General features: G+C 61.3%; 103 protein-coding genes, 1 tRNA gene and 6 pseudogenes (1 of these 110 running past the window's edge). 65 read left to right on the top strand and 45 right to left on the bottom strand.

Going from position 1 to position 112,693, the window contains the following annotated elements; all coding sequences use genetic code 11:
• Positions 1 to 9: 9 nt before the first annotated feature.
• Positions 10 to 1,113, bottom strand: a complete 1,104-nt coding sequence (locus AMK02_RS11135) for a hypothetical protein (RefSeq protein ID WP_064806155.1) — start codon at positions 1,111 to 1,113, stop codon at positions 10 to 12.
• A gap of 113 nt (positions 1,114 to 1,226) precedes the next feature.
• Here AMK02_RS11135 and AMK02_RS11130 point away from each other — a divergent pair, with 113 nt between their 5' ends.
• The 3 genes from AMK02_RS11130 to AMK02_RS11120 all read left to right on the top strand — a co-directional run bounded on the left by AMK02_RS11130 (position 1,227) and on the right by AMK02_RS11120 (position 3,675).
• The gene (locus tag AMK02_RS11130; protein ID WP_064802719.1) at positions 1,227 to 1,811 is read left to right on the top strand and encodes a nitroreductase family protein; all 585 of its coding nucleotides are present in this window, start codon (positions 1,227 to 1,229) and stop codon (positions 1,809 to 1,811) included.
• Positions 1,811 to 2,428, top strand: a complete 618-nt coding sequence (locus AMK02_RS11125) for a flavin reductase family protein (protein WP_064802717.1) — start codon at positions 1,811 to 1,813, stop codon at positions 2,426 to 2,428. Before AMK02_RS11130 ends, AMK02_RS11125 begins: the two co-directional genes overlap by 1 nt.
• Positions 2,429 to 2,529: 101 nt before the next feature.
• Positions 2,530 to 3,675, top strand: a complete 1,146-nt coding sequence (locus AMK02_RS11120) for a DUF2336 domain-containing protein (RefSeq protein WP_064802715.1) — start codon at positions 2,530 to 2,532, stop codon at positions 3,673 to 3,675.
• Here AMK02_RS11120 and AMK02_RS11115 read toward each other — a convergent pair.
• Positions 3,672 to 4,091 (bottom strand): hypothetical protein, encoded by a 420-nt coding sequence (locus tag AMK02_RS11115; RefSeq protein ID WP_064802713.1) that lies wholly within the window; start codon positions 4,089 to 4,091, stop codon positions 3,672 to 3,674. The two genes, AMK02_RS11120 and AMK02_RS11115, sit on opposite strands and share 4 nt — an antisense overlap.
• Before the next feature lie 130 nt (positions 4,092 to 4,221).
• Here AMK02_RS11115 and AMK02_RS11110 point away from each other — a divergent pair, with 130 nt between their 5' ends.
• Positions 4,222 to 4,680, top strand: coding sequence for a GNAT family N-acetyltransferase (locus AMK02_RS11110; RefSeq protein ID WP_064802711.1), 459 nt, complete (start codon positions 4,222 to 4,224; stop codon positions 4,678 to 4,680).
• Between the two features lie 16 nt (positions 4,681 to 4,696).
• Here the strand turns inward: AMK02_RS11110 and AMK02_RS11105 are convergent, their stop codons facing one another.
• The 3 genes from AMK02_RS11105 to parE form a co-directional block, all read right to left on the bottom strand.
• Positions 4,697 to 5,902, bottom strand: coding sequence for an AI-2E family transporter (locus AMK02_RS11105; protein WP_064802709.1), 1,206 nt, complete (start codon positions 5,900 to 5,902; stop codon positions 4,697 to 4,699).
• A 115-nt stretch (positions 5,903 to 6,017) separates the two neighbouring features.
• Positions 6,018 to 7,157, bottom strand: coding sequence for an esterase-like activity of phytase family protein (locus AMK02_RS11100; protein WP_064806153.1), 1,140 nt, complete (start codon positions 7,155 to 7,157; stop codon positions 6,018 to 6,020).
• A gap of 199 nt (positions 7,158 to 7,356) precedes the next feature.
• Positions 7,357 to 9,444: a DNA topoisomerase IV subunit B gene (parE, locus tag AMK02_RS11095; RefSeq protein WP_064806151.1), complete on the bottom strand. Its 2,088-nt coding sequence runs from the start codon at positions 9,442 to 9,444 to the stop codon at positions 7,357 to 7,359.
• Between the two features lie 219 nt (positions 9,445 to 9,663).
• Between parE and AMK02_RS11090 the strand changes: the two genes are divergently transcribed.
• The 4 genes from AMK02_RS11090 (at position 9,664) to AMK02_RS11075 (ending at position 13,855) form a co-directional block, all read left to right on the top strand.
• The gene (locus AMK02_RS11090) at positions 9,664 to 10,563 is read left to right on the top strand and encodes an alpha/beta hydrolase (RefSeq protein ID WP_064806150.1); all 900 of its coding nucleotides are present in this window, start codon (positions 9,664 to 9,666) and stop codon (positions 10,561 to 10,563) included.
• A gap of 126 nt (positions 10,564 to 10,689) precedes the next feature.
• On the top strand, positions 10,690 to 11,460 hold the full coding sequence (tpiA, locus tag AMK02_RS11085; protein ID WP_020921334.1) for a triose-phosphate isomerase: 771 nt from the start codon (positions 10,690 to 10,692) through the stop codon (positions 11,458 to 11,460).
• Between the two features lie 118 nt (positions 11,461 to 11,578).
• Positions 11,579 to 12,082, top strand: coding sequence for a preprotein translocase subunit SecG (secG, locus tag AMK02_RS11080; RefSeq protein WP_064802707.1), 504 nt, complete (start codon positions 11,579 to 11,581; stop codon positions 12,080 to 12,082).
• A 144-nt stretch (positions 12,083 to 12,226) separates the two neighbouring features.
• Positions 12,227 to 13,855: a CTP synthase gene (locus tag AMK02_RS11075; protein WP_064806148.1), complete on the top strand. Its 1,629-nt coding sequence runs from the start codon at positions 12,227 to 12,229 to the stop codon at positions 13,853 to 13,855.
• A gap of 57 nt (positions 13,856 to 13,912) precedes the next feature.
• Here AMK02_RS11075 and AMK02_RS11070 read toward each other — a convergent pair whose 3' ends face one another.
• Positions 13,913 to 15,001, bottom strand: coding sequence for a citrate synthase/methylcitrate synthase (locus AMK02_RS11070; RefSeq protein WP_064802705.1), 1,089 nt, complete (start codon positions 14,999 to 15,001; stop codon positions 13,913 to 13,915).
• An 84-nt stretch (positions 15,002 to 15,085) separates the two neighbouring features.
• On the opposite strand from AMK02_RS11070, the gene AMK02_RS11065 reads away from it, so the two are divergent.
• From AMK02_RS11065 to AMK02_RS11045, 5 genes are all read left to right on the top strand, one after another.
• Positions 15,086 to 16,231 (top strand): citrate synthase, encoded by a 1,146-nt coding sequence (locus tag AMK02_RS11065; RefSeq protein ID WP_064802704.1) that lies wholly within the window; start codon positions 15,086 to 15,088, stop codon positions 16,229 to 16,231.
• Between the two features lie 124 nt (positions 16,232 to 16,355).
• On the top strand, positions 16,356 to 16,874 hold the full coding sequence (locus AMK02_RS11060; protein WP_064802702.1) for a FecR domain-containing protein: 519 nt from the start codon (positions 16,356 to 16,358) through the stop codon (positions 16,872 to 16,874).
• A 5-nt stretch (positions 16,875 to 16,879) separates the two neighbouring features.
• Positions 16,880 to 18,736, top strand: a complete 1,857-nt coding sequence (locus AMK02_RS11055; RefSeq protein WP_064802700.1) for a CHASE2 domain-containing protein — start codon at positions 16,880 to 16,882, stop codon at positions 18,734 to 18,736.
• Between the two features lie 98 nt (positions 18,737 to 18,834).
• The gene (locus AMK02_RS11050) at positions 18,835 to 20,790 is read left to right on the top strand and encodes a DEAD/DEAH box helicase (protein ID WP_064802698.1); all 1,956 of its coding nucleotides are present in this window, start codon (positions 18,835 to 18,837) and stop codon (positions 20,788 to 20,790) included.
• Positions 20,791 to 20,834: 44 nt separating this feature from the next.
• Positions 20,835 to 21,494: a class I SAM-dependent methyltransferase gene (locus AMK02_RS11045; RefSeq protein ID WP_064802697.1), complete on the top strand. Its 660-nt coding sequence runs from the start codon at positions 20,835 to 20,837 to the stop codon at positions 21,492 to 21,494.
• A gap of 82 nt (positions 21,495 to 21,576) precedes the next feature.
• Here the strand turns inward: AMK02_RS11045 and AMK02_RS11040 are convergent, their stop codons facing one another.
• From AMK02_RS11040 to AMK02_RS11015, 6 genes are all read right to left on the bottom strand, one after another.
• A complete protein-coding gene (locus AMK02_RS11040; protein ID WP_064806146.1) occupies positions 21,577 to 22,254 on the bottom strand; it encodes a hypothetical protein in 678 nt (225 codons plus the stop codon).
• A gap of 70 nt (positions 22,255 to 22,324) precedes the next feature.
• Complete coding sequence (locus tag AMK02_RS11035) at positions 22,325 to 23,548, bottom strand: molybdopterin molybdotransferase MoeA (protein WP_064802696.1); 1,224 nt, start codon at positions 23,546 to 23,548, stop codon at positions 22,325 to 22,327.
• On the bottom strand, positions 23,545 to 24,042 hold the full coding sequence (gene moaC / locus AMK02_RS11030; protein WP_064802695.1) for a cyclic pyranopterin monophosphate synthase MoaC: 498 nt from the start codon (positions 24,040 to 24,042) through the stop codon (positions 23,545 to 23,547). Before moaC ends, AMK02_RS11035 begins: the two co-directional genes overlap by 4 nt.
• 1 nt (position 24,043) lies before the next feature.
• Positions 24,044 to 24,856, bottom strand: coding sequence for an indole-3-glycerol phosphate synthase TrpC (gene trpC / locus AMK02_RS11025; RefSeq protein WP_064802694.1), 813 nt, complete (start codon positions 24,854 to 24,856; stop codon positions 24,044 to 24,046).
• 9 nt (positions 24,857 to 24,865) lie between these two features.
• On the bottom strand, positions 24,866 to 25,882 hold the full coding sequence (gene trpD / locus AMK02_RS11020; RefSeq protein ID WP_064802693.1) for an anthranilate phosphoribosyltransferase: 1,017 nt from the start codon (positions 25,880 to 25,882) through the stop codon (positions 24,866 to 24,868).
• Between the two features lie 8 nt (positions 25,883 to 25,890).
• Complete coding sequence (locus AMK02_RS11015) at positions 25,891 to 27,783, bottom strand: peptidylprolyl isomerase (protein ID WP_064802692.1); 1,893 nt, start codon at positions 27,781 to 27,783, stop codon at positions 25,891 to 25,893.
• A 221-nt stretch (positions 27,784 to 28,004) separates the two neighbouring features.
• On the opposite strand from AMK02_RS11015, the gene AMK02_RS11010 reads away from it, so the two are divergent.
• A complete protein-coding gene (locus AMK02_RS11010; RefSeq protein ID WP_064806144.1) occupies positions 28,005 to 28,286 on the top strand; it encodes a hypothetical protein in 282 nt (93 codons plus the stop codon).
• A gap of 79 nt (positions 28,287 to 28,365) precedes the next feature.
• Here AMK02_RS11010 and AMK02_RS11005 read toward each other — a convergent pair whose 3' ends face one another.
• Entirely contained in the window at positions 28,366 to 28,620 is a 255-nt protein-coding gene (locus tag AMK02_RS11005) for a GlsB/YeaQ/YmgE family stress response membrane protein (RefSeq protein WP_064802691.1), read from the bottom strand.
• Between the two features lie 551 nt (positions 28,621 to 29,171).
• On the opposite strand from AMK02_RS11005, the gene AMK02_RS11000 reads away from it, so the two are divergent.
• From AMK02_RS11000 to AMK02_RS10990, 3 genes are all read left to right on the top strand, one after another.
• Complete coding sequence (locus tag AMK02_RS11000) at positions 29,172 to 29,330, top strand: hypothetical protein (protein WP_064802689.1); 159 nt, start codon at positions 29,172 to 29,174, stop codon at positions 29,328 to 29,330.
• Between the two features lie 493 nt (positions 29,331 to 29,823).
• Positions 29,824 to 30,717, top strand: coding sequence for a transglutaminase family protein (locus AMK02_RS10995; protein WP_064802687.1), 894 nt, complete (start codon positions 29,824 to 29,826; stop codon positions 30,715 to 30,717).
• 126 nt (positions 30,718 to 30,843) lie between these two features.
• Positions 30,844 to 31,650 carry a transglutaminase-like domain-containing protein gene (locus AMK02_RS10990; RefSeq protein WP_064802685.1) on the top strand — a complete coding sequence of 269 codons (807 nt, stop codon included), beginning with the start codon at positions 30,844 to 30,846 and terminating at the stop codon, positions 31,648 to 31,650.
• Positions 31,651 to 31,688: 38 nt separating this feature from the next.
• Here AMK02_RS10990 and AMK02_RS10985 read toward each other — a convergent pair whose 3' ends face one another.
• Complete coding sequence (locus tag AMK02_RS10985; protein ID WP_064802683.1) at positions 31,689 to 31,913, bottom strand: alkylphosphonate utilization protein; 225 nt, start codon at positions 31,911 to 31,913, stop codon at positions 31,689 to 31,691.
• A gap of 163 nt (positions 31,914 to 32,076) precedes the next feature.
• Between AMK02_RS10985 and AMK02_RS32510 the strand changes: the two genes are divergently transcribed.
• A complete protein-coding gene (locus AMK02_RS32510) occupies positions 32,077 to 32,199 on the top strand; it encodes a hypothetical protein (RefSeq protein ID WP_261340622.1) in 123 nt (40 codons plus the stop codon).
• 424 nt (positions 32,200 to 32,623) lie between these two features.
• Here the strand turns inward: AMK02_RS32510 and AMK02_RS10975 are convergent.
• The 3 genes and pseudogenes from AMK02_RS10975 to AMK02_RS10965 form a co-directional block, all read right to left on the bottom strand.
• Positions 32,624 to 32,968: pseudogene (locus AMK02_RS10975) on the bottom strand (TetR/AcrR family transcriptional regulator C-terminal domain-containing protein); the annotation flags it as partial.
• A 109-nt stretch (positions 32,969 to 33,077) separates the two neighbouring features.
• Positions 33,078 to 33,167 (bottom strand) — tRNA-Ser (locus AMK02_RS10970).
• Between the two features lie 361 nt (positions 33,168 to 33,528).
• Positions 33,529 to 34,437 (bottom strand): Ig-like domain-containing protein, encoded by a 909-nt coding sequence (locus tag AMK02_RS10965; protein ID WP_237350391.1) that lies wholly within the window; start codon positions 34,435 to 34,437, stop codon positions 33,529 to 33,531.
• Between the two features lie 445 nt (positions 34,438 to 34,882).
• Here AMK02_RS10965 and AMK02_RS10960 point away from each other — a divergent pair, with 445 nt between their 5' ends.
• The 4 genes from AMK02_RS10960 (at position 34,883) to AMK02_RS10945 (ending at position 39,176) form a co-directional block, all read left to right on the top strand.
• Positions 34,883 to 35,986, top strand: a complete 1,104-nt coding sequence (locus AMK02_RS10960) for a septal ring lytic transglycosylase RlpA family protein (RefSeq protein WP_064802677.1) — start codon at positions 34,883 to 34,885, stop codon at positions 35,984 to 35,986.
• 70 nt (positions 35,987 to 36,056) lie between these two features.
• Positions 36,057 to 37,250, top strand: coding sequence for a D-alanyl-D-alanine carboxypeptidase family protein (locus AMK02_RS10955; RefSeq protein WP_064806142.1), 1,194 nt, complete (start codon positions 36,057 to 36,059; stop codon positions 37,248 to 37,250).
• Between the two features lie 214 nt (positions 37,251 to 37,464).
• Positions 37,465 to 38,145, top strand: a complete 681-nt coding sequence (gene tmk / locus AMK02_RS10950) for a dTMP kinase (RefSeq protein ID WP_064802675.1) — start codon at positions 37,465 to 37,467, stop codon at positions 38,143 to 38,145.
• 8 nt (positions 38,146 to 38,153) lie between these two features.
• Positions 38,154 to 39,176 carry a DNA polymerase III subunit delta' gene (locus AMK02_RS10945; protein WP_064802673.1) on the top strand — a complete coding sequence of 341 codons (1,023 nt, stop codon included), beginning with the start codon at positions 38,154 to 38,156 and terminating at the stop codon, positions 39,174 to 39,176.
• A gap of 27 nt (positions 39,177 to 39,203) precedes the next feature.
• Here AMK02_RS10945 and AMK02_RS10940 read toward each other — a convergent pair whose 3' ends face one another.
• Positions 39,204 to 39,992, bottom strand: a complete 789-nt coding sequence (locus AMK02_RS10940) for a sulfite exporter TauE/SafE family protein (protein ID WP_064802671.1) — start codon at positions 39,990 to 39,992, stop codon at positions 39,204 to 39,206.
• Between the two features lie 233 nt (positions 39,993 to 40,225).
• Between AMK02_RS10940 and metG the strand changes: the two genes are divergently transcribed.
• The 3 genes from metG to AMK02_RS10925 are packed head-to-tail and all read left to right on the top strand — an operon-like array spanning position 40,226 to position 43,385.
• On the top strand, positions 40,226 to 41,776 hold the full coding sequence (gene metG, locus AMK02_RS10935; RefSeq protein WP_064802669.1) for a methionine--tRNA ligase: 1,551 nt from the start codon (positions 40,226 to 40,228) through the stop codon (positions 41,774 to 41,776).
• A gap of 4 nt (positions 41,777 to 41,780) precedes the next feature.
• Complete coding sequence (locus AMK02_RS10930) at positions 41,781 to 42,563, top strand: TatD family hydrolase (protein WP_064806140.1); 783 nt, start codon at positions 41,781 to 41,783, stop codon at positions 42,561 to 42,563.
• A gap of 3 nt (positions 42,564 to 42,566) precedes the next feature.
• Positions 42,567 to 43,385, top strand: coding sequence for an MBL fold metallo-hydrolase (locus AMK02_RS10925; RefSeq protein WP_064802667.1), 819 nt, complete (start codon positions 42,567 to 42,569; stop codon positions 43,383 to 43,385).
• An 82-nt stretch (positions 43,386 to 43,467) separates the two neighbouring features.
• On the opposite strand, the gene AMK02_RS10920 is transcribed toward AMK02_RS10925, so the two are convergent.
• Positions 43,468 to 44,076, bottom strand: coding sequence for a TerC family protein (locus tag AMK02_RS10920; protein ID WP_064802665.1), 609 nt, complete (start codon positions 44,074 to 44,076; stop codon positions 43,468 to 43,470).
• A gap of 255 nt (positions 44,077 to 44,331) precedes the next feature.
• On the opposite strand from AMK02_RS10920, the gene AMK02_RS10915 reads away from it, so the two are divergent.
• From AMK02_RS10915 to AMK02_RS32105, 5 genes and pseudogenes are all read left to right on the top strand, one after another.
• Positions 44,332 to 45,009, top strand: coding sequence for a hypothetical protein (locus AMK02_RS10915; protein WP_064802662.1), 678 nt, complete (start codon positions 44,332 to 44,334; stop codon positions 45,007 to 45,009).
• Positions 45,010 to 45,072: 63 nt separating this feature from the next.
• Complete coding sequence (locus AMK02_RS10910; protein ID WP_064802660.1) at positions 45,073 to 45,453, top strand: hypothetical protein; 381 nt, start codon at positions 45,073 to 45,075, stop codon at positions 45,451 to 45,453.
• A 322-nt stretch (positions 45,454 to 45,775) separates the two neighbouring features.
• On the top strand, positions 45,776 to 47,929 hold the full coding sequence (locus AMK02_RS10905; protein ID WP_064802658.1) for a mechanosensitive ion channel family protein: 2,154 nt from the start codon (positions 45,776 to 45,778) through the stop codon (positions 47,927 to 47,929).
• 89 nt (positions 47,930 to 48,018) lie between these two features.
• Entirely contained in the window at positions 48,019 to 48,528 is a 510-nt protein-coding gene (locus AMK02_RS10900; RefSeq protein ID WP_064802656.1) for a GNAT family N-acetyltransferase, read from the top strand.
• 166 nt (positions 48,529 to 48,694) lie between these two features.
• Positions 48,695 to 48,918: pseudogene (locus AMK02_RS32105) on the top strand (hypothetical protein); the annotation flags it as partial.
• Positions 48,919 to 49,095: 177 nt separating this feature from the next.
• Here the strand turns inward: AMK02_RS32105 and AMK02_RS10890 are convergent.
• The 4 genes from AMK02_RS10890 to AMK02_RS30045 form a co-directional block, all read right to left on the bottom strand.
• Positions 49,096 to 49,626, bottom strand: a complete 531-nt coding sequence (locus tag AMK02_RS10890; RefSeq protein WP_064802652.1) for a hypothetical protein — start codon at positions 49,624 to 49,626, stop codon at positions 49,096 to 49,098.
• A 263-nt stretch (positions 49,627 to 49,889) separates the two neighbouring features.
• Complete coding sequence (locus tag AMK02_RS10885; protein WP_064802650.1) at positions 49,890 to 50,498, bottom strand: hypothetical protein; 609 nt, start codon at positions 50,496 to 50,498, stop codon at positions 49,890 to 49,892.
• A 154-nt stretch (positions 50,499 to 50,652) separates the two neighbouring features.
• Complete coding sequence (locus AMK02_RS10880; RefSeq protein ID WP_064802649.1) at positions 50,653 to 51,330, bottom strand: hypothetical protein; 678 nt, start codon at positions 51,328 to 51,330, stop codon at positions 50,653 to 50,655.
• Between the two features lie 139 nt (positions 51,331 to 51,469).
• Positions 51,470 to 52,534: a helix-turn-helix domain-containing protein gene (locus AMK02_RS30045; RefSeq protein ID WP_189636961.1), complete on the bottom strand. Its 1,065-nt coding sequence runs from the start codon at positions 52,532 to 52,534 to the stop codon at positions 51,470 to 51,472.
• A 417-nt stretch (positions 52,535 to 52,951) separates the two neighbouring features.
• Between AMK02_RS30045 and AMK02_RS10870 the strand changes: the two genes are divergently transcribed.
• A complete protein-coding gene (locus tag AMK02_RS10870; RefSeq protein WP_064802647.1) occupies positions 52,952 to 54,325 on the top strand; it encodes an ISNCY-like element ISRel26 family transposase in 1,374 nt (457 codons plus the stop codon).
• Positions 54,326 to 54,660: 335 nt separating this feature from the next.
• Here the strand turns inward: AMK02_RS10870 and AMK02_RS10865 are convergent, their stop codons facing one another.
• Complete coding sequence (locus AMK02_RS10865) at positions 54,661 to 55,827, bottom strand: IS110-like element ISRel9 family transposase (RefSeq protein ID WP_011053406.1); 1,167 nt, start codon at positions 55,825 to 55,827, stop codon at positions 54,661 to 54,663.
• 449 nt (positions 55,828 to 56,276) lie between these two features.
• Between AMK02_RS10865 and AMK02_RS10860 the strand changes: the two genes are divergently transcribed.
• Positions 56,277 to 58,538: a bifunctional diguanylate cyclase/phosphodiesterase gene (locus tag AMK02_RS10860; RefSeq protein WP_064802645.1), complete on the top strand. Its 2,262-nt coding sequence runs from the start codon at positions 56,277 to 56,279 to the stop codon at positions 58,536 to 58,538.
• Positions 58,539 to 58,542: 4 nt separating this feature from the next.
• On the opposite strand, the gene AMK02_RS10855 is transcribed toward AMK02_RS10860, so the two are convergent.
• The 5 genes from AMK02_RS10855 to speB all read right to left on the bottom strand — a co-directional run bounded on the left by AMK02_RS10855 (position 58,543) and on the right by speB (position 65,072).
• On the bottom strand, positions 58,543 to 59,976 hold the full coding sequence (locus tag AMK02_RS10855) for an NAD-dependent succinate-semialdehyde dehydrogenase (protein ID WP_064802644.1): 1,434 nt from the start codon (positions 59,974 to 59,976) through the stop codon (positions 58,543 to 58,545).
• Positions 59,977 to 59,993: 17 nt separating this feature from the next.
• The gene (gene ggt, locus AMK02_RS10850) at positions 59,994 to 61,586 is read right to left on the bottom strand and encodes a gamma-glutamyltransferase (protein WP_064806136.1); all 1,593 of its coding nucleotides are present in this window, start codon (positions 61,584 to 61,586) and stop codon (positions 59,994 to 59,996) included.
• Between the two features lie 17 nt (positions 61,587 to 61,603).
• Positions 61,604 to 62,986, bottom strand: coding sequence for an aspartate aminotransferase family protein (locus AMK02_RS10845; RefSeq protein WP_064802642.1), 1,383 nt, complete (start codon positions 62,984 to 62,986; stop codon positions 61,604 to 61,606).
• 121 nt (positions 62,987 to 63,107) lie between these two features.
• Positions 63,108 to 63,950 (bottom strand): transporter substrate-binding domain-containing protein, encoded by an 843-nt coding sequence (locus AMK02_RS10840; RefSeq protein WP_064802640.1) that lies wholly within the window; start codon positions 63,948 to 63,950, stop codon positions 63,108 to 63,110.
• 75 nt (positions 63,951 to 64,025) lie between these two features.
• Positions 64,026 to 65,072 (bottom strand): agmatinase, encoded by a 1,047-nt coding sequence (gene speB, locus AMK02_RS10835; protein WP_064802636.1) that lies wholly within the window; start codon positions 65,070 to 65,072, stop codon positions 64,026 to 64,028.
• A gap of 127 nt (positions 65,073 to 65,199) precedes the next feature.
• Here speB and AMK02_RS10830 point away from each other — a divergent pair, with 127 nt between their 5' ends.
• From AMK02_RS10830 to AMK02_RS10805, 6 genes are all read left to right on the top strand, one after another.
• On the top strand, positions 65,200 to 65,949 hold the full coding sequence (locus AMK02_RS10830; RefSeq protein WP_081279112.1) for a GntR family transcriptional regulator: 750 nt from the start codon (positions 65,200 to 65,202) through the stop codon (positions 65,947 to 65,949).
• A 34-nt stretch (positions 65,950 to 65,983) separates the two neighbouring features.
• The gene (locus AMK02_RS10825) at positions 65,984 to 66,709 is read left to right on the top strand and encodes an ABC transporter permease (RefSeq protein WP_064802634.1); all 726 of its coding nucleotides are present in this window, start codon (positions 65,984 to 65,986) and stop codon (positions 66,707 to 66,709) included.
• Positions 66,709 to 67,407, top strand: a complete 699-nt coding sequence (locus AMK02_RS10820; protein ID WP_064802632.1) for an ABC transporter permease — start codon at positions 66,709 to 66,711, stop codon at positions 67,405 to 67,407. Before AMK02_RS10825 ends, AMK02_RS10820 begins: the two co-directional genes overlap by 1 nt.
• A gap of 14 nt (positions 67,408 to 67,421) precedes the next feature.
• Entirely contained in the window at positions 67,422 to 68,225 is an 804-nt protein-coding gene (locus tag AMK02_RS10815) for an ABC transporter ATP-binding protein (RefSeq protein ID WP_064802627.1), read from the top strand.
• A 177-nt stretch (positions 68,226 to 68,402) separates the two neighbouring features.
• A complete protein-coding gene (locus tag AMK02_RS10810) occupies positions 68,403 to 71,648 on the top strand; it encodes an adenylate/guanylate cyclase domain-containing protein (protein WP_064802625.1) in 3,246 nt (1,081 codons plus the stop codon).
• A 67-nt stretch (positions 71,649 to 71,715) separates the two neighbouring features.
• The gene (locus AMK02_RS10805; RefSeq protein WP_064802623.1) at positions 71,716 to 72,396 is read left to right on the top strand and encodes a peroxiredoxin-like family protein; all 681 of its coding nucleotides are present in this window, start codon (positions 71,716 to 71,718) and stop codon (positions 72,394 to 72,396) included.
• A gap of 35 nt (positions 72,397 to 72,431) precedes the next feature.
• Here AMK02_RS10805 and AMK02_RS10800 read toward each other — a convergent pair.
• Positions 72,432 to 73,625 (bottom strand): annotated as a pseudogene (locus AMK02_RS10800) (tetratricopeptide repeat protein); the annotation flags it as partial.
• Between the two features lie 67 nt (positions 73,626 to 73,692).
• Between AMK02_RS10800 and AMK02_RS10795 the strand changes: the two are divergent.
• Together AMK02_RS10795 and AMK02_RS10790 are read left to right on the top strand one after the other, a co-directional pair.
• Positions 73,693 to 74,207: pseudogene (locus tag AMK02_RS10795) on the top strand (MarR family winged helix-turn-helix transcriptional regulator).
• Between the two features lie 2 nt (positions 74,208 to 74,209).
• Positions 74,210 to 74,890 carry a GNAT family N-acetyltransferase gene (locus AMK02_RS10790; RefSeq protein WP_064802621.1) on the top strand — a complete coding sequence of 227 codons (681 nt, stop codon included), beginning with the start codon at positions 74,210 to 74,212 and terminating at the stop codon, positions 74,888 to 74,890.
• Between the two features lie 158 nt (positions 74,891 to 75,048).
• Here AMK02_RS10790 and AMK02_RS10785 read toward each other — a convergent pair whose 3' ends face one another.
• Entirely contained in the window at positions 75,049 to 75,453 is a 405-nt protein-coding gene (locus AMK02_RS10785) for a hypothetical protein (RefSeq protein WP_064802619.1), read from the bottom strand.
• A 208-nt stretch (positions 75,454 to 75,661) separates the two neighbouring features.
• On the opposite strand from AMK02_RS10785, the gene AMK02_RS10780 reads away from it, so the two are divergent.
• Positions 75,662 to 75,850: a hypothetical protein gene (locus tag AMK02_RS10780; protein WP_064802617.1), complete on the top strand. Its 189-nt coding sequence runs from the start codon at positions 75,662 to 75,664 to the stop codon at positions 75,848 to 75,850.
• Between the two features lie 397 nt (positions 75,851 to 76,247).
• Positions 76,248 to 76,541 carry a hypothetical protein gene (locus tag AMK02_RS10775; protein ID WP_064802614.1) on the top strand — a complete coding sequence of 98 codons (294 nt, stop codon included), beginning with the start codon at positions 76,248 to 76,250 and terminating at the stop codon, positions 76,539 to 76,541.
• On the opposite strand, the gene AMK02_RS10770 is transcribed toward AMK02_RS10775, so the two are convergent.
• Both AMK02_RS10770 and AMK02_RS10765 read right to left on the bottom strand, forming a co-directional pair.
• On the bottom strand, positions 76,538 to 78,622 hold the full coding sequence (locus AMK02_RS10770) for an ATP-binding protein (RefSeq protein ID WP_064802612.1): 2,085 nt from the start codon (positions 78,620 to 78,622) through the stop codon (positions 76,538 to 76,540). The genes AMK02_RS10775 and AMK02_RS10770 overlap by 4 nt on opposite strands.
• Positions 78,619 to 79,359 carry a response regulator transcription factor gene (locus tag AMK02_RS10765; RefSeq protein WP_064802610.1) on the bottom strand — a complete coding sequence of 247 codons (741 nt, stop codon included), beginning with the start codon at positions 79,357 to 79,359 and terminating at the stop codon, positions 78,619 to 78,621. The genes AMK02_RS10770 and AMK02_RS10765 overlap by 4 nt, the downstream gene beginning before the upstream one ends.
• A 235-nt stretch (positions 79,360 to 79,594) precedes the next feature.
• Between AMK02_RS10765 and AMK02_RS10760 the strand changes: the two genes are divergently transcribed.
• The 9 genes from AMK02_RS10760 (at position 79,595) to AMK02_RS10720 (ending at position 88,996) form a co-directional block, all read left to right on the top strand.
• Positions 79,595 to 80,587 (top strand): ABC transporter substrate-binding protein, encoded by a 993-nt coding sequence (locus tag AMK02_RS10760; protein WP_064802608.1) that lies wholly within the window; start codon positions 79,595 to 79,597, stop codon positions 80,585 to 80,587.
• A 118-nt stretch (positions 80,588 to 80,705) separates the two neighbouring features.
• The gene (locus AMK02_RS10755) at positions 80,706 to 81,731 is read left to right on the top strand and encodes an ABC transporter substrate-binding protein (protein ID WP_064802606.1); all 1,026 of its coding nucleotides are present in this window, start codon (positions 80,706 to 80,708) and stop codon (positions 81,729 to 81,731) included.
• 88 nt (positions 81,732 to 81,819) lie between these two features.
• A complete protein-coding gene (locus AMK02_RS10750; RefSeq protein ID WP_064802604.1) occupies positions 81,820 to 84,051 on the top strand; it encodes an ABC transporter permease in 2,232 nt (743 codons plus the stop codon).
• The gene (locus tag AMK02_RS10745; protein WP_064802602.1) at positions 84,048 to 85,109 is read left to right on the top strand and encodes an ABC transporter ATP-binding protein; all 1,062 of its coding nucleotides are present in this window, start codon (positions 84,048 to 84,050) and stop codon (positions 85,107 to 85,109) included. The genes AMK02_RS10750 and AMK02_RS10745 overlap by 4 nt, the downstream gene beginning before the upstream one ends.
• A 45-nt stretch (positions 85,110 to 85,154) precedes the next feature.
• Positions 85,155 to 85,964 (top strand): inositol monophosphatase family protein, encoded by an 810-nt coding sequence (locus tag AMK02_RS10740; protein WP_064806132.1) that lies wholly within the window; start codon positions 85,155 to 85,157, stop codon positions 85,962 to 85,964.
• Positions 85,965 to 86,102: 138 nt separating this feature from the next.
• A complete protein-coding gene (locus tag AMK02_RS10735) occupies positions 86,103 to 86,636 on the top strand; it encodes an NUDIX hydrolase (RefSeq protein ID WP_016733049.1) in 534 nt (177 codons plus the stop codon).
• Between the two features lie 65 nt (positions 86,637 to 86,701).
• A complete protein-coding gene (locus AMK02_RS10730) occupies positions 86,702 to 87,208 on the top strand; it encodes a winged helix-turn-helix transcriptional regulator (protein ID WP_064802601.1) in 507 nt (168 codons plus the stop codon).
• A 13-nt stretch (positions 87,209 to 87,221) separates the two neighbouring features.
• Positions 87,222 to 88,487: a beta-ketoacyl-ACP synthase II gene (gene fabF, locus AMK02_RS10725; RefSeq protein WP_064802599.1), complete on the top strand. Its 1,266-nt coding sequence runs from the start codon at positions 87,222 to 87,224 to the stop codon at positions 88,485 to 88,487.
• Between the two features lie 80 nt (positions 88,488 to 88,567).
• The gene (locus AMK02_RS10720) at positions 88,568 to 88,996 is read left to right on the top strand and encodes a DUF4864 domain-containing protein (RefSeq protein WP_064802597.1); all 429 of its coding nucleotides are present in this window, start codon (positions 88,568 to 88,570) and stop codon (positions 88,994 to 88,996) included.
• A 19-nt stretch (positions 88,997 to 89,015) separates the two neighbouring features.
• Here AMK02_RS10720 and tgt read toward each other — a convergent pair whose 3' ends face one another.
• The 5 genes from tgt to coaD all read right to left on the bottom strand — a co-directional run bounded on the left by tgt (position 89,016) and on the right by coaD (position 92,950).
• Positions 89,016 to 90,146, bottom strand: coding sequence for a tRNA guanosine(34) transglycosylase Tgt (gene tgt, locus AMK02_RS10715; protein ID WP_064802595.1), 1,131 nt, complete (start codon positions 90,144 to 90,146; stop codon positions 89,016 to 89,018).
• On the bottom strand, positions 90,147 to 91,229 hold the full coding sequence (queA, locus tag AMK02_RS10710) for a tRNA preQ1(34) S-adenosylmethionine ribosyltransferase-isomerase QueA (RefSeq protein WP_064802593.1): 1,083 nt from the start codon (positions 91,227 to 91,229) through the stop codon (positions 90,147 to 90,149).
• Between the two features lie 72 nt (positions 91,230 to 91,301).
• Positions 91,302 to 91,811 carry a peptidylprolyl isomerase gene (locus tag AMK02_RS10705; RefSeq protein WP_064802591.1) on the bottom strand — a complete coding sequence of 170 codons (510 nt, stop codon included), beginning with the start codon at positions 91,809 to 91,811 and terminating at the stop codon, positions 91,302 to 91,304.
• A 28-nt stretch (positions 91,812 to 91,839) separates the two neighbouring features.
• Positions 91,840 to 92,412 carry a peptidylprolyl isomerase gene (locus AMK02_RS10700; protein ID WP_064802589.1) on the bottom strand — a complete coding sequence of 191 codons (573 nt, stop codon included), beginning with the start codon at positions 92,410 to 92,412 and terminating at the stop codon, positions 91,840 to 91,842.
• A 43-nt stretch (positions 92,413 to 92,455) separates the two neighbouring features.
• Positions 92,456 to 92,950, bottom strand: a complete 495-nt coding sequence (gene coaD / locus AMK02_RS10695; RefSeq protein WP_064802587.1) for a pantetheine-phosphate adenylyltransferase — start codon at positions 92,948 to 92,950, stop codon at positions 92,456 to 92,458.
• A gap of 90 nt (positions 92,951 to 93,040) precedes the next feature.
• Here coaD and AMK02_RS10690 point away from each other — a divergent pair.
• From AMK02_RS10690 to AMK02_RS32465, 3 genes and pseudogenes are all read left to right on the top strand, one after another.
• Positions 93,041 to 93,320, top strand: a pseudogene (locus AMK02_RS10690) (hypothetical protein).
• A 165-nt stretch (positions 93,321 to 93,485) separates the two neighbouring features.
• Positions 93,486 to 93,641 (top strand): hypothetical protein, encoded by a 156-nt coding sequence (locus AMK02_RS31710; protein WP_003539654.1) that lies wholly within the window; start codon positions 93,486 to 93,488, stop codon positions 93,639 to 93,641.
• Positions 93,642 to 93,677: 36 nt separating this feature from the next.
• On the top strand, positions 93,678 to 93,812 hold the full coding sequence (locus AMK02_RS32465; protein ID WP_010056528.1) for a hypothetical protein: 135 nt from the start codon (positions 93,678 to 93,680) through the stop codon (positions 93,810 to 93,812).
• Between the two features lie 175 nt (positions 93,813 to 93,987).
• On the opposite strand, the gene gyrA is transcribed toward AMK02_RS32465, so the two are convergent.
• On the bottom strand, positions 93,988 to 96,777 hold the full coding sequence (gene gyrA, locus AMK02_RS10685; RefSeq protein WP_064802585.1) for a DNA gyrase subunit A: 2,790 nt from the start codon (positions 96,775 to 96,777) through the stop codon (positions 93,988 to 93,990).
• A 237-nt stretch (positions 96,778 to 97,014) separates the two neighbouring features.
• Here gyrA and AMK02_RS10680 point away from each other — a divergent pair, with 237 nt between their 5' ends.
• Positions 97,015 to 97,662 (top strand): MarC family protein, encoded by a 648-nt coding sequence (locus AMK02_RS10680; protein WP_064802583.1) that lies wholly within the window; start codon positions 97,015 to 97,017, stop codon positions 97,660 to 97,662.
• A 133-nt stretch (positions 97,663 to 97,795) separates the two neighbouring features.
• Here AMK02_RS10680 and AMK02_RS10675 read toward each other — a convergent pair whose 3' ends face one another.
• On the bottom strand, positions 97,796 to 98,362 hold the full coding sequence (locus AMK02_RS10675) for a DUF2569 family protein (protein WP_064802581.1): 567 nt from the start codon (positions 98,360 to 98,362) through the stop codon (positions 97,796 to 97,798).
• A gap of 220 nt (positions 98,363 to 98,582) precedes the next feature.
• Complete coding sequence (locus AMK02_RS10670; RefSeq protein ID WP_064802580.1) at positions 98,583 to 99,095, bottom strand: single-stranded DNA-binding protein; 513 nt, start codon at positions 99,093 to 99,095, stop codon at positions 98,583 to 98,585.
• On the opposite strand from AMK02_RS10670, the gene AMK02_RS31120 reads away from it, so the two are divergent.
• The 4 genes and pseudogenes from AMK02_RS31120 (at position 99,094) to AMK02_RS10660 (ending at position 103,276) form a co-directional block, all read left to right on the top strand.
• Positions 99,094 to 99,345, top strand: a complete 252-nt coding sequence (locus tag AMK02_RS31120; RefSeq protein WP_123876199.1) for a hypothetical protein — start codon at positions 99,094 to 99,096, stop codon at positions 99,343 to 99,345. The two genes, AMK02_RS10670 and AMK02_RS31120, sit on opposite strands and share 2 nt — an antisense overlap.
• A gap of 32 nt (positions 99,346 to 99,377) precedes the next feature.
• Positions 99,378 to 102,299: an excinuclease ABC subunit UvrA gene (gene uvrA, locus AMK02_RS10665; protein WP_064802578.1), complete on the top strand. Its 2,922-nt coding sequence runs from the start codon at positions 99,378 to 99,380 to the stop codon at positions 102,297 to 102,299.
• 30 nt (positions 102,300 to 102,329) lie between these two features.
• Positions 102,330 to 102,446: pseudogene (locus AMK02_RS32100) on the top strand (GNAT family N-acetyltransferase); the annotation flags it as partial.
• A gap of 23 nt (positions 102,447 to 102,469) precedes the next feature.
• Positions 102,470 to 103,276 carry a DUF72 domain-containing protein gene (locus tag AMK02_RS10660; protein ID WP_064802577.1) on the top strand — a complete coding sequence of 269 codons (807 nt, stop codon included), beginning with the start codon at positions 102,470 to 102,472 and terminating at the stop codon, positions 103,274 to 103,276.
• Between the two features lie 21 nt (positions 103,277 to 103,297).
• Here the strand turns inward: AMK02_RS10660 and AMK02_RS10655 are convergent, their stop codons facing one another.
• On the bottom strand, positions 103,298 to 104,770 hold the full coding sequence (locus AMK02_RS10655; protein ID WP_064802575.1) for a bifunctional ADP-dependent NAD(P)H-hydrate dehydratase/NAD(P)H-hydrate epimerase: 1,473 nt from the start codon (positions 104,768 to 104,770) through the stop codon (positions 103,298 to 103,300).
• A gap of 344 nt (positions 104,771 to 105,114) precedes the next feature.
• Here AMK02_RS10655 and AMK02_RS10650 point away from each other — a divergent pair, with 344 nt between their 5' ends.
• The 3 genes from AMK02_RS10650 to hspQ all read left to right on the top strand — a co-directional run bounded on the left by AMK02_RS10650 (position 105,115) and on the right by hspQ (position 107,428).
• The gene (locus AMK02_RS10650; protein ID WP_003539626.1) at positions 105,115 to 105,453 is read left to right on the top strand and encodes a P-II family nitrogen regulator; all 339 of its coding nucleotides are present in this window, start codon (positions 105,115 to 105,117) and stop codon (positions 105,451 to 105,453) included.
• Positions 105,454 to 105,531: 78 nt separating this feature from the next.
• Positions 105,532 to 106,941 carry a type I glutamate--ammonia ligase gene (gene glnA, locus AMK02_RS10645; protein WP_064802573.1) on the top strand — a complete coding sequence of 470 codons (1,410 nt, stop codon included), beginning with the start codon at positions 105,532 to 105,534 and terminating at the stop codon, positions 106,939 to 106,941.
• Between the two features lie 157 nt (positions 106,942 to 107,098).
• Positions 107,099 to 107,428, top strand: a complete 330-nt coding sequence (hspQ, locus tag AMK02_RS10640; protein WP_064802571.1) for a heat shock protein HspQ — start codon at positions 107,099 to 107,101, stop codon at positions 107,426 to 107,428.
• Between the two features lie 121 nt (positions 107,429 to 107,549).
• On the opposite strand, the gene AMK02_RS10635 is transcribed toward hspQ, so the two are convergent.
• Positions 107,550 to 108,212 carry an invasion associated locus B family protein gene (locus AMK02_RS10635; RefSeq protein ID WP_064802569.1) on the bottom strand — a complete coding sequence of 221 codons (663 nt, stop codon included), beginning with the start codon at positions 108,210 to 108,212 and terminating at the stop codon, positions 107,550 to 107,552.
• A gap of 287 nt (positions 108,213 to 108,499) precedes the next feature.
• Between AMK02_RS10635 and AMK02_RS10630 the strand changes: the two genes are divergently transcribed.
• Genes AMK02_RS10630 through AMK02_RS10620 form a run of 3 tightly spaced genes read left to right on the top strand, consistent with a single transcriptional unit; the run spans position 108,500 to position 111,600 of the window.
• Positions 108,500 to 110,302 carry an extracellular solute-binding protein gene (locus AMK02_RS10630; protein WP_064802567.1) on the top strand — a complete coding sequence of 601 codons (1,803 nt, stop codon included), beginning with the start codon at positions 108,500 to 108,502 and terminating at the stop codon, positions 110,300 to 110,302.
• A gap of 60 nt (positions 110,303 to 110,362) precedes the next feature.
• The gene (locus tag AMK02_RS10625) at positions 110,363 to 111,034 is read left to right on the top strand and encodes a DsbA family oxidoreductase (protein WP_064802565.1); all 672 of its coding nucleotides are present in this window, start codon (positions 110,363 to 110,365) and stop codon (positions 111,032 to 111,034) included.
• Between the two features lie 8 nt (positions 111,035 to 111,042).
• A complete protein-coding gene (locus AMK02_RS10620) occupies positions 111,043 to 111,600 on the top strand; it encodes a GrpB family protein (RefSeq protein ID WP_064802563.1) in 558 nt (185 codons plus the stop codon).
• Between the two features lie 15 nt (positions 111,601 to 111,615).
• On the opposite strand, the gene AMK02_RS10615 is transcribed toward AMK02_RS10620, so the two are convergent.
• Both AMK02_RS10615 and mfd read right to left on the bottom strand, forming a co-directional pair.
• Complete coding sequence (locus AMK02_RS10615) at positions 111,616 to 112,083, bottom strand: OsmC family protein (RefSeq protein WP_064802561.1); 468 nt, start codon at positions 112,081 to 112,083, stop codon at positions 111,616 to 111,618.
• A 15-nt stretch (positions 112,084 to 112,098) separates the two neighbouring features.
• Positions 112,099 to 112,693, bottom strand: partial view of a transcription-repair coupling factor gene (mfd, locus tag AMK02_RS10610; RefSeq protein WP_064802559.1) — the final stretch only. Its footprint extends 2,909 nt past the window's final position; 595 of the gene's 3,504 nt are visible here — the last part of the coding sequence; its start codon lies beyond the right edge, outside the window; its stop codon occupies positions 112,099 to 112,101.

Raw genomic sequence — 112,693 nt, 5'->3', positions numbered from 1 at the left:
CCGGCAGAATCAATCCAGGCTGGCGCCGTCGCCGCCGCCCTGCGGCACGAGCTGTTCGTAGGAGGGCAGAGGCTCCTCCGGAGCCGGCTGGACACCCGGGGGTGGCGGCGTGCCGGCCGGCGCCTGCTGCACCGTGCGGGCCGCCGGGCTCTCGGGCTGTTGCGGTTGCTGGTCCTTCATCAGAACTTCGACGTCGGTATTCCGGCCGGCAACCACTGTAAAATCGCGCTGATAGATCTTGTCCTTGTTGCGGGCGACGGCCGAGTATTCGCCTTCGGCAAGGACCATGGTCGGGAAGGCGCTGACGCTTTCGCCGACGCTGTCGCCCGCTGCCGTTAAGATCGACCAGGCGGTGTCGGCGATCGCCTCGCCGCCGGCTTCGGAGACCAGCTTGAAGGTCATCTGGGCGGCGCGGTGCTGGATCGTTGCCTCTGTGAGCTTGCCGGCCTCGACCTGGATGTCCGCGCGAATGACGGCGTTGACGCTGCCATATTCGGAAACGATGTGATAGGTACCGGCATTGAGGCGCACGACAGTATTCGGCGAGACATCGGCCACGACGAGGCCGCGCTCACCGTCGTCGCGCACTTCCGAGGAATAGATCGAGAAACTCAACTGGTCGGGGCGGATGCGGGCATCGGTGCCGGAGACGGCATTGAGCAGCAGGCCGCCGGCATCGAGGACCATCACCTGCTTGTCGACCTCGCCGTCAGCGGGCACGGTCAGCTTCTTTGTGACGCCGGCGCGGCCGAAGGAGACATTGACGAAATAATCGCCCGGAGCGAGTTGGAAGGCAGCGGGTCCGCCCTTGGCGCTGGCGATCAGCGGCAGCTTGCCGTCGGTGCCGGCGATCGGGCTGAAGACATACCAGGAAAGCCCGTCCTCGACAGGCGTACCGTCGGCCGTCAGCTTGGCTTCCATTTCGATGTCGCGCAGCTTGGCTCCTTCGGGCGCGGTGCCGGGCGCAATGAAGGCGTTGAGCTTCGGCATCTTCGATGTCGAATCGAGCTGTTTGAAGTCCTTGAAGGCATCCTGCGCACCGGCGCCGATGGGCATCAATACCATCAGAGCGATGGCGAGGCCGATGCGTGCAAGAGGCGAAATGCCAAACATCTGTTTCGTGAACCGATTGACTTCTGAAATCGCAAAGGCCACTTCAAGACCAACGCGATGGCAAATTCAAGACCCACGCTTTGCAGCAGCATAAAAATGAAAGTTTCTCCCGCATGAAATCCGATATCAAGCTGATCGATTACCTCGCCGTGCGCCGTTCCATTCCCGCTTTCCAGATGTGCGAACCCGGCCCTGAAAAGGCCGAGATCGAGGAGATCCTGCGGCTTGCTTCGCGTGTTCCCGATCACGGCAAGATCGCTCCCTGGCGCTTCATCGTTTATCGCGGAGATGAGCGTGCGCGCCTTGGCGAGGAGCTTCTCAAGCTGGCGCTCGAGACAAAGCCGGAGCTTTCCGAAGAGATGATCGAGGTCGAGCGCACCCGCTTCACCCGCGCACCGGTCGTTGTCGCCGTCGTCAGCAAGGCGGGGCCGCATATCAAGATCCCGGAATGGGAGCAGCTGATGTCGGCGGGCGCGCTTTGCTTCAATGTCATTCTCGCCGCCAATGCCAGCGGCTATGTCGCCAACTGGCTGACGGAATGGTTCGCCTATGACGAGCGCGCCTATCCGCTGCTCGGCGTCGAGCCCGGCGAAAAGGTGGCGGGTTTCATCCATATCGGCTCGACGACATTCCCGGCGATCGAGCGGCCGCGGCCGGAGCTTGCCGATACCGTGACCTGGGTCGGTGGAGAGGACTGATGTTCTACACGACGGACGGCAACCGGCACGGCCTCGCGCATGATCCCTTCAAGGCGATCGTATCGCCGCGGCCGATCGGTTGGATCGGCAGCAAGGGCCGGGACGGTTCGATCAATCTTGCGCCCTATTCCTTCTTCAACGCCGTCGCCGACCGGCCGAAGCTGGTGATGTTTTCTTCCGCCGGACGCAAGGACAGCCAGCGCAATGCGGCGGAAACCGGCGCCTTCACCTGTAATTTCGTCAGCCGCGATCTCGCCGAAAAGATGAACCTCTCCTCGGCGGCGCTGCCTTACGGCAACAGCGAATTCGATTTCGCCGGGCTGACGCCGAAACAGTCCGAACTGATCGACGCCCCCTATGTCGGCGAGGCTTACGCCGTGCTCGAATGCAGGGTCACCGAAATCATCGAGCCGAAGACGTTATCGGGCGCGCCGTCTGAAAACGTTCTCGTCTTCGGCGAGGTGGTCGGCATCCATATCGACGAGGCGATCGTCAGGGACGGCCGCTTGGACATGTCGATCGCCCGACCTGTGGCCCGCATGGGCTACATGGATTACAGCGAAGGCAGCGATGTTTTCGAGATGTTTCGGCCGCAGATACCAAAGGCGGAAGCCTGAGCGCAAGGCATGCAAAGGCTTAAGAAATATGGTGAACCAATCTTAAACCTTTTGTCGCTACGGTTACAGCATTGAATGAAACGCGAAGGAATCGCGTTCAAGTGCTGGGGCGTCGCGTGATCGTAGAAGCTTTCCTTCGTTGGATCGAAACGGCCAAGACCGGTGATCGGGCCCGGGCCGCGAACGCACTCGGTCGAGCCTATCTGCAATCCGAGATGAGCGGCGAGGAGCGGGCGGCAGCCGAGATGGCGATGACCTTTCTTCTCGATGACCCGTCGCCGCGTGTGCGGCTTGCGCTGGCCGAGGCGATCGCCTGGTCGCCCGACGCGCCGCGCAGCCTGATCCTTTCGCTTGCCGCGGACCAGCCCGAGGTTGCCTGCCACGCCGTTACCTGTTCGCCGCTTCTCAGCGACGCCGATCTTGTCGACCTCGCCGCACGCGGCAACGGCGCCACCCGCATGCTGATCGCGGCCAGAGGCCATGTCACCCGCCCGGTCTCGGCTGCACTCGCGGAGGTCGGCGATGAAGACGAAGTGCTCTGCCTGCTTGAAAACGACGGCGCGGCCATCTCCAGCCAATCGTTGAAACGCATCGCTGAGCGGCTTGGCGATTGCTGCGATATTCGCAACCTGCTGCTCGACCGCAGCGACCTTCCGGCCGATGCCCGCCAGCTGCTCGCCCAGCATGTCAGCAATGCACTGGTCGGGCTGCCGCTGGCGCAGGCGGCGATCGGCCTGCAGCGCCTCCAGCGCATCAGCCGCGAGGCGACCGAGGCAGCCATCGTTTCGATCGCCGGGGATATCGCGCCGCGGGAGATACCGGATCTCGTCGAGCATCTGCGCCTCAACGGCCGGCTGACGCCCTCCTTGCTCATGCATGCGCTCTGCGTCGGCAGGCTGGACTTCTTCGCCGCTGCAATCGTCGATCTAACAGCGTGCAGCGAGCGCAGGGTGCGCTCGATCCTGGCAACCGGGCGCATGCATGCCGTGCGCGCGCTCTATGAATCCGCCGGCCTGCCGCGGGATATCAGCGTGATCTTCGTCGAGGCGACGCTTCTGTGGCGCGAGGCCGTTCGAAAGGCGCCGGGCAGCGTGCTCGGCACTGTCGGAGGCCGTCTTCTCGAAAAATTCCGCCATCACAGTGGCGCACACGGCGCGGCCGGCGAACTGCTCGACATGGTGGAGAAGTTGCACGTCGCCGAACAGCGGCAATCGGCCCGTGTCTATGCCGCGCTTGCAGCGGCTTAGTCGTTCAGCCTGGTTACAACCCAGGAATAGCTGGCGGATACGAAATGCACAGGTTTGGAAAGCGTCTCCTTGACGTCTCGGCCGGATGGCAGATGTGCGCGGACCTGGCCGGCGATGTTTTCAGCAAAGCCGGCGAGGCCTGTTGGTTCCTCGGGTGCCACGGGAGCGGTGTCGGCCGCGGCCGCAGGCAAGGGCGCCGGTTTCGGCGGTTCGGCGACGGCAAGCGCTTTCGGCGCCTCGCACACGGCGATCACCGAGGGATAGCTGACATTGGTATAGGCCTTGAGCCGGCGTTCGGCTTCGGCATCGCAAGCGGCGACGGTTTCCCAGCGCTTGTCGACGGTCGCGACATAGCTGCACTGGCTGACGGAATCGTCGCAACCGAGAATCGTCATCGCGATGAGCACCGCTTGCATATTCTGCTTCCTTGGCTATTGAACCCGATATCGCCTTAGACGGCGCAATTCCAACCGAAACAAGGCGAAGGCATTAACTCTTCGTCATCTCGGCAAAAATTTGCGCCTCCCGCAAACACTGGAAACCATCATGTCCGTCACTATCGCCCAGGAGCCGCCGCGCCAGGACGGCGTCATCCGCCTTCTCGATCTTTCCGACGCCTATGCAGCGTCGCTCTATCCGGCGGAGAGCAACCACCTGGTCGACCTCTCCTTGCTGGAGAAACCTTCGGTAAGCTTCTTCGTCGCCCGCAATGAGGGGCCGATCGTCGGATGCTGCGCGCTGGTCGAGGCCGGCGACGGCACGGCGGAGATCAAGCGCATGTTCGTTGACCCGCAGGCGAGGGGATTGAGGATCGCGAGCGGGCTGATGAATGCGCTGGAGGCGATCGCGAGGGAAAAGCGGCTGACGGCGATCCGGCTCGAGACCGGCATCTATCAGCCGGAGGCGATCGCCCTCTACCGCAAATACGGATATCGGGAGATCGAGGCTTTCGGCACCTATCTGCCGGATCCGCTCAGCCTGTTCATGGAAAAGCGGCTGGGATAGGCTTCACGAAGGCAGTTCAGCCTTCGGCGACGCGCGGGATCGGCTTGGACGGCGGCGGTGCCTGTTCGTCGATGACGATCTGCGGCACCCTCTCGCTGCTCTCGGCGTTGCGGGCCTCATGGATCCATTCGCGCCAGATGGCGACGATCAGCGCCATCAGCACCGGGCCGATGAAGAGGCCGAGAAAACCCATCGTCTTGACGCCGCCGACAAGGCCGAAAAAGGTCGGCAGGAAGGGCAGCTTGATCGGGCCGCCGACGAGCTTCGGCCGCAGCGTCTTGTCGACGATGAAAAGCTCGACCGTGCCCCAGACGAAGAGGCCGACGCCGGCGACATGCGAGCCGCTCGCCAGGAGATAAATGGAAACCAGCGTGAAGGAGAGCGGCGCCCCGCCCGGTATCAGGGCCATCACCCCCGTGAGCACGCCGAGCGTTACCGGCGACGGCACGCCGGCGATCCAATAAGCCACACCGAGCACGATGCCTTCGCCGATGGCAATCAGCGTCATGCCCATGACGGTGGAGCTGATCGTTGCCGGCACGACGCGGGAAATGCGCTCCCAGCGGTTCGGCAGGATGCGCTCGCCCAGCATGTCGATCTGCTTGGAGAAGGAGAAGCCGTCGCGATAGACGAAGAACAGCGCGATCAGCATGAAGAGCAGCGTGAGGAGAAGATGGAAAGCGCCGCCGCCGGCTGCCAGCACGGCGCGATAGATGTTGCCGATATGAGCGCCGCTGATCGCCTGGATGAGTTCGCCGAGCGCGCCGGGACTGCCGACATATTTGGTCCAGAGATCATCGAGATAGGGGCCGGCAAACGGCAAGGCGACGATCCAATTCGGTGTCGAGGCGCCGGCGCGGTTGGCGTGGATCGCCCAGGCGAGCCAGGTGCGCACTTCGCCGGTCGTATAAGTGACCGCGAGCCCGATCGGGATGACCAGGAAGGTAAGGATCATGAGGATGGCGATGGTCGCGGCGACCGTCGTATTGCCGCCGACGCGGGCAAGCAGCTTGCGATAGAGCGGCCAGCTGGCAAAGCCGATGACGAGAGCTGCCAGCACCGGCACGAGGAAACCGTAGAAGAAATACACCCCGGCGGCGGCGACCAGCACCAGCAGCCAGCGCGCCGCCGAGATGGAGGGAATCAGCGGCGTGCGTGTCGGCGCCGACGACCCCAGCCATCGCGGCTCATGATTGGTTTTCTGACGGTCGAACACACCCACGCGCGCCTCTTCTTATTCTTGTACTCTGGTTATGGGCCATGAACCCGGCGGTTTCAAGGTCCGCGCCGTGAAAGCTGATATAAAGCATCACTGTTCGGCCGTCAGACACGGCGTCTTACTGCCGCGGGCGGCTGAGAACCTTGAACGCGTAGAATTGCGTCTTCTGAGTGGTCGAGAAATTATTGTCGGAGCCGAGGATGAGGACGTCGGTACCGTCCTTGGCCTTGCCGAGCGACATCGCCTCGATATTGTCGGGAATGAGGCCGATTGCTCTGAGATCGAGGATCTGGCTCTTGCGGGCAGGGACGACTGGCAGGTCGTTCTTGGCGAGTGAGGGGATGGCGGATATGTCGGTCGCATCGGCGAGATCCATCATCATGATCTTGACGTTATTGCCGAAGCCTTCGGCGTAGCTGCGCTCGATGGCGAGCAGGCGGTGATCGTCAAGGGCGAGTATTTCCGACATGCCGTTGTCGTTGCCGCGGTCGGCCTTGATGGCGGACTGCGGAATCGGCGAGACGGGATAGACATACTCAGCCTTCGGCTCGCCGGTTGCGCCGTCATAGCGGATGATGCGCGACAGGCTGCCCGTCATCAGCGACGGCTTCGGGCCATCTTGATAGAGGGCGGCTTCGACGCCGACGAAAACGTCGCCCGAGGGCGCGACCGCGAGATCTTCGAAAGCGAGGTTGTCGCGGATGCCGGTCGACTTGTCGATGGTCGGAGCAAAGCCCTCCGGCAGTTTGAACTCGCGCACGAAAGAACCGTCCGGCGCTGTGACGCGGATGAAGGGTGGCAGCAGCACCTTGGCATCGCCTTCGCTGCCCCAGTAGATGCCGTCCTTGCCGAGGCGGATCGATTCCGGGTCAACGGTCTTGGCGGCGAAGGGCTCACCGTTCTTGTCTTTCAGCGTCACATGCTTGACGACGGAAACGCCCTTGAGGCCCGACGCATCGACATCGATGTCGAGTTCATAGAAGCGGGCGGGCGCCTTGTCCGAACGGTCGTCGCTGATGGCGATAAAGTGGCCGGTAGCGGCATCGAAATCGAGGCCTGAGATGCCGCCGAACTCGACGCCGTTTTCCATTTGACCTGTGGGGATGACGAATTCACCGAGATAGGAGAGCGAAATGCCGGCGGCGCAATCGCCGAAGGGGCAGGCGCTTGTGAAAGTGGAGCCGATATCGGTGGCGCTGACGGGGACGGTGCTGGACAGGAGAACGAAAGCGGCAGTCGCGGCAAAACGCTTGGTCATGGCAAAATCCGGCAAGGGTTGAAAACGGCTCGAACCGGCGCAGGCGCTTCTCCCCGGGGGAGGTCGCGCGCCGTCCGCTTCATGCACCGGTTATTTGACGGAGTTGTTACGGTTCTTCGTCAGTTCCGTGAAATCGCAGATGCTAAAATGCGGCGCGCCGGGCGTATCTGTCAGATCATTCGGCGCGCCTGAGACGTGTTTAAATATCAAGGTTTTCGGCGAAGGCTGCACGCTCCTGGATGAAGCGGAAGCGGGCTTCGGGCTTGGTGCCCATCAGATCGTCGACCGCGCTGCGGGTGCCTTCGAAATCCACCTCGTCGATCAGCACCCGGAGCAGGGTGCGCTTGGCCGGATCCATGGTGGTTTCCTTGAGCTGGGCGGGCATCATCTCGCCGAGACCTTTGAAGCGGCTGATCTCCACCTTGGCCTTGCCCCTGAATTCCGTCTGCATCAGCTCGGCGCGATGATTGTCGTCGCGGGCATAGGCGGATTTCGCTCCTTGAGTAATCTTGTAGAGCGGCGGCACGGCGAGGAAGAGATGGCCGCCACGCACCAGTTCCGGCATCTCCTGATAGAAGAAGGTGATGAGCAGCGAAGCAATATGGGCGCCGTCGACATCGGCATCGGTCATGACGATGATGCGCTCATAGCGCAGATCTTCCTGCCGGTATTTCGAGCGCGTGCCGCAGCCGAGCGCCTGGATCAGATCGGCGAGCTGCTGGTTGGCGCCGAACTTCTCGCGGCCGGCGCTGGCGACGTTCAAGATCTTGCCGCGCAGCGGAAGGATCGCCTGGTTGGCGCGGTTGCGCGCCTGCTTGGCTGAGCCACCTGCCGAATCGCCCTCGACGATGAAGAGTTCGGCGCCTTCGGCGGTGTTCTGCGAGCAGTCGGCAAGCTTGCCCGGCAGGCGCAGCTTGCGCACCGCCGTCTTGCGGTTGACTTCCTTTTCCTTGCGGCGGCGCAGCCGCTCCTCGGCGCGCTCGATCACCCAGTCGAGTAGTTTGGCCGCTTCGTTCGGGTTGTCGGCAAGATAGTGGTCGAAGGGGTCGCGCAGCGCGTTCTCGACGATGCGCTGGGCCTCGACCGTCGCAAGCTTGTCCTTGGTCTGGCCGACGAATTCCGGCTCGCGGATGAAGACCGACAGCATGCCGACGGCCGAGATCATTACGTCGTCGGTGGTGATCTGGGCAGCGCGCTTGTTCTGGGTCAGCTCGGCATAGGCCTTCAGGCCCTTGGTCAGCGCGATGCGCAGGCCGGCCTCATGTGTGCCGCCTTCAGGCGTCGGGATGGTGTTGCAATAGGAATGCACCTGCGGGTCGCCGCCATACCAGGTGATCGCCCATTCCATCGAACCGTGGCCGCTGGCCTTCTCCGTCTTGCCGGCGAAGATCTCGCGGGTGACGGTGAATTCCTTGCCCATCGTCGCCTGGAGATAGTCCTTGAGGCCGCCGGGGAAATGGAAGGTGGCCTTGTCCGGCACCTCCGACCCTTCGGGCAGTACGCCCGGCTCGCAGCTCCAGCGGATCTCGACGCCGCCGAAGAGGTAGGCCTTCGAGCGCGCCATGCGAAAGACGCGGGCGGCCTCGAACTTCATGTGGTCCCCAAATATCTGGGGGTCGGGATGGAAGCGCACCCGGGTGCCACGGCGATTGTGGACGTCGCCAAGTTCTTCGAGCCCACCTTGCGGCAGGCCGCGGGAAAAGCGCTGGCGGTAAAGCTTCCGGTTTCGCGCCACCTCGACCTCGAGGAAGTCGGAGAGCGCGTTGACCACCGAAACGCCGACGCCGTGCAGGCCGCCCGATGTCTCGTAGGCCTTGCCGTCGAATTTACCGCCGGCATGCAGCTTGGTCATGATGACTTCGAGTGTCGACTTGCCCGGCACCTGCGGATGGTTCTCGACCGGAATGCCGCGGCCGTTGTCGGTGACGGTGAGATAGCCCTGCAGATCGAGATGCACCTCGATGAAATTGGCATGTCCGGCAACCGCTTCGTCCATCGCGTTGTCGATGACCTCGGCGAAGAGGTGATGCAGCGCCTTTTCGTCGGTGCCGCCGATATACATGCCCGGGCGCATGCGTACCGGCTCGAGGCCTTCCAGGACCCGGATCGACGAGGCGCCATAGTCATCCGCGTTCGAGGCGACAGGCGCAGGGCGCGCCGGCGCCGAGGGCACGGCCGTCAAGGGAGCGGCCGCCGGCGGACGTTCGCTCGGCGCGGCAGGCTTCTGCGCCTCCTCGCGTTTTTCGGAGAGGGGCAGTCCGGAAAAAAGGTCGTTGCTGTCGTCCATGGAGCCGTTCAGATCTTCGTCCTGTCTTGGGTCTGGCTTGGGGCTTGCATCAGCCGCCGACCCAAAATCACCGCATTTCATGTCACGTTTGCGAATCAGGCAGATTCTGCCAGAAAGCACCGCGATACGCGACACCGCCGGATTGGCGGGCTTTGACACATGATTTGCGTTGCCGGGCGCGGAATGGCAAGCGGCGGCAGGCTTCAGGAAACCATCCGCATGCGAATGTCCACAAGTGATTACACCGTTATATCAGCAATTGCGGCCTTTTTCCTATCCGCAGCCGTTCTTTCCGCCGGCGGACCAACATGGGCGGCCGACGCGCTGCCGCCTTTCAAGGACGATCTGTTCTCGAAGCAGACTGTGCTGCAGACCAGCGAGGGCGGCGCCTTAGAGGTCATCGACTATGACGAGATGCGCGATATCAACGGCCGCGACCAGATCCCGGAGAAGCGGGCGCAGCAGAAATATGTGTCGCTCGGCATCCGCAAGGCCCAGGCGGATGAAACCCTCTCACTCGAAGGCATCAGGCTCGATGTCACCAGGGTGGGACCGGTCGCGAATGCCGCCTTCACTGTGATTTTCATCCACGGCCGCGACGGCGACCGCCGGCTCGGGGCCAATGATTACAGCTTCGGCGGCAACTTCAACCGGCTGAAGAACCTCGTCGCCGGTAATGGCGGCGTCTATTATTCGCCGACAGTCAGGAGTTTCGACAGCAACGGCGTTGCCGCGATCGAAGGCCTCATCCGCCATGCCAGCGCGCAATCGCCCGGCCGGCCGGTGATCCTGTCCTGCGCCTCCATGGGCAGTCAGGTCTGCTGGGGCATCGCGCGTGACGAGGCCAGCGTCAAGCGGTTGAGGGGCATGTTGATCATGAGCGGCGTCACCGATCCGGATTTCACCAGAAGCGCCTTCTACAAGGCGAAGCTGCCGCTCTGGTTCGCGCATGGCAGCCGCGATCCGGTCTATGCCGCCGCCGACCAGCAGGCGCTGTTCGAGAGCCTGCTCAAGGCGAAATATCCGACGCGCTTCACGCTGTTTCAGACCGGTAATCACGGAACGCCGATCCGAATGGTCGACTGGCGCAGGGTCTTGAACTGGATTCTTGCGGCTTAACGGGCGTTTTCCGGCAGAAATATGCTCGGGATCGCAGAGATTCCCGTTACGTCAGGGGCATGATGCTTTTCTTTGGCGCAAGCTTTTGATATGCGGCCAGGGATATGAAGTTTGTGGAAGGCCGGCATGACACCTGACGTGCGCCCGCTGGTGGCGGGAAATTGGAAAATGAACGGCACGCGTGCCTCCCTGGATCAGATCAAGGCGATCGCCGAGGGTGTTCGCCCGCCGCTCGCCGACAAGGTCGAGGCGCTGATCTGCCCGCCGACGACGCTGCTCTACGTGGCAACCGCGCTCTGCACCGACAGTCCGCTGGCGATCGGAGCGCAGGACTGCCACCAGAAGCCGTCGGGCGCGCATACCGGCGACATTTCCGCCGAGATGATCGCCGATAGCTTCGGCACCTACGTGATTGTCGGCCATTCCGAGCGTCGCACCGACCATGCCGAGACGGATCATCTGGTCCGCGCTAAAGCGGAGGCGGCTTTCGCTGCCGAGCTCACTGCGATCATCTGCATTGGCGAGACGGCCGACGAACGCCGCGCCGGGCAGGAGCTCGACGTCATCAAGCGCCAGCTTTCCGCATCGGTTCCCGATGCCGCAACCGCCGAGAACACAGTCATCGCCTACGAGCCGATCTGGGCGATCGGTACCGGCGTGACGCCGACATCGGGCGATGTCGAGAAGGCGCATGCCTTCATGCGGGCGGAGCTCGTGTCCCGCTTCGGCGACGAGGGCCGCAAGATGCGGCTTCTCTACGGCGGCTCTGTCAAGCCCGCCAATGCCGGAGAACTGCTTGGCATCGCTAATGTCGACGGTGCGCTGATCGGTGGGGCGAGCTTGAAAGCCGCCGACTTCCTCGCCATCTACCGGGCCTATGAGGCGCTGCTCGCCTGACGCGTTGTTCATAGCTCGGTTTATTCCGGCAGAAGGGCTTGGAATAGGCGAGAGCCTCATGTAAAGAGCCGCCAGAATTCTTATTTATGTCCGTCTCCAGACGGGCAGGACTGGACCCATGCAGACAGTATTGATTGTCATCCATCTCATGATCGTGCTCGCCCTCGTCGGCGTCGTGCTCATCCAGCGCTCGGAAGGCGGCGGCCTCGGCATCGGCGGCGGTTCGGGCTTCATGTCGGCCCGCGGCACGGCCAATGCGCTGACCCGCACGACCGCGATTCTTGCGACCTTGTTCTTCCTCACCTCGCTTGGCCTCGGCATACTGACGCGCTACGAGGGCCGTCCGAGCGACATCCTCAACCGCATCCCCGCGACGAGCGGCCAGGGCAACGGCATTCTCGATTCGCTCGGCGGCGGTGCACAGGCTCCGGCGAACCAGCCGGCCGGCAACGGTGTCCCAAGCAGCGGTGCGGCTGTGCCCGCACCACAGGCTCCGGCCGTGCAAGCTCCCGCAGCAGAGGCTCCGGCAGCCACCGCGCCTTCAACGACTGCTCCGGCAGCGCCCGCAGCTCCGGCCGCGCCGGCGCCGGCTCAGCCTTCCGGCGTCCCGACGGGACAGTAAACCGGACTTCGAGATAAACCGCCGGCAGGCCCTCGGGTCTGCCGGTTTTCTTTTGTGCAGATTCCCGCGCCACTCTCCGAAAATTCCGGAAAAGAATTTTTGGGGCTGGCGGAATCGTTTTTGAAAAGGTATCCGGTGAAGCCCATGGCGCGATACGTATTCATCACTGGCGGCGTGGTTTCCTCCCTCGGAAAAGGAATTGCGGCCGCGGCTCTCGGAGCGTTGCTGCAGGCCCGTGGATATAGGGTCCGGCTTCGCAAGCTCGACCCTTATCTGAACGTGGACCCGGGCACGATGAGTCCGACCCAGCACGGCGAGGTCTTCGTCACCGACGACGGCGCGGAAACCGATCTCGATCTCGGCCACTACGAGCGCTTCACGGGGCGTTCGGCGACCAAGACCGACAACATCACCACCGGCCGCATCTACAAGAACATCATCGACAAGGAACGCCGCGGCGACTATCTCGGCGCGACGGTGCAGGTCATCCCGCACGTCACCAACGAGATCAAGGATTTCGTCACCGAGGGCAATCAGGACTACGATTTCGTCATCTGCGAGATCGGCGGCACGGTCGGCGATATCGAAGCAATGCCCTTCATGGAGGCGATCCGCCAGCTCGGCAACGACCTGCCGCGCGGCACCGCCGTCTATGTCCATCTGACGCTGATGCCTTACATTCCGGCGGCCGGCGAGCTGAAGACCAAGCCGACCCAGCATTCGGTCAAGGAACTGCAGGCGCTTGGCATTCACCCCGATATCCTGCTTGTGCGCGCCGACCGCGAAATTCCGGAAGCCGAGCGCCGCAAGCTCTCGCTGTTCTGCAACGTGCGTCCGTCGGCCGTCATCCAGGCGCTCGATGTCGCCAATATCTATGACGTGCCGATGGCTTACCACAAGGAAGGCCTCGACGACGAAGTGCTCGCCGCCTTCGGGATCGAGCCGGCGCCGAAGCCGCGCCTTGACCAGTGGGAAGAGGTCTGCAATCGCATCCGCACACCGGAAGGCGAAGTGACGATCGCGATCGTCGGCAAATATACCGGCCTCAAGGATGCCTATAAATCGCTGATCGAGGCGCTGCATCATGGCGGTATCGCCAATCGCGTCAAGGTCAAGCTCGAGTGGATCGAGTCGGAGGTCTTCGAAAAGGAAGATCCGGCGCCCTATCTCGAAAAGGTGCATGGCATCCTGGTGCCCGGTGGCTTCGGCGAGCGCGGCTCCGAGGGCAAGATCCATGCGGCGCGCTTCGCCCGCGAGCGCAAGGTGCCTTATTTCGGCATCTGCTTCGGCATGCAAATGGCCGTCATCGAGGCGGCGCGCAATCTCGCCGATGTGCCGGACGCGTCGTCGACCGAGTTCGGCCCGGCGAAGGAGCCGGTGGTCGGTCTTATGACTGAATGGGTCAAGGGCAACGAACTGCAGAAGCGGACGGCAGCCGGCGATCTCGGTGGCACCATGCGTCTCGGCGCATACAAGGCGGCGCTGAAGAAGGGCACGAAGATCTCGGATATCTACGGCTCGACGGATATTTCCGAGCGTCATCGCCACCGCTACGAGGTCAATATCGACTACAAAGATCGGCTCGAGAGCTGCGGCCTCGTTTTCTCCGGCATGTCGCCGGATGGCGTGCTGCCGGAGACGATCGAATACCCCGATCATCCGTGGTTCATCGGCGTGCAATATCACCCGGAACTGAAGAGCCGGCCGCTCGACCCGCATCCGCTGTTTGCAAGCTTCATCGAAGCGGCGACCGAACAGAGCCGTCTCGTCTGACGCATGCGGCGCCAGATCGCGCGGTTATGCGCGATCTGGCTAATCGGCCATTCCTTTTCAGGCAGCGGCTGGCAACGGCCCGATATAGACCGAACGAGGGCGGATCAGCCGGCCGTCGAGCGCCTGTTCGCGGGCATGCGCCAGCCATCCGACCGTGCGGCCGATCGCAAAGACGCCGGTGAAGGCCTGCCGCGGAAAGCCGAGCGCTTCGAGCAGCAGCGCGGTATAGAATTCGACATTGACGTCGAGCGGCCGGTTCGGCTTGCGCGCTTTCAGGATCGCCAATGCGGCGGCTTCCACCGCCTCGGCGAGTTCGCCGCGGGCGCTGTCGACCTGGCCTGACGCGATCAAAGGCTTCAGCGCGCCTTTAAGCGCATCGGCGCGCGGGTCGCGGACGCGGTAGATGCGGTGGCCGAAGCCCATCAGCCTTTCGCCGCGATCGAGTGCATCGGCAAGCCATGTGCCAGCATTATCAGGCGTTCCCACCGCATCCAGCATATCGAGGACCGGACCGGGCGCGCCGCCATGCAGCGGCCCCTTCAGCGCGCTCAACGCCGCCAGAACCGAAGAGGTGAGGCCGGCCTGCGTCGAGGCGATGACGCGCGATGCGAAGGTCGAGGCGTTGAGGCCATGGTCTGATATCGTCACGAGATAGGTGTCGAGCGCCGCCGTCTGCTCCTGGGTCGGCAATCGTCCGGTCAGCATGCGCAGGATATCGGCTGCCTGCGGCAGCGAGGCGTCGGGCGCGATCGGCTTTTGACCGCGCTGCAGCCGGAGAATCGCCGGCAGGAAGACTGCCGGTGCTGCCAGCAGGGCGAGGGCGGTGTCGAAATCCTCGCCGTCCGGCAGCCTGGCGATCAGCGCCCGCATCGCATCGACCGGCGGCAGGGTGAGCAAGGCGGCGTCGGCGGCCTCGGCGTGGACAAAGGTCCTTGTTCGGGCTTCCGCCAGCCAGTTGCGCAATTGCGCTTCATCGAAGCTCCGTTCCATCAATCCGTCGAGCAGCAGGGCGGCCACGCGCTCATAGGTTCCGCCAGCGACCAAGTGATCCAGCGACACGCCGCGAATGATCAGTCGCCCCGCTTCGCCATCAACATCCGAAAGCTGCGTTTCGGCGGCAATGACGTCTTCCAAGCCGTTCTGCATGATGTTTTCTCCTTTACCGCGAGGATGATCCGACCTAGTTTCATTGACGTCAATCTTGACGCAATTGATCAATGTGAGGCCGTGATGCCGTGGCTGACCGCCGAGGAGGCGTTGCAGACGCTGAAGACCAAACCGCAGACGCTCTACGCCAATGTCAGCCGAGGGCGCATCCGCGCGAAGCCCGATCCCGCCGATCCGCGCCGCAGCCTCTATCACGCTGGAGACGTGCGGCGGCTTGCCGATCGCCATGCCGGCCGCCGCAAGGCGGAAACGGTCGCGGCCGAGACGATCCGCTGGGGCGATCCCGTTCTCTCCTCGACAATCTCCACCGTTTCGAGCGGACGCCTTTTCTATCGCGGCCAGGACGTGGCCAATCTTGCCGAGACGGCGACGCTGGAGCAGACGGCGGCATTGCTTTGGAATGGAGTGGAGACGCCTGCCTTCTCGACCGCGATCGCGCATGGCCTTCCATCGCTTCAGGCCGCGTTCCTGGCGCTTGCCGGGCGGGTGACATCGGACCTGCCGTCGCTTGGCCGCTCGCCAGCGGCACTCCGGCGCGAGGCGCATGGGATTCTTGCAACGATCGCGGATGCGCTGGCGCCCGGCGCTTCGGAGCGGCCGCTGCATCTCAGGCTCGCGGCAAGCTGGCAGCGGCCGGAGGCCGGCGATTGCCTGCGTCGCGCGCTGGTGCTGCTTGCCGATCATGAACTCAACGCCTCGGCCTTTGCGGCACGAGTCACCGCGTCATCGGGTGCGGCGCTATCGGCCGCCGTGCTTTCCGGTCTGGCGACGCTGACGGGACCGCTGCATGGCGCCGCCTGGCAGAGCGTCGATGCGTTGATCGAGGCGGCTTGCGCCCTCGGTCCGGCGCAGGCGATCCGCCGCACCCTTGCACAGGGCAATCGCTTATCCGCCTTCGGTCACCCGCTCTATCCGGACGGCGATATCCGGGCGCTGGCGCTGCTTTCGCAATTTTCACTGCCGCCTGAGTTCGCCGAGGTCAGGGACAGGGGCGAGGAGATCGTCGGAGAAAAGGTCAATATCGATTTCGCACTTGCCGCGATGGCGGCAGCCTTCGATCTGCCGAGAGAGGCGCCGATCGTCATTTTTTCGCTTGCACGCTGCACCGGCTGGCTTGCGCATGCGATGGAGCAGATTGAAAGCGGCGAATTGATCCGGCCACGGGCACGGTATACCGGACCGGTGCCCGATATGAAGAGCAGCACTTGAGGATGCGCGGCCTGCTTTTTTCGCCTATGGAAATATCCGAATTCGGCTATCATGCCTCGCATGGAAGAAGACGGTTGGCGGGTGCTTTCGCAGAAGCAGTTCCGCACGGTCACGGGGGCTTTCCATGAATATGACGTTTCTCAAGCTGTTTGCCGCCGCGCTCGTTGCCTGCCTCATTCCGCATGACGCGGCGCTCGCGCAACCTGCGGGCTGCGCGATCTCGCGCGATGCCGGCGCCCGCCAGACGCTCAGTTGCCCTGGTGGCGTCAAGGTGACGGCGGAGGCCGGCGCGTCTTTCCAACTCTCCGACCGCAACCGTGACGGCAGTCCCGATTCGGCCTCGGTGCGGCGCAAGGCCATTCTCGTCGATGTTGACGGCAGTCAGCATGCCGGTGGTTTCCAGGTGGTGACACCGCAGGCGATCGCTGCCGTGCGCGGCACACAATGGGCTGTCGACGTCGCCGGCGGCAAGACCTCGGTCTTCGTCGTCAGAGGCAGCGTGGCCGTCCGCCGGCCCGCCGGCGAGCCGGTGGTGCTGTCACCAGGCGAGGGCGTCGATGTTAGCAGCGGAACCGAATCGCTGGTCGTGCGCCGCTGGCCCGCACCGCGTGTCGCCGCCCTTCTCGCCCGGCTCGGCCAATAAATGCCATGAATCATCGCCTGCTGACCGTGATCGCGCTACTGCTCGCCGGTCTTTGGGGCGCGGCGCTCGGCTATCTCAATCTCAATGGCGGGATAGGCCTTCTCGATCGGATGGAGGCCTCGCTCGCCGACATTCGCAGCATCGTCGTCGGAGCGAAGGCGCCGCCTCCCGTCGTCTCGATCGTCGCGATCGACGACCGTACGGCGGCGGCCCACGGCTATCCCCTTGACCGGGCGACACTGGCGCGCCTCATCAATGCGATCAACGCTTTGAAGCCGAAGGCTCTGGCTCTCGACATCCTGCTCGTCGATCCGGGACCGGAGGAGGGCGATGCGGCGGTGACCGCTGCCCTTGGAGCGGGACCGAGCGTGATTGCTGCGGCGGCTACCTTTGCGCAGAGCCGGCAGCGGGTTACCGAGTTGGCGGACGATCCGCTTGCCGCCATCCCTGAGGCAGATCAGCTTCTCTTGCCGCTTCCCCGCTTTGCCGGCGCGGCCGCGGTCGGTGTCGTCAATGTCGCTACCGACCAGACCGGCACGCCGCGTTTCATTCCACTGATTTCGCGCGCCGCAGACCGGCTGGATCCGGCTTTTCCGCTGCGCGCCGCCTCGGTGGCGCTCGGTGTCGATCCCAGCATCGAACGCGATGCGATCATGCTCGGAGCATTGCGCATTCCGACGGATATCGGCCAGCGCCTGCCGGTGACCTTTTATGGCCGGCGCGGCAGCATCGCCACGTCAAGCGCCGCCGACGCGCTTGACGGCAAGTTGGCGGCGGACGCGATCACCGGCCGCATCGTCGTCATCGGCTCGACCGTCACCGGCGGCGGCGACGTCTTCCCGACGCCGTTCGATCCCGTCATGCCGGGCGTCGAGGTGATGTCGACCGCGATTACCCATCTCGTCACCGGCGACGGCATGGTGCGCGACCACAGGATCAGGCTGATCGATGCCGCCATCGCCGTCGGGCTGGCGATCATGCTGGTTTCGCTGACCGCCTGGCGGCGAAGTGCTGCGGGCTATGCCATCATCGTGCTGGCGCTGGTCGTCTGGGCAATGCTCAATCTGGCGGCGTTTGCGCATGGCTATTGGCTGAGTGCCGCCCTGCCGATCGCCGCAGCATTGCCGCCGGCGCTGATCTTCGGCGCAGCCGAGCTCTGGCTCGACCGTGGCCGCGCCCGCCATTTCGCCGAACAAAGCGCGCTGCTGCAGCGTATCGAGGCGCCCGGCCTTGGAGAATGGCTGGCGCGCCATCCGAATTTCCTTGCCGCCCCGGTGCGCCAGAACGCTGCCGTCGTCTTCATCGATCTCTCGGGCTTCACCGGCCTCAGCGAAACCCTCGGGCCGGTTAAGGTGAGCGAGGTGCTGAGCGGTTTCTTCGAAATCATCGATGAGGAGGCGCACGCCCACGGCGGCGCCATCACCAGCTTCATGGGCGACGGGGCGATGATCCTGTTTGGCCTGCCGGAGCCGACCAACGACGATGCCGCCCAGGCCATCGCCTGCGCGGTCAGACTCTGCGAGCGCACCCGCGCCTGGCTTCGAACGCAGGGGAGCTTTGCCGGGAAAAAAATCGGCTTCAAGGTTGGCGCCCATTGCGGGCCGATCGTAGCCTCGCGGCTCGGCACCGGGGACAGGCAGCAGATCACGGCGGCGGGCGATACGGTGAACGTCGGGAGCCGCCTGATGGAGGTCGCCGCCCGCCATGGCGTCGAGCTGGCGCTCAGCGCCGAAATCGTCGGCGCCGCAGGCCCGGACAGCGTGCTCCTCAAATCAGGCCGGATCGAAGGGCCACTGGAAACGGAACTGCGCGGCCGGGCCAGCCACATCGACGCCTGGCTGTGGCGCAGCCGCACGCTTTGACAATCGCTGCGGGAGCGGCTAGGAACGGCGCAAATATCCCGCCGGCTGGCTCCGGCCATGGCGCATTTCGCGCCTGACAGCTCCGAAAGATCGAACTCATGACAGAATTCAACGGCGTCGTTCCGGCGATCGCCAAGGCGTTGCAGAAGCGCGGTTACGCCGAACTTACCCCGGTGCAGCAGGCGATGCTCGATCCGGCGCTTGCCGCTTCGGACGCGCTGGTCTCGGCCCAGACCGGGTCCGGCAAGACTGTCGCCTTCGGCCTGGCGCTGGCGCCGACACTGCTCGAAGGCAGCGAGCGCTTCGGTGCTGCCGGCGCCCCGCTTGCCCTCGTCATCGCCCCGACGCGGGAGCTTGCCCTGCAGGTAAAGCGTGAACTCGAATGGCTCTATGAGATGACCGGCGCGGTGATCGCCAGCTGCGTCGGCGGCATGGACATCCGGAGCGAGCGCCGGTCGCTTGAGCGCGGCGCCCATATCGTCGTCGGCACGCCCGGACGGCTCTGCGACCATATCCGCCGCCACGCACTCGACATGTCGGAGCTGAAGGCCGCGGTGCTCGACGAGGCCGACGAGATGCTCGACCTCGGCTTCCGCGAGGACCTGGAATTCATCCTCGATTCGGCACCGGACGAGCGGCGGACGCTGATGTTTTCGGCGACCGTGCCGGCGGCAATCGCCAAGCTTGCCAAGAGCTATCAGCGCGACGCCGTGCGCATCAGCACCGCGGCCGAGGAAAAACAGCATGTCGATATCGAATATCGCGCGCTTGTCGTCGCCCCGAGCGACCGCGAGAACGCGATCATCAACGTGCTGCGTTATTACGAAGCGACCAATGCCATTGTCTTCTGCTCGACGCGCGCCGCCGTCAATCACCTGACCGCACGCTTCAACAACCGCAATTTCTCCGTGGTGGCGCTGTCCGGTGAGCTGACGCAGAACGAGCGCAGCCACGCGCTGCAGGCGATGCGAGACGGCCGCGCCCGCGTCTGCATCGCAACCGACGTCGCTGCCCGCGGCATCGATCTGCCGGGCCTTGATCTCGTCATCCACGCCGACCTGCCGACCAATCCGGAAACGCTGCTGCATCGCAGCGGCCGCACCGGCCGGGCCGGACGCAAGGGAATCAGCGCCATGATCGTGCCGCTGAGTGCACGGCGCAAGGCCGAGCGTTTGCTGGAGAATGCCGGCATTTCGGCAGCCTGGGCACGGCCGCCGTCGGCCGAGGAGGTGAACGAGCGCGACGACGAGCGGCTGCTCGCCGACCCGATCTTCCACGACGCGCCACAGGAGGAAGAACAGAAGTTGGTGCAGCAGCTTCTCGCGAGCCACGGCGCCGACAAGCTCGCAGCCGCTTTCCTGCGTCTCTACCGCACCAATCATTCAGCGCCGGAAGATCTGATCGAGGTTACCGTTCAGGACGATCGCGGCCGTAAGCGCCGCGACAATGCCGCCCCTTTCGAGCCGGCGCAAAAGGGACCGCGCGAAGATTTCGGCCCCAGCGTTTGGTTCTCCGTCTCGGTCGGGCGCAAACAGAACGCCGAGCCGCGCTGGCTGATCCCGATGCTCTGCCGCAACGGCAACGTGACGAAGCGCGAGATCGGCGCGATCAAGATGCAACCCGAGGAAACCTATGTGGAGATCGCGGCAGCGAGCGCCGAGAGCTTCCTGAATGCGATCGGACCGAACAAGGCGCTCGAACGCGGCATCCGCGTGACGAGGCTTGCCGGCACGCCGGATTTCAGCCGCGCACCGTCGCCGAAACCCTATGCCGGCAAGGCGTCCCGTGACGAACGGCCGGGCGAGGCATTCCGCGACGAGCGGCCGAAGAAAAAGTTCGGCAAGGGTTCGAGCGGCGGTTATGCCGCAGCCGAGAATGGCGGCGGGGAACGGCGCGACGCCAAGCCCTGGAGCAAGAAGACGACCAAGCCCGGCTACGATGGCGCGAAATCCGACAAGCCCAGATATGAAAAGCCGAAATTTGAAGGCGGCAAGCATGAGGGCAAAGGCGGCGCTGGGCCGAAAGGCAAATTCTCGAAGAAGAAGTCCGGCTGATTTTGATCGCCGCGTGACTTCTTGACCGACAGGATCAGACGACGATGAAACGCTCCGGAACGCCGCGTCCCGATCCGGCCGCCTTCATCACGGCCAATCTGCCGATCTCACCGGTCCCCTCAATCCCCGAGATCCTGCTCCACACCGCCGGGCCTGCGAGCGGGCTCTGGCGGCTTGCCGGCCGTCGAGAAGCCGACGCGCCGCCTTACTGGGCCTATCCCTGGGCCGGCGGCGTGGTGCTTGCCCGCCATCTGCTCGACCGGCCGGAAATCGTTGCCGGCCGACGCGTCCTCGATCTCGGCGCCGGCTCCGGACTGGTCGCCATCGCAGCAGCGAAGGCCGGAGCAGCAATGGTAACAGCGGTCGATGTTGATGCCAATGCGATTGCAGCGATCGGTCTCAACGCGGCGATCAACGGGGCCACTATTGCGGTCATCGCCGCCGATATCATCGAGGCGTCCCCGCCGGAGACGGATGTTCTCGTGGTCGGCGACCTGTTCTACGATCCCGTTCTTGCCGTGCGGGTAACGGCCTTTTTGCGGCGTTGCCAGGCAAGCGGCATCGAGGTGCTGATCGGCGATCCGGAGCGGGCCTATCTGCCGCTGGGCGATCTCAGCCGCGTCGCTACCCACGCGGTTGCCGATTTCGGCGCAAGTACCGAGGGCAAAGCGGTGCAGGCGGGCGTCTTTTCGCTCCGGCAATAGCCGGAAGCGAATTAACAGCTAACTTGTCTGCCGCCGTACCCTCTATCCGACCGACTGCTTGGCCCGTGTAGACGAGGTGCCTTTATTTCCTGTCATCAACGCAGATTCCGGCTGATTCACAGGAGTCAGGAGAAATGCCGAAAGTTGATGGAAGGGTCACGTCAAAACATCTGTTGTCGGCCGAGTCGTCCACATCGATCAACGCGAACCAATTCTTTGTATTTCTGGTGGGAAAATAGTCTCCTGTCGGATAGTAGAACTTCGAATAACATTGGAGCGGCAGTATTTCTTTGGGGAGCGCGCCAGCTTTTACCAAACTCTGCATATCATTTTGTTGAGCCGACATCGCCTTTTCGATAAAGTCAGCGACAATAGGCTGGAGTTCCGGGTAGTTCGCGATGCAATCGCTTACGGTCCGGTCCTCGTTACCTTTATGTGCAGAGAAGATGTGGCCGATGGTGCCGGCCACCGGCTTGTATGCCACAGGCTTGCTTCCATCCAGGATCGTATAGCCTTTCAACACGCCGAGCTTTTTAATCAGCGACCGATACCGCCTGAGATGCTCGTCCATATGGTCCGAGCAAAGAACAAGGGTTTTTGGCGTCATCTCGTCTTTGCGATCAGGCATGCTCCACTCAATCGCCCAAGGGGCACCGGGATCGGGAGACGGCTCCAGCGCGGGGCTTCCTTGTGCCGCCGCAAAGGCGGACGAACAGGCTGAGAGAAGGAGGACAGCCAATATCGTGCACCTGGGTAACATAAGCATCACCTACAAATGTGGCTCCCGCTGCCCTCATCAGCCTGGCAGGAGGGGAAAGGATTGGCCAGCCTCAGGTCAGGAGATCCGGCCGCAGCAGCATGACCGGGCAGGGCGCTCCGGCCGGCAGCTCCGGGGCATGCGGCGGGCGGATAATGAGGCAGTCGGCTTGCGCAAACACCTTCATCATCGAGGAATCCTGCTTGCCGAAGGGTTCGGCCAGCCAGTTTCTGGTCGTGGATTTCGCAAGCCTCGCCCTGATATAGTCCTGCCGGTGATCATTGGCGCGCAACGTGACGGCCGCCTCGACTACTGTCTCGCGTTGCACTGGGGGCAGGGAGGCGAGCTTGCGGATCAGGGGCTCGAGGAACAGCAGCGAACAGACGAGGCTCGAGACCGGATTGCCGGGCAGGCCGAGCACATGGGTTTGGCCGAAGCTGCCGACCATCAGCGGTTTGCCGGGGCGCATGGCGATGCGCCAGAAATCGAGTTGCATGCCGGCCTCGATCAAGGTGGCCTGCACCAGATCATGGTCGCCGACGGACGCGCCACCGAGCGTCACGATGACGTCGGCCTTCGCATCCCGTGCCTTGTCGACCGCCGCGATGATTTTCGTCTTGTCGTCCGGCACGATGCCGAGATCAATGACATTGGCGCCGGCTCTGCGGGCAAGGGCTGCGATACCGAACGTATTGGAGGCGATGATCTGCGAAGGGCCGGGTTGGCTTCCGGGCGGCAGCAACTCGTCGCCGGTTGCGAGGATGGCAATCAGCGGGCGCTTGAGAACCTCGATATCGGGCCGGTTCATGCCGGCGGCGACCGTCAGCCGGGAGAAATCGAGCACGGTGCCGGCAGGCAGCACCGCTTCGCCTTCGGCGAAATCTTGGCCGCGGGGGCGCACATGCTGGCTCTGCCGCACCGGGAACCTGGTTCTGATGCCGCCATCGATCTTTTCCGCATCCTCCTGCAGCAGGACGCTGTCGGCGCCTGGCGGAACAGGCGCGCCGGTGAAGATGCGCACGGCCTCTCCCTGGCCGACGCTTCCTTCGAAGCCGTGGCCGGCGGATGACGTGCCGATGACCTTCAACACGGCGCCCGGCTCCGGCGCGTCTTCCCTGCGCAATGCGTAGCCGTCCATGGCCGAGGCATTGAAGGGCGGCTGGGTCAGGCGCGCCGTGAGATCAACCGCCAGAACGCGGCCTTCAGCCTCGGCAAGCGGCAGCGTGTCGGACGCCGCGACGGGCTTTGCGCGGGAGAGCAGGCGGTCCAAGGCGTCGGCGACCGGCAGAAGGTTCATCTTGCCTCCGGATGACGGAAGTCGCCTGACTTGCCGCCGGACTTTTCGAGCAGCCTGATGGCGCTAATCTCCATCGCCCTATCGGCGGCCTTGGCCATGTCGTAGATCGTCAGGCAGGCGACCGAGACGGCGGTCAGCGCCTCCATCTCGACACCGGTCTTGCCGGTCAGTTTGGCGGTGGCGGTGACGCGCAGGCCGGGCAGGGCGGCATCTTCCTCGATTTCGACCGTGACCTTCGTCAGCATCAGCGGATGGCAGAGCGGGATGAGATCGGCGGTGCGCTTTGCCGCCATTATGCCGGCCAAGCGCGCCGTGCCGATGACATCGCCTTTCTTGGCATTGCCCTGACGGATGAGTTGAAGAGTTTCCGGCGCCATCTTTACATGGCCTTCGGCGGTGGCGATGCGCACCGTCTCGGCCTTGTCGGAAACATCGACCATATGCGCCTCGCCGGAGGCATCGATATGGGTGAGGCCGGGCTTTCCGCCGCTCATGTCATTCGGCCGCGATGGCGGCTTCGCCAAAGAGCAGCGTGCGGGTGGCGGCGGCCACGTCGTCTTTGCGCATCAGGCTCTCGCCGACAAGGAAGGTATTGATGTCGACGGCCTGCAGGCGCTGGCAATCGGCATGGGTGAAGATGCCGCTTTCGCCGACGAGGAGCCGGCCCGCCGGAACCATGGAGGCAAGTGTCTCGCTGACCGTCAGGCTGACCTCGAAGGTCCGAAGGTTGCGGTTGTTGATGCCGATAAGCGGCGAGGAGAGTTTCAGCGCCCGCTCCATTTCCGGCGCGTCGTGAACCTCGACCAGCACATCCATGCCGAGCGAAAAAGCTTCGTCCTGCAGACGCTCCGCATCGTCATCGCTCAGGGACGCCATGATCAGCAGAACGCAATCGGCACCCCAGGCGCGCGCCTCGTGGACCTGATAAGTCTCGAACATGAAATCCTTGCGCAGGGCGGGCAGGGCGCAGACGGCCCGCGCCGCCGTCAGAAATTCCGGCGCGCCCTGAAAACTCGGCGTGTCGGTCAGCACGGAAAGGCATGCCGCGCCACCGGCTTCATAGGCTTTTGCCAGCGCCGGCGGATCGAAATCCGGACGGATCAGCCCCTTGGACGGGCTTGCCTTTTTGATCTCGGCGATCAGACCGAAATGGCCAGCCTCCAGCTTGGAAACGAGCGCCTTGTAAAAGCCGCGCGGGGCGGACTGACCGGCCTGCATCGCCTTCAAATCGGCAAGCGATACCGTCGCCTTGGCGGCGGCGATTTCCTCGCGCTTATAGCGTTCGATCTTCTTCAGGATATCGGTCATCCGCCAATCCTAATCGATATCGTTGGAAACGGCGACGAGTTTGTCGAGGGCGAGGGCCGTGGCGCCGCTATCCAGCGAATGCGCGGCCAGCGCCATGCCGTCGCGGATCGTTTCCGCCTTGCCTGCGATGACGAGCGAGGCGGCCGCGTTGGCGAGCGAGACGTCGCGATAGGCATTCCTGGCGCCGCCGAGCACTTCGCGAAGCGCTGCGGCATTGGCGACGCCGTCACCGCCCTTGATATCGGCAAGCATGCAGGGGCTGACGCCGAAATCGGCGGGCGATAGCTCGAAAGTACGGATCTTGCCGTCTTCGAGCGCCGCCACCTTGGTGATGCCGGTCGTGGTGATTTCGTCGAGGCCATCGCCATGGACGACCCAGACGCATTCGGAGCCGAGATCGCGCATGACTTCGGCAAGCGGCACCAGCCATTGCGGCGAGAAGACGCCGAGCAACTGGCGACGGACGCCGGCCGGATTGGAGAGCGGCCCGAGCAGGTTGAAGATGGTGCGTGTGCCGAGTTCGACCCGGGAGGGGCCGACATGGCGCATGGCGGAATGATGCAGCTGCGCGAACATGAAGCCAACCCCGGCTTCGGCGATGCAGCGCGTGATGACCTCGGGACCGACATCGATATTGACGCCGAGAGCCGCCAGATTGTCCGCTGCGCCCGATTTCGAGCTCAGCGCCCGGTTGCCGTGTTTGGCGACGGGAACACCGGCGCCGGCGACGATCAGCGCTGCCAGCGTCGAAATATTATAGGTGCCGCTGGCGTCGCCGCCGGTGCCGACGATGTCGATCGCATCGGCCGGCGCCTCGACGGTCAGCATTTTCGACCGCATGGTGGTGACGGCGCCGACGATCTCGTCGACGGTTTCGCCGCGCACGCGCAGCGCCATCAGGAAGCCACCGATCTGCGAGGGCGTTGCCTGGCCCGACATCAGGATGTCGAAGGCATCGCGGGCCTCGTCACGCGTCAGCGGCTCGCGGCTTGCGGCCTTGGCCAGGAACGGCTTCAGATCGGTCATAAAACCTCCTAGCGGGTCGTTGCCTGTTCGGCGAGCGTCTGGTTGATCGAAGCCCCATACTGCGTCTGCAGCAGGTTGACCATCTGGTCGAGGATATCATCGCCGGCGGCATTGGCCATGGCGGTGAGCTGGGCGTCGCGGTTGTTCAGCACGTCGCCGGTCGGCTGGCTGTTGACCTCTGTGACCTTCATCAGGATCTGCGTCGAGGGATCGGCACCGACCGCGCTCGCAACCGTATCGACCGGGCCGGAGAAGGCGGCCTTGACGGCGGCGCGTCCGAGAACCGGATCATCGGTGGAGCGGGTGATACCGCTCTTGCTTTCGACGGCAATGCCGAGCGGCGCTGCAATGTCCGCAAGGGCAGTGCCCTTTTGCGCCTCAGCCTTCAATTCCTCGGCCTTCTTGGCGAGTTCGGCCTTCTGCTGCTCTGCTGTCCAGTCCTCGACGGCTTTCTCGCGCACCTCCGCGATCGGGCGGTCCCGGTCCGGCGTGATTTCGCGGACGTTGAACCAGACATAGCCGTCATTGCCGATCGGAAGCGGCGAGGCATCGACGCCGACCTCGGTCTTGAAGGCTTCGCCGAGTAGCTGCTGCTTGGCGGGAAGATCCTTGACCTCTTTGCCGTCCTTGTCGGCGCCAGTCGCATCGACGGCGTCGACGGTCACCGCCTTAAGCTTCAGCTGACCGGCGATATCCTCGAGCGTGGAGCCGCCGGCGCGCATATCCTCGATACGGTCATGAACGTTGATCACTTCCTGAGAAGCGTTGGAAAGCGCCAGCTGCTTGCGGATGTCTTCCTTCACCTCGTCGAAATTCTTGACCGTTTCCGGCTTGATGTTGGTGATGCGCAGGATGACCGGGCCGAACGAGCCGTCGACGACAGGCGTCGTGCCGCCATTCTTCGACACCGCAAAGGCGGCATCGGCGACGGCCTGGTCGGGAACCTTGTCCTTGGTGAACTCGCCGAGCAGCACGTCGCTTGCCGTCTTGCCCTGGTCGGTGACCAGCTGGTCGAAGCTGGTGCCGCCCTTCAGCGCCGTTTCGGCGGCGGTGGCGAGATCCTTGCTGGTGAAGGTCAGCTGTTCGATCGTCCGGCTTTCCGGCGTGCGATAGCTATCCTTGCCCTTTTCGAAAGCTTCGCGGATCTGGTCGTCGGTAACGGTCGCGGCATCGGCGATATCGGCCGGCTGCAGCTTGAGATAGATGAGCTTGCGGTATTCCGGTGCGCGGTAGCGCTGCTTGACGCCTTCGAACCAGCTCGCCAGCACGTCGTCGGCGGGGGCCTTGATCGGCTCAATATTGGCGTTGGTCAGCAAGAGGTAGTCGATGCTGCGGCTTTCATCGCCATAGAGCTTCAGTGCATCGATCAGCGTCTTCGGCGCGGTAAAGCCGTTGGAAACGGCATCGACGATCTGGCTGCGAACGGCGACCTTGCTGCGCTCCTTGATGTAATCGTCCTGGCGGATGCCGGCATTGCGCAGGCGCGAAACGAACAGCTCGCGATCGAACTGGCCATTGACAGCCTTGAAAGCCGGATCGTCGCCAATGAGCTGGGCGAGACGATCCTCGGACAGTCCGAGGTTCATATCTTCGGCGAGCTGGTCGAGTGAGGCGCCGGCAACAAGCTGCGACAGCACCTGCTGCTCGACTCCGAAGGCGCGGGCCTGCTCGGGCGTGAGGCGCATGCCGAACTGCTGGCCGACACTTGCCACCTGACGCTGATAGGCAAGGTGGAATTCGTTGACCCCCACCTTCTGATCACCGACGGTCACGACCGTGGTGCTGCTGCCGCCCGATATCAGCTCACGCGATATGCCCCAGATGCCGAAGGAGGCCACCAGGAGAAGCAGGAGCAGCTTGGCAACCCAGGTCTGAGCAGCTCTTCTCAGAAGATGGAACATGGAAACGCAAACCTCGCAGTATTTATTGACCCGCGCACGGGCAGACATTCGACGTTCCTTAAAACAAAGCCGACAGGAAATGAAGGGTTTGTCACGCGAAAAGCTGCGCATGGCCGCGAGGGCGACGCAAGGCGTTGATGGTGAACAAAAGATCGGCTCGCGGCGGAACCTTTCAGGCCGCCATTTCGTTGAAGCGGCATCCCATGAAACAGGAGCAGACCATGGCAGAAATGAAAACCGCTTCCGCCGAATCCACCGCTGCGCGCGTCAAAGCGGATATTGCAGCAGACGATCTGTCGGCGCAGGTTACAGCACTCCGTGAAGATCTCTCCAGATTGACGGACAGTGTGCGGGCGCTGGGGCAGGGGGCAAAGTCGGTGGTTACGGACGAAGCTTCGCTGATGACGGAACGGCTGCGCGACAAGGTTCGCGAAGAACCGTTCATGGCGCTCGCGGTAACGGCAGGCATAGCCTATCTTTTCGGCCTGCTGAGCCGCCGCTGAACATGGAATTCTGGACAGAAAAAGCCGGACGCAAGGCGCGCCCGGCTTCTAGTCATGTCTGCCAGTTATGCCTGGACAATCAGCGGCGGATGGCGCGGCCGATGAAGATCAGAATGCAGGCACCGATGAAGCCTGTGATCAGGTAACCAAGCCACCCCGCCAGCGGCTGGATGTGCAACAGACCCAAAATCCAGTTGGCGACGATCGCGCCGACGATGCCGAGCAATATGTTCATGAGCACGCCCATATTGCTGCTCATGACCTTTTCTGCCAGCCATCCGGCGATGCCGCCGATGATGATGGCCGCAATCCAACCCACGCCTGCGTTTTCCATGGTGATCCCTCCTGGTGAAACGACTCGCAAGAATGCACGAAACCAAAGAAAGTTCCACTCCTGGAGGAACTGAAGCGGTCACGGATGCAGCAGGGTGACCGGCGTCTCGAGCAAGTAAGCGATGAGCTGGAACAGCAGGCCGGCAATGGCAAGAATTGCGAAGCCGAAAGGCATGATCAGGCTTTTGCTAAACATTCTTTCCTCTCCCATTTGAAGTAAAGCATAAGCCGAAGCGCGTGTTACGCAAGGTTATTACTAATAATTGGTTAAGTGCGATATTTAAGTAAAATGATAAAGTTCAGGTGTGCAGTCGCGAAAATCCCGGAGATATGAGGATTAAATACACGGATGACTGGCATCCGCCTCACTTCCCACCAACAATTCTACAATTCGGAGAGTTTTAACTGGAGTAATTCGTTTCTTGACGAACAGGGATCGGCCGGATGCACCAATTCGGCGCAGGTGCTGAATTATGTTCGGCCGCCGGCGGATTGATTTTGGCTCGGACTGCGTCATTTTTCCGGGGGTTCGTTCAATCAGGGAAAACCTCGATGCCAAAAGCTGCAATCGCCATCGCCTGCTGCCTCTGCCTGCTTACGCTCTCCGGCTGCGGCAATACCGCATACGGGCTGAAGAAGGATGGACAGGAGGCGAGCCACGCAATGGATAATGCGACCCATCGGGTGCTTTCGGCCGGCGCCAAGAAGTAATGGCGACTGCCGGCGACACGCGGCAAATCCTGCATGAAAAAAAGCCCGCCTGGGGTGAGGCGGGCTTAGCACAACAGAGAGAATGGACGGACGAAAACCGTCCCGACTGATACAGCATTTCCTTAAAGGCGCCGCCGTACGTCATTCGACGTAACCGCGACCGAAAGGTTCCGGCAGCGGCGTCAGAATCGGGTCAGAAGTTGCCCCAATTCTGAGCGCGGGCACGGGCGCGAATAATCCGGTATTCGCGACCGCCATAGAGCGAACCGATGGTCAGCAGAAGCGTCAGTACGTCCCAGATGATATGCATGTTATCCTCTTAGGTTGGACGGCTCTGCCGTCGATCGGTGAAGGTACAATAGCAATCTTTCGAACCTGCTTATATGACAAGAAATCGGGATGAGCCGGGAAAGGGGCAGGGCGCTTGCGGCGTCTGATAAGACGCGCGGCGCTGTAGGAGCAGCAACGTGAACAAATCAGCCGGCGCCAACCCATGACGATTTTCTCCGTCCGACACATTACCTCCTATCGTTACCGCCGAGATGTCGATTTCGGCGAGCATCGCCTGATGTTCCGACCGCGCGACAGTTTCGACCAGCGGCTGATCGAGGCGTCGCTGACGACCTATCCGGAGCAAAGCCATGTGCGCTGGATCCACGATGTTTTCGGCAATTGCGTGGCGCTGGTCGATTTTTCCCGGCCGTCGGCGGAGCTTCGTTTCGAAACCTGGATCACGCTCGATCACACACCTCAACTCGCTCCCGATATCCGCATCGACGAGGCGGCGCTGTCCTATCCCTTCTCTTACGACAAGGACGAAGTCGCCGATCTCGCGCCGGCGATGCAGCGCCACTATCCCGATCCAGGCGATGAGGTCGGCCGCTGGGCGCGGCGGTTCGTGCGTGTGGGCCACCCGACTGAGACCGGGCACCTGCTGATGACGATGTGTTATGCCATTCGCGAAAGCTTCGTTTATGCGCGGCGCCAGGAACACGGGACGCAGTTGCCGATCGAAACCTTGCAGCTTCGCTCCGGCACCTGCCGGGATTTCGCACTTCTGATGATGGAGGCGGCCCGCACGCTCGGTCTGGCCGCCCGGTTCGTCAGCGGTTATGTCTATGTCCCCGACCGGGACGGCTCCACCGTGCTCGGCGGCGGCTCAACACATGCCTGGTGCCAGGTCTATCTTCCCGGTGCGGGCTGGGCTGAGTTCGATCCGACCAACGGCATCGTCGGCAATCGCGATCTCATCCGCGTGGCCGTTGCCCGCGACCCGCGCCAGGCAATTCCCCTGAGCGGCAGCTATGACGGCGATGGCTCGGATTTCGACAGCATGACGGTGCAGGTCAACGTGACCACGCGGCAGCCATGGATCAAAGAGGGGTAGCGGTCGATTGCCAGCCGGGGATGCCGGATCGGCGCCGAACGACAGCCACGGTCGGCGGAACCGGGCAGCCCGACCGACGTTCCATACTCACCTCCACCCATGCTGGGAGAGGGCGAGGAAACCGCAATGAAGATACGCGCCGGATTTCATCTTGGCTATGAATGCATCCAGCCGACGCCGATGCTGCTGGTCCTCAACATTCACCCCTCGCGTCGCGCCGATCTTCTAAGCGAGCAGGTCCTGACATTCGATCGGCCGATCGAAGCCTGGGACTATACCGACAGTTTCAACAACGCCTGCAGCCGGATCGTCGCTCCGCCGGGGCTGACGACGATTTCAACCAGCTTCGAGATCTACGATACGGGACAAGCCGACGTCGTGCCCACCGAGGCCGTGCAGCACGCGATCAAGGACTTGCCTGACGAGGTGCTCGTCTTCCTGCTCGGCAGCCGTTACTGCGACACCGACAGGCTCTCGGATTTTGCCTGGGAAACCTTTTCATCGACGCCGCTCGGCTGGGCGCGTGTGCAGGCGATCTGCGATTTTGTGCATAACCACATCACCTTCGACTATCAGAAGGCCGACGTTCTCCGGACCGCTCATGGCGGATTTACCGACAAGAGCGGCGTCTGCCGCGATTTCGCTCATCTCGCTATGGCGCTTTGCCGATGCATGAATATTCCCGCCAGATATTGTACCGGCTACCTTGGCGACATCGGCGTCCCAGCCGATCCCAATCCGATGGATTTCAGCGCCTGGTTCGAGGTCTTTCTCGGCGGCCACTGGCACACGGTCGATGCCCGCCACAACACCCCGCGTATCGGCAGAATTCTGATGGCGACAGGCCGAGATGCCACAGACGTCGCGATGTCGACGGCTTTCGGCCCGGCGAAGCTTTCCCGCTTCGAAGTGATCACCGAGGAAGTGCCGTAAGTTGCAGCCAGGGGCCCACGGGCCGCAGCAGGTAGATCCTACGCCTTCTTCAGGAACTCCGTTTTCAGCACGAGGCCTTTGACCTGCTTGGTGTTGCACTCGATTTCGCCGGGATTGTCGGTCAGACGAATGCCTTTGACCAAGGTCCCACGCTTCAGCGTCTCCGAGGTGCCCTTGACCTTGAGGTCTTTGATCAACGTCACGGAATCGCCGTCGTGAAGCTGAGCTCCGTTGCTGTCCTTTACAATAATGTCTTCGGCCATGATGTCCTCGCTTGATGATCCGAGAGGGGAAATCACGACAACAGGGGAGAGTCAATCACCAGCCCGTCCCGTCCGATTCTCGTTCTCCTGCCCCCGATCCGCGGCTGAACAGACCTCACGAACACAGCTGCGCAGCCAGCGATGCGCGGGATCGGGAAGTCGGATGTCGCCGTGGCAGGCCCCCGAGGCCATTCACTCAGGGATGCAGATCACCTTTGCCGTCGCCGCCATGGCGATCGCCGCGGCACTCGCCATTGCGGCCGTGACTTGCCGCCGCGGCCGCTGAAGCAGAGCGCCGTCGAGACTGAGACCAAGGTCCGATCCGCCCCGGACTTCATGCCGATACCAAACCCTCGGTCGCTGCAATAGGTTTTCGCGGTGGAACGAACTTGCGGAGTTTAGCGGTGACCAAAATCTTCGTTGTGGGGATGATCCTGACGCCGGTTATTTTCTGGGGTTCCATCGGTGCGCTGATATACTCGATGTTGTCGTGAACGGATGTTGCACTTTCGTTCGCGGCCCAGAAGCGGACTTGAGGAGCGCGTTGAACCTGGCTGGTGCCCATCCTCAAAGACATTCCCAGGCATACGCTAGTAGATCTGTGGCTTCTTGTGCAGAATCAGGCGGCTCGGACGCCCCGGGTACAGATCGTGAAAGACCAGCTGGTCAGTATCCTGACCGAGTTTTCTGTTCGGGAGCTGAGCCCTTGTTCATCGGCTCGGAACAAGCCCGTCAAGCAGCAAGCCCAGACCTTTCCTGAAAACGCCGTCCCAGTCATTGTCCAACAGCAGACGAGCACGCTCGATCGTCGGGTATTCTGCGCTGAGATGAGCAAGGCGCTGCTGCCCGGCGAACATGTCTTCGTCCGAAAGGTCGAAGTTCGCACGAGTGATGGTCGCGCCCATCACATAGTTCCAGAGGGACCATATCGCGCCGTTCAAATCCGCCTCCTCGACACCGGCTCTGGATAAGACGCTGCCCAGCAACTCCAGACGACCGAGGACGTTCGGGCCGAGCGCCCGGCGCGGCAGCAGCGATGCCGACCAGGGATGGCGCGGCCGCAGAAAACGGCGGCTCCGCCGTTTTCACCCGCCGCCCGCATTCGGCATAATACCGCTTATCGCGACGGCTGAACTGTCGGCTGGTTGGGCGAGAAATTGCAAGTGGCGGAAGAGGTGGGATTCGAACCCACGGTACGGTTTCCCGCACGCCGGTTTTCAAGACCGGTTCCTTAAACCACTCGGACACTCTTCCAAGTATTTGGGAAGCCTGAAGAAATTCCGTTTCGGTCTTTCCGGTGGATCGGTGGTTTCTGCCGATTTGCTGCCCATTCACTCACAGGCCGGCTTTTTAGCAGCTTTGATGGCAGCGTCAACTTGTTCTGCAGAGAAGCGGCTTTGACAGCCGCTTCAGTTTGTTGACAAAGTCTCCTCCGTCATGCTCGGCCTTGTGCCGAGCATCTGAGCACCGCAATTGCTTGACAGGAAAACGTTTATCTTCAGATGCTTAGTTGATGTGCGCAGATCCTCGGCACGAGACCGAGGATGACGTCGCGGGTTTGCAATGGTTTGTCGGCAGCTGGAGCGGCTTTGGCAGCCGCTTCTCTCTGCCGCCGTCAGACCAGGACGGTGAAGTTGTCGAATGCGAGCTGCGGAAAGCCGGTTGGCTCGACGTCGGGCTGAATATCGAAGCGGACAAAATCGACCGCTCCCAGGGCTGCCAACGAAATGTGCTGGCCGTCGGCAATGGTGTCACCATAGACCGTCAGCGACATCTCACTCACCTTGTTGCCACCGATATAACCCTCGAAGGTTACGAGGGCATCGACACCTTCATAGGCTGGGTCGAAATTGGTTGCGACATCGACGCCCTCTATCGTGAAGAGCTTGCCGTCAACGCGTTCGAAAAACGGATTGTAGGGATTGGTGACGACGTACTCGTTGCCGGCGGATTCGGCGACCGCCCAAAGGTTGCCATCGAGTTTGTCGCCAAATTTGAATCCTGCATAGCCCGAGGCGATGTCAGGCAGCCCGGGATATTCCGTGGGAGCATTCTCGAAATCGATGGAATACTGTCCTTGCGGAGGAGTGTGGACTCCGATGTTGAGACTGCCGACATCCGTGCCGCCTTTTCCATCCGAGATCTTGAATGAAAAATTCTCGCCGAAGATCCCGCCGGGCTCAAGCGCGCTCGGATCATTGACCGTGTAACTATAGCTGCCGTTGCTCCAAATCGTCAGCGTTCCGTGCTCACCCTCGATGGTAAGATATCCCGGCTCGCCCGCCTTATTAGGAATTCTCATCCCGTTGACGAACTGAACCTGAAGCAGATCGCCGTCGGAATCCGAGGCGTTGTCGAGAAGGTTTCCTTCGATGGCCTCCGCTGGTGCGTAGTCGTGGACCGACACGTCAGGCACTATTGGTTTGTGATTTGCCATGGCTCGTCTCCTAAAGATGAGCGTGGAAAGGACGCCGGGCTGCGACCCGAACGCTGCAAATAAACTTTCTACTCCACTTTGAGTCAAGCAACAAACTACACGCGCTAGGGGAGTGACGGCCGATGCCATTGCCGTGAAGGACACGTAAACAAGAGAGCAAAAGCCGATCTACTACCTTGGGACAAAGGCTCCAGTTGCAGCCGGCGTCCGGAGAACAGCTGCTGCTGTCGTCGGTGTCTCGATCCGGTACTTCTCGGCCTCAGAAATCCAGCCAACGTTTACCATGTGCCCCGCATCGGCACGCCGATTTCGGCTCTCATTGCAACAGCGAGAGGGCAGGGCAACGGGCCTTGCGTTAGCGGTTTATAAACCATAATCATTAGAATTGTCGCTATCGCTGCGAAATCGTTCGTAAATTTGCCACGAACTCAGCAAGATTAAAGTCTCGTTAGGCGGGCGGGGATAAGGCGTTGTTGACCCAGGATGGGGCAGGGTTCCTTAACCATAACGATCTTTAAGCGGCGTGGGGCACATGAAACTGGAATACGGGGCGTCTTTCGCAACGGCAGGGCGGTGGCTGGCGATATCGGCGATGTGTGCGACGGTTGCAGCGTGCGGCACCACACAGGCCGTGCCGAAAAAGAGATCTCACGGCAAGGAATATTTCTCTGAATCCGAATATGGCGTGAAAGCCAGCCCGCGGGTCGCCACCGGCAACAACATCCCGAAGGGCGGCGGCCGCTACATGGTCGGCAATCCTTATGTGGTTAAGGGTAAATGGTATTATCCGAAGGAAGACTTCTCCTATAACAAGGTCGGCATCGCTTCCTGGTATGGTTCGGCCTTTCACGGGCGGCTGACGGCCAATGGCGAAGTCTACGACCAGATGCATCTTTCCGCCGCGCATCCGACCTTCCCGCTGCCGAGCTATGCGCGTGTCACCAACGTCGAGAACGGCTCGTCGATCATTGTGCGCGTCAACGATCGCGGTCCCTATCACGAAGGCCGCATCATCGACCTTTCCAACAAGACCGCCGACATGCTGGATCTGCAGCATAGCGGCACAGGCAAGGTGCGTGTGCAATATGTCGGCCGCGCCCGCATGGACGGCCATGACATGCCCTATCTGATGGCCTCTTACGTGCCGAAGGGCGGCCGCATCCCCGGCGTCAATCCGGAAGGGCAGATCGCTACCGGCGTGATGGTCGCTTCCAACAGCCGCAAGATCACCCGTGACCAGCTGCAGAGTGCCGAAGACTACGAGACGCAGCCGGCGAATGTGCCGGTGCCGATGTCGGCGACCTCCTATGCGGGTTCGACGCCGAGCGCACGCTACAACGCGGCGCCCGGCCTTGCGCCGGCCGCCCATGTTCTGGTGGCTCCCTCGGCTTCTGCCTCCAGTGCCGCGCCGGCCTTCGATCAGATGGTCGTGCTGCCGGAGATCGGTCCCATGCCTTATGAGCGGCCCTATGGCGGTTCGCAGGGCTCCCTCGCGCTCGGCTACCAGAACGAGGCGGTGAAGACGGTAACGGTCGATCTCGCTTTCGACGCGGTGATGGTGCGCAATGACGGGCTGACGCAGGCTTCCATCCTTGCCTCGGCCAAGCGCCAGCAGGCAAAATCGGCAGCGCGTTGAGCATGGCGATTGCATCGAATTTCGCCGCGCTCTAACCTTCTCAAAACGCCGTTGACCGATGGGAATTGCGATGCTGAGGCCTGTGCTTCGTCTGCTTGCATGCCTGATGCCGCTCGCCGCCGGCGCACACGCCGCCGACGGGGGGGCAGCCGGTTTCGCCACCAAGGCGGCGCAGGCCTATATGATCGAGGCCTCCACCGGCACGGTGCTTCTCGCCAAGAATGAGGATCAGAGCTTTTCGCCGGCTTCGCTCGCCAAGCTGATGACGATGGATCTGGTCTTCGAGGCAGTGACCAAGGGCCAGATCACGCTCGATACCGAATATCCCGTTTCCGAATATGCCTGGCGCACCGGCGGCGCGCCGTCGAGGACGGCGACAATGTTCGCCGCCCTCAAATCGCGCGTGCGCGTCGAGGATCTGATCAAGGGCGTCGCGATCCAGGGCGCCAATGACAGCTGCATCATCCTCGCTGAGGGGATGGCCGGTAGCGAGCAGCAATTCGCGCAGTCGATGACCCGCCGCGCCCGCGAACTCGGCATGGAGAAAGCGGTGTTCGGCAATTCCACCGGCCTTCCGGACGGCAAGAGCAAAGTGACGGCACGCGAGATGGTGACGCTTGCCACCACTCTCCAGCAATCCTATCCCAATCTCTATCCCTATTTCGCGCAGCTGGATTTCGAATGGAACAAGATCTTCCAGCGCAACCGCAATCCGCTGCTCGGGCTCGATCTCGGCGCCGACGGGCTTGCGACCGGTTTTGCCGAGGGAGAAGGTTATTCGATCGTCGCGTCGGTCCAGCGCGACGACCGGCGGCTGTTTCTGGCGCTTGCCGGCATCGCTTCCGACAAGGAGCGGACGGAGGAGGCCAAGCGCGTGCTCGAATGGGGGCTGACTGCCTTCGAGAGCCGTCAGATCTTCACCGAGCATGAAGTGATCGGCGCAGCCAGCGTCTATGGCGGCTCGGCGCGCACCGTCGATCTGGTCGCCAAGGCGCCGGTCAGTGTCTATATTCCGATCAGCAACCCCGACCGGCTTTCGGCGCGCATCGTCTATCACTGGCCGCTGACGGCGCCGGTGAAGCCGGATTATCAGGCCGGCACGCTCAGGATTTTCGCTGGAAGCCGGCTGCTCAGGGAAGTGCCGCTCTATACCGCGCAGGCGGTCGGGGAAGGCTCGCTCAGCAGCCGGGCGGTCGACGCAGTGCTGGAACTCGGCGAATCGCTGTTCTTCTCCTGGCTCTGGGACAAGTCCGCCCCCGGCTGAACGCCGGGATGAGGCTCTTGCGCACAGCGCTTCTTTTCCCGCGTGCTGTTGCCGCACAGTCATGCTCCAGACTTGAATGCCTGACCTTCTGATACAATTTGCGGGGAAGGTGATTATGTCGCCGCCGCGAAAGGTTTTCCTTCCCGATGTCTTCGGATAGATAGAAGAGGCGGGGCGCGCGGGCGTGCGGCGTCCGGAATGCGGGAAGTTGTCATTGTCATCCGGTACGGGACTATTCGTTACGTTTGAAGGCGGGGAAGGCGCTGGGAAATCCACGCAGATCCGCCGCCTCGCCGAGGCGTTGAAAGGCGAAGGGCATGACGTGCTGGTGACGCGGGAACCGGGCGGGTCGCCGGGCGCGGAAGCCGTGCGCCATGTGCTTCTGTCAGGCGCTGCCGAGGCCTTCGGCACGCGGATGGAGGCGATCCTCTTTGCGGCGGCGCGCAACGATCACGTCGAAGAGGTGATCCGGCCGGCCCTGACATCAGGCAAGATCGTGCTCTGCGACCGCTTCATGGATTCCTCGCGTGTCTACCAGGGTATCACCGGCAATCTCGAGCCCGATTTCATTGAGATGCTGCAGCGGGTCGCCATCAACGGCGTCATGCCGGATTGCACCTTGATACTGGATATTCCCGCAAAGGTCGGCCTGGAGCGGGCGCAGAAGCGCAGCGCTTCGGAAGGTCCCGATCGCTTCGAAAAGGAGCGGCTCGAAACGCACGAAAAACGGCGCGAAGCCTTTCTCGATATCGCCGCCCGCGAGCCGGAGCGCTGCCACGTGGTCGACGCCATGCGGACGGAAGAGGCGATCGCCGCCGAAATTCTGGCGATCGTCAAGCGGCTGATGTCGCCCGCAGACCGGGCTCGGATGCCGGAAGCCGCCCATTATGAGTGAAGTCCATTATGAGTGAAGATCGGCCGGGACTGCTGGACGGCGCCATCTGGCCCGCCGAAAATACCAGGCTGTTTGGCCATGAGGAGGCGGAATCCTTCCTTGCCCAGTCCTACCGATCCGGCAAGGGCCATCACGCCATTCTGATCGAAGGGCCGGAGGGCATCGGCAAGGCGACGCTCGCCTTCCGCTTCGCCAACCACGTGCTCTCGCATCCCGATCCCAACGCAGCGCCAGAGAAGATCGGTGATCCGGATCCCGCCTCGGCCGTCAGCCGGCAGATCGCCTCCGGCGCCTCGCACAATCTCCTGCATCTCGCCCGGCCGGTGGACGAAAAGACGGGCAAGGTGAAATCGGCGATCACCGTCGACGAGGTTCGCCGCGCCGGCAAGTTCTTCTCGCAGACCTCGGGCACCGGCAACTGGCGAATCGTCATTATCGACCCGGCCGACGACATGAACCGCAATGCAGCCAATGCCATTCTGAAGATCCTCGAGGAGCCGCCGAAGCGGGCGCTGTTCCTGGTGCTGTCGCATGCGCCGGGGCGGTTGCTGCCGACGATCCGCTCGCGCTGCCTGCCGCTGAAACTGGCGCCGCTTGCCGACGAAGCACTCGTTGCGGCCCTTGCCCATCTCGGCATAGCAGGCGAGGGCAGCGTGCTTTCGGCCGCCAAGGGCAGCGTCGGCGAAGCCTTGAAGATCTTGAACTATGGCGGCAGCGAAATCATCGCCGGTTATGACGAGGTGCTTTCCGCCGAAGGGCCAACCGCCCGCAAGGCGATGCACCGGCTGGCCGAGGCGCTCTCGGGCAAGGAAAGCGATACGATTTTCGATTTCTTCGTCAGTCACGTCGGCGACGACATCATGAGCCGCGCTCGCGCGGCGGCAGGCGAGGGGCAGATCGCCACGGCCGAACGGCTGGCGCGGCTCTACTCGGAGATTATCGAGCGGCTTACCGTTTCCGACGCCTATAATCTCGACCGCAAGCAGACGATCATCAGTATTCTCGCCGACATCAAGCAGCCCAGACTCTAGCCAAAGTTTCAGCCAAGGTTGGGCGGATCAGCCGGCCAGCAGCTTCCATGCGACGAGCGCAAGGGTGATGGCCAGGACAATGCGAATGATGCGTTCATGCAGCTTCGGCGCCAGAAGGCTTCCCAGAATGATGCCGGGAATCGAGCCGACGAGCAAGGCAAAGAGCATCGCCCAATCGATCTCGCCGATCAGCCAATAGCCGGTGCCGCCGATCAGGGTCAGGGGTACGGCGTGGACGATGTCGGAGCCGACGATTTCGCGCACATCGAGCCTCGGATAGAGCACGAGCAGGATCGTCACCCCCAGCGCACCGGCGCCAACAGAGGTCAAGGTGACAAGCACGCCGAGACAGAATCCGAGAATGACGGTGAGGGCAAGGATGGTTGTCGGCCGCGGCGGGTTGCGTTCGCCGATGGCGCGGCGCGCCAATTGAAGGATTGGGCCGCGAAAGATCAGCATGATCGCGGTCATGACGAGAAGCCAACCGAGGGCTGATGTAATGGTGTTGGTCACGCCGATGCTCTTGCGATCGACGCCTGCCAACAGCCAGAGCATCAGCAAGGCGGCCGGGACGCTGCCTGCGGCGAGACCGCCGACGATCTTCCAGTTGATGCGCCCATGCACGCCGTGAACAGCGGTGCCCGCCGTCTTGGTGATCGCCGCATAGAGAAGATCGGTGCCGACGGCAGTTGCCGGATGGACGCCGAAGAGCAGCACCAGCAGGGGTGTCATCAGCGAACCGCCGCCAACGCCGGTAATGCCGACAAGGGCGCCTACAAACAGTCCCGAAATTGAATAGAGAGGCTCGAATGTCAAGCAAGCGCCTCCAACGGCGCCCGGCCACGGGGATTGTGGTAGGTGAAAACTGGCACTTCGTTCGGTCCCGCCTCTCTTTCTGACGACCGGTAAATTGCGTGCGAGACGGAGTCAAGCTCACGACCCCCGTGTCCCGGAAATCATGGACAGCGGCGAAACTTGATGTTTCGCTTGACGGTGACATGCGCTAAGAGCGGCTGACCATTGATAGAATAAGCCGGACATTGGCCGCCATGACAGACAAGACACCCTTCTACATCACCACCGCGATTTCCTATCCCAACGGCAAGCCGCATATCGGCCACGCCTATGAGCTGATCGCGACGGATGCGATGGCGCGCTACCAGCGCCTGGACGGCAGGGATGTCTTCTTCCTGACGGGCACCGACGAACACGGCCAGAAGATGCAGCAGACGGCGCGCGCCGAAGGAATCTCCGCGCAGGCGCTTGCCGACCGCAACTCCGGCGAATTCCAGGCGATGGCGAAGCTGCTCAACGCCTCCAACGATGACTTCATCCGCACCACGCAGGAGCGTCATCACGAGACGTCGCGGAATATCTGGAAACTGATGGCCGACAATGGCGACATCTACAAGGACAGCTATGCCGGCTGGTATTCGGTGCGCGACGAGGCCTATTATCAGGAAAATGAGACGGAGCTGCGCGCCGACGGCGTACGTTACGGCCCGCAAGGCACGCCCGTCGAGTGGGTGGAAGAGGCAAGCTATTTCTTCAAGCTCTCCGAATACCAGGACAGGCTGCTTGCCCATTACGAGGCCAATCCCGATTTCATCGGTCCGGCCGAACGCCGCAACGAGGTGATCTCCTTCGTCAAGTCGGGCCTCAAGGACCTGTCGGTGTCGCGCACGACCTTCGATTGGGGCATCAAGGTGCCGAACGACCCGTCGCATGTCATGTATGTCTGGGTGGACGCGCTGACCAACTACATCACGGCGACGGGCTATATCGAGGACAAGAATGGTCCGAGGGCGAAGTACTGGCCGGCGGATGTGCACATCATCGGCAAGGACATCATCCGCTTCCACGCGGTCTATTGGCCGGCCTTCCTGATGTCGGCGAAGCTGCCGCTGCCGAAGCGGGTCTTTGCCCACGGCTTCCTGCTCAACAAGGGCGAGAAGATGTCGAAGTCGCTCGGCAACGTCGTCGATCCCGTCAATCTGGTGAATCATTTCGGTCTCGATCAGGTGCGCTACTTCTTCCTGCGCGAAGTTTCCTTCGGCCAGGACGGCAGCTATAGCGAAGAGGCGATCGGCACACGCATCAACTCCGACCTCGCCAACGGCATCGGCAATCTCGCCAGCAGGTCGCTGTCGATGATCGTCAAGAATTGCGACGGCAAGATCCCGGAATGCGGGCCGCTGACCGACGAGGACAAGGCGATGCTGGCCCAGGCTGACGCGCTGCATGCATCGACGCGCGAGGACATGGGCAAGCAGCTCATCCATCGCGCTCTCGCCTCGATCATTTCAGTCGTTTCGGAGGCCGATCGCTATTTCGCCGGCCAGGCGCCCTGGGCGCTGAAGAAGACGGATCCGGCGCGGATGGGCACGGTGCTGTACGTCACGGCCGAGGTGGTGCGCCAGATCGCCATCCTGTTGCAGCCCTTCATGCCGGAATCATCCGGCAAGCTGCTCGATCTCGTGGCCGCGCCTGCCGACAAGCGCGATTTTGCCGCGCTTGGCGAGGCTGGCCGTCTTGTTACCGGGACGGCGCTCGAAGCGCCGGCGCCGGTCTTCCCGCGCTATGTGGCTCCGGAGGCCTGAGGCCGTGCTGATCGATACCCATTGCCATCTCGATTTTGCCGACTTCGAGGCGGAGCGCGACGAGATCGTCACGCGCGCCCACCAAGCCGGCGTCAAACAGATGGTGACGATCTCGACGCGCGTGCGTAAGCTCGACGGGCTGCTCGCCATCACGGAGAAATATCCGTCGGTGTTCTGCTCCGTCGGCACTCATCCGAACAATGCCGGCGACGAGCTGGACATTCAAACCGAAGAGCTGGTGCGCCTGGCGAACGCGCATGAGAAAGTGGTGGCGATCGGCGAAGCCGGCCTCGATTATTTCTACGACACGCAGACACCTGAGGACCAGCAGACCGGCTTTCGCCGCCATATTGCCGCGGCTCGAGAAACGCAGCTTCCGCTCGTCATCCACAGCCGCAGCGCCGATGCCGATATGGCTGACATCCTGACCGAGGAAACGGGGAAGGGGGCCTTCCCTTTCATCCTGCATTGCTTCTCGGCAGGACCGGATCTGGCGCGGACCGGTGTCGAACTCGGCGGCTACATCTCTTTCTCGGGCATTCTGACCTTCCCGAAATCGGAAGAGCTGCGTGAGATCGCCAAGACCATCCCGCATGAACGGCTGCTGGTGGAAACGGACGCGCCCTATCTGGCGCCGAAGCGCTGGCGCGGCAAGCGCAATGAGCCGTCCTATGTCGTCAACACGGCCGAAGTGCTCGCCGAGACGATCGGTCTTTCCTATGCGGACGTCGCACGGATCACGACGGAGAACGCGTTGCGCCTGTTCTCGAAAATGCCAAGGATTTAGCAGGTGCTCTATCGGCGGCGCTTCACCATTCTCGGCTGTTCGTCGTCACCGGGCGTGCCGCGTATCACCGGGGATTGGGGCGCCTGCAATCCCGACAACCCAAAGAACCGGCGCACGCGCGCCTCGTTCATGGTGCAGCAATTCGCTCCTGATGGCGGTGTGACGACTGTCGTCATCGACACCGGGCCGGATTTTCGCGAGCAGATGATCAGGGCAGGGGCCGACCATGTCGATGCGGTGCTCTATAGCCATCCGCATGCCGATCATATTCATGGCATCGACGATCTGCGCGGCTATTTTCACAATACGCGCCGGCGAGTGCCGATCTACGCCGACCAATTTACGATGGACAGACTGCGTGAAGCCTTCGGCTATTGCCTGGAGACGCCGCCGGGCAGCAATTATCCGCCGATCGTGCTGCCTGTCGTCATTGAAAATCTTGACGAACCCGTCGAGATCCGCGGCCCCGGCGGCAAGATCGGCTTTTTCCCCCATATCCAGCAGCATGGTGATATCAATTCGCTCGGCTTCCGCATCGGTGATGTAGCCTATTGCAGCGATATCAGCGATTTCCCGCCCCAGACCGTCGAGAAATTGCAAAATCTCGACGTGCTAATCATCGACGCCCTGCAGTACACCTATCACCCAAGCCATCTGTCGCTGGAACAGTCGCTCGACTGGATCGGCAGGCTGAAGCCGAAACGGGCGATTCTCACCCACATGCATACGCCGCTGGATTACGACGCAGTGATGGCGCAGACGCCGGACCACGTGGTGCCGGCGTTTGATCAGATGAGCTTCGAGACGGAGTTTCGCGCCTAGCCCGGCGCTGCAGCGTGCTTTTACATCCAAAAAGACGCGCGGCGCAGAAGGATCGGGGACTGAGCCCCGATCCTGGCACAGGTCACTGCATATAGGGAAGAACCTCGACGGCGCCGCGATAGATCATGTCGAGCGAGACGTAGAGGATGATCAGCAGACCGATATAAGCGATCCAGCGATGGCGGCCGAGTAGCCGGGCGATCAGGTTCGCGGCAATACCCATCAGCGCGATTGACAGTGCGAGGCCGATGACCAAGACGCTTGGATGTTCGCGCGCAGCACCGGCAACGGCGAGCACGTTGTCGAGCGACATCGAAACGTCGGCAATGACGATCTGGGTTGCCGCCTGGAAGAAGGTCTTTTTCGGCGCGCCTTCGCCGCTTTCCGCTACGCGATCCTCGTTGTGGCCGTCGCGAAGCTCGCGCCACATCTTCCAGCAGACCCAAAGCAGCAGCAGGCCGCCGGCCAGCAGCAGGCCGACGATCGCCAACAGATAGACGGCGACACTGGCGAACAGAATACGCAGAACCGTTGCGGCAAGAATGCCGACGATGATCGCCTTGCGCCGTTGCGTGGCCTCGAGGCCGGCAGCGGCAAGACCGATAACCACAGCGTTGTCGCCGGCGAGAACAAGGTCGATAGCAATGACCTGCAGCAAAGCCGTCAGACCGGCTGCCGTGAAGATGTCCATATGAAATGTCCCCAATGCGTCGAAAGCCGTGCTAGCGTCTCGATGGTTTGACGTCAACCGCCGAAGGCGGCAACAGACGGTGCGATTCACTGCCTGGTCTATCTGAAAAAGGACAGGCGGCAACGTTATGGAACTGCCACGGAATGCGGCCGATCCGTCCCACTGCCGTGGAACATTCATCTCGGCTGCCGGTTCTTCAAGTCAGAAACCAGCGTCGGGTCGACGGCTGGAAGGAGACATCGAGAGGAGCGTTCCGTGAGCAACATTCACCACGATACCAACCCGGGTTCTTCAGGCCCGGTGGGCGGCGGCAGCCTTACCGCATTCTTCGACAGCCGGTCCGAAGCCGAATCTGCGATCTCCCGTCTCGAGGACGCCGGCGTGCCGGTCGCGAGAATAAGATTGATGCCGGGATATGAGGCGGATGGGAAGAATGCCGGCGTCGTCAGAGACGACCGCAGCGGCTTCTTCGACGCGCTGGCCGACTTCTTCTTCCCGGACGAAGACCGCGCGATGTACGCGGAAGGGCTGCGGCGAGGCGGCTTCCTCGTTCAGGTCAATGATATCGACGACGCGCTCTATGAGACCGTTCACGATATTCTGGACGACGAGGGCAGCATCGACATCGATGAGCGGGCGGATCTCTGGTTATCGGAAAGCGGCCGTCAAGGCGGGTCGAATACCGGTTTTGCCGGCTTGGCGCATGGCGGCAGAGCCGCGGACGACCTGGCCGTGTCCGAAAGCGCGTTCGAAACATCATCAGAGGATGAAACCCGACCGGTGGCGATGCGCGACACCACGCATGGAAGCGCCAAGATCCGCGCCTATACTTATCCCGGAGGCGGCTCGCCATCGACCGATCCTGGCCGGCAAACGCAGACGCAATCGCAAAGCGGATCGAACCAGAATCAGGGATTCCGACGTGATCACTGATGTCCAGAGGCCTGGCATGAGAGCAGGCCTCGTTCGCTCTTGCTGATAATCGAGGAGACGTCCATGCAATCATCCATCAATCGCGACGGTTTCTTTCCGCCGGATCCCGATGAGCTGGTCGCAGAAGGTGAGCCGCCCTTTGCCGATGCCGCCAGCGCGACTGCGCGTGAGAAGGCCGACTACGATCTCGATATCCTTCGGCACGAAGTAAGGCTGTTGCGCGCCCGGATCGGCATTTTGCGCGAGGATGCGGAATCGGCGCTGAAAGCCCAGGCAAACCTGATAGATGCAAGCGCCCATGTCCAGCTCGGCAACTATCCTTGGGCAAAGCTCGCCTTGGCCACCGGTGCGGCTTTCATCGCCGCCAGAATCGTTCGCAGCCTTCCGTTCGGCGTTTTGCTGGCCGGATTTGCCGGCCACCTCTCTCAGACGAGACGGTGCTGAAGGGCTGACCATCTGATACGCTCGGTCCTCCGACAACTCGGGGAGAGCCCGATGTGCGGCCCGTAGTCTGACTGCGGGCCGCACTTCGCAGCTGTTGTCCCAGATTCATTTCTGACATTACCAACCGGCACTGTGCCGCAGGGAGCCTGCAGGCCGGGGGAGGCGCCCCGATGATGTGTCACCGAGACAAGGATCGGCAGTGATCGCAGCTGGGGCAACGATCAGCTGCCTCGGCCAGGTTCGTCGATTGACGTTGATGGCGTGACGCTTCACAAAGTGCCAAGCCTCTACAGTAGAAGCGGCACCGTCTCGGGGACCACACATGCGCAGCAACGACGACCGCCATCCCTTGCGGAAAATATTCACAATCCTGACGGTCGTGTTTTCGACGCTGCAGCCAATCGGCATCAATCCTGCTTCCTCGGCCGAGTCATCCGGGTCCTCGGCGCCGATCCGGGTCATTATCGAATTGCCGAACGACGATTCCGGTCGCGCTCTGGTCGATCGGATCGTTCCCGGCAATCAGGAGCCCAGGCCGCCAGCCGCCGTCTCACCAGAGCCAGCGTCGCCTTCGATCGCGACCTCACTGCAGGAGTTGCGCCAGCGCTTGCTCTCGCTCGTCAACGCAGTTCCGACCCTTCCGGGACAGATCCAGGCGGCGATCCGGCTCTTCCAGACAGACAATCGTATCGACCCTGTCGGTCTGATCCTGGCGGTCACACTCTTCATAGCAGGCGGATTTCTCGCGCAGCGCATCGCCTGGTGGTCGGGGCGAGGGCTTCTTCATTTTATACTGACCGCACCTGCCGACACGGTCCGGCAGCGGATCAAACTGCACGCCGGGCGGCTGTCGATGGGGCTTCTCGCATTGATCGGCTACCTCATCGGAAGCCTCGGCGCCTTCATCCTGTTTCCGTGGCCCGCTGTGTTTCGCGATGTTGCGCTTATTTTGCTGTCAGCTGCGCTCATGGTGCGCCTCGGCGTGCTGGTGGGCCGCATCGTGATAGCGCCGGGCGCCCGCCTGCCGCATATGCGGCTTGTGACCCTTGTGACGTCGCTTGCGTGGTTCTGGTACTATTGGCTCCTTGCAACGGCCGCGCTGTTAGCAGCCGGCTGGGCCACGATCGAAGTGATGCGGACGATAAGAGCTCCGGCCATATTGATCGATCTTTTTACCGCGGCATGGCTCGCGGCCGTCTCGATCGCGCTGATCGCGATGATCTGGCTGCGGCAGTTCCGTTCCGACGGGCCGCCGGTGAACCGGCTGATCAGCGTCGGATTCACCGCAGGCATCATTCTCTCGTGGCTGTTATGGGTGTCGGGAATGCGGGCTGCATTCTGGACGGTGATCGTCATTGCGCTTCTGCCGCTGACGGTATCGGTAGCGCGCGATATCACTCGGCGCATCATCATAAATTCGCAGGATGAGCGTGCCGTGGAGGATCCGGCCATCTTGGGATGGTCGGTCGTTATCATGCAGACGTTGCGCAACGGCCTTATCGTGGTTGCCGCGCTGCTCATCGCCCGCTCGTGGGATGTCAATCTCGGCGATCTTGCCGCAGCCGAAACGGTGACCACACGTCTGATCCGGGCGGGAATCCGGATCGTGATCGTATTGCTGGTGACCGACGTCATCTGGAAGCTCGTCAGCACTCTGATCGACACGCAGATGGAAGTGGCGTCGCGAAGCGTGAATGCAGGCCATCAGGAGGGGCCAGAGGCGCGCCGCCGTCAGCGGTTGTATACGCTTCTTCCCATTCTTCGCAACGTGCTGTTCCTCGCGATCGGCGCCGTCGGCTTCCTGATGATCCTGGATGCCGTCGGCATTCAGATCGGACCGCTGCTTGCGGGCGCCGGTGTCGTCGGCATAGCTGTCGGCTTCGGTGCGCAAACGCTCGTCAAGGACATTATCTCCGGGGTGTTTTATCTGTTCGACGATGCCTTCCGCATTGGAGAATATATCCAGGCGGCAAAATACAAAGGTACTGTCGAAGGATTTTCGCTGCGATCGATCCGCTTGCGACACCACCGCGGTCCTGTCACCATCGTTCCATTCGGCGAACTCGGCGCGGTGCAAAATCTGAGCCGCGACTGGGTCATCGACATCATCACGCTTACGCTGAACTATGACAGCGACCTCGAGGAGGTCCGCAAGACCATCAAGCGCATTGGCGTCGAGCTTCTGGACGATGCCGAGCTGGGGCCCAATATCATCGAGCCCTTGAAAATGCAGGGCATTGAGCAAATGGCGGATTATGGCGTGCAGATCAGGCTGAAATTCATGGCCAAACCGGGCGAACAGTTTGGCGTCCGCCGAAAGGCGCTTGCCATGCTGAAGAAGACCTTCGCCGAAAAGGGCATTCAGTTTGCAACACCGACGGTGCATGTCTCCGGCGGAACGGCCGATGCAGCGTCATCAGCCGCCGCGTCGGAGCTCCAGAGACCAACAAAACCCATCTTGCCGATTGAGGAGTGACAAACAGGGCTTCCATGCCCCTTGTTTGAATGCCCGCGAGCGATGTACGAGTAGAACTTGTCGAGCAATCAACCTAAAGATTCAGCCAGATGATTGATTTCAGGTCACTCACCGAAGCAGATTTTCCGATGTTATGTGAGTGGCTAAATAGCCCTCATATGCGTGCTCACTACCAGAAGACGCCGATAACGATCGAGGAAGTTCAGAGGAAGTATTCTGAGCGCCTGAGCCCAAGCCATCCTACCCATTGCCATATAGCTTGTTATAATGGTGAGCCTTTCGGAAAATTGCAGTGCTATTTGCTTCGCGACTATCCCGAATTCGCGTCTGAGATGGGCGAGCACGACGGCGTAGCGGTCGACTTATTTATCGGAGATGTGCAGTTCATAGGGAGAGGCTTGGGGAAAGCTATGCTTCGCTCATATGTGCTGAACGTGGTTCCTTCGCTTTTTCCCCAAGACTGCAAATGTTTCATTTGTCACGCTAAAGAGAACAAAACAGCTATTCGGGGTTCGCTGTCCGCAGGGTTTCTGCCGTATCGAGACGTCATCGAGAGCGGAGTGGAAAGTCTGCTACTTTCATTCGACCGACCGAACTAGGCATGTCGGCCTTTTATCCGATAATCTCGTTCAGCGATAAATCCTGCTGACCATTGCGGACACATCCGTTGCGACACACCATTCAAAGTAGCGTGCAAAGGCAAGGATCGGCACTGACAACTCTGAGCATTGCGCAGGGTCATTTGGATTAAAGGCGGTTTGCGGGTCGGCGCTGAAAGCCCAGGCAACCTGATCGATGCAAGCGCCCATGTCCAGCTCGGCAACTATCCTTGGCTAAAGCTCGCCATCGCCACCGGTGTAGCCTTCGCGGTAGCGAGGGCCATCGGGAACTTACCGTTCGGCGTATTGCTGGCCGGACTTGCCGGTCATGCTTCGCAGGCGAGACGGTGGTGTACGATCTCGGGGCCGGCGCGCCTTCTCGCCGCCTGAACGGCATCAGTGACCGGCACGGATGGTCTTCGGGCCGCTTGTCCCCACATCTTGTCTGGCGAAAGTGACCCGCACTTTGCGTCTGCCCCCGACGGGGCGGTCCTTGAAACATGCTGCCGGGTCATGACACCCGGCAGCAAGGCCATCCTATTGGCCGGTCTTATTTCATTGCTTGGTCTACCGGGCGCAGCCAGTCTTATTCCCGTTGATCACGGTAACGTCCGGATCGTTGAAGGCAAGATTGGCTGCGCCGGCCGCCGCCACCCTGGAAGCTGCGGCATTGTTGCCCGTCGAGATTTGGGCTCTTGCTATGCTCCAGTGATCGGGCGGGTTGTTGTCGAAGTCGATCTGCCAGGGAAAAGCGAGGGGCTGATCGATGGCGAAGGCGCCTACAGCGATACCCGCGTTACCGACCTGAAAGTTGGCGCCTGGCGCTGGCGCGACGTTGCCAAGATCGATTTTGACCAGGCACTGGAAGTTATTCATCGCGGCTCTTGCGGCTGCGTCATTCGCATAATGGAAAAACGAGAGGCTCGGTGCGCCGCCGCTCACTCCAAAGTTCCCGGCCTCCCAGATCACATGGTGCTGGGGGTCGGCCACCACTCCGCGGTAGACGGAATAGGCGCTTGCAGGGCTTGCTGCGCCGAGCGCGGCAAGGATGGCGAAGGTGGTTGCGATAACACTGCATGGTCGTTTGTTGCTGTTCATAGCGGTTCCTTTCACGATAGGGTAAACGCCTCCGCGCCATGCGGGGACGCTGACCGGCGGCGTGTTCCGCCGGATGACAGGTGTTGAGACGAAAGCGCGGGCTTGCGCCGCATGGGTGTCTTTCGCGGGACCGGTTCAGACCGCCTGTTGAGCGGTTAAGGCGAGATCGGTGCCGCAGGAGTAGGGTGAGGGACCTCTCAGCCTGTTGACACTGGCATATGGTCCCAGGTGACGGCGGCTTGTCAGCCGCCGTCTGTCCGTGATCAGGAAACCCCGATCAGGTTTTCGATGTTGAGTACCGCAGTGCGCGACGTCAGCGAGCCGCCATAGGTGACCTCGACGGCTTCGGTCACATCCTGGATGTCCATCACGTCGCCTGTCTCGTAGTTACCGAAGACCACCCAGTAATTCGGATGCGGGGTGAAGACGGCCGTCATGTTCGGAGCCGCCTGAACGGCGAAGGTGCCCGAACCGGACATGCCGATGCCGACGGACGTCTTGTTCGGCGCGATATTGGACAATTGCTGGATGGTAAGCGAGCCGAGCGCGCCCGTACCGCTTGGACTGCCGAAGGTCGTCGCACCGTACTGGTCCTTCGTCAGCTGGATCAGATTCTGGCGATCAGGATCGGCCGGCACGGTCTGGCTGGCCGAGAAGTTGATGCCCGGCTGCAGCAGGCCGGTTTCCGACCAGACGAAGCTATATTCGACGCCCCAGGTGAACGTCACCCGACTTCCCGGCGCCGTCGGACGGGCGAACCAGGCGAGCGAAAACACGTTGCCGGGAATCGTGGTTGGCGGTGCCTTCTGGAACACGGCGAAGCTGCCGTGCAGTTGCGAGTTGTTGATGCAGGTCAGAGAGTATTTGGTCATTTCCACTGCCTTTCGTTTGAGGATTGCCCGGGATGGGGGGACCGGCACCGTCCCCGGGGCTGGGACGGTGCCGGCGTATCCCTCGCCGCGTCTGGAGGAATAGCGGCAAGGGAGCTGCCCGGCTCGCGAGGTGAGGCCGGGAAGACCGGTGGGGTCAGCCGGTTTGGACGATCACGTTATCCGGCCCCACATTGATCTGTGCGCTGTTTGTCAGAAGGTCGCTTCCGGACCCCTGGGTAAAGCGAACGCTCGTTGCCATGCTCAGGTCCGATTGATCGGGAGCAGGGAATTCGAAGCGCGTACCGAAAATCACCGTTGCCGTCGGCGACAGATCGGGTTCGAGGCTGAGCTGGCTCAGACTTTTCGGAATCGATAGGAGAATCGGTGCCGGTCCGACGCTGAGGCCGATATAGCCGTCCGCCGGAATTCCAGAATCGAAGGTCACGGACACCTGTTCCTTCGAAGTTCCTGCGGTCCGGGCGAAGGCGAAAGCGCCCTGGCTCCAGGACAACACGACGCTGTCGCCCAGCGAAACCGGGGTTGTCTGCGCACTGGCGAGATCTGTACCGCGAAAAGCCAGCAAGCTTAGTGCGCCGCTGCCGCCCTTCCAGGTGAGGGTCTGAGGAGGCGAGCCCTGGGTAGTCGCGCCGGAAACAAGCGCCGTGACGATTTGCTTCTGCTTTGGCGTGACGCTTTTCAGTTCGGGCGGGAAGACACTGAAAAACCGCGAACCGGGCACGCTCGACTGGTTGGTGGCAGTCAGGCTGAAGGTGATATCGTTTCCCATGGGCGCGTTGCTCGGCGCGCCGGTTTTTGCCGTCGGTTTAGACATCGGTTCGTTTCCTTTCAGGAGGCTGGCCGCTCGGGCTGTTCTTTTACGTTAAGCTGATCCTATGTGGTCCATCCGAGGGTGTCTGTGGACTGGCGTTCCAAAAACCTGGACGAGCGTCCCGAAGATCGCAGTTGCACTTTCAGCCGGCGCCGAGCCCGGCCAGCCAATGTGCGAACGAGGCGTCGCCCGGCGGCGGCAACAATCTTCCCAGCCCCGGTTCCTCGCCCAGGCGGACGGCGGTGCGGGCCGCTCTCGGTGAGAGCCCAAATGTTCGGCGAAACAGACGGCTGAAATGAGCCTCGTCGGCGAAGCCCATTTCATAGGCGATGTCGCCGATGCGGCGGTCGGCGTGACGCGGATCGCAAAGGGCAAGTAGGCAGCGTCTAAGACGGCGGCGGCGGATGTAGGTCTCGACACCGCCTATTCCAAATTGCCGGTAGAGCTGGCTGCGAGAAACACCCAAGTCGCGGGTTAACGCTGAAGGGCTCAAGTCACTGCGATGCAGGTTTTCCTCGATGTGACGGCGCAACCGACGCCCGAGGTCCCCCCGCGCTTCCTTTGGCGTGACCGCAGAACCGGAGCCCAGGCACGATGCGAGCAGATTGGGCACAGAGGCCCCGAGAGCCAGCAACTCGCCAGCGCTCAGGCTGCGCGCGGCCTCGCACAGCGCTTCCAGAAACTTTCGCATGATGATCCCCATGGCCGCATCCCCGGCCAGGATCCTGCCGGTCGTTGGTTGCGCCGGTGCGACTGCTGTTGGTAGCAGGGTGCGCGGAAGGATCAGGTGCGTTGACTCGGCCGCCTTCATGGCAAAAACAACCGGGGCCGAGAGATCCAGCACGGCCACGTCGCCCGGGCGCAGCCGACGCGCTGCAGGGCGGGCCAGCGTGAGGGCGCCGCGCTGCAGGCAGGAAATGACGATGTGGTCCGTATCGTCATGTGCAAGGCGGGCCGGCGTCCGCCGATATCGCCCGCCGTCGACGGCGCTCTGGCACAGCAGAAACGTGCCGAAGTGATGAACGATGAGGTTGGCTTTGAACGGGGCGGATGGCGATGCGCCGGGCAGGAGGCTGTCGAACAGTATAATGAGAAGAGAGCGCCACGCCTCAAAGGGAGAGGGAGCGTCAGTGGTCGTGAAACGGAGACTCGCGACTGCACTTTCTCCACTTGTTGGAGATGTCAGTTCTTCGGCTGTATCCCGCACAAGCCCCTCCTTGAGTGGCAAGGGCTAGAATTACAACTATTGATTTATCATTTATGAAGCATAGCCTATTGATTGTGTGGAAAATAATGCGGTCTGAGACATGCGGCGCGCCGATCCGACGAATGCGTCGGTCATGCGAAAAGAAGGCAACGCCATGTCTGTCGCATCAGGCTATAGGCTATGCCGCGAGCGTTGCATGCGTTCCGGGAGTTTCGCTGCAGAGGCCACTCTGAACGCGCCGCAACGGCCGACCGCCGGATGGAATTTTTCTCCAGTGGACTTACTGGGTCGCACCGCCTTGTGTTCCATAATCTACCTTATGCGATTTTTGTGTGTAGCCGCAAAGTTAAAGTGTCCTGTTTCTGCAAAGTTAGAATGTCACTCTCTTCCCGTTTTTGATGACGGTGGAGATTGCGGATGGGATTGATAGCGATGAGCGAGCGCGATCTGCAGCGGATCGAGATTTTGTCGAAGGTGGTCGACGGCCGCATGACGTTGGTGTCGGCGGCACATGTGCTTGATCTGAGCGAGCGCCAGGTGCGTCGGCTGCTGGATCGGATCCGCACTGACGGCGCGGCATCGATAAGGCACAAGGCGATCGGTCGGCCATCGAACAACCGGATCAGCGACGGCGTTCGCGATTATGCGATGACGTTGGTTGGCGAACGCTATGCGGATTTCGGTCCGACGCTGGCGGCCGAGAAGCTGGCCGAACGCGATGGATTGCGTGTGTCGCGCGAGACGTTGCGCAGCTGGATGGTGGAGGCTGGCCTGTGGCTATCTGCCAAGCAGCGGCGGACGTTTCATCAGCCGCGGCTGCGGCGCGAGGCCTATGGCGAGCTGGTGCAGATCGACGGGTCGGAACACCGCTGGTTCGAGGATCGCGGGCCGCCGTGCTCGCTGCTGGTGTTTGTCGACGATGCGACTGGCAGATTGATGCAGTTGCGGTTTGTGCGCTCGGAAAGCGCCTTCAGCTATTTCGAGGCACTGGCGCTATACCTCAGGCGTCACGGCGCGCCTGTGGCCTTCTACTCCGACAAGCATTCGGTATTCCGGGTGGCGAAGAAGGACGCCAAGGGTGGCCAGGGGATGACCCAGTTCGGGCGGGCGCTTTGCGAGCTAAACATCGAGATTCTTTGCGCAAATTCGAGCCAGGCCAAAGGTCGCGTCGAGCGCATGAACCGGACGCTACAGGATCGGCTGGTCAAGGAATTACGGCTGGCGGGGATCTGCGACATGGAGACTGGCAATGCGTTTTTGCCTGGCTTCATGGAGCACTACAATGCGCGGTTTGCGATCATCCCTGCCCGGTCCGAGGATTTGCACCGGCCGCTGAATCTGGCCCCGGGTCGGTTAACTGAGATCCTTTGCAAGCGCGAGCAGCGTTACGTCGGGGCGCAGTTGACGTTTTCGTTTGAACGCAAGCGGATCATGCTGGAGGAGGCCGAGGTGACGCGCGGTCTGGTGGGCCGCTATGTCGAGACCTATGCCTATGCTGACGGCCGCCTGGATGTGCGCTGGAAGGGACATTCCCTGCCCTACACGGTGTTCGACAAGGACCAGCGGGTGACGCATGCGGCAATTACCGAGAACAAGCGGCTCGGTGATGTTCTGGCCTATATCAAGGAGCGTCAGGACCAGCAGGAAAAGCCGGTCGTGAAGAGCAACAGCGACAAAAATGGCTATAAGCCGAGAGGTCGCAAGCCCGGAAGGCGCACGGACTACATGAATGATCCGGCGGTGATTGCGCGGCGAGAGAAAGCGCTGTTGAGGCAGCAGGCTGCCGAGTGAACCGTCGATCGGATAGTCTCAAAGCTCACATGAGGATTTTGCCGTCAAGATCAATCATAGTTTCATAGCTTGTTCCCTTCAATTTCGTTTCGAACCCATGGTCTGAGCCACTTTGCTTGACGCGGCACGTTTCCGTCACCGGTTCAAACTCACATACGGTCGCCGTTTTGTCCGGCAGCACCATTATCCCGCTTGCGTAGCGGCAAGGCTCAGGAGAACGGGACCAATCTAAAGCGCGGCATTTAAAGCCCGACTTTGAGGCGGTTCGCTCACCTGGATCCGCCAGGAGTGATCAGTCCTGGAAGATTTGTGTATTCGGCAATCTTTTGGGGTCGTCAGGCGGTCTTCATGACAGCCCCCTCGATGACAACACCCGCGGTGACAAACTTCCACAGTGCGATAAGGAGTTTGCGCGCCAGGGCCACTATCGCGGCTTTTTTTAAGCGTCCACCATTCGACTGAACCCGATCCACAAACCAACGGCTAAGCGCTGATGCTGGCTGATTGCGTAGCCACAACCAAGACAGTTGGATCATCGTGGTGCGCAGCCGAGGGTTTCCTGCCTTTGAGACACCCTGTTCGTGGTCGATGGTCCCGCTCATCCATGGGGTTGGTGTCAAACCTGCATAGGCGGCAATCTGCCGCCGATTATCAAAATGCCGGGACAGGGCTTCGGTCCAAAGAACGGCGGCAAATTCAGCGCCAACACCCTTCAAGGACAGCAGCATCGCTGCGGGCGAGGTTGCCTCAACCGCTGGCTGCTCGTCCATCGATAGGAGAGAATTACGCTCGCTCTCCACTGCAGCGATCTGTTCTAGCAGCAACTCGAGACGGTCGAGTTCGCGATTGATTTGAGCCTTCAGGTGTTTCGGTAACTCGCGCCCATCTCCGGTCTGGAGTTCCTCCAGCCGCTGACGGCGATCCTTACGGAGCGGTTGATAGCCGCTGACGCCTTGAGCGAAGAGTAGCCCCTTCACGCGATTGACATGCCTGACCCGCTCAGCAATCAAAACTTTGCGTTCCCGGCAAATCCGACGTCGATCTTCGTCCTTCGGATCTGGCGCTCTGACCATCGCACATACGCGAGGCTCGCCGCGCTTGAATGCAAGCAATGTGCGCGTCAGAGCCTCTCCATCGATCTTGTCGGTCTTGGCACGCCGACGTCGACGGGAAGTCGCGATCGAAGCTGCGTCGACGACGTAACTTTCGATGCCGTGAGTCTCCAGCACGCGGTGTATCCAGAAGCCGTCCAATCCTGCCTCCTGGATCGTCACGATGGGAAATAACTTCCCTGTTCTCAACCGCGCCTTCTGTTGTAGCTGCTCAAATCGATCCAGCAGCTCGGCTACATTGCCACCGGCCACTACGTGCTTCGACATCTTCTCGCCACTGCCAGGCGACAGCGAAGTGATCAACCAGGTCGATCGGCTCAGTTCCAATGATACAAAAATTGCGCCAAGATCAATGCGGACAGCGGTCGGATGAATGGATGCAGGTTCCATAAACTGCTCCTCCTGAGCGAGTGTTTTGATGCAACCTCACTCTGCCAGAGCGGCGGCCGCTGTTCACTCCTCATGGGATCTAAAGCCGAAGGGGTGTCTCTCACCCGCCCCGATCTGCTCTTGCAACCGGTATCAGCCGCTCAGATCGGGGCTGATCGGTGTGCCGCGTAGCAACCTCGCGGACATTTCTACTTTGCACAACGGCGGACATTCCAACTTCCCCGCCACATGTGTAGGAGCTATTTAGTAGCGACAGTTGGGCCAGTCAGAGATGCGACAATCTCGCCTCCTCGCTTACCCGCCCGGCTCTACAAAGATGGACGCACCTGTGCGTGCCGACTGACGATATTCCCCACTGGATTGTCTTTCCTGCAACCAGATCGACGGTTTAGCGTTGCCTTAAAGAAACTGTGCAATGATGCAAGCCTGTCATTCACACTGGCGACCTGATGAAGTTTCGAAGACATACAAAGGCAATTCGCAGCCTCGCGGGCTCCCTGATGAGCCATGCGAGCGCCTTCGCTCCGGCACTATTTGCGGCCATTATCGCAGCCATCGTCGTCTGGGTGGCAACGAACTGGCGGCTTGAGCGGTCGTTGGCCGACGAACGCTCGGTTGTTGCCGGCGAGCTTGCGACGATATCGTCTCGACTTCAGACAAACCTCAACAGCAATGTGAAGCTGTTGCAAGGTTTGGCGGCGGGTATCGCGGTCGATCCGGCGATGGGCCAGAACAAATTTTCCAAACTTGCCGCGCAGATTCTGCAGCCTGATTCACAATTGCGAAGCTTCGCTGCAGCGCCCGACATGGTGGTCCAGTGGGTTTATCCGGAAACAGGAAACGAAAAAGCCATCGGACTCGACTACCGAAAAAATGAGAAGCAACGGGCCGCTGCGATGCTTGCGCGCAACACCCACAATATCGTCCTCACGGGCCCGGTGGAACTTGTCCAAGGCGGAACGGCTTTCGTTGTCAGGTGTCCGGTTTACGTCGACGACGGAAACAGCCAGATCTTTTGGGGTCTGCTTTCTGGAATCGTCGATATTCCGAGGCTATACCGGGATAGCGGCCTTAGTTCGACCGACCTTGAGATCGCCATCAGCACGAGGCCGGAGCCGAATTCGCCCAAACAGGTCTTTCTCGGCAGCCTGGAAACTTTTGGGAAGAAGCCGGTCGTCGCCTCCGTCGATATGACTTACGGCCGATGGTCCCTCGCCGCACTTCCCAGGAATGGCTGGGGCCAGAATAACGGCATCGGCACTTTTGAGCTCTATGCCAGTCTGTTGGCCTTGTGCGTTGTTGCACCGATCGTCTGGGTGGGCTTTCTGACCAAATCCCGCCAGAAGACCATCGAAAAACTTCGCCTTCACAAGAGCAAGCTCGTCCGAGCCCGACAGAGGCTGGAGCACCTGTCGCTGCATGACGCCCTCACCGGGTTACCCAATCGGCGGTTTGTCGACCAGATGATTTCGCAGCCGCCGAGGCCCGATCCGCAGGACCGTCTGATCCTCATCCATATCGACCTTGACCGGTTTAAGGAGATCAACGACACGAAGGGGCACGCCGGCGGTGACATGGTCCTGCAGACAACCGCTTCGCGGCTTGCCGATTTGACCGGCCCGAACGATGTCGCAGCGCGCATCGGCGGAGACGAGTTCGTTGTCGCCAGCTGGAGCACCGATCCCGAGCCTAAAGCAGCCGAATTGGCCAGACAGATTGTCGACGCGCTGCAGCAGACCATTTTTATCGATGGAGCTGGTTATGTGGTCGGCGCCAGCGTCGGTGTCGCCTGGGAGACTGAAAGCGCCCGCGACCGCGACCTCGGCCAGCTGCTTCTGAATGCCGATCTGGCGCTGTACGAGGCGAAGAAAGCCGGCCGCGGCCGCGCGGCCGTTTTTACCGAGGAGCTTCGCAGCGCGGCAATCCATGCAAAAGAACTGGCGGATGAATTCAACCAAGCGCTCGAACGCGATGAACTCGTTGCATTCTTCCAGCCGCAGTTCAATGCAAACACGCTTGATATCGCAGGTGTCGAAGCGCTTGCCCGCTGGGATCATCCGCGAAAAGGTCTGCTCGGCCCGAACGCATTTCTGGATGCTGCGGAAAAACTGGGGCGCAGCGGCGATATGGACAAGCTGATCCTGCAAAAGGCGCTGTTCGAGCTGACGCGCTGGGACGGCTTGGGAATGTATATTCCAAGGGTCTCCGTCAATATTTCAGCGCGCCGGCTGGCGCAGGCAAATCTGCTCGCCGAGCTGTCCGCGCTTCCCGCAGCGAAGGGTCGCCTATGTTTCGAGCTGCTCGAGACAATCTCCTTCGACGAGCTTCAGCCTGCTCTCAACGAGGTCATTCCGGCAATCAAAGCGCTGGGCATAGAAATCGAGATCGACGATTTCGGCACGGAACATGCCAGTATCGTCAGCCTGCTTCGATTTGAACCGCGACGGCTCAAGATCGACCGAGAGATCATCAAGCCGATCATCGCCTCCCCCTCGCAACGCCGTCTGGTCTCCTCCATCATCGAAATCGGCCGGTCGCAGAACATCGACATCGTTGCCGAGGGCGTGGAGACAGTGGAGCACGCGAAGATCCTGAAAGATCTCGGTTGCCATTTGCTCCAGGGTTACGCCCTGGCCCGACCCATGAACTCGGATCAGTTGATCGAATTTTGCCGGATGAAGGGCAAGGGAACAGCAAGGGCAGGCCGATAGCTGCTCAAGCCGCCTCGGTGACGAGCTTCGTATTGAGGTAACTCTCCATTGCTTCAGAACCGCCTTCCGAACCGTAGCCGGAGTCTTTTATGCCTCCGAAAGGCAATTCCGGCAGCGCCAGCCCATGATGATTGACGGATAACATGCCGCTCTCGATATCGCGGGCAAGGGCTGCGCTGGTCTTAGCGGAGGTCGTATAGCCATAGGCCGCCAGGCCGTATGGCAGGCGATTGGCTTCCGCGATGGCAGAATCGTAGTCCGAAAATGCACTCACTATCGCCAAGGGGCCGAATGGTTCTTCGCTGAGCACGCGGGCATGTTGTGGAACGTCGGTGAGAACCGTCGGCTGGAAGAAGTTGCCGAGATTGCCGATCCTTTTGCCGCCGGTCGCAATCTTCGCACCGTGCATCACCGCGTCGGCTGTCAGTGCCTCCATGGCCCCTACCCGCCTCGCGTTGGCAAGCGGTCCCATGGTTACGCCGTCGCTCAATCCATCGCCGACCTTAATCGCCTCGGCCGCCTTTACCAGGCCATCGAGGAATTTATCGAAGACGGGTTCCTGGATGAGAAACCGGGTCGGCGCCACGCAGATTTGCCCGGCATTTCGAAACTTCGCAGCGGCTAACAGTCTGACCGCGAGATCAATATCAGCGTCATCGAAGACGATTGCCGGCGCATGGCCTCCGAGTTCCATGGTCACCCGCTTCATGTGGGCGCCGGCCAGGGAGGCAAGCTGCTTGCCGACGACGGTCGATCCGGTGAAGGAAATTTTTCGGATAACGGGGTGCGGGATCAGGTGATTTGAAATATCGGCCGGAATGCCGAAAACGAGATTAAGGACGCCCGCTGGCAGGCCCGCCTCGGCAAAGGCGCGAACCAGTTCAGCGCAACTTGCCGGCGTCTCCTCCGGTCCCTTCAATATGATCGAGCAGCCGGCCGCAAGCGCGGCCGAAACTTTGCGCACGGCCTGGTTCAGCGGAAAATTCCAGGGGCTGAAGGCCGCCACCGGGCCGACAGGCTCCTTGACCACCATCTGTCTGACATTGGCCGCTCGTGGCGGGACGAGCCGGCCGTAGGCACGGCGGGCTTCCTCGGCAAACCAGTCTATGATGTCGGCAGCCGCGGCTGCCTCTGCCTCGGACTCGGCGAGCGGTTTGCCTTGTTCCAATGTCATTATTCGAGAGATCGCCGCAGAGCGCTGCCGCAGGATCTCCGCCGCCGCATGCATCAGCTTTGCCCGCTCGAACGCACTTATGCGCCGCCACTGCTCAAACCCGGCGGCGGCGGCCGAAAGCGCTTCGTCGAGATCACCAGCGCCGGCATTGGAAACACGGCCGATGACTTCGCCCGAGGCCGGATTGACGACGGTCAGATCGTCGTTTGAACCCCGCCTCCAGCGGCCATTGATATAAAGTTGGGTATTCGGATATGCCGACATTCAGCTCTCCACCGCCTCTAGTAGCCGAGCGCGCAACCATCTTTTCGATGATCGGAGGCGCCCAGCAGCGTGTTGTTTTGATCGTCTATCCAGATCGCCTGGGCGCCGCCGATCGCCCAATTCGGTGCGACGACCTTGAAGCCGCGAGCTTCGAGATCATGCCCGATCGAGGTTCGCAGAAGCGCTTCGGTTTCGATTGATGTCGTGCCGGGCAGCGGAAAGAGCCGAGGCAGATCAATCGCACTTTGTATGTCCAGATTGAAATCGAACAGCTTGGAAAGGAAGTGGGCATGGCCCATCGCCTGATAGTGTCCACCCATCACGCCGAACGACAAGACGCTTCTGCCATTGCGGGTGACCAGACCCGGGATGATCGTATGCATGGGCCTCTTGCGCGGCCCCATCGCGTTCGGATGCCCCTGCTTCATACTGAAGCTCTGGCCGCGATTGTGGAACAAGACGCCGGAATTCGGTGCCATCACTCCGCTTCCGTAGGAATGGAAGATCGAGTTGATGAAGCTGGCGACATTTCTATCCTTGTCGACAACGGAAATGTAGACGGTGTCGGCATGCTCGACGCCGTCGATAACGGCCCCGGCATCGGCGATGGTGTTCAGGTCGATCCTGGCGGCAAGGCTGTCGGCGAGTTCATCGGACAACAGGAAGTCGACCGGAACGTTTGAGGCGGCCATGTCGGCGACCCATCGATCACGAGCCGCATAAGCCAGCCGCGTGGCCTCGACTTCGATGTGCAGATTGTCCACACCAAGCGGGTCGCCTTTGCGTTCGAACCGCTCCAGGATCTTCAGGATCATCAGAGCGACGATGCCCTGCCCGTTCGGCGGGCATTCATGCACCGTCCATCCGCGATATGTCGCGCTGACCGGCTTCACATATTCGCCGGCAGCTGAGGCAAAATCCTCAACTGTATGGAGGCCGCCAAGGGAATTCAGCCGGGTCACCATGTCGGCTGCCACCGGACCGCGATAGAAGCCGTCACGGCCCGACGTTGCGATCGTTTCCAGCGTCTGCGCCAGTTCCGGCTGATATTGAACCGATCCGACCGGCGGCGCCTGATCATCGATCAGGAAAAGGCGACGGGTCGACGGATCGCGCAGCAGCAAGTCTCGTTGGTTCGAAATGTCGGCGGCAACCCGTGGCGTGATCGCATAGCCGTCGCGAGCCAGTGCAATTGCCGGCGCAAGAATTTCCGACAGCGGCATCCTGCCGTGATCGGCAACGAGGCGGGTCCAGGCGTCCACCGCCCCAGGAACGGTCACCGCATGCGGCGATGACCGCTCGATCGAAGTGATGCCGTTTTCCTGAAACCAGTCAAAATGCGCCGCCGCCGGCGTCCGCCCCGAGCCGTTATAGGCAAGGACATCATCATTTCCATTCGACGCCAGCAGCGCAAAGCAATCGCCGCCTATGCCTGTGGATCCAGCCTCCACGACGCATTGGACGGCACAGGCGCCGACGGCGGCGTCGATGGCCCTGCCGCCGGCTTTCAGGATCTCGATCGCTGTTAAAGTCGCCATCGGGTGCGATGTCGCGGCCATGCCATTGCGGCCGACGGCCATCGATCTTCCCGGCAATTCGAAATTTCGCATATCGTCGCTTCCTTCGCTCAATAGAGGCCGGTTGCCCTCGCCCATGTATAGGTATCATCCAATGCGCGCGTGGAGCGATCGAACAATTCGTGGATCTCCGCCTCGGTGATGATAAGCGGCGGGCAAAGCGAGTAGTTGTCGCCAAGGGCGCGCGTGATGACGCCATGGACCTGGGCTCGCTTGCCTGCGTGAATGGCAATGCCGTCCGTCGGCTTGAACGGTTCTTTCGTTTCCTTGTTGCGAACCAGTTCAAGGGTGCCGATGAGCCCACGACCGCGGGCGTTGCCGACGAGCGGATGGTCGCCAAGCTCGTTCAACCGCCGCTGGAACACCGGGGCGATGGTGCGGACGTGGCCGACGATGTCACGTTCCTCGTAGATTTTCAGGGTTTCCAGGGCGACGGCCGTCGCGACCGGATGGCCGCTATAGGTGAAACCATGTCCGAATGTTCCGATCTTCTCGCTCTCGGCAACGACAGCGGAATGGATCTTTTCATTGATCATCAGGGCGGAGATCGGCTGGTAGGCGGCGGAAAGCTGCTTTGCCATGACGATCATATCCGGCTGAAGCCCGAAGCTTTCGGAGCCGAACATCGTGCCGAGCCTGCCAAAGCCGCAGATGACTTCGTCGGCGATCAGCAGCACGTCGTATTTCTTGAGGATTGCCTGGATCTTCTCGTAATAGGTCGGCGGCGGAACGATGCAGCCGCCGGATGCCATCAAGGGCTCGGCGAAGAATGCGCCGATGGTTTCCGGTCCTTCGGCAAGGATCATCTGTTCAAGCGAGTTGGCACAGCGCGTCGCGAATTCTTCCTCCGTTTCGCCCGGGCGGCCATAGCGATAAAACTCCGGGCAATCGGTATGCAGCACCCGATCAATCGGCAGATCGAAATCGCGGTGATTGTTCGGCAACCCGGTGAGGCTGGCCGAAGCAATGGTCACGCCGTGATAAGCCCGCATGCGCGAGATGATCTTCTTCTTTTCCGGCATGCCGATGGCATTGTGATAGTACCAGACAAGCTTCATGGCCGTGTCGTTGGCCTCGGAACCCGAATTGGCGAAGAACACTTTCGACATGGGAACCGGTGAAAGCTGAATGAGCCGTTCGGCAAGCTCGACCGCCGTCTCATGCGTTTTGCCGCCGAAGCTGTGATAGAAGGGCAATTGCTTCATCTGGCGGGTCGCCGCGTCTACCAGACGTTGTTCGCTGAAGCCCAGCGACGCGCAGAACAGCCCACCAAGACCTTCGATGTATTTGTTGCCTTCGCTGTCGACGATATGGATCCCCTCGCCCCTGGTGATCACCAGCGGGCCGTCCTTCAGATGCTGCGAAGCGTTCGTATAGGGATGAAGAACAAACGCAGCGTCGCGGGATTCGACGGAGTTGAGAAGGATGGTCACAGAGGTTCTCCAAATGTGGGTCTATTTGATGGCGACGCGCGGTAAAGCTGCGCCGGTCAGCCGGCGCGACCTACTCGGTGCGCCGGCTGCCAATTGCTGCCGTGGGAGCTTTGCCGCTTAATCAATCAAGGGATGTCTTGATCCATTTCTGAGCAAGTTTGTTGATCGTGCCGTCGGCTTCCGCCGCTTCGATGGCCGCGTCGAACATCGACTTCAACACCGTATCGTCCTTGCGAAGACCTGCCGCGATCCCCTGTCCAAAGACCCCGCCTTTGAAGGTCGGGCCGGCGATCTTGTAGTCCTTGAAGTCGTCCTTGCCGAGCGTTGCAGTCAACGACGTTTTTTGGGCAACGACGGCGTCGATGCGACCGGCCTGGAGGTCCAGATCATGCTGCTCGACGGTCTTGTATTCTCTTGGATCGACAACGCCCTTGAAATAGGTATCGAGAAAGACTGCGTTCGCCGTCGACACCTGGGCGCCCACGGCCTTGCCTTTGAGAGCGTCCCGAAGCGGCTGCAATTCCTGCTCTACCTTCGCCTTGTCCGCAGCGAGGTCGACCGTTGTCCCGGTCCCCGGCAGATCTGCAAGAGGACCGGTTTTCTCGACCATGAAGGCGGCGGCGGTCGGAGCGTACGGTTTGCTGAAGGAGATGACGGCGAGGCGCTTTTCGGTCACGATCATAGAGGCCATGATGGCGTCGAACTTCTTGGCCGTGAGCGATGGAATGAGCCCATCCCAGTCCTGCGCCACGATGGTGCATTTCACCTTCATGCGGGCGCAGAGGTCATTGGCGAGATCGATCTCGAACCCTGCCAGCTTGCCGTCAGGACCGGTAAAATTCCAGGGCTCGTAGGCGCCCTCGGTCGCGATGGTGATTTCGGTTGGTTTCGTCTGCGCAGCGGCAGCGCCGGCCGAGATGACGCCGAGCAAAGCGGACGTCAGCAAAAGTTTTGATACTCGCATGTTTTTATTCCCCTTTTTGGTGCGCCCTGCCCTTTTCCCAAGCGAGGCGGTTGCAGACTCCGCGACGTCCGTTTGCTAGGACGCGCGAATCTTGATTGCCTCGGCCGCAAGGCAGAGGAGTTCGAACAAAATCTGAGCGGCAATTTGTGCCGTATTCGACGTCGGGTCGTATTGCGGAGCGATCTCGACAACGTCGCCGCCGACAATGTTCAAGCCGATAAGACCGCGCAGAATGCCAAGCGCCTGCGCCGAGGTCAGGCCGCCGACCTCCGGCGTTCCCGTGCCTGGCGCGAATGCGGGATCGAGAGAGTCGACGTCGAAGCTGACATAGGTCGGCCCCGCCCCGACGATCTCTCTCGCCTTGGCGATGACGGCGCTGATGCCGAGATCACCGACGTCTTCCGCATGAATGACGGTCATGCCTGATGCATACGAGAATTCCCATAGATATTCGGAATTGCCGCGAATTCCGATCTGGATCGTCCGCCTGGGATCAAGCACACCGTCCAGAACCGCCTGGCGAAAGGGTCCGCCGTGGTGGAATTTGCATCCTTCGAACGAACCGCCCGTGTCGCAATGGGCGTCGATATGAATCATCCCCACAGGGCGATCCCTGCCGACGGCCCTCAGGATGGGAAGGCCGACCGAGTGGTCGCCGCCGACGGCCAGGGGCACGACCCCCGCTTTTATCATGCCGCCGACAAATTCCTCGATATCGTCATGGGATGCCTGAAGATCGAAGCGGCTTTTGAACGGGACATCGCCGACATCGGCAACACGGGCATGGGCAGTCGGGACGGTCCGCAGGACATGATCATAAGGGCCAACGCGGTCGACGTTGCGTACGGCTCTTGGCCCGAACCGCGCGCCCGACCGGTTCGTCACCCCGAGATCCATCGGAATGCCGAAAAGCGCGATATCTATATCGGCAAAACTGGGCGCGGCGTCCGGACGATACGGGGCCTTCAGCAATGTCGGGACGCCGCAGTAAGGCGCCTGGCGACGATCGCCCTCGCCGAAGACCAGGTCGGCCACCTTGCGAAACTCCGGATCGAACATCTCACCGCCTGAAGCGTTCGAAAAGCGCTCCCGCAGTTCGTCCAGACTGAGAATCTCCGGCATCGGACCTCCAGATGTTGCGACCAGATCGCGGGCGACTTTTGAACGCCGGCGAAAAGACGATTGCTTGTTGTAGCCAACATTGTATACATAATCGTATTCCGCTTGATCGAGCAAGAGGGAAAAAGTTATGGTGTCGTTCACCGAGGGGCGAATGGACCAGAGACGGAAGGGGAATCGATTGGCATCGACCAAGACAGAACAGCGAGGATCGTTGCGTGAGAGCACCTATCTGCAACTGAAGGATCTGATCCTCACCGGCCAGCTTCGCCCCTCCGAGCGCCTGTCGGAAGTGACGCTCGCCAAGCGCTTCGGCGTCAGCCGAACACCGCTGCGCGAAGCGCTGATGAAGCTGGAAGAAGAAGGGCTTATCGTCGGTCAGCGGAATTTCGGCTACACGGTGACCGACCTCGACGTCACCAAATTCTGCAATCTGCTGGTCGTTCGCGAAGCGCTCGACGTTTGCGCCGCGCAACTCGCCTGCGAGGTAGCGAGCGAGGAAGACCTCGATCGGCTCCGTGACGTCATTGCCCAGATGGTTGAACTGAAGGATACGACGAACAAGACGCCCTCTGACGCGGCCCGCAACCTCGACCTTGGACTATACATCCATCGCGTCATCGTGGAATCGACCCGAAACGAGGCCCTCGTCAGGGTGACGGATCAAGTTTATCAGCAGCTTCGCCTGGCCCTGTGGCTCGAAGTTCTCTGGGTGGATCTGGAGCACACCGATCTCGACGAACACCGGGCGATCGCAGACGCCATCTGTGCACGCGACCGGGAGGCGGCGGCCGCAGCAGCAAGAGCGCATGTGCAAAGCTCGCTCAAAAATATGTCGAAGCTCCAGCGCATCTGGGCGCATCGGCGCGCAGCCGACTGACGCGCAACCCGATCTTTTACCAAGGGGTCCCCGCATGGCACCTATCGACAGTTACCTGGCTCTCGTCGGCTTCGAGCAGACGGGTTGGGGTTGGCTACTACTGACTGCGGCTGCGATGACCATCGGCGTGTCCGTCTGCGGCTTCCTGACCGGAACGTTGATCGGGACCGTCATTACCTTCATGCAGCTGTCCCGCCACCTGACCATCCGGTGGCTTGCGGATTGCTACACGACCGTTCTGCGCGGCGTGCCCGACCTTCTGGTCATCTATCTTTTCTATTTCGGCGGCAGCGCATTGCTTGGATCCTTGGGCGGCCTGTTCGGCTATCAAGGCTTCATTGGAATGCCGGCATTTTTGACCGGAACCCTGGCGCTTGGCGTGGTTTCGGCGGCCTATCAGGCTGAGGTATTTCGCGGCGCCTACAGGTCGGTTGCACGCGGCGAACTCGAAGCCGCCAGCGCCGTCGGCATGCGGCCATGGCCCAAATTCTGGCGCATCGTTGCCCCCCTCGTCCTGCGCTACGCTATTCCGGGCCTCGGAAACACCTGGCAGCTCGTCTTGAAGGAATCGGCATTGATCTCCGTCACGGGTCTCGTCGAACTCCTGCGCCAATCGCAGATCGCGGCCGGATCGACGCGCCGGCCGTTCGAGTTCTACCTGACGGCGGTCGTGCTTTATCTCGTCATCACCTGGCTTTCATCAATCCTGTTCAGACGCATGGAAGCGCGAACGACCCAAGGCACAAGGAGAGCGTTGTGATGGATCTGGGCTTTATGTGGGATACGTTTCTCACGCTTCTGACCGGTTTGCCGCTGACGCTTGAGCTTGCCGTCACGTCCGTCGTGGCGGGCAGCGCGCTGGCGCTGGCGATCTCGCTCCTGGCCGTGACCGGCGGTGAAATAGGCCGAACCATAACCCGTGCCTACGTCTTCGTCTTCAGAGGGTCGCCGCTCCTCGTCCAAATGTTCCTGATCTATTATGGCCTCGGCCAATTCAGACACGGCCTGCAGGACCTCGGCGTCTGGGGGTTCTTTCGCGAACCCTACTGGTGTGCGGTGCTCGCCCTCACTCTGAATACTGCCGCCTACTGCAGCGAAATTTTCCGGGGAGGACTGCTGGCCGTGTCCGCTCAGGAGATCGAGGCGGCTCGCGCTTGCGGCATGTCGGGCATTCTCTTGTTCAGACGGATCATCCTGCCGATCGCCATCAGGCATGCGCTGCCCGCTTACGGCAATGAGATCATCCTGATGATCAAAGCAACAGCGCTCGCGTCTGTCATCACGATCATGGAAGTCACCGGTCTGGCTGGAAAACTGATCGCCGACAGCTTCCGCGCTTTCGAGATCTTCATCGTCGCCGGCGCGATTTACCTCGCGATCATTTTCATCGTCACACGGATGCTCATGGCGGTGGATTTCTGGCTTTCGCCTCATATGCGTATGCGGCTGCAATCTTAAACGGGAGTGTGTGCATGTCTGACAGGGGAACAGTTTTGGTCGGCGACAACAAGAACAAAAGCGCTGCCGTTTCGGTCAAGGATCTCCGCAAATGCTTCGGCCCGCTGGAAGTGCTGAAGGGAATTTCGCTTGAAGCGCATGAGGGGGACGTGATTTCCATCCTCGGCTCATCCGGCTCCGGCAAATCGACGATGCTGAGATGCCTCAATATGCTCGAAATCCCCGACAGCGGGGAAATTCGCATCGGCCGCGAGATGTACGCTCTGAAGAAATCGGGGCACAGAACGGTGCCGGCTGACCGCAGGCAAGTCGATCGGATGCGCGAACACATCGGCATGGTGTTTCAGAATTTCAATCTTTGGTCGCACATGACCATTCTTGAAAATGTGATCGAAGCACCGGTGCACGTGCAGAAGCGCAACCGCGCGGAATGTATCGCGGAGGCCGAAGCTCTGCTCGAACGGGTCGGCATCGCCGAAAAACGAAATTTCTATCCGGCGCATTTGTCTGGCGGGCAGCAGCAACGGGCTGCGATCGCCCGCGCTCTCGCGCAGCGGCCGAGGGTCATGCTGTTTGACGAACCGACCTCGGCGCTGGATCCCGAACTCGTCGGCGAAGTGCTGAAAGTGATGCGCTCGCTCGCTGAGGAAGGTCGAACCATGCTTGTTGTCACCCATGAAATGGCCTTCGCGCGAGACGTGTCGAGCAAAGTGGTTTTTCTTCACCGGGGCGTCGTCGAAGAGACAGGGGAGCCCACCGAGCTTTTCACCCATCCGAAATCGGAACGGTTCCGCCAGTTTCTGGCAGGGACGAGGTGACGTCGTTTGACCTCCGACGCGGATCTCAAGAAACTCAGGCGTTCAACGGCGATCGTTGTTCTGCCGCCTGTTTGACGCTTGCGGGCACGGGGCAACAGGTTCATGCTGCTCTTCTGTTGAGGCCCGTTGGTTCCGGCTGATATAGCCGTCGGATGCCGGGTTCGTGAGATGCCAGCGATGGACTGCGCCGGCTGCGGTTTCGATATTCAGAGCGGTTTTGCTTTCTGTCCGCGATGCGGCGCAAGGCAGCCTCTCTCTTGCGCCGCCTGCGGTTATGCGTGCCAGCCCGATTTTGCCTTCTGCCCCAAATGCGGCGCATCGATTTCAGGCAAAGCCTCGCCTGCGCCGAAGCCGATTATTGAGGTGGTGCCAACGAAATCCGACAGCGATGCCGACCGGCGGCCGGTGACGGTGCTCTTTGCCGATCTCTGCGGCTTCACCACGCTGAGCGAGCAGATCGACCCTGAAGTCATGCGGGCGCTGCAGAACGAATTGTTCGAAGAGATGACCCGGGCGGTGGAAGCCTATGGCGGCTTCGTCGACAAATTTGTCGGCGATGCGCTTCTGGCACTGTTCGGTGCGCCTGCCGCCCATGAGGACGATCCGGTGCGGGCGCTTGGCGCCGCACTTGATATGATCGACCGCGCCGCTACAGTCGGCAAACGCTGGCAATCGCGCGCCGGCGTGCCGCTGCGTCTGCATATAGGCATCAACAGCGGCCCTGTCGTCACCGGCGGTTTCGGCGCCGCCGGTGCGAAATCCTATTCCGTGACCGGCGACACGGTGAACACCGCGCAACGGCTGCAATCCATGGCTGGCGAAAACGATATTCTCGTCGGTCCGCTGACCTATCGCCTCACCCGCCACGCCTTTGCCTTCGACAGCCTCGGCGCGCAGGCATTGCGCGGCAAGAGTGGAAACGTGCTCGTGCATCGGCTGAGCGGGCTGCTGGAAGCGCCGCATACGGCACGCGGGCTCGAAAGTTTCGGCCTTCAGGCGCCGATGGTCGGACGGGACGCGGAATTGTCGCGCCTGCTGACCTGCCTCGATCTTGCCTGTGGCGGGGCCGCGCAGCTCGTCCGCCTGATCGGCGAAGCAGGCATCGGCAAATCGCGCCTGGCCAGCGAATTCGTCGGCGTCGCCGCCGATGCGGACCGTTTCCCCGGCCTTGCCATCCGCAAAGCCAGCTGCTCTCCCCTCGGCGAACAATCCTACGGCACGCTCGCCGCGGTCGTGCGGAGCGCTTACGGAATCGGCGAGCGCGACGATCCCGACAAGACACGGCAACTGCTGACAACAGGGTTCCGTGCCCTCGATCTCAGGCCTGATGACATCGAGGCGCTTTTGCCGCTCTTTCTGCATGTTCTCGGCCTCGGCGATCCTGATGGCGCGCTCCGGCACATCGAGCCGGAACAATTGCGGCGGCAAATCTTCTATGCGGTCCGCACCGTTTTCGAGCGCCGGCTGGCGCAAGGCCCTCTCCTTCTTGTCATCGAGGATCTCCACTGGGCGGATGCCGCCTCGCTGGAGGTGCTGCGCTTCATGATGGACCGACTGGAGCGCAGCCGGCTGATGCTGCTTGCGATCTATCGGCCGACGTCGCAGACGGACCCGCTGGACTCCAATCGCGTCAGCGTCACCGTCCAGCGTCTCGGTCCCCTCCTCGCTGCCGATGGGCAGAAGCTGCTTGCCGCCTTTTTTGGCGAGGGTCACGGCAAGTTGCCGGCGCCGATGCGCAAGCGCATCCTCGATCGCGCCGGCGGCAATCCGCTGTTCATCGAAGAAATCCTGCGCGGGCTGATCGACATGGGTACGCTGCACAATGACGGCCAGCGCTGGCATGTCGCGGCCGAAGACACGGATGTCGATATACCCGTCAATCTACAGGCCCTGTTGCTTGCCCGTGTCGACCGGCTGCCGCAGGAGATCAGGCGTCTGGCGCAGGAGGCGGCGGTCGTCGGCCCGAAGTTCGATACCGCCCTGCTCCGCACCGTCGCGACCGACCCGGCCGGCATCGATGCGGCGCTGGATTATCTCTGCGATGCCAATATCATCGAGGAATTGCGCGGGCCGGACGCCGAGATAGCGCCAGGCTACCGCTTCAGCCAGACGCTGATGCACGATGTCATCTACCACAATCTGCTGCTGCAACGGCGCATGGAGCTTCACCGACGGATCGGCCGGGCGCTGGAACGTCAATATGGCGTGGCGCCCGATCGGGCGGAGCATCTGGCGCAGCTCGGCCATCATTTCAGCCTGACCACCGAAAAGGCCAAGGGCGCCAGCTATCTTATGGCGGCGGGCGATATGGCGCGCAAGATTTACGCCAATGACGATGCCATGCGTCTCTACCGCCAGGCTCTTGCTGCCTTTGCCGACGAGCCGGAGGCGACGCCGGAGCAATCGGCACTGTTGGAGCGCCTTGGCGATCTCTGTGGTCCTGCCGGCCGGCGCGAGGCCGCCCTGAACCATTATCAGCGAGCACTTGCGAACCATCGCGCGAAAGATGATCGGATCGCCGTGGCGAGGATCTTGCGCAAGATCAGCCGCCTGCATCTCGATGCGGGGCGCCGCGATCAGGCGGAGGCCCATTGCGCCGAAGCCGAAGCGATGATCGCGCCGATCGATGCGCCGGTCGAACATGCCCATCTCCTGCAGGAACGCGGCCACCTCGCCTTCCGCACCGGCGACCAGGCTGCTGCTGCCGAATGGGCGACACAGGCGCTGCAATGCCTGCAAACGCTGCCGATCGATGGAACGACGGAGGCTGGACGGGAGGCAGCGCGGGCGATGGCAGAGGCACTGAACACCAAGGGTGCAGCGCTCGCGCGGCTCGGACGCCGCCGTGATGCCGTGCAGGAAGTGGAGCGCAGCCTTTCGGTCGCCGAAAAGGCCGATCTGCAAAGCGCCGCCTGCCGCGCCTATTCCAACCTCGGCGTTCTCTACACGATCGTCGATCCGGCCAACGCCATCAGGATCTGCCGGCGCGGGTTGGAGGTCGCCACCCGTATCGGCGATCTCGGCTTCCAGGCGCGTCTTCTCGCCAATCTCGCGGTCTCCTGCTGCACCTTCACCGATCGCTGCGGAGCCGAAGGCGTCCCGGCGGCCGAAAAGGCGGTGGAAATCGACCGGGCGCTCGATCAGCGCGACCATCTCTCCGTACCGCTGATCGTGCTCGGGCAGATACATCAATGTCATGGGCAGCCGAAGCTAGCTCGTAAGTATTACGAGGAAGCCCTTGAGGTTGCGAAGGAAATTGACGAGCCGCAACTGCTCTTTCCGTGTTATGATGGCTTGGCGACACTGAGCCTTGAACACGACGACATGGATGAAGCGGAACGGTATTTTGCGCTGGCGCAGGATGTGTGCATCCGCCACAAGCTCGACCCCGGCACATTCGTCGTCTTGCCGTTTCTCGACTGAAGGCTTCGTATCTCGCTCTGCATCAATTAGACCAAACGATTCAAGAACATAAAGGGAGGAACTAACAATGCAGGAGAACCACGCCGATAAACCATTACAGCCTGGGGATCGCGCGCCCAACGTCGTGCTGGATGCGATCACCCGCCATGGCAAGATCGCCATCGATGATTTTCGCGGCCAGAAGCCGGTGCTCGTCGGCTTGTTTCGCGGCCTGCACTGCCCCTTCTGCCGCCGGCAGATCGCCGCCATGGCCGAGCTCACCGATGCGTTGCAGGAGAAAGGCATCGACAGCCTGACAGTCGTCAATACGCCGATCGAGCGAGCGCGCCTCTATTTCCGCTACCACCCGCTTCCCAATTTGCTGGCGGCCTCCGACCCCGAACGGGTATCGCACAGAGCCTTCGGCCTGCCGAATATCGAGTTCACCGAATCCGAGAATGAATGGCCGCACAAGGTCAGCATGAGCACGATGTCCTCAATGCGGATCGACATGCCGGGCGAGCTGCCGGAGCCTATGGATGTGATGGCGGCGACCGAATATCTCGACAAGGCCGACGGTTACGAATTCACGGAGGATGACACGCGGATGATCGCCACCGGCCATGGCCAGCTTGTCGGCGAATTCCTGCTCGACCGCGATGGCGTCGTGCGCTGGTGTTTCACGGAAGTCGAGGAAGGTGGCCGCAACTTGTTCGGTGGTCCAGCGCCTCGGGATGTGATGTCTGCAGCGGCGAACATGGCTGTTTGACGCGACTTCCCTGGCCCTTGGGCGGGCCGGCCGCTTCAAGCCGGTAGGCCGGCCTTGCGGTAGACGTCCACGAAATGGCCAAGCGTCCGGGCGTCGCGAAACGGTTCGGTCGCAGCCCAGCGGCGGGTGGAAAAGCCTGGGTTGGCGACAAGGAAGAGCTCGGTTTCCGCCCGCGCCTCGTCGAGCCGTCCAAGCTGAGCCAGGCTTGCCGCCAGGAAACGACGGGAGCTCGTGCGATCGGTTTCGTCGCGACGCAGCGTCTCGACAGCGGCCTCATATTGTCCGGCTGCATATTGCGCCTGGCCGAGCGCCAGATAATACCAGCTTGCCGGAAAGGGATTCAGCCGGAACGCCTTGCGAGCATGTTCGAGGCCCTCGTCAATCCGCCCGGCCAGGACCGTGATGTCGGATAATGCGGCAAAGGTGTCGGCCTCGTTCGGGTCGAGTTCGATTGTCTTGGCGAATTGCGCATCCGCCTCGGCGAAATCGCGTTCATAGGCAAGCAGATAGGCCAGAACCCAACGGCAGCCGGCATCGTTGGGATCGATCACAACAGCCTTGCGCGCCAACTGCAAAGCAACGTCGCGGTTCGATTCCGTCGGCCCGCCGCTATGGACCCATCCCATCCAGTGGTTCGTGGCAAGCCAGCGATAGGCCTCGGCATAGTGGGGGTCGAGGGTGACAGCGCGCGTCAGCATCAAATACGCTTCCTCAGCCGCCTGCGGGGAATCGTCCATGAGCTTGCGCGCCCGCACGCAAAGATCGTAGGCCTCGAGGTTCTTCGGCCGATTTCGCGGCGGCGGTGCGTGCAGCCGGCCGAGCAGCGCCTCGACGATCCTGCCCGTCACCTCGTCCTGAACCGCGAAGATGTCGTCGAGGCTGCGGTCGAAACGTTCCGCCCAGAGATGATCGCCACTGACGGCGTCGATCAGCTTGGCGTTGATACGAACGCGCCCGGCAGCACGTCTTGCACTGCCTTCAAGCAAGTAGCGCACGCCGAGCTCTTCAGCGATCCCTCGTACCTCGATCGCCTTGCCCTTATAGGCGAAGACCGAGTTGCGGGCGATGACGAACAGGCCGGGCATCCTGGAGAGGTCGGTGATTAGGTCTTCCGTCAGCCCGTCCGCGAAGGATTCCTGTTCGGGATCGGTGCCGATATTCAGGAAGGGCAGCACGGCGATCGACGGTTTATCAGGCAGCGGCAAGGTTTTTCGCTTCACGCCGCTCAGGCTCCCCTGTCCCAATTGGCCAAATACATAACACGTTATATAATTCTGGACCAGATAGGAGGGTGGCATGGTCGAGGATGTGGTCCGAACACTGGGTTTTCTGTGTTTGGGCAGTCGGCTGCGACGCATCGGGGAGAGATTGCAGGCAGATACGCAGCAGGTCATCGACGAGGCGGAGTGGGCATTCAGGCCGGCCAATATCCGTTCCTGGCGGCAATCGACCGGGCCGGACCGCTGACGGTCGGCGAGCTTTCGCAGGCGGTAGGTATCAGCCAGCCCGGCGTGACGCGGACCATAGGCCAGCTTCTCGAATTGGGCTTCGTCAATATGCAGCCGGCGACGGACGATCAGCGACGCAAGCTGGTTTCGCTGAGCGACGAGGGCCGGAAACTCGTCGACCATTCGAAGACGACGATCTGGCCGCGCGTGGCGGCTGCCGTTGCGGATCTCTGCGGCGACCTCGATGGACCGATCCTCGAGCAACTTGCGGCGATCGAGGATGGGCTTGCGGCGGCGCCGCTCATACGCCGCGGCGCAAATAGGACGTCGCGCCTACCCTCAGACGCCAATGAGGAGGAATGACAATGAACCATGTGCTCGACCGGCCGATCTGGAGCGCTCTGCAGACTGCGCATGCCGATTTCGCCGAAGGCGGACAGCACGCACGGCGATATCCGCCGTCCATCGTCCCCTTCGCGGCCTCCGCCGACGATACGCCGGAAAGCCTCGGGGCCCTGGAAAAACTGCCATCAGGCGAGGAAAGGATGTTTCTGGTCGAGGCCGCACCGATCGCCATTCCCCCAAGTCTTGTTGTGTTAATGGAGGCACCGGTCACCCAGATGGTGGCCGAGCGGCCTCACGAGAAAATTTCGGATCCCCACATCCAGCCGCTGACAGAGGCTGACGCCGCCGATATGCTCGAATTGGCGACCTTGACCAAACCGGGTCCATTCACGTTGCGTGCGCAGAGCCTTGGCCGCTTCTGGGGGATCAGGCAAGAAGGTCGTCTCGTTGCGATGGCCGGTCAGCGCATGCGGCAGATCGGCTTTATCGAGCTCAGCGGGCTTTGCACCCATCCCGACTTCCAGGGGCGCGGCCTCGGCAGCCTGCTCTTCCGCTTCGTGGCCGACGAAATAGCGTCCGGCGGCGACACCGCCTATCTGCATGCCTATGCGGGCAACACATCGGCCATTTCTCTCTATATGGCCCACGGCTTCGTCGTTCGGTCGGAGATGAACATGTGCGTAGTCAAGCGTCCCACTTGAAAGGGTCAATTGAACGAGCGTTTCCTACGGCTCAAGCACGTGTTCACTGGTCATAGCGCACCGCCGCTGGCAGCACTGCAAATTGCCAGTATTTTTCCGGGCTGAAACAGCCCGCGGCGAATTAGACCGCCCACGAATGGGGGCGGCCGGCGGCTGGGTCAACCAAGATCAGTGCCGCGGCGCGTTGGCGGAATGGACGACACCGTCGCCGAAACGGGATCGCTGGCCGGAAAGCTATCCTCGAGGCCTTCGTTCAGCTCCTCTTCCAGCGTTTCACGATCACGGGTCGAACGTGCGCTCGGCTGGCCGACCAAACCCTTGCTGCCTTCGTCGAAGTTGCCGTTGCTCAAGGCGTCGTAACGGTTGATGCTGCCGTCGGCGTTGCGGACGGGAAAGGCAGTCAGTTGAACCATCATCACCTTGGCGTGGTCGAGCGCCGTCGAGCCGTCGAGCTCGCCATGGGAATTATCGATTTTGACGGTAACCGATTCTCCTCCCTCGCCCAGGAATTCGACGATGAAAAAGTCGCCCGACTGTGTCACGCGTGCGTCGATCAATTGCATGGAAACCTCCTGTGTTCATGCCGGATCAACGGCGAGCAACATCAGGAGTTCCAGCGAGCATAGCATTTCGATCGGGTGCATGTTGCGCCGGGGGCGCACCAGCTCACTCTTGGTCGCCATTTATGGTTAATTTATTAATAATTCGGCTTCTATAATCGGAACCACGCGGCCTTTCCGCGTGTTGATGCTGCGCCGTGGAGGAACCCCGATGATCCTGAAAATCTTTGCTCCTGAGATCGACGCCGATTGCCCTGCTACCGGCACCTATGCCGACGGGATCTTCGCCGAAAACCGTATCGACCTTTCCTCACGCCGTGACAGCCGCCGCCGCTCGCCACACGAGCGCGATTATGGGGCCGACAGGAAACCGGAAAACCTGCCGCTCGGCTTCGCCTGACCGCTCCCGCCTCCCATCAAAGCCTGCGGAAGACCAGCACGCCTGACGCAGCCAATACGGCGTGCAGCGCTTCTGCCGTGGCTCTGATCTTGTCTCCGCGATTGCCGATGTCCAGCCGCTATATTGGCCGGCGTCAGTATTGAAGAGCTCCTGCCAAGACCATCCCCCACCCGTTCGCTGTGCAGCCAGTAGCCGTCATCGGAGATGAGCATCGTTCAATGATCCCACGACGAGAAACTCTTCGCCGTCGTTCCAGCGATGAAAGGCAATGACCCGATTTTCGTCGTGAACCAGGGGACGGGATATTGCGCGAACGCGCTTTTCCAGGCTCCTCTTGCCGGCATCACATTGCCGGCCACATTCTCCGTTGACGCCACTCGCAGCAACGGAGAAGCCCTTGCCCTGGATCGCCTATATCGCCCATTTCATTGCAGCCGCCTTTCTGACCAACGGCATCCCGCATTTCGTCAACGGTGTCAGCGGCCGGCGCTTCCGCACTCCATTTGCAATGCCCAGTTCGCCGACGGCGAATGTCGTCTGGGGCTGGGCGAATTTCCTCATTGCCTTCCTGCTGTTTGCCAATGTCGGGCCGCTCTATATCGGCACGCCGGGCGATACGATCTTCGTGGCGGCCGGCATGCTCGTCACCGGCATCCTGCTCGCACGGATTTTCGGCGGCGATGCGAACTAGCGCAAATCTGTGGGGAAGCTCAGCTTGACGGTCGTTCCTTGCCCGGGAGAGGAACAGATAGATGCCTCTCCGCCGCTCTGACGGACGAATCCGTAAACCATGGCCAGGCCAAGCCCTGCTCCACCATGTACGCCTCGTGTGGTGAAGTAGGGTTCGAAAGCTCTGTCTACGACCTCTGGGCTCATGCCTATGCCGTTGTCGGTCACCGAGATCACCAATGTGTCTCTGGTTGCCGTTGCACCGATAACGATAACTCCTCCTGTCGGCATCGCTGCCGAAGCGTTGAGACAGAGGTTCAGAACGGACTGCTCCAAGAGGGCCGCGTCGAGCGATACGACCGGCAGGCCGGCATCCAGTTCCAGCTTGATGTGGCACTTTGCGCCGACAGCGATCTCCAGGATATCGGCCATTCCGCGAAGGAGGCTGCCGACATCCACCGCGCTTGGATAGAACGGCTGCTGGCTGCCGATCGACAGCATGCTGCCGGCCAGCGACCGTCCTCTCTCGGCAGCCTTGCGAATCCGCGCAATGTTGCGTTTCTGCCGATCGTTGAAGCCGGTTTCACGCTCGAGAAGGCCGAGGCTGCCGGTGATGATCCCGATCATGTTGCCCACTTCGTGGCTCACCTGATGCGTCATGCGCATAATGCCGTCCAGTCGCTGAACCTTTGCCGCTTCCGCCTCCTGTCGATCCATCAACGTGACGTCGCGTGCCAGCAGAACAATGCCGCCCTCCGGCTGTCGTGACATGGAGATCTCGATCACCCGCTGGTCGCCGGTGCGATGGCGGATGACTGCACGTTCTAACAAAGTGCCGCGCTCCGGATCGGAGGGCAGCAGGGCGGGATCGATCTCCGGCACCGGCTCGACAAACCGGCGCAGCGGCAATTTGCGCGCGGAACCCGAATGGCCGAACAATTCGATGATCCGCCTGTTCATGGTGATCGGTCGCCCCATCTTGTCGAAAAGCGCAATCCCTTCGTTCATATTGCGAAAGGTTGAACGGATGGTGCGAGCGGCGGATTCTGCCGTGCGTCTCAATCGAGACACGCGATCCACGCTGTCCTTGAAGGCGCGGAAGGCGTCCAGCAGACGCACAAGCTCGGTTTCATTTCCACGGTAGGCTGGCGGACCCACTTCGTTTTCGCCCTTGGCGAGCGCATTCATGCCGTTCGACAGCGCCACGATGCCCCGTGACACACGCATGACCGACCGGATGGAGAATATTGCCATGACGAGCACGAGCAGGAAAGCCAAGGCCACGGTTACCAGCAGCCGGCTCAAGGCATCGGAGGTCGAAAGCAGATCGTCGTTCAGTTGGCGTGCAACTGCATCGCTTTGCGTCTCCGTTGCGTGGGAAAGGTCACGGGAGACGGAATGCAGTTTTGCGACCGCCGCCCGGATCGCAAACATGTTCAAGAGGTATCGTGTTTGAGCTTCGAATACACGCTCATACGGCTGAAGCTCGGATGCCTCGGGTCTTCCCTGCGCGGCCATCGTATCCGCCACGTATCGTCTGCGAAGTTCACCGAGCTGGAAAAGACTGTCGGAGGTGGAAGCCGCTTGCACGATTCCATTCACTTGACGGCGCAGCTCGTGATCGACGATGCCTTTGCCGGTCGCCACCTCCCCTAGCGCCGCGGCAGCTTCAGCCTTGTGATTTTGGGCGGCGTCGGCGTCCCTGGCAAGCACAAGCGTCTGTGTCCTGATAAGATCGAGAAGCTCAACCATCCTCGGGCTCGCAAAGCCGCGGGCAGCCTGGTCAGCTCCATGAGGCGCGGCCGTCTTCAGGAGGCTGTCGACCTGCAGCACGACAGCGCGGCTCTCGCTCGCCACCCGGTATGGCGAGGTCGAGTTCATCAGGAAGGGCGCGCTCGACACCAGATCGGAGACTTGCCGGGAAACGAGCGAGGCCTTGGCGAGGCTCGTGAAGGCCTGCAGGCCGTAGGCTGCCATTTCGTCACGGGCGCGCTGCAGCCCGTAGATCGCGATCGCCGACAGGCTGAACACCAGGAAGCAGATAAACGCAATCGCGAACGGCAAGCGAAAAGCAATCGACGACAGAAAGGAGCGGCTGATCACGCGGACGGCTCGCCGTCGCCGGTATGCAGGACATAGCCCTTTCCGCGTCGTGTCTTGATATGCCGCGGGAGGTCGGGATTGCGTTCGATTTTCCGCCGGAGCCGCAGAACCAGGACGTCGACGTTGCGGTCGATGTAGCGATCGCTTTCCGAGCCAAGCCGATCGAGGATCTGCGCCCGGCTCACCGGCTGGTTGGGGGTCTGCGCAAGGATTTCAAGCAGGGCGAATTCGGCCGTCGTCAGCGTTTTGCTGCGGTCGGCGAGGCAGACGGCTTGGCGGCCCATCAGGTCGATGGCCCAATCGCCAAGCAGCAGAGAGGGACGTTCGTGCTCCCGCTCACTCTCCTTTTCCTGTTTCAGTGAGGGCACGGTTCGCCGCAAGACAGCTTTGATGCGGGCCGTCAGTTCGATCGGTTCGAACGGCTTGACGACATAGTCATCCGCAGCAGTTTCCAGGCCGAGAACACGATCGGCGGCACTGCCGGCTGCCGTCACCATGACGATACCGATATTGGTCTCCGACCTCAGCTTTTGGGCGAAAGCCCGGCCGGATGTCCGCGGCAGGTTATGGTCGACCAGCACCAGATGCATCTGCTCTCGCGCCAGGATATTGGTCGCCTCCTCGGCGGATCCCGCGCAGGTCGGAATCCACCCTTCGGCTTCGATGAGATCGGAGATAAGCTCCGCCATATCCGGATCGTCCTCGACGATCAGAATTCGAACCTTCTGATTCAGCACCGCTTGATCCTCCCGGCGCCATCATAGGCATGACGCCGCCAATGTTCAAAGACACTCTGATGATGAGGTTTGTCACATTTGTAATGAATGTAACGTCGCTCCGCCCGGCGATGAAAAATCGGTAACCATTCTTCGATTGCGGTGACGCGAAGATCTGACATGCTGGCTGTGGAGATTGGAACGGGAGGTTCCAAGGGAGGCTTGCGTGAGGATATTCACCGCTTTTGCTGCGGGCATGGCTTTCTGGCTATGCGGCGCAAGCCAAGGCATGAGCGAGGCACGATTGAACGTCCTGTGCGGCGTTGACGAAGCCTGGTGCATGACCATGGAAAAAGCGTTCGAAGCCCGCGCGGGTATCGATATCTCCATGGTTCGCAAGAGCACCGGCGACATACTCGATCAGATCCGTGCCGAAAAATCACATCCGACTGTGGATGTCTGGTGGGGTGGAACCGGTGATGCCCATCTGCAGGCTGCCTCAGAGGATCTGCTCGATCGATACCAGCCCGACCATGAACACGATATGCTGCCTTGGGCGCAGAACTTTTTTGCCATGTCCGGCTCACGGTCGGCCGCCATATATGCTGGGGCTTTGGGTTTTGCCTACAATTCCGATCTGCTCGGAGCGCTGAAGCTTCCGGCCCCGACCTGCTGGCAGGACCTGACGAAAGAGGTCTATCGCGGCCATATCCAGTCCGGCAATCCGAATTCCTCCGGAACGGCTTTCACAATGCTGGCCACACTCGTGCAGCTCCTCGGCGAAGAGGAGGCGTTCCGGTACATGGCTGCCCTCAACCGCAATATCGTCGAGTATACCAGGTCCGGCTCGGCGCCGGTAAAGGCTGCCGCCCGGGGTGAAGTCCTGATCGGCATCTCGTTCATGCATGACGCGGTAACCCTGAAGGAGGCAGGCGCGCCGCTGGTCATCGTCGCTCCTTGCGAAGGAACGGGCTACGAAATCGGTGCGGTCAGCATCGTCAAGGGTAGCCGCAATGCCAGAGTCGCCCAGGCATTCGTCGATTTCGCCCTCAGTCCCGAAGGCCAGGCGACAGGCGCTGCGGCCGGCCAGAACCAGGTTCCGTCGAACGCCAAAGCGGCTTTGCCGCCGGCCGCGCCCGACATCACCATGATCAAGATGGTGGATTATGACTTTGCAACGTTCGGCTTGTCGGATGAGCGAAGTCGGCTGTTGACGCGCTTCGACAGCGAGATCTCCCCGACCCAATAGGCCGGGATCCAACTTCCATCCGAAACTTAACAACACGCTGCGCTGGACGCGCCGCGACGGGCAGCGCTTGTGCCGCTGACCCAACACCCTCTCAGACGCAAGCAACAGGAGGATACCCATGCGACTGACAGTTCTTTCCACGCTTCTCTTTGCCGGAACGGCGCTGGCTGCCGGTTCGGTCCAGGCCGCCGGCGAGCTCAACCTCATCTGCTCGGCCGATGTCGTCATCTGCGAGCAGATGCAGGGCGACTTCGAAAAGGCTCACGACATCAAGGTCAATATGGTACGCCTGTCGTCGGGCGAGACCTATGCCAAGATACGCGCCGAGGCTCGCAACCCGAAGACCGACATCTGGTGGGCCGGCACGGGAGATCCGCATGTCCAGGCAGCATCGGAAAACCTGACGCTGGAATACAAGTCGCCGATGCTCGACCAGTTGCAGGATTGGGCAAAGAAGCAGGCGGAGAGCACCGGCTTCAAGACGGTCGGCGTCTATGCCGGTGCGCTCGGCTGGGGATACAACACCGAGATCTTCAAGACCAAGGGTTACAAGGAGCCCCGCTGCTGGGCCGATCTCCTGGCGCCGGAATTGAAGGGCGAAATCCAGATCGCCAATCCGAACTCGTCGGGCACGGCCTATACGGCTCTCGCTTCGCTGGTGCAGATCATGGGTGAAGACCAGGCCATCGACTATCTGAAAAAACTGAACGCCAACGTCTCGCAATACACCAAGTCCGGTTCGGCTCCGGTCAAGGCGGCGGCGCGGGGCGAAACCGCCCTCGGCATCGTCTTCATGCATGACGCCGTCGCCCAGACCGCCGAAGGCTTTCCAGTCAAATCGGTCGCGCCATGCGAGGGCACCGGCTATGAAATCGGCTCCATGTCGATCATCAAAGGCGCCCGCAATCTCGACAACGCCAAGATCTGGTACGACTGGGCGCTGCGGCCCGAAGTACAATCGCGCATGAAGGATGCCAAGTCCTTCCAGCTGCCGTCGAACAAATCGGCGGAGGTGCCGAAGGAGGCGCCGAAGTTCGAGGACATCAAGCTGATCGACTACGACTTCAAAACCTATGGCGATCCGGCAAAGCGCAAGGCCCTGCTGGAGCGCTGGGACCGGGAAGTCGGCGCCGTTGCCAACTGAGGATCGATGAGCGGCGCGGCATCCCGGAGGGATCCGGGTTGCCGCTCCATTCTCCCATTTCATCAACGTGAAATAAGCGAGGTATGCCATGAGACGTGGCAATCGCCGATTGGACATCGTCCTTGGCCTGGGGGCAGCCGCCCTGATCCTGGTCCCGTGGTATCGCATCGAGGGCGGCTTCTTCGGATTCAAGTGGCTGTCTGCCTTCCCGTTCTCCGCCGATACCGCGCCAGGGCTGCTGCAAATCCTGCAGCATGGAAGAACTTGGCTTGCCGGCGTGGTCCTGCTGTTTTTGCTCGGCTGTTTGGCGCGCCTGGTGCGCGATCCGATGCGGCGCGGAACCTTGCTCGCCTCACTCGGCGCCGTCGGCCTCGTCTTCCTGTCTCTGCAGGGATTGGCGATCGGCTTTTCCGGCTGGACCTGGGCAATCAGTGAAAACCTGTTCGGCATATTGTCCGAGGGTCAACCATCGATGGGTGCCGGCGCGGTCCTCTTGGCGCTCGTCTTCGTTCTCCTCTTTGCATTCGGACTGGCCGAACGCGGGGCGATGAAGGGAGATGCCTTCATCGTCGGCTCGATTTGCATTCTCGCGTTTCTCGTCATCGTCTTCGTTTTCTACCCGATCGGCAGCATGTTCATCGCTTCGGTGCAGGACTTCGATGGCTCCTTCAATCCGAATGGCCTTATACGCAACATTCAGGACCCCGGCATTTGGAGCCTCGGCTGCATAGCGGGCGAAGAACGTTGCGGCGTTGCCTGGCGCACACTCCTTCTCGCCGTCATGACCGCTTCCGGCTCGACCCTGCTCGGCCTCGGCTTTGCGCTGGTGGCGACGCGCACGCGCTTTCCGTTCAAAAAGGGATTACGCCTGCTGACGGTCCTGCCGATCATCACACCGCCCTTCGTCATCGGCCTGGCGCTGACTCTGCTGTTCGGCCGCGCCGGCGTCATCACCGAGGCCTTGTCCAGCCTGTTGGGTATCGAGCCAGGCCGCTGGCTCTATGGGCTGACGGGCATCTGGATCGCCCAGGTGCTCTCCTTTACGCCGATCGCCTTCCTCGTTCTTATCGGCGTCGTCGAAGGCGTCAGCCCGTCGATGGAGGAGGCATCGCAGACCCTGCGTGCCGGTCGCTGGCGCACGTTCTTGCGCGTCTCCCTGCCGCTGATGAAGCCGGGTCTCGCCAACGCTTTCCTGATCGGGTTCATCGAGAGCATGGCCGATTTCGGCAATCCGCTCGTGCTCGGCGGCACGCATGGCGTGCTTTCGACGGAAATCTTCTTTGCGGTCGTCGGATCGCAGAACGATCCGTCGCGCGCGGCCGTTCTTGCCATCGTGCTGCTCTGCTTCACGCTCTCGGCATTCCTCGCTCAGCGTCTCTGGCTATCCGGCAAGAGCTTTGCCACGGTCACCGGCAAGGGCGACAGCGGCGCTCACATCGCGCTGCCGCGCGGCCTTTCCATTGCCGTGCATGCGGTAGTCATTCCGTGGATGGTCTTTACCGTCGTCGTCTATGGAATGATCCTGGTCGGCGGCTTCGTGAAAACCTGGGGCCTCGACAACTCGCTGACGCTCGACCATTACGCTCGCGCCTTCTCGATCGGCTTCGACAATGGCGGGGTCGCGTGGAGCGGCGTGGCGTGGAACTCCTTCTGGACGACGATGGAAATCGCGCTCGTCTCCGCGCCCCTGACCGCTGCGGTGGGCCTGCTCACGGCCTATATCATCGTACGGCAGAAATTCGTCGGGCGGAACGTCTTCGAATTCGCGCTGATGATGAGTTTCGCCATTCCCGGAACGGTCATCGGCGTCAGCTACATCATGGCTTTCAACCTGCCTCCGATCGAGATGACCGGCTCGGCGCTGATCCTCATCCTCTGCTTCGTCTTCCGCAACATGCCGGTCGGCGTACGCGGCGGGATCGCGGCGATGAGCCAGCTCGACAAGAGCCTGGACGAGGCGTCGCTGACTTTGCGTGCGGACAGTTTCCGCACGATCCGCAAGGTAATCCTGCCGCTGCTGCGGCCAGCCATCACCGCTGCCCTGGTCTACTCTTTCGTGCGCGCCATAACCTCGATCAGCGCCGTCATTTTCCTCGTCAGCGCGGAATACAACATGGCCACGTCCTATATCGTCGGCCTCGTCGAGAATGGCGAATACGGCGTGGCGATCGCCTATTCATCCATGCTGATCGTGGTCATGAGCATTGTCATCGCCGGCTTCCAGCTCGTCGTCGGCGAGCGCCGCCTACGCCGCGAAAATCGCGTCGCCGGCACCAGTTCAGCTCCCTCTGTTCCTCTCGGTCAGGAGAAAACCGCATGATCACCGTCAAACCCGGTTCCGTCACCTTCCAGAATGTCCGCAAGTCTTTCGGTGCATTCACGGCCATTCCGGACCTTTCCCTCTCCATCGAGCCAGGCACACTGGTGACCTTGCTCGGCCCGTCCGGCTGCGGCAAAACCACCACGCTGCGCATGCTGGCCGGGCTCGAGCATCCGACATCCGGGCGTATTCTGATCGGCGGTGCCGACGTTACCATGCTGCCTGCCAATGAGCGCGATGTCTCGATGGTGTTTCAGTCCTATGCCTTGTTTCCGCATATGACTTCGCTGGATAATGTCGCTTACGGCCTGCAGTCGTCGGGCCTCGGCAAGAAGGAAGCGCGGGAAAAGGCCGAGGAAGGATTGAATCTCGTCGGCCTTGCGGGCATGGGCCATCGCCTGCCGGCCGAGCTTTCCGGCGGCCAGCAGCAACGCGTCGCGGTTGCCCGCGCGCTGGTGCTCGAGCCGCAGGTGCTGCTGCTCGACGAACCGCTCTCCAACCTCGATGCACGCCTGCGCCGCCGGGTGCGCACGGAAATCCGCGAACTGCAGCAACGGCTCGGCTTCACCGCCGTTTACGTCACCCATGACCAGGATGAGGCTCTGGCGGTGTCAGATCGCATCATCGTCATGAAAGATGGCGAGATCGCCCAGTCCGGGACGCCGCGTGAGCTCTATGAAGCACCGGCATCGTCCTTCATCGCCGATTTCATGGGCGAGGCCAATGTCATCCCTTGCGAGGTGATCGGCGTTGAAGGTACTGAGGCGCTTATCCGCGTGGCCGGTGTGGACCATCGTTTGCCAAGCCGCAGCGCAAAACCCGGCATGGCAAAACTTGCCGTCAGGCCCGGATCGATCACCATAGCGGCAGCCGGCCAGCCGGGCCTGCCGGGACGCGTGCTCCATAGTTCCTATCTCGGCGGACATGTCGAATATGAGATCGAAACCGATGTTGGCACGCTCTTTATCATCGACCATGCCGTCGAAAGAAACCTGGCGCCTGCGAGCGATGTCACACTCGGGTTCGAGAACCGTGGCATCGCGCTGATCAATGCCTGAATATTTGGGCCTGAAACATTTGGAATGCGAATAAAGGATAGCAATATGACTATGCATGACAGCGACCTGGAACGACGCTTCGCCCTGGCCAAATCCCTTGCTGCGGAAGCTGGTGCTTTGGCACTCGATTATTTCAATAAGCGCGAGACTCTTGTGATCGAGACCAAGCGCGATCTTCAGGATGTCGTGTCGATCGCGGATCGCAACGTCGAAACCTTCCTGCGCGAGCGGGTTGCGGCAGCAATTCCCGAGGACGGTTTCCTCGGCGAGGAGTTTGGCCATCAAGCGGGACGTTCCGGCTACATCTGGGTTGTCGATCCAATCGACGGCACCGCGCCTTTCGTCAATGGCATGCCTACCTGGTGCGTTTCGGTCGCTGTCCTGCACCAGGGCGTCCCGGTGGTCGGCGTGATCCAGGTGCCTTGTGCGAACGAGCTTTATGCAGCAGCCCGTGGCCTTGGGGCGAGCTTGAACGGTGAGACGCTTTTGCTCGATCCCTCCCGCACAATACAGAATGCCCTGACGGGTATCGGCTGCAATACGCACGTCGCTCCGGACGTTGTCGGCGCCATCATAACAGCCTTGCTTGCCAGCGGCGGCACGTTCATTCGGAACGGCTCCGGAGCGCTTATGCTTGCCTATGTGGCTGCAGGGCGTCTTGTCGGTTACTATGAACCTCACATGCGGGCTTGGGACTGCATGGCGGGCTACTGCCTTGTGAAAGAAGCTGGGGGCGAGTACCTGCCCTTCCCTACCGAAGGGGAAGATTTGTTTAAGGGGCATCCTGTCCTTGCCAGCAACGGTACCGCATATCCGGAGCTATTGGAGATTCACAATTCCCTCCGACGGCAATAAGACGGGAGAGACGCAGCGTGGCGGCGAGCGCCACGCCTGCCGAGGGCGAATGGTTGCCCATACAACTGGTTGTCATAATCTGGTCGCGAGCATGCTCAGGCGAGTAGGAATAAAGCAAACCCAACAGCCCCAATCGCCATGAAGACTCCGAGAAAGCGCAGCAAACCTCGACCAGACAAGTCCCAGCCATTGCTGCGGCAGCTCGCCGCCGTTCCTGCGAAGCTGTTTTCCGGTGCATTCCGCCAACAATACGGCGCGATTTGCTTCCGCTACACCGATGACAGACCGGGAATCGAAATTCTGGTGATTACATCGCGCGAGAGTGCCCGTTGGGTCATTCCGAAAGGATGGCCTATGAAGGGGAAGAAGCCGTTTGAAGCGGCGGCAATCGAAGCCTGGGAGGAAGCAGGTGTGCGCGGAGCCGTGAGGAAGAAGCCGGTCGGCCGCTACACCTATCTGAAAGAACTCGACGATGGCGACATAGCCCCCTGCATCGTCGACTTGTTTCAAGTTGAAGTCATCGAGATCAACGATGACTTCAAGGAACAAGGACAGCGTATTCTCGAATGGGTCAGCCCCGATGAAGCGGCACGACGCGTTCGCGAGATCGAACTCAAGTCGCTGCTCGTCGAATTTGAAGTCCGCGGTCGCAAAAAGCGCGATCCTCGCTGACGGCAGTCAGCTTTCAACGCAAGGTAACTTGCATGATGATAGCTACTGCTGTAGTGACTATCATCATGCAACGGACTAGCTTCAGTCAATTCAAATGCCCGGCGGCGCGCGCGCTCGACAGCGTCGGCGACTGGTGGAGCATTCTGATAGTGCGTGATGCCTTCCAGGGGCTGTCGCGCTTCGATGAATTCCAGAAAAGCCTCGGCGTGGCGCCGAACATCCTGACGCGGCGGCTCAAACACCTGACGGATCAGGGGCTGTTCGAACGACGGCTATACCAGCAGCGCCCTGCCCGCTACGAATATCTGCTGACCGAGAAGGGCCGTGATTTCTTTCCGGTGCTGATGGCGCTGTTTTCCTGGGGAAGCCGCCATATTCCGGAAGAGGATCTCGCCTTTCTTCTCAGCGATGCCGCCTCCGGCAGAGCGCGCGAGACCATGCTGGTCGATGCGCGGACCGGCGAACAAGTGACACCCGAAAACACCGGCCTGCTTGCGGGCCCTGCAGCCGATGACGAGGTGCGTGCGCGGATCGCCCGCATGCGCGCCTGGTATCTCGGCATCGACGCATAGAGAGGAAAATATCATGGATCGCATTGTTGTCACCGGCATGGGACTTGTCTCGCCACTTGGCACCGGCGTCGAACCCGCCTGGAAACGCCTTGTCGGCGGCGCTTCAGGTCTGAGAGTACTGCACGAGGATGTCGTCGGCGAACTCTCGGCCAAGGCCGGCGGCATCGTTCCCGGCATCGCCGAGGATGTTGAGGCGGGCTTCGACCCCGACCGCTACATCACACCCAAGGACCAGAAGAAGATGGACCGCTTCATCCATTTCGCCATGGCAGCGACGGAAGAAGCGGTTAAGCAGGCCGGCTGGATGCCAACCGACGAAGGTGAGCGCGAACGCACTGCAACGATCATCGCCTCCGGCGTCGGCGGCTTTCCGGCGATCGCCGAAGCGGTGCGGATCGGCGAGACGCGCGGCGTGCGGCGGCTCTCGCCCTTCACCGTGCCTTCCTTCCTCGTCAATCTCGCCGCCGGCCAGGTCAGCATCCGCTACGGCTTCAAGGGGCCACTCGGCGCGCCGGTGACGGCCTGCGCTGCCAGCGTCCAGGCGATCGGCGATGCTGCACGGCTGATCCGCTCCGGCGAGGCTGATGTGGTGATCTGCGGCGGCGCCGAGGCCTGTATCGACAAGGTGAGCCTTGGTGGCTTTGCCGCTGCGCGCGCCCTTTCCACCGGCTTCAACGAGACGCCGGAACTCGCCTCGCGCCCCTTCGACACGGCCCGTGACGGTTTCGTCATGGGCGAAGGCGCCGGCATCCTGGTGATCGAGACGCTGGAGCATGCGCTTGCCCGCGGCGCGACGCCGCTTGCCGAACTCGTCGGCTACGGCACGGCAGCGGATGCCTACCACATGACCTCAGGCCCCGAAGATGGCGACGGCGCGCGCCGGGCGATCGAGGCAGCGCTCCGGCAGGCCAAGATCCCGGCGTCCGAGGTCAAACACCTGAACGCGCACGCCACCTCGACACCGGTCGGTGACAAAGGCGAGATCGCGGCGATCGGCACCGTCTTCGGGCGGGATGGCGGCATTGCCGTCAGCGCGACGAAATCGGCGACCGGCCATCTGCTCGGGGCCGCCGGCGGGCTGGAGGCGATCTTCACCATTTTGGCGCTGCGCGACCAGATCGCGCCGCCGACCCGCAACCTGGAAAAGGTCGATCCTGATGCCGACGGCATCGATATCGTCGGCAAGACGGCGCGCTCCGTGGCAATGGACTATGCGATCACCAACGGTTTCGGCTTCGGCGGGGTGAATGCCAGCGCCCTCTTTCGACGCTGGTCATAAGTCCGCTTTCCTTGCGCTGGAAATGGCCTACACTTCCTCTCTGTCGTGGATCATTCCCCGATAGAGCTGGAGACAAACCCATGCGCGCCTTCTTCGCAGTTGTCTTTCTGTGTGCCGCGTCCCTCCTCTCCACCGTCTCGGCCCGCGCCGAAGATCCGATCGACGCGACGCGGACGATGATCGAGGAACAGATCAAAGCCTTCCTCAAGGACGATGCCGAGACCGCCTATTCCTTCGCCGCTCCCGGCATCAAGGCGATGTACCCCGACAAGAACCTGTTCTTCGCCATGGTGAAGAAGAGCTACGAACCGGTCTATCATCCCGGCAACTACGCCTTCGGCCGCAGCCGCTCGATCGACAACGGCGCGCTGATCTATCACGAGGTGCTGATTTCGGGCCGCGACGGCAAGGACTGGACGGCGATCTACCAGGTCACGCGCCAGCCCGACGGCAGCTACCGGATCAACGGCGTGCAGATCATGCCGGATGCGGACAGCAAGGGAATCTGATCAAACTGCGTTCGGCCGATCAAACGGGGTCGAGATCACCCCTCGACCATTCCTCCATCGTTTCCGCCATGAAATCGGCGAAGCGGCCCTCGGAGATCGCCTTGCGGATGCCCTGCATCAGTTCCTGGTAATAAGCGAGATTGTGCCAGGAGAGCAGCATGCCGCCGAGGGCTTCGTTGGCGCGGACGAGATGATGGAGATAGGCGCGCGAATAATCGCGCGAGGCCGGGCAGTTCGACTGTTCGTCGAGCGGGCGCATATCCTCGGCATGGCGGGCATTGCGGATATTCACTTTGCCGCGGCGGGTGAAGGCCAGGCCATGGCGGCCGGAGCGGGTCGGCATGACGCAGTCGAACATATCGATGCCGCGGGCGACGGATTTGAGGATATCGTCGGGCGTGCCGACGCCCATGAGGTAACGCGGCTTTTCAACGGGCAGGACCGGAAGCGTCTCTTTCAGCATATTCAGCATCACGTCCTGCGGCTCGCCGACCGCAAGACCGCCGACGGCGTAGCCCTTGAGATCGAGCTTTGTCAACGCCTCGGCCGAACGGATGCGCAGCGCCGGGATATCGCCGCCCTGGACGATGCCGAACATGGCCTTGCCAGGTTGGTCGCCGAAGGCCACCTTGCAGCGCTCGGCCCAGCGGAGCGACATTTCCATGGCGCGCTCGATCTCCTTGGGCTCGGCCGGCAGCGCCACGCATTCGTCGAGCTGCATCTGGATATCGGAGCCGAGCAGTCCCTGGATTTCGATGGAGCGCTCCGGCGACATGTGATGCAGGCTGCCGTCGACATGCGACTTGAAGGTGACGCCCTGCTCGTCGAGCTTGCGCAGGCCGGCGAGCGACATGACCTGGAAACCGCCGGAATCGGTCAGGATCGGATGTTCCCAGCGGATGAGCTTGTGCAGGCCGCCAAGCCGGGCGACGCGCTCGGCGGTCGGGCGCAGCATCAGATGGTAGGTGTTGCCGAGGATGATGTCGGCGCCGGTTTCGCGCACCTGGTCGAGATACATGGCCTTGACGGTTCCGACCGTGCCGACCGGCATGAAAGCCGGCGTGCGGATCGTGCCGCGCGGCATGGAAATCTCACCGAGACGGGCGCCGGCATCGCTCTTCTCGAGCGTGAATTGGAAGTTCTCTGTCATCTAGTCTTTCCGGAAAAGAAGGCTCGCGTCGCCGTAGGAGTAGAAGCGGTAGCCCGTGGAAATGGCGTATTCATAGGCCGCGTGCATGGTTTCGAAGCCGGCGAAGGCCGAGACGAGCATGAACAGCGTCGAGCGCGGCAGGTGGAAATTGGTCATCAGCATGTCGACCGCCTTGAAGCGGTAACCGGGCGTGATGAAGATGCCCGTGGCCCCGGCCCAGGGCTTGATCTCTCCACTCTCCTCGGCGGCACTCTCGATCAGCCGCAACGAGGTGGTGCCGACACAGATGATGCGCCCGCCTCTTTGCTTTACCGCGTTCAGCCGGGCAGCGGTTTCTGCGCTGACATAACCGCTTTCGAGATGCATCTTGTGATCGTCGGTATCATCGGTCTTGACGGGCAGAAAGGTGCCGGCGCCGACATGCAGCGTAACGAAATGACGTTCGATGCCGGCCCTGTCGAGTGCTTCGAACAGGCCAGGCGTGAAATGCAGGCCGGCGGTGGGGGCTGCAACGGCGCCCTCCTCGCGGGCATAGATCGTCTGGTAATCGACGCGGTCGCGATCATCATCGGGGCGCTTGGCGGCGATATAGGGCGGCAGGGGAATATGGCCGACGGCGGCGATCGCCTCGTCGAGCACCGGACCGGAAAGATCGAAGGCGAGCGTCACTTCGCCGGCTTCGCCCTTTTCCTCCACGGTCGCATCGAGCGAGCCGATCATGCAGCTTTCGCCGCTGTGGCCAAAGGCGATGCGGTCGCCTTCCTTAACGCGCTTGCCCGGTTTGGCGAAGGCCTTCCAGCGGCTCGGACCGACGCGCATGTGCAGCGTTGCCGAGACCTGCTGCCCGCCGGCGCCGTCGCGATGGCGGATGCCCTCGAGCTGGGCGGGAATGACTTTCGTATCGTTGAAGACAAGCGCGTCGCCGGCGCGCAGGAACGACGGCAGATCGGAAACGCGATGATCCGAGAGGGTGCTTGCCGCATTTGCATTCACGACGAGCAGCCGCGCGCTGTCACGCGGCTCGGCGGGCCGCAAGGCGATGCGCTCCTCGGGCAGATCGAAATCAAAAAGGTCTACGCGCATAAGTGCACTTTCAGGCAAAGCGAAACCCGCCCCGCGCTCTCGCGCAAGGGCGGGTTTCAGCAGAAATCACAATCAGACGTCGGCGGCAACCCGCATGGAGACGATCGAGTCCGGATCGGAGACAGGCTCGCCGCGCTTGATCTTGTCGACATTGTCCATGCCTTCGATCACCTGACCCCAGACGGAATACTGCTTGTTCAGCCACGGTGCGTCGGTGAAGCAGATGAAGAACTGCGAGTTGGCCGAGTTCGGGTTCTGCGAACGGGCCATCGAGCAAGTGCCGCGAACATGCGAGGTGGCGGAGAATTCCGCCTTCAGGTCCGGCTTGGCGGAGCCGCCCATGCCCGCGCGGCCGGGATTGAAGGTTTCAGAACCCTTCTTGCCATATTCGACATCACCCGTCTGGGCCATGAAATCCTGAATGACGCGATGGAAGACGACGCCGTCATAGGCCTTCTCGCGGGCGAGTTCCTTGATGCGGGCGACGTGCTCCGGGGCGACCTGCGGCAGAAGCTGAATGACAACCTTGCCCTTCGTGGTTTCCAGAATGATGGTGTTTTCGGGATCCTTGATCTCGGCCATTGTCTTCTCCTCTTGTTTCTCTCGTAATTTACTTCTTGCCCAGGGTGACCTTGATCATCCGGTCGGGATTTTTGACTTCCCCGTTCCGGCCTTCGCCGCGCTTGATCTTGTCGACATTCTCCATGCCGGAAACGACCTTGCCGACGACGGTGTACTGACCGTTCAGGAAGGAACCATCGGCGAACATGATGAAGAACTGCGAGTTGGCGGAATTCGGATCCTGCGAGCGGGCCATGCCGACGGTGCCGCGCACGAACGGTGTCTTGGAGAATTCAGCCGGGATGTCGGGCATGTCGGAGGAGCCGGTGCCGGCGAGGCTCGCATCGAAGCCCTTCTCCATGTTGCCGTATTTGACGTCGCCGGTCTGGGCCATGAAGCCGTCGATGACGCGGTGGAAGGCGACGTTGTCATATTCGCCCTTCTTGGCAAGCGCCTCGATCTGGGCGACATGTTTCGGCGCTACATCCGGCATCAGCTGGATCACCACCGGGCCGTTCTTCAGCTGAACGGTGAGATAATGATCGGCCGACTGGGCCAACGCATCCCCCGCGAAGGAGGCGAGATACAGCACGCCGGCAAATGCGAGATAGAAGAGTTTCATGTGAGCTCCGTTGCGGCGTTATCCGCCTAGGCTTTTGCGCTTGCTAGTTTGGGCGCTTGGATGTGAGGGCTTGCAGGACGGCGGCCGGGACGAAAGCGCTGACATCGCCGCCCATGGCGGCGATCTGGCGGACCAATGTGGCGGTAATGGGCCGCGACGCCGTGCCGGCCGGCAAAAAGATGGTCTGGATGTCGGGCGCCATCGTTCGGTTCATGCCGGCCATCTGCATTTCGTAGTCGAGATCCGTGCCATCGCGAAGGCCGCGAATCAGAAGGGTGGCGCCATGGGCGCGGGCGGCATCAACGACCAGATTGTCGAAGGCGACGACCGTGATGTCGCTGGTCTTGCCGGGCAAGGCTTCGGCCAGCGACAGGCGGATCAGCTCGGCTCTCTCTTCGAACGAAAAGAGCGGCGCCTTGCCGGGATGGATGCCGATCGCGACGATGACTTTTTCGGCGACGTTCAGCGCCTGGACCAGAACATCCACATGTCCGTTGGTGATCGGGTCGAAGGACCCAGGATAAAAAGCTGTCGTCATCTGGCCCGGCCATTCGTTTGACGCCTTTTGTCACGGATGCGGACTTGTCGCAAGTGATTTACCCGGCCGTGGCGCACGGCTGAACAGCGGATGAACATGCCATTCAAGGCCGTTTCAGAGGGGATCTGTTTAACTCGGATCATCAACCCAGCCGATGCCATTCCGGCAGCCGGCGCTCCCCGAAAGACCGAAATCCATGCTGATCGTGCTCGTTGCACTCGCCACTGTTCTCTCCCTCGCCGCCGAGATAGCCTATGGCCACTTCGCCGATCGCTACGAGGTGAGCTGGGTGCGGCCGGAGCTTGCCGAACATGCGGCGATCGTGCGCGCCCAAAGGCCGCTGCGCGGAAATGAAGACCGACTGCGCTAGGAAAAACGGACTTCGAATCTGAACGCCAGATGAACGAGACATTCAAGGAGGCTTCAGATCGCCATTGGTAAACACCCGCTCAACATCCGGCGGAACCATTTTTAAACGGATGCGTTCACTTAACCGACACAGAAATGCGTCAAAGCGCGGCAGGAAGGACCAAAAATGCCCGGCAAGATTACGATGATTAACGTGCTCTGGATGGTCATGGTCACGGGCATGCTCACCGCAACTGTCGCTCTTTACGATCAGAAGGTCGATACCTCCAAGGTTTATGGTCCCTATGCTTCGGCTCGCACGGCCGTACTGGGCCAGTACTGAGGAGCGAGTACGCAACTCCCCGGGAAAGGAATGCCTATGTTCACGATCTTGACAGTGCTCACCGCCCTCATCAGCGTCATGTTCATCGTGTCTGTGGCCTCGACGATATCAGCGCTGCGGCGCGAAGGCGAAGAGGTGAAGGCGCTGAACGAAAAGCATAGCGCGTTCTGACATTTCCTCTCTTCCCCTCCCATGAGCGGCACCATTCGCCGCCTGGGCCTTTCAAAGCCGGATGCAAACAGCGTCCGGCTTTTTTCTTGGGCAGTGAGTGAGCCAACTGAATGCTTCAGCCTGCAAGCAAGGCCCTAACAGAAAAGGGCGGCTGGAAGCCGCCCCGTTCATTCGATCATTCTTCGGCAGCACCGCCCGGATCGCCATCGGCGACAGGCGTCTCATCGGCGCCTTCGACGGTCCCTTCCGTCTCATCCTCCTCCGGCTCGCTGATGCGCTCGACCGAAACGACCTTCTCGTCCTTGGCCGTGGAGAAGATGGTGACGCCCTTGGTGGCGCGGCTGGCGATGCGGATGCCGCCGACCGGTACGCGGATCAACTGGCCGCCATCGGAGACGAGCATGATCTGGTCGCCGTCATCGACTGGGAAGGCTGCAACGAGTTCGCCGATCTCGCCGGTCTTCGACGTGTCGGTGGCGCGGATGCCCTTGCCGCCACGGCCGGAGATGCGGAAGTCGTAGGAAGACGAACGCTTGCCGAAGCCCTTTTCGGAGACGGTGAGCACGAACTGCTCGCGTGCCTTCAGCTCTTCGTAGCGTTCGTCGGAGAGCTGTCCCTCCTCGGTGACTTCCTCGCCGACAAGCGCGATATCCTCTTCATCGACGCCCGTCGCGCGACGCTCGGCGGCGGAACGCTTGAGATAGGCGGCCCGTTCCCACGGCTCCGCATCGACATGGCCGACGATCGTCATCGAGATGATGCGGTCGCCCTCGCCGAGATTGATGCCGCGCACGCCGATCGAGTTGCGGCCGGCAAAGACGCGGACGTCGTCGACGGAGAAGCGGATGCACTGGCCGAGCGCCGTGGTCAGGAGAACGTCGTCCCGCTCGGTGCATGTCTCGACGGAGAGGATTTCGTCGCCCTCCTCCTCCAGCTTCATGGCGATCTTGCCGTTGCGGTTGACCTGGACGAAGTCCGACAGCTTGTTGCGGCGAACCGTACCGCGCGTTGTCGAGAACATGACGTCGAGATTGTCCCAGCTCGCCTCGTCCTCGGGCAAGGGCAGGATGGTGGTGATGCGTTCGCCGGGTTCGAGCGGCAGCATGTTGATCAGCGCTTTGCCGCGCGAGGTCGGCGTGCCGATCGGCAGACGCCAGACCTTCTCCTTATAGACGATGCCGCGGGAGGAGAAGAACAGGACCGGCGTATGGGTATTGACCACGAATAGCCGGCTAACGAAATCCTCATCGCGGGTCGTCATGCCGGAGCGGCCCTTACCGCCGCGGCGCTGGGCGCGGTAGGTGGTCAGCGGCACGCGCTTGATGTAGCCGAGATGCGAGACGGTGACCACCATGTCTTCGCGGGCGATCAGATCCTCGTCGTCCATCTCCAGGCCGCCATCGACGATCTCGGTGCGGCGTGGCGTGCCGAACTCGTCGCGGACGGCGGAAAGCTCGTCCTTGACGATGGTCTGGATGCGGACACGCGAGGAAAGAATATCGAGATAATCCCGGATTTCCTCGCCTATCTTATTGAGCTCATCACCGATTTCGTCACGACCGAGTGCAGTCAGGCGGGCAAGGCGCAGCTCGAGAATAGCGCGCGCCTGCTCTTCCGAGAGGTTGTAGGTGAGATCGTCGTTGATGCGGTGGCGCGGATCGTCGATCAGACGGATCAGGCTTTCGACATCTTCGGCCGGCCAGCGGCGCGTCATCAGCTCTTCGCGGGCCGACTGCGGATCCGGCGCCTGACGAATGACGCGAATGACTTCGTCGATATTGGCGACGGCGATGGCGAGACCAACCAAGACGTGGGCGCGCTCGCGCGCCTTGCGAAGCAGAAATTTCGTTCTCCGGCTAACGACTTCTTCGCGGAAGGAGACGAAGGCGCGCAGCATGTCGAGTAGCGTCAACTGCTCCGGCTTGCCGCCGTTCAGCGCCACCATATTGCAGCCGAAGGAGGTCTGCAGCGGCGTGTAGCGGTAAAGCTGATTGAGGATGACCTCGGCATTGGCATCGCGCTTCAATTCGATGACGACGCGATAGCCCTGGCGGTCGGATTCGTCGCGCAGATCGGAGATGCCTTCGATGCGCTTTTCACGCACCAACTCGGCCATCTTCTCGATCATCGTCGCCTTGTTCACCTGATAGGGAATTTCGGTGATGATGATCTGCTCGCGGTCGCCACGCATCGGCTCGATGGTGGCGACGCCGCGCATGATGACGGAGCCGCGGCCGGTCTCGTAGGCCGAGCGGATGCCGGCACGGCCGAGGATCTTGGCGCCTGTGGGGAAGTCAGGGCCGGGAATGATCTGCATCAGTTCCGGCAGCTCGATCGCCGGATCGTTGATCAGCGCAATGCAGCCGTCGATAACTTCCGACAGGTTGTGCGGCGGAATGTTGGTCGCCATGCCGACGGCGATACCGCCGGCGCCGTTGACGAGCAGGTTCGGGAATTTGGCGGGAACCACGACCGGCTCGGACAGCGTGCCGTCATAGTTGTCGCGGAAGTCGACGGTTTCCTTGTCGAGATCGTCGAGCAGCGAATGGGCAGCCTTTTCCAGGCGGCATTCGGTGTATCGTTCGGCCGCCGGCGGATCGCCGTCGACCGAGCCGAAATTGCCCTGACCGTCGATCAGCGGCAGGCGCAGCGACCAGGGCTGCGCCATGCGGGCGAGCGCGTCATAAATCGCGGCGTTGCCGTGCGGATGGTATTTACCCATCACGTCGCCGGTGACACGGGCGCATTTGACGTATTTCTTGTTCCAGTCGATGCCGAGCTCGGACATGCCGTAGAGGATGCGCCGGTGCACGGGCTTCAGGCCGTCGCGCACGTCGGGCAGCGCGCGGCTGACGATGACGCTCATGGCGTAATCGAGATACGACCGCTGCATTTCCTCCATGATGGAGATGGGCTCGATGCCTGGCGGGAGCTTCCCGCCGCCGGGGGGTGTTTGCTCAGTCAAAACAGATCACGATCTCTTCTAGAATCACTTGAAGATTTATAGCGGAAAGCCTGTTCCCACGCCAATTTCCGAGCGCGTTTTGAACAGGCTTTTGCGGCCGAAAAAGGGTAAAGCACAGGACTTGTGCGGCCGGACCGGACAAATCCGCCGCGGGCCGCCGCGGCATATTTGCCAAATCCAAATCCCCGCTTCACAATCGCAGAAAATCACGCACCCATATGGGCTTTCGGAGAGACGATGGCAAGCGCCGACCAATTGATCAACGCCTTCACGACGCTTCTCGTCACCATCGATCCGCCGGGGCTCGCACCCATCTTCCTGGGGCTGACCACCGGCATGAGCAGAGCCCAGCGTACGCAGGTGGCGCTGCGCGGCTCGACCATCGCCTTCATCATCCTCGCGGTCTTCGCGCTGTTCGGGGCCGGCGTGCTCGGCGTGCTCGGCATTTCGATCGGCGCCTTCCGCATCGCCGGCGGCCTGCTGCTCTTCTGGATCGCCTTCGAGATGGTGTTCGAGCGGCGCCAGGAGCGCAAGGAGAAGGCCTCGGAGGCTGCGGTCACCAAGGATCATATCGAGAATGTCGCCGTCTTTCCCCTCGCCTTGCCGCTGATCGCAGGCCCGGGCGCGATCTCGGCGACGATTCTGCTTGCCGGCACACTGCCGTCCTCGGTCGAAAAAGCGCAGCTGATCGCCGTCATCGCCGCCAACCTGCTGCTGACTTTCCTGATGCTACTGATCGCCGAAAGGCTCGACCGCTTCCTCGGCGTCACTGGCCGGGCGATCCTGACGCGGCTGCTCGGGGTCATCCTCGCCGCCCTTGCAGTGCAGTTCGTCGTCGACGGTGCGAAGGCGGCGCTCAATCTGATCAGCGCGACGCCGCATTGATCGGATAATCAACGAGAGCATTGACGCCGTCTTCGAACCTCCTGCTCCGAAGTACTACCACGGAGGTCCACCGGTCAGAACGGAAAATCAGAACGCGCGTATAGACTGAATGGGAGGATCAAATCGTCGCTTTCTACGAAAATATCTCGCTCCGAGTGCGGACTTGCTGGATAAATGTGTTCCGAACCCTTACCGATTTGGACACGTACCACACCCACAGGCCGGTGATGATAGTCGCAAATACGCTCGGGGCAACAATCTCGGCTGTCAGAAGTTGATTAACACCGATACCTAGGGCGGTGGAAACGAAGGCAATATCGAGTACGAGGGCGACTGGGATAGCTATCCACTGATAGAAGAACAACTTCGGAAATATTCTGTCCTTTTTAAACATAAACCAGACTACCACTACTTGAAGCGCCATAAGCGCAAAGTTCAAGGCGGCCTCGCCAATAAACACCAGTTGGCCTCCTCCGCCACCATCATATTCAGCATAATTTTCTATCGACTTCGCAACAGCTCCCAGTGTTTTAAGTAGTCCTACGACCTCTGCTATTGCTAAAAGCAGAAGCCACCCACCGAAACCCGACGGGCCGTTGACTGGGTCTGTTGTTCTCCTGGCTGATCTAACAGCAAAGTAAATTGGCACTCCGAAAAATAGAAAAACAATCAACCAATGCCAAATAGAAAACGATCCCATCAGCAAATCCCCCGAAAGCCTGAAATCTCCACCTGCATAAGGCGGTTCCGTTCATCCCCGACACCAGTTCTGCCCGATCACCCGCTTTTATTCGCGGAGCATCTGGAACCAATCTCGCAAAAGACCACTTGGCGTCTCGCCGACCGAGCCCGAGCAAGGAAGTCGGACAATTTCAATCCGTTCTTCCAATGCTGATCCGCCGGGGTTCGCACAATTCTCTTTAGAACGGGATGTCGTCGTCGAGATCGCGCGAGAAGTTGCCGCCGCCGCCGCGGCTCGGCGATGATGAAGGAGCCGGGGCGCCGTAGTCATCGCCGTAATCGTTGTTGCTGCTGCCGCCACGGCCACCGCCGAAGCCGGAGCTCGCGCCGCCGCCATCGCCGCGGCCGTCGAGCATCGTCAACGTCGAATTGAAGCCCTGCAGCACGACCTCCGTCGAGTAGCGGTCCTGGCCCTGCTGATCCTGCCATTTGCGGGTCTGCAACTGGCCTTCGATATAGAGCTTGGCGCCCTTCTTCACATATTGCTCGACGACCTTGCAGAGGCCTTCGTTGAAGACGACGACAGTATGCCACTCGGTCTTTTCGCGGCGTTCGCCGGAATTGCGGTCGCGCCAGGTTTCCGAGGTCGCGATGCGGAGGTTGGCGATCGGCCGGCCATCCTGAGTGCGGCGGATTTCAGGGTCTGCACCCACGTTTCCAACCAGAATTACCTTGTTCACGCTACCAGCCATGCTTTTCACCCTGCCTGCCGCCCTGCCCGGCGGCGTTGATCGATCGGCGCACCTTAAACCATCGCGGACCGCCAATGCGCGTAAACGGTCGTTCATCCACATGTTTATCCATCAGAAAGCCGCATGCATTCATCAGGAATTTTGTTCTTTATTTGTTCTAGTTTATCCGTATGATCCTGTCAACAGAATCGAAAACCTTGAGCCATCCAGGATATTCAGCCTCGACTCGCCCGTCGGCATCACTAAATAAGGGCTGTTATCCAGAAAACCAAAGCAGAGACGATGAGCGAACTGAAGACGATCTCCATCCGCGGCGCGCGCGAGCACAATCTGAAGAGCATCGATCTCGATCTGCCGCGCAACAAGCTGATCGTCATGACCGGGCTTTCGGGATCCGGCAAATCCTCGCTCGCGTTCGACACCATCTATGCCGAGGGCCAGCGGCGTTATGTCGAAAGCCTGTCGGCCTATGCCCGGCAATTCCTGGAAATGATGCAGAAGCCCGATGTCGACCAGATCGACGGGCTGTCGCCTGCCATTTCGATCGAGCAGAAGACCACCTCGCGCAACCCGCGCTCGACGGTCGGCACGGTCACCGAGATCTACGATTACATGCGCCTGCTCTTTGCCCGCGTCGGCGTTCCCTATTCGCCGGCGACAGGCCTGCCGATCGAGAGCCAGACCGTCAGCCAGATGGTCGACCGCATCCTCGCTTTCGGCGAGGGTACTCGTCTCTATATTCTCGCGCCGCTCGTGCGCGGCCGCAAGGGCGAATACAAGAAGGAACTGGCGGAGCTGATGAAGAAGGGCTTCCAGCGCGTCAAGGTCGATGGCCAGTTCTACGAGATCGCCGAGGCGCCTGTTCTCGACAAGAAATACAAGCACGACATCGACGTGGTGGTCGACCGTATCGTCGTGCGCCCGGATGTCTCGGCACGCCTGGCCGACAGCCTTGAAACCTGCCTGAAGCTCGCCGACGGGCTGGCGATCGCCGAATTCGCCGACAAGCCGCTGCCGCCGGAAGAGACCTCGGCCGGCGGTTCGGCCAACAAGTCGCTGAACGAAACGCATGAGCGCGTGCTGTTTTCGGAGAAATTCGCCTGCCCGGTCTCGGGCTTCACCATCCCGGAAATCGAACCCAGGCTCTTCTCCTTCAACAATCCCTTCGGCGCCTGCCCGACCTGCGACGGTCTCGGCGCCCAGCAGAAGATCGACCCCGACCTGATCGTGCCCGAACCGGAGCGGACTTTGCGCGACGGAGCGATCGCGCCCTGGGCCAAGTCGACCTCGCCCTATTACAACCAGACGCTGGAAGCGCTCGGCAAACATTACGGCTTCAAGCTCGGCACCCGCTGGAACGACCTGTCCGACGAGGCCAAGGACGTCATTCTCAACGGCACCGACGACAAGATCGAGTTCCACTACGCCGACGGCGCCCGCTCCTATACGACGCACAAGAATTTCGAGGGCATCATCACCAATCTCGAACGCCGCTGGAAGGAGACCGATTCCGCCTGGGCGCGCGAGGATATCGAGCGCTTCATGTCGGCCGCCCCCTGCCCGGCCTGCAACGGCTTCCGCCTGAAGCCGGAAGCGCTGGCGGTGAAGATTGACAAGCTGCATATCGGCGAAGTCACCGGCATGTCGATCCGCATCGCGCGCGACTGGTTCGAGGCACTGCCGGCGACGTTCAACGCCAAGCAAAACGAAATCGCCGTCCGCATTCTCAAGGAAATCCGCGACCGCCTGCGCTTTTTGAACGATGTCGGCCTGGAATATCTGAGCCTTTCGCGCAATTCCGGCACGCTATCGGGTGGCGAGAGCCAGCGCATCCGGCTCGCCTCGCAGATCGGTTCGGGGCTGACGGGCGTGCTCTACGTGCTCGACGAGCCGTCGATCGGCCTGCATCAGCGCGATAACGCCCGGCTGCTCGACACGCTGAAGCACCTGCGTGACATCGGCAACACCGTCATCGTCGTCGAGCATGACGAGGATGCGATCCTGACGGCCGACGACGTGGTGGATATCGGTCCGGCCGCCGGCATCCATGGCGGTGAGGTTATCGCCCATGGCACGCCGCAGGACATCATGGACAATCCGAAGTCGCTGACCGGCAAATATCTCTCCGGCGAACTCGGCGTTCCCGTTCCCGAAGAGCGCCGTAAGCCGAAGAAGGGCCGCGAAATTAAGGTGATCGGCGCACGCGGCAACAATCTGAAGAACGTCACCGCGTCGATCCCGCTCGGCGTCTTCACGGCGGTGACCGGGGTTTCCGGCGGCGGCAAATCCACTTTTCTGATCGAGACGCTCTATAAATCGGCGGCTCGCCGCGTCATGGGCGCGCGCGAAATTCCGGCCGACCACGACCGGATCGACGGTTTCGAGCATATCGACAAGGTGATCGATATCGACCAGTCGCCGATCGGCCGCACGCCACGCTCGAATCCGGCGACCTATACCGGCGCCTTCACGCCGATCCGCGATTGGTTCGCCGGCCTGCCGGAAGCCAAGGCGCGCGGCTACCAGCCGGGCCGCTTCTCCTTCAACGTCAAGGGCGGACGCTGCGAAGCCTGCCAGGGCGACGGCGTCATCAAGATCGAGATGCACTTCCTGCCCGATGTCTACGTCACCTGCGACGTCTGCCACGGCAAGCGCTATAACCGCGAGACGCTCGACGTGACCTTCAAGCAGAAGTCGATCGCCGACGTGCTCGACATGACGGTGGAGGAAGGCGTCGATTTCTTTGCGGCAGTCCCCGCCGTGCGCGACAAGCTGCAATCGCTGAAGGATGTCGGCCTCGGTTACATCAAGGTCGGTCAGCAGGCCAATACGCTCTCGGGCGGCGAAGCGCAGCGCGTCAAGCTCGCCAAGGAACTGTCGAAACGTTCGACCGGACGCACGCTCTACATTCTCGACGAGCCGACGACCGGCCTACACTTCCACGACGTCGCCAAGCTCCTGGAAATGCTGCACGAGCTCGTCAACCAGGGCAATTCCGTCGTGGTGATCGAGCACAATCTCGAAGTCATCAAGACAGCGGACTGGGTGCTCGATTTCGGCCCCGAAGGCGGCGATGGCGGCGGCGAGATCGTCGCGACCGGCACACCGGAAGCGATCGTCAGGGAAAAGCGCTCCTATACCGGCCAGTTCCTGAAGGAGTTGCTGGAGCGGCGGCCGGCGAAGAAGGCGGTCGCGGCGGAATGACCATGAGGTTGGCGTCGCCCGACGATCTCCAAACGGAATATCGCGCTCTATAGTGTCTTCGGGTTCCGGAAAACGGGTCGCAGGCCGAACCCTTATCGGCCAGGATGGACGCTCATCGACATGACGAAAGAGATTCATGCGGCTTGACTGCCGCGAACTGGGAGGACGACATGACGAAATCCGGCACTATCCGCACCGGCGTCGGCGGCTGGACCTTCGAGCCCTGGCGGGGGCATTTCTTTCCCGCCGATCTGAAACAGAAGGACGAGCTGCATTATGCCAGCCGTCAGTTGAAGGTCATCGAGGTCAATGGCACCTATTACAGCACGCAAAAGCCTGCGGTCTTTGCGAAATGGGCAGCGGATGTGCCCGATGGCTTTATCTTTTCGCTGAAGGCAACGCGGTTCGTCACCAATCGGCGGGTGCTCGCGGAAGCCGGTGAATCGATGGAGCGCTTCCTCACATCCGGAATAAGCGAGCTCGGCGATCATCTCGGGCCGCTGCTCTGGCAATTCGCGCCGACAAAGAAATTCGATCCGGACGATTTCGAAGCCTTCCTGAAGCTGCTGCCGGCAAAGCAGGACGGACTGGCGCTCCGTCACGTGGTGGAGGTGCGGCACGATTCCTTCAAGGTGCCGGAATTCGTTGCTCTGCTTGCTAGATATGGCGTGGCGCCGGTTTGTGCCGAACATTTCGAATATCCGATGATCGCCGATGTGACGGCAGATTTCGTCTATGCCCGACTGCAGAAGGGATCGGATGATATTCCGACCTGCTATCCCGACAAGGATCTGAAGGCCTGGGCAAAGCGGCTCGAGACCTGGGCCGAGGGCAAAGTTCCGGACGATCTGCCGCTGATCGACGGGGATCGTCAGGTGAAGGCTGAGCCGCGCGACGTCTTCGCCTTCATGATCCACGAGGGGAAGGTCAATGCGCCGCACGGGGCGATCGCGCTGCAGCAGTTGCTGGCGAAATAGGCGATTGAGACTTAGCCCGGGCTAAAGCGGCAACACCTCGGCTGCAAGCTCTTCCGCCGTCAGCCCCTTGCCGGCGCGCTGGCCAGCCTCTCCGTGCAGCCAGACGGCGGCGGCCGCAGCTTCAAAAGTCGGCAGGCCCTGGGCGAGCAATCCGCCGATGATGCCGGCAAGCACATCGCCGGAACCTGCCGTGGCAAGCCAGACAGGCGCATTGGTATTGATGAGCGCGCACCCGTCCGGCGAGGCGATTACGGTATCGGCGCCCTTGTAGACGATCGCGGAATTGGCCCGGCGGGCGGCCGCCACCGCCTTGTCTACCTTCCCCAGCGTTTCGTCGTCGCCAATATCCGGAAAGAGCCGCGAAAATTCACCCTCGTGCGGCGTCAGCACCAGACGCGGCTCGCCTTGGAAAAGGTCAAAAAGCTGTTGCGGATCGTCCTTGAACGAAGAGATGCCGTCGGCATCGAGCACGAGTCGGCGATCGGCAAGCGCGGTGACGAAGCCGCGGGCTCTCGCGCCGACACCGAAGCCGGGACCGAGGACGAAAGTCTGCAGCCGCTTGTCGGACAGCCACTCTGTCAGATCCGCCGCGTCGTCGACTGCATGCAGCATGACGGCTGTGAGTTGCGCGGCATTGGCGGCCATCGCTGCGCCGGGGGCGGCGATCGTTACCAGGCCGGCGCCGGCCTTCAGGCCGGAGACGGCCGACATGCGGGCAGCCCCGGTCTTGTCGGCCTCGCCCGAAAAAACAACCAGATGGCCGCGCTTGTATTTGTGGGTTTCCAGCTGCTCGGCCGGCAGCACGCCCTTCCAGGCGTCAGGTGTGTTCTCGGCGATGGCGCCGCCCGCCTCAGCCCGGATGATCCGGGCGGGAATGCCGATGTCGAAGACTTCCAACTCGCCGCAAAGCTCCCTGCCCGGCATCAGGAGATGGCCGGGCTTGCGGGTCATGAAGGTGATGGTATTGCGAGCCTGGAAGGCAGCACCCAGCACCTTGCCGGTGCGGCCATCGACGCCTGAGGGCAGATCGATGGCGAGCACCGCAATACCGGCCTCGGCGACACGCTTGGTCAAGGCAGCCACATCGGCCGGCACCGCGCGCCCGAGGCCTGCTCCGAACAGACCGTCGATGACGACGTCGCCGGCTTCCGGCAGATAGCGGCCGAGTTCTTGGCCCTGCAATGCGCAGCCGGCCCGAGCGCGGGCGGCATCGCCTCTCAGCTTTGCGGGATCGCCGAGATGAAAAAGCGCCACGGTCGCTCCGGCCTCCAGGAGATACCTTGCCGCGACATAGGCGTCGCCCCCGTTGTTGCCGGGGCCGCAGAGCACGACGAACCGCAGCGCCCCAGAATGAAGCCTGAGCGCGGCAGCAGCGGCGGCGGCCCCTGCCCCTTCCATCAGGCCGAAGGAATCGATTCCGGAGGCAGCTGCGGCAGCATCGATGGCGCTCATTTCGGCAGGCGTCACCAGAAGCTCGGAGAGATGTTTGCTCATCAGCCTATTCAATTCAAAAAACGCACAAAAAACAACCGTCTGGAGAGAAGCGAAAGAGATCTAAATTTGTGCACTTGCTTATATTTTAATCGACTCGCAACTTGGTTTTGCAATCGAAGGAAAACCTGACTTTTCCGGTTTTCGGCCGATTTTTCTCCGATAGCCGACGTTTTTCCACCCCCCTCGTCACCAAATCGACATTAAATTCCCCGCAGACGCGCCGGTTTCGACAAAATCGACGTCTTTTTTCGATAAGACGGATTTCAAACTGGCACGATATCTGCATCATATCCGCGAGCGGGAACATCCCTGCCATAACAGGAGAAGCGGAGAGACATTTTCTCATGAAAAAGATCGAAGCGATCATTAAGCCCTTCAAGCTGGACGAAGTGAAGGAAGCCCTTCAGGAAGTCGGCCTGCAGGGTATCACAGTCACGGAAGCCAAGGGCTTCGGTCGTCAGAAGGGCCACACGGAACTCTACCGCGGTGCCGAATACGTCGTCGATTTCCTGCCGAAGGTGAAAGTCGAGGTGGTGCTGGCCGACGAAAACGCCGAGGCGGTCATCGACGCGATCCGCAAGGCGGCTCAGACCGGCCGCATCGGCGACGGAAAGATCTTCGTCTCCAATGTCGAAGAGGTTATCCGCATCCGCACCGGCGAGACCGGCATCGATGCCATCTGACCACTTTGCCTACCGCGCAAAGTCCGATACCGTCACCGCGCCCACCTATTGTCATTGCTAATTGGAGGAAGGTATTTAATGGCGACCGCAAGCGAAATTCTGAAGCAGATCCAGGAAAACGACGTGAAGTTCGTCGATCTGCGCTTCACCGATCCGAAGGGCAAGTTGCAGCATGTGACGATGGATGTTGCCGTCGTCGACGAAGACATGTTCGCCGACGGCGTGATGTTCGACGGCTCCTCGATCGGCGGCTGGAAGGCCATCAACGAGTCCGACATGGTGCTGATGCCCGATACCGAAACGGTGCATATGGATCCATTCTTCGCCCAGTCGACCATGGTCATCGTCTGCGACATTCTCGATCCGGTCTCCGGCGAGGCCTATAACCGCGATCCGCGCGGCACCGCCAAGAAGGCTGAAGCCTATCTCAAGGCCTCCGGCATTGGGGACACGATCTTCGTCGGCCCGGAAGCCGAATTCTTCGTCTTCGACGACGTCAAGTACAAGGCCGATCCCTACAATACCGGCTTCAAGCTCGATTCGACCGAACTCCCGTCGAACGACGACACCGATTATGAAACCGGCAACCTCGGCCATCGCCCCCGCGTCAAGGGCGGCTATTTCCCGGTTCCCCCGGTCGACAGCGCCCAGGACATGCGTTCGGAAATGCTGACGGTGCTCTCGGAAATGGGCGTCGTCGTCGAAAAGCATCACCATGAAGTCGCCGCCGCCCAGCACGAACTCGGCATCAAGTTCGACACGTTGGTGCGTAACGCCGACAAGATGCAGATCTACAAATACGTCGTGCACCAGGTGGCGAACGCCTACGGCAAGACGGCGACCTTCATGCCGAAGCCGATCTTCGGCGACAATGGCTCGGGAATGCACGTGCACCAGTCGATCTGGAAGGGCGGCAAGCCGACGTTTGCCGGCGACGAATATGCCGGCCTCTCCGAGACCTGCCTGTTCTATATCGGCGGCATCATCAAGCACGCCAAGGCGATCAATGCCTTCACCAATCCGTCGACGAACTCCTACAAGCGTCTAGTCCCGGGTTATGAGGCGCCCGTTCTGCTCGCCTATTCGGCCCGCAACCGGTCAGCCTCCTGCCGCATTCCGTTCGGCTCCAACCCGAAGGCCAAGCGCGTCGAAGTCCGCTTCCCGGATCCGACCGCCAACCCCTATCTCGCCTTCGCCGCCATGCTGATGGCCGGCCTCGACGGCATCAAGAACAAGATCCATCCCGGCAAGGCCATGGACAAGGATCTCTACGATCTGCCGCCGAAGGAACTGAAGAAGATCCCGACCGTCTGCGGTTCGTTGCGCGAAGCGCTCGAAAGCCTCGACAAGGATCGCAAGTTCCTGACCGCCGGCGGCGTCTTCGACGACGACCAGATCGATGCCTTCATCGAGCTGAAAATGGCAGAGGTGATGCGTTTCGAAATGACGCCGCATCCTGTCGAATACGACATGTATTATTCGGCCTGATCGGCCGCCACGCGGAAAGTCCCGGTTCGCCGGGACTTTTACCTCCCCGGTCATGAACGGCAGAAGGAGGATATGACGTTCATGTGACGCGCTGGTGCAAAATTCTTGATTTGCACCGCACCAATCACCAAATTTGGTGATGAAAGGAAGTCGTACCATGAAAGAAAGACTAGCAAAGTTCAGTATCGGCGAAGTGGTCCGGCACAAGGTTTTTCCGTTTCGCGGCGTCATCTTCGATGTCGATCCGGAATTCGCGAATACCGAGGAATGGTGGAACTCCATTCCCGCCGAAGTGCGCCCGAGCAAGGACCAGCCCTTCTACCATCTGCTCGCCGAAAACGACGAAAGCGAATATGTCGCCTATGTCTCCGAGCAGAACCTGGTGAATGACGAAAGCGGCACGCCGCTTCGCAACCCGCAGATCTACCAGATTTTCGATCAGGCTCCGTCCGGGCAGTTCAAACCCAAGATGAGCTTCGCCCACTAATAAGATCAGACACGCCGATCGATGAAACGAGGCCTCGCATCTCCCGGCGAGGCCTTTTTCTTGGCGAGAAACAAAAAAACCGGCACGAAGCCGGGTTTTTTGTTCAAGCCTGTCGGCTAGATTACTGAGCCTTGGCAGCCTTCTGAGCGTCTTCCAGCTTCTTGCGAGCCTCTTCAGCCTTCTTCTGCATGCCTTCCTGCAGGCTGCGCTGGCTTTCGGCGAGCTTGGATTCGGAAACCGGTTCGCCGTCGTAAGCGCCGGTGAAGCCTTCGAGCGAGATCTTGATCGGGTTCGGCGCGCGGCGGAAGTTGATCGAGGTGAAGATCACGTCGCTGCCCTTCTTGAGGCTGGCGATCATCGCGTCGGTCAGCGGAATTTCAGCGGTGCACTTGTCCGGCAGGCAGACGGCATAATCGAGCTTCTGGCCCTTGCCGCCGTCGATCTGCATGCTGATGCCCGGAGGAATGAGGCGTGCCGTGGGAACGGAGACCTGCAGGAGCTTGCGGTTGATCTTGCCGGTGACCGAAATCAGGCCGACAGCCGTGACGAGCTGGCCGCCATTGGCGAGAATCAGGTTCTGGACGACGCAGATGTCGTTGTCTTCCTGCTTGCTGCAGGTCTTGTACCAGCCGAGCTTCGGCGCGCCAGCGGCCTGTGCCGGGGCATCGGCCGGAGCCTGCGCCGCCGCATCCTGTGCGAAGGAGGAGACCGGTGCCGAAGCGCCGAACACCACTGCCAGAACGGACAGTGCTGCCCGCATTTTCTTTTCAGACTTGAACATCATAACGAATTCCGTCTCCTGATATCCGTTCGGAGCAGCGACGTGCTGCCCCAACCATCGGGTCGTTCGGCACTCCACCTCATGGAAAAATAAGGCAAATGCATGACCCCGAAACTTCGGGTTCACCTGTTACATCGCAGCGTTCAAGATATCCAGCTTTTCTTTGGCAATTTTAGAGTCAATTTCATCGGCAGGCCAAAGAAATCGCGCCTGCGTGTTGGAATTAGTCGACCCCATGCTAATCTCGCGATGAATCATGCACTTATTTTTCGCGGATCAAGGATTGCCGAATGCTCCGGATCATCGTCCCCCTCGTCCTCTCCTTGCTATGCGGCACCGTCGCCGCCGAGCCGCTGCACGGCATCGCGATGCATGGCGAGCCGGCCTTGCCGCCTGACTATAAGCACTTTCCCTACGTCAATCCCGACGTGAAGAAAGGCGGCAAGATCACCTATGGCGTCGTCGGCACCTTCGACAATCTCAACCCGTTCATCCTGAAGAGCATGCGCACGACGGCGCGCGGCATGTGGGATCCGGAATATGGAAACCTCGTCTACGAATCGCTGATGCAGCGCTCCCGGGACGAACCTTTCACGCTTTACGGCCTGCTTGCCGAAACGGTCGAATGGGATGAGGACAGGAGCTTCATCCAGTTCAACCTCAATCCGAAAGCGAAGTGGTCCGACGGTCAGCCGGTGACGCCGGAGGACGTGATGTTCACCTTCGAACTGATGCGCGACAAGGGACGCGTGCCCTACTCCAACCGCATCAACGTCGTCGCCAAGATGGAGAAGGTCGGCGAGCACAGCGTACGCTTCACCTTCAACGACAAGGCAGACCGCGAGACGCCTCTGATTTTCGGTCTTTTTCCGGTGCTGCCGAAACACGCGGTCGATCCGGAAACCTTCGACCGCACGTCCCTGACGCCGCCGGTCGGTTCCGGTCCCTACAAGGTGAAGACGGTGAAGCCCGGCGAGAGCATCACCTATGAGCGCGATCCGACCTACTGGGGCAAGGACATTCCGGCCAAGGTTGGCACTGACAATTACGACCAGATCACCGTCCAGTATTTCCTGCAGGACACGACGCTGTTCGAAGCCTTCAAGAAGGGCGATGTCGACCTCTATCCCGACGGCAATCCCGGCCATTGGGCCAATGCCTATAACTTCCCGGCCGCCACCTCCGGGGCCGTCATCAAGGACGTGTTCACACCGAAACTGCCAAGCGGCATGCTCGGCTTCGTGTTCAACACGCGCCGGCCGATCTTTGCCGATCCGAAGGTGCGCGAAGGCCTGTCGCTGGTGTTCGATTTCGAATGGGCGAACAAGAATCTCTATTCCGGCGCCTACAAGCGGACGCAGAGTTTCTGGCAGAACTCGGAACTCTCGAGCTTCGGTGTTCCCGCGAATGCGGCCGAGCTTGCGCTGCTCGGGCCGATCAAGGACAAAATCGCGCCTGAAATTCTCGAGGGCATCTATAAGCTGCCGGTCACCGACGGTTCCGGACGAGACCGCAATGTGCTGAAGCAGGCCGTCGCGCTTCTGAAACAGGGCGGCTATGCGATTCAGGGTGGCAAGATGCTTGACGCCTCCGGCCGCCAGCTCGCTTTCGAGATCATGACGCAGAATGCCGACCAGGAGAAGCTTGCCGTCGCCTATCAGCGTTCGCTGCAGACGATCGGCATTGCGGCTTCGATTCGCACTGTCGATGATTCGCAGTATCAGAGCCGGACGAACAGCTTCGATTACGACATGATCATGAAGTCCTATACCTCGTCGCTATCACCTGGAAACGAGCAGCTCGGCCGCTGGTCTTCGGCTGCACGCACCCGCGAGGGGACCGATAGTTTTGCCGGCGCCAACGATCCCGATCTCGATACGCTGATCGACCATCTGCTGAGGGCACGCTCTGCGGAAGATTTCACCGCGGCGGTGCGCTCCTACGACCGGCTGCTGCTATCCAGCCATTACGTCCTGCCGCTATATCATATGGACCAGCAGTGGGTTGCGCGCAGCAAGCGCATCGGCCATCCCGACGCGGTACCGCTTTACGGCTACCAGCTGCCGGTTTGGTGGGATACAAGCGCCCAATAGAAGCGGCCGAAAAACTTCGGACCTATGTCTCCCCCGGAGACACACAGAAGGAACATCATCATGGAGCGCATCACCATCGACGTCGTCTCGGATGTCGTCTGCCCCTGGTGCTATCTCGGCAAGGCGCGGCTGGAGCTTGCCATTGCGGAAGTGCAGGACGAGATCGGCGTCGACATCAACTGGCGGCCGTACCGGCTCAATCCCGACTATCCCAAGGAAGGTGTCGACCAGAAGAAGGCGCTGGCGGAGAAGCTCGGCGGCGAGGAGCGCGTGGCGCAGGCGCACAAGATGCTGACCGATTACGGTCGTGAGGTCGGCATCGCCTTCGATTTCGAAGCGATCAAGATCGGCCCGAACACGCTCGACGCCCACCGGCTGATCCACTGGGCGATGATCGAAGGCCGCGAGAAGCAGGACAAGGTCGTCACCGCCTTGTTCAAGGCGAATTTCGAGGAAGGCCGCAATGTCGGCGACCATGCGGTGCTGCTCGACATCGCCGAGAAGGCCGGCCTCGACCGTTCGGTCATCGCCTCGCTGCTTGCGTCCAATGCCGATAGCGATCTGATCGTCGCCGAAATCAAGGCCGCGCAGGAGATGGGCGTCAACGGCGTGCCGTTTTTCATCTTCGACCAGCAGTATGCCGTCAGCGGCGCTCAGACGCCTGACGTGCTGGCGAACGCGTTGCGCGACATCGCAAAGGCAAAGGCCGAGGCGCGATCGGGATTGAACTGAGTCAATCGATGCGAATCGAGATCGAACAGCCGCGACAAAGTTGGATCGAGGATTTCGCAGCGCTCAAGCGCGCCCTCATGGGCGCAGCACCCGCCGGAGCTTATCTGCATCATATCGGCTCGACGGCCATTCCCGGCCTTCCGGCCAAGGATATCATCGATCTCCAGCTTACGGTCAACGATCTGGCCGAGGTCGATGCCGACGCATTCGAACAGGCCGGTTTCGAGCGCCGGCCCATCACCATCGACCACTGCCCTCCGGGACTTGAACTGGCGGAAGGCGAACTGCGCAAGGCCTTCTATCGCAGCAAAGGACGCCCGGCCAATCTGCATATCCGGCAAAGAGGCCGTTTCAATCAGCGCTACTCCCTGCTCTGCCGAGACTTCCTGCGCGCCCATCCGACGGCAGCCAACGCCTATGCGCTGATCAAACAGCGGCTCGCCCAGCGTTTCCCCGAGGACGTCGATTTCTACTACGACATCAAGGACCCGGTATTCGACATCATCATGGACGGCGCCAATGAATGGGCAAAGCTGATTGGCTGGTCGGAGCCACCGGGCGACTGAAGCCGCGACTTTAACTCAGCCCAGAACCGGAACACAGCGCACTTCGGTCTTCACCGAATTGGCGATGAAACATTCGTCGTGGGCGCGATGATGCAGAGCTTCGAGTTCGCCCAGAGCGGGCTGCTTTTCACGGCTGAAGACGACGTGTGGCCTCAGCGTCACGACAGTCATGGCGAGACGGCCTTCGGCATTCTTCTCCATCACGCCCTCGGCGGTATCGGTGTAGCTGTCGACACAAAAGCCCTGTTTGGCGGCAAGGGAGAGGAACCAGAGCATGTGACAGCTCGAAAGCGAGGCAATGAAGGCTTCCTCCGGATCGACTGCGTCTTCGGCTGAATAAGGCAGCGGAACGACATGCGCGGATGAGGATGCCCTCACCTCGATACCGCTGTCGAAGGTCCAGCGATGGGCGCGGCTGTAGCGGTTGTCGGTGAAGGTCTCGCCATGTCGTTCCCAGGCAATTGTCGCGCCATATGTCGCCATATCAGTCTCGCTCCGTTATTTCGCCATCTCGGCCAGTTGCGTCATGATCACGGCAGCACCCTGCAGGCGTTTTTCCGGTGTCGGCAGGTCGCGAGTCAGGAACAGGCTGTGATCGGGGCGGATCTTCGCCATCGTACCCTGCTTGCCGATGTAGCCGACGAGGTTTGCCGGGTTGGGGAATTCCTTGTTGCGGAACTGCACGACCACGCCCTTCGGGCCGGCATCGAGCTTTTCGACATTGGCGGTACGGCAGAGCGACTTGATGTAGACGATCTTCAGGAGATGCTGCACTTCGATCGGCATCGGCCCGAAGCGGTCGATCATCTCGGCGCCGAAGCCGTCGATCTCCTTGAGTTCGGTCAGTTCGCCGAGACGGCGGTAAAGTGCCATGCGCAGATGCAGGTCGGGCACGTAGTCTTCCGGGATCATCACCGTCGTTCCGACCGAGATCTGCGGCGACCAGCCGGTGTCGTGGATCTCGTCGACACCCTTGACCTCGGCGACTGCCTCTTCCAGCATCTGCTGATAGAGTTCGAAGCCGACTTCCTTGATGTGACCCGACTGCTCCTCGCCGAGCAAGTTGCCGGCGCCGCGGATATCGAGGTCGTGG

Source organism: Rhizobium sp. N731 (genome assembly GCF_001664145.1).
GTDB lineage: Bacteria > Pseudomonadota > Alphaproteobacteria > Rhizobiales > Rhizobiaceae > Rhizobium > Rhizobium esperanzae.
This window is presented reverse-complemented; position numbering and strand designations above follow the sequence as displayed.

What these genes read in the sequence shown, in the direction of transcription:
- AMK02_RS11135 (WP_064806155.1), bottom strand. Translation starts at nt 1,113, where the DNA reads ATGTTTGGCATTTCGCCTCTTGCACGCATCGGCCTCGCCATCGCTCTG.
- AMK02_RS11130 (WP_064802719.1), top strand. Translation starts at nt 1,227, where the DNA reads ATGAAATCCGATATCAAGCTGATCGATTACCTCGCCGTGCGCCGTTCC.
- AMK02_RS11125 (WP_064802717.1), top strand. Translation starts at nt 1,811, where the DNA reads ATGTTCTACACGACGGACGGCAACCGGCACGGCCTCGCGCATGATCCC.
- AMK02_RS11115 (WP_064802713.1), bottom strand. Translation starts at nt 4,091, where the DNA reads ATGCAAGCGGTGCTCATCGCGATGACGATTCTCGGTTGCGACGATTCC.
- AMK02_RS11110 (WP_064802711.1), top strand. Translation starts at nt 4,222, where the DNA reads ATGTCCGTCACTATCGCCCAGGAGCCGCCGCGCCAGGACGGCGTCATC.
- AMK02_RS11100 (WP_064806153.1), bottom strand. Translation starts at nt 7,157, where the DNA reads ATGACCAAGCGTTTTGCCGCGACTGCCGCTTTCGTTCTCCTGTCCAGC.
- parE (WP_064806151.1), bottom strand. Translation starts at nt 9,444, where the DNA reads ATGGACGACAGCAACGACCTTTTTTCCGGACTGCCCCTCTCCGAAAAA.
- AMK02_RS11090 (WP_064806150.1), top strand. Translation starts at nt 9,664, where the DNA reads ATGCGAATGTCCACAAGTGATTACACCGTTATATCAGCAATTGCGGCC.
- tpiA (WP_020921334.1), top strand. Translation starts at nt 10,690, where the DNA reads ATGACACCTGACGTGCGCCCGCTGGTGGCGGGAAATTGGAAAATGAAC.
- secG (WP_064802707.1), top strand. Translation starts at nt 11,579, where the DNA reads ATGCAGACAGTATTGATTGTCATCCATCTCATGATCGTGCTCGCCCTC.
- AMK02_RS11075 (WP_064806148.1), top strand. Translation starts at nt 12,227, where the DNA reads ATGGCGCGATACGTATTCATCACTGGCGGCGTGGTTTCCTCCCTCGGA.
- AMK02_RS11070 (WP_064802705.1), bottom strand. Translation starts at nt 15,001, where the DNA reads ATGCAGAACGGCTTGGAAGACGTCATTGCCGCCGAAACGCAGCTTTCG.
- AMK02_RS11065 (WP_064802704.1), top strand. Translation starts at nt 15,086, where the DNA reads ATGCCGTGGCTGACCGCCGAGGAGGCGTTGCAGACGCTGAAGACCAAA.
- AMK02_RS11060 (WP_064802702.1), top strand. Translation starts at nt 16,356, where the DNA reads ATGAATATGACGTTTCTCAAGCTGTTTGCCGCCGCGCTCGTTGCCTGC.
- AMK02_RS11055 (WP_064802700.1), top strand. Translation starts at nt 16,880, where the DNA reads ATGAATCATCGCCTGCTGACCGTGATCGCGCTACTGCTCGCCGGTCTT.
- AMK02_RS11050 (WP_064802698.1), top strand. Translation starts at nt 18,835, where the DNA reads ATGACAGAATTCAACGGCGTCGTTCCGGCGATCGCCAAGGCGTTGCAG.
- AMK02_RS11045 (WP_064802697.1), top strand. Translation starts at nt 20,835, where the DNA reads ATGAAACGCTCCGGAACGCCGCGTCCCGATCCGGCCGCCTTCATCACG.
- AMK02_RS11040 (WP_064806146.1), bottom strand. Translation starts at nt 22,254, where the DNA reads ATGTTACCCAGGTGCACGATATTGGCTGTCCTCCTTCTCTCAGCCTGT.
- AMK02_RS11035 (WP_064802696.1), bottom strand. Translation starts at nt 23,548, where the DNA reads ATGAACCTTCTGCCGGTCGCCGACGCCTTGGACCGCCTGCTCTCCCGC.
- moaC (WP_064802695.1), bottom strand. Translation starts at nt 24,042, where the DNA reads ATGAGCGGCGGAAAGCCCGGCCTCACCCATATCGATGCCTCCGGCGAG.
- trpC (WP_064802694.1), bottom strand. Translation starts at nt 24,856, where the DNA reads ATGACCGATATCCTGAAGAAGATCGAACGCTATAAGCGCGAGGAAATC.
- trpD (WP_064802693.1), bottom strand. Translation starts at nt 25,882, where the DNA reads ATGACCGATCTGAAGCCGTTCCTGGCCAAGGCCGCAAGCCGCGAGCCG.
- AMK02_RS11015 (WP_064802692.1), bottom strand. Translation starts at nt 27,783, where the DNA reads ATGTTCCATCTTCTGAGAAGAGCTGCTCAGACCTGGGTTGCCAAGCTG.
- AMK02_RS11010 (WP_064806144.1), top strand. Translation starts at nt 28,005, where the DNA reads ATGGCAGAAATGAAAACCGCTTCCGCCGAATCCACCGCTGCGCGCGTC.
- AMK02_RS11005 (WP_064802691.1), bottom strand. Translation starts at nt 28,620, where the DNA reads ATGGAAAACGCAGGCGTGGGTTGGATTGCGGCCATCATCATCGGCGGC.
- AMK02_RS11000 (WP_064802689.1), top strand. Translation starts at nt 29,172, where the DNA reads ATGCCAAAAGCTGCAATCGCCATCGCCTGCTGCCTCTGCCTGCTTACG.
- AMK02_RS10995 (WP_064802687.1), top strand. Translation starts at nt 29,824, where the DNA reads ATGACGATTTTCTCCGTCCGACACATTACCTCCTATCGTTACCGCCGA.
- AMK02_RS10990 (WP_064802685.1), top strand. Translation starts at nt 30,844, where the DNA reads ATGAAGATACGCGCCGGATTTCATCTTGGCTATGAATGCATCCAGCCG.
- AMK02_RS10985 (WP_064802683.1), bottom strand. Translation starts at nt 31,913, where the DNA reads ATGGCCGAAGACATTATTGTAAAGGACAGCAACGGAGCTCAGCTTCAC.
- AMK02_RS32510 (WP_261340622.1), top strand. Translation starts at nt 32,077, where the DNA reads ATGTCGCCGTGGCAGGCCCCCGAGGCCATTCACTCAGGGATGCAGATC.
- AMK02_RS10960 (WP_064802677.1), top strand. Translation starts at nt 34,883, where the DNA reads ATGAAACTGGAATACGGGGCGTCTTTCGCAACGGCAGGGCGGTGGCTG.
- AMK02_RS10955 (WP_064806142.1), top strand. Translation starts at nt 36,057, where the DNA reads ATGCTGAGGCCTGTGCTTCGTCTGCTTGCATGCCTGATGCCGCTCGCC.
- AMK02_RS10945 (WP_064802673.1), top strand. Translation starts at nt 38,154, where the DNA reads ATGAGTGAAGATCGGCCGGGACTGCTGGACGGCGCCATCTGGCCCGCC.
- metG (WP_064802669.1), top strand. Translation starts at nt 40,226, where the DNA reads ATGACAGACAAGACACCCTTCTACATCACCACCGCGATTTCCTATCCC.
- AMK02_RS10920 (WP_064802665.1), bottom strand. Translation starts at nt 44,076, where the DNA reads ATGGACATCTTCACGGCAGCCGGTCTGACGGCTTTGCTGCAGGTCATT.
- AMK02_RS10910 (WP_064802660.1), top strand. Translation starts at nt 45,073, where the DNA reads ATGCAATCATCCATCAATCGCGACGGTTTCTTTCCGCCGGATCCCGAT.
- AMK02_RS10905 (WP_064802658.1), top strand. Translation starts at nt 45,776, where the DNA reads ATGCGCAGCAACGACGACCGCCATCCCTTGCGGAAAATATTCACAATC.
- AMK02_RS10900 (WP_064802656.1), top strand. Translation starts at nt 48,019, where the DNA reads ATGATTGATTTCAGGTCACTCACCGAAGCAGATTTTCCGATGTTATGT.
- AMK02_RS10890 (WP_064802652.1), bottom strand. Translation starts at nt 49,626, where the DNA reads ATGAACAGCAACAAACGACCATGCAGTGTTATCGCAACCACCTTCGCC.
- AMK02_RS10885 (WP_064802650.1), bottom strand. Translation starts at nt 50,498, where the DNA reads ATGACCAAATACTCTCTGACCTGCATCAACAACTCGCAACTGCACGGC.
- AMK02_RS10880 (WP_064802649.1), bottom strand. Translation starts at nt 51,330, where the DNA reads ATGTCTAAACCGACGGCAAAAACCGGCGCGCCGAGCAACGCGCCCATG.
- AMK02_RS10870 (WP_064802647.1), top strand. Translation starts at nt 52,952, where the DNA reads ATGGGATTGATAGCGATGAGCGAGCGCGATCTGCAGCGGATCGAGATT.
- AMK02_RS10865 (WP_011053406.1), bottom strand. Translation starts at nt 55,827, where the DNA reads ATGGAACCTGCATCCATTCATCCGACCGCTGTCCGCATTGATCTTGGC.
- AMK02_RS10860 (WP_064802645.1), top strand. Translation starts at nt 56,277, where the DNA reads ATGAAGTTTCGAAGACATACAAAGGCAATTCGCAGCCTCGCGGGCTCC.
- AMK02_RS10855 (WP_064802644.1), bottom strand. Translation starts at nt 59,976, where the DNA reads ATGTCGGCATATCCGAATACCCAACTTTATATCAATGGCCGCTGGAGG.
- ggt (WP_064806136.1), bottom strand. Translation starts at nt 61,586, where the DNA reads ATGCGAAATTTCGAATTGCCGGGAAGATCGATGGCCGTCGGCCGCAAT.
- AMK02_RS10840 (WP_064802640.1), bottom strand. Translation starts at nt 63,950, where the DNA reads ATGCGAGTATCAAAACTTTTGCTGACGTCCGCTTTGCTCGGCGTCATC.
- speB (WP_064802636.1), bottom strand. Translation starts at nt 65,072, where the DNA reads ATGCCGGAGATTCTCAGTCTGGACGAACTGCGGGAGCGCTTTTCGAAC.
- AMK02_RS10830 (WP_081279112.1), top strand. Translation starts at nt 65,200, where the DNA reads ATGGTGTCGTTCACCGAGGGGCGAATGGACCAGAGACGGAAGGGGAAT.
- AMK02_RS10825 (WP_064802634.1), top strand. Translation starts at nt 65,984, where the DNA reads ATGGCACCTATCGACAGTTACCTGGCTCTCGTCGGCTTCGAGCAGACG.
- AMK02_RS10820 (WP_064802632.1), top strand. Translation starts at nt 66,709, where the DNA reads ATGGATCTGGGCTTTATGTGGGATACGTTTCTCACGCTTCTGACCGGT.
- AMK02_RS10815 (WP_064802627.1), top strand. Translation starts at nt 67,422, where the DNA reads ATGTCTGACAGGGGAACAGTTTTGGTCGGCGACAACAAGAACAAAAGC.
- AMK02_RS10810 (WP_064802625.1), top strand. Translation starts at nt 68,403, where the DNA reads ATGGACTGCGCCGGCTGCGGTTTCGATATTCAGAGCGGTTTTGCTTTC.
- AMK02_RS10805 (WP_064802623.1), top strand. Translation starts at nt 71,716, where the DNA reads ATGCAGGAGAACCACGCCGATAAACCATTACAGCCTGGGGATCGCGCG.
- AMK02_RS10790 (WP_064802621.1), top strand. Translation starts at nt 74,210, where the DNA reads ATGAACCATGTGCTCGACCGGCCGATCTGGAGCGCTCTGCAGACTGCG.
- AMK02_RS10785 (WP_064802619.1), bottom strand. Translation starts at nt 75,453, where the DNA reads ATGCAATTGATCGACGCACGCGTGACACAGTCGGGCGACTTTTTCATC.
- AMK02_RS10780 (WP_064802617.1), top strand. Translation starts at nt 75,662, where the DNA reads ATGATCCTGAAAATCTTTGCTCCTGAGATCGACGCCGATTGCCCTGCT.
- AMK02_RS10760 (WP_064802608.1), top strand. Translation starts at nt 79,595, where the DNA reads ATGGCTTTCTGGCTATGCGGCGCAAGCCAAGGCATGAGCGAGGCACGA.
- AMK02_RS10755 (WP_064802606.1), top strand. Translation starts at nt 80,706, where the DNA reads ATGCGACTGACAGTTCTTTCCACGCTTCTCTTTGCCGGAACGGCGCTG.
- AMK02_RS10750 (WP_064802604.1), top strand. Translation starts at nt 81,820, where the DNA reads ATGAGACGTGGCAATCGCCGATTGGACATCGTCCTTGGCCTGGGGGCA.
- AMK02_RS10745 (WP_064802602.1), top strand. Translation starts at nt 84,048, where the DNA reads ATGATCACCGTCAAACCCGGTTCCGTCACCTTCCAGAATGTCCGCAAG.
- AMK02_RS10740 (WP_064806132.1), top strand. Translation starts at nt 85,155, where the DNA reads ATGACTATGCATGACAGCGACCTGGAACGACGCTTCGCCCTGGCCAAA.
- AMK02_RS10735 (WP_016733049.1), top strand. Translation starts at nt 86,103, where the DNA reads ATGAAGACTCCGAGAAAGCGCAGCAAACCTCGACCAGACAAGTCCCAG.
- AMK02_RS10730 (WP_064802601.1), top strand. Translation starts at nt 86,702, where the DNA reads ATGCAACGGACTAGCTTCAGTCAATTCAAATGCCCGGCGGCGCGCGCG.
- fabF (WP_064802599.1), top strand. Translation starts at nt 87,222, where the DNA reads ATGGATCGCATTGTTGTCACCGGCATGGGACTTGTCTCGCCACTTGGC.
- AMK02_RS10720 (WP_064802597.1), top strand. Translation starts at nt 88,568, where the DNA reads ATGCGCGCCTTCTTCGCAGTTGTCTTTCTGTGTGCCGCGTCCCTCCTC.
- tgt (WP_064802595.1), bottom strand. Translation starts at nt 90,146, where the DNA reads ATGACAGAGAACTTCCAATTCACGCTCGAGAAGAGCGATGCCGGCGCC.
- queA (WP_064802593.1), bottom strand. Translation starts at nt 91,229, where the DNA reads ATGCGCGTAGACCTTTTTGATTTCGATCTGCCCGAGGAGCGCATCGCC.
- AMK02_RS10705 (WP_064802591.1), bottom strand. Translation starts at nt 91,811, where the DNA reads ATGGCCGAGATCAAGGATCCCGAAAACACCATCATTCTGGAAACCACG.
- AMK02_RS10700 (WP_064802589.1), bottom strand. Translation starts at nt 92,412, where the DNA reads ATGAAACTCTTCTATCTCGCATTTGCCGGCGTGCTGTATCTCGCCTCC.
- coaD (WP_064802587.1), bottom strand. Translation starts at nt 92,950, where the DNA reads ATGACGACAGCTTTTTATCCTGGGTCCTTCGACCCGATCACCAACGGA.
- AMK02_RS31710 (WP_003539654.1), top strand. Translation starts at nt 93,486, where the DNA reads ATGCCCGGCAAGATTACGATGATTAACGTGCTCTGGATGGTCATGGTC.
- AMK02_RS32465 (WP_010056528.1), top strand. Translation starts at nt 93,678, where the DNA reads ATGTTCACGATCTTGACAGTGCTCACCGCCCTCATCAGCGTCATGTTC.
- AMK02_RS10680 (WP_064802583.1), top strand. Translation starts at nt 97,015, where the DNA reads ATGGCAAGCGCCGACCAATTGATCAACGCCTTCACGACGCTTCTCGTC.
- AMK02_RS10675 (WP_064802581.1), bottom strand. Translation starts at nt 98,362, where the DNA reads ATGGGATCGTTTTCTATTTGGCATTGGTTGATTGTTTTTCTATTTTTC.
- AMK02_RS31120 (WP_123876199.1), top strand. Translation starts at nt 99,094, where the DNA reads ATGCTTTTCACCCTGCCTGCCGCCCTGCCCGGCGGCGTTGATCGATCG.
- AMK02_RS10670 (WP_064802580.1), bottom strand. Translation starts at nt 99,095, where the DNA reads ATGGCTGGTAGCGTGAACAAGGTAATTCTGGTTGGAAACGTGGGTGCA.
- uvrA (WP_064802578.1), top strand. Translation starts at nt 99,378, where the DNA reads ATGAGCGAACTGAAGACGATCTCCATCCGCGGCGCGCGCGAGCACAAT.
- AMK02_RS10660 (WP_064802577.1), top strand. Translation starts at nt 102,470, where the DNA reads ATGACGAAATCCGGCACTATCCGCACCGGCGTCGGCGGCTGGACCTTC.
- AMK02_RS10655 (WP_064802575.1), bottom strand. Translation starts at nt 104,770, where the DNA reads ATGAGCAAACATCTCTCCGAGCTTCTGGTGACGCCTGCCGAAATGAGC.
- AMK02_RS10650 (WP_003539626.1), top strand. Translation starts at nt 105,115, where the DNA reads ATGAAAAAGATCGAAGCGATCATTAAGCCCTTCAAGCTGGACGAAGTG.
- glnA (WP_064802573.1), top strand. Translation starts at nt 105,532, where the DNA reads ATGGCGACCGCAAGCGAAATTCTGAAGCAGATCCAGGAAAACGACGTG.
- hspQ (WP_064802571.1), top strand. Translation starts at nt 107,099, where the DNA reads ATGAAAGAAAGACTAGCAAAGTTCAGTATCGGCGAAGTGGTCCGGCAC.
- AMK02_RS10635 (WP_064802569.1), bottom strand. Translation starts at nt 108,212, where the DNA reads ATGATGTTCAAGTCTGAAAAGAAAATGCGGGCAGCACTGTCCGTTCTG.
- AMK02_RS10630 (WP_064802567.1), top strand. Translation starts at nt 108,500, where the DNA reads ATGCTCCGGATCATCGTCCCCCTCGTCCTCTCCTTGCTATGCGGCACC.
- AMK02_RS10625 (WP_064802565.1), top strand. Translation starts at nt 110,363, where the DNA reads ATGGAGCGCATCACCATCGACGTCGTCTCGGATGTCGTCTGCCCCTGG.
- AMK02_RS10620 (WP_064802563.1), top strand. Translation starts at nt 111,043, where the DNA reads ATGCGAATCGAGATCGAACAGCCGCGACAAAGTTGGATCGAGGATTTC.
- AMK02_RS10615 (WP_064802561.1), bottom strand. Translation starts at nt 112,083, where the DNA reads ATGGCGACATATGGCGCGACAATTGCCTGGGAACGACATGGCGAGACC.